Source organism: Myxococcus sp. CA040A, from assembly GCF_013336725.1.
Lineage (GTDB): Bacteria > Myxococcota > Myxococcia > Myxococcales > Myxococcaceae > Myxococcus > Myxococcus llanfairpwllgwyngyllgogerychwyrndrobwllllantysiliogogogochensis.
Genome location: NZ_JABUMR010000016.1, coordinates 1 through 113,277, shown reverse-complemented (window position 1 = coordinate 113,277; position 113,277 = coordinate 1). Strand labels below are relative to the sequence as shown.

The window sequence follows — 113,277 nt, the reverse complement described above, 5'->3', positions numbered from 1 at the left end:
ATGTCGCAGTCGACTCGTTGGCTCGTGGCGGGGGTTGTCGGGGCGCTCCTTGTAGCTGGGGGAGTCGCCTTCCTGTGGGCGCGCTCCGCAGTGAGGCGGAGCCCCTCCATCATCCACCCCGACGAGGAAGGACCAGGCCGCGTAGCGACCCCAACTGCTCGGGATCCCGAGCAAGGATGTTGTCTGCTTTCCCTCCGACGATGACCGGGAGGGAGCGCTTCACCTTCACGCCGGGCTGCTGCGAAGCTTCATCCAGCAGATTGAAGAGTCTCGGGGCGCGGGTGCCTCCTGGCGGCTATACGTCGCCACCAAGAGGTCTCCGCGGGAACAGCTCCCTGAGCGGGCCTGCCAGGGGGCACGGTGATGTTCTGGGGCTGCTTCGTGCCACGCGCTTGCTAAAGGGCCGCCGCTCCGGCCGGCGTCACCGCCTGTCACCCTGAACAGGAATCAGCACCCGGAACGGCGGCTTGAGCTGTGGTCAGATGCAGGATGCGTAGTCGCACGTCGCAAGGCATCGGTTCCACCCCAACATGCAGCTCCGTCCGCAGGCGCGGTCCCCCTCAAGACATCCCGCGATGCATTCATCGTAGAGGTAGTCACAGTCACCGCAGCACGGCGCGAGCCGTTGTTCCGCTGATGCTTGCCCTTCCGCAACCGCGTGGGACTCGGCTGCGACGGCCACACCGGCCCCCAAGCAAAGTCCGACGAACACCGCCAAGAGTGTCTTCTTCATGGTTCCCCTTTGCGTGGATTCCACAGCGCCCGTGGCCTTCCACGTGGTTGCGGCCTCGGTCACTGTGTAACGGACATCGCACGATTTCTTGGAGAGGAGGCGGGTTGTTTCCCCAGGGAGTCGAGGTGAGTGGCACCGGCAACTAGGGGCCTGCAACGACAGATATGACCAACGAGCCTTGCCGCTTCGGATTATCGAAGTTCTGTGGGCATCCGTACGCGCTGGCCTGGACCAGGGGCTTGCAGTCGATGACGACGGGGGTGTCGCCGCTCACGTGTGATGCCATGAAGCCCTGTTCAGCATGGGTGTCATTCGTGGTCGCTTCCCAGTGGCCCCCTGGGTTCGCCGCGTCTCCGACGCTGAGGTGGCACCGCATTCCATTCGGGACGAAGCGACTGGAAACCAGCCTCAGCGAGAGTGTCTGCTTGCCCGCGCCGAGGCGGAGCATCGTTCGCCACGTCGGCTTGACGTTCGCGGTGCTCCCAGCGCAGCCACTGCAACTTCCGAATCTCTGGGCCGTTGCATTGAACGTGGCGACGACAAGGTGCGTCGAGCGCACGCTCTTCGATTGGCAGCGCGCCTGCGCGTTGGACTCCCCGCTGCAGTACTTCGTTGCCTTATACGAGGTCGAGCTGGCGCCCGCGTTGAGTTGAGACCAGGTCGGATCTCCTTCGCCCGCGAAGTCTCCTCTGCCGCACTGGAGTGAGCAGGTGACTTCTGGCTTCGGCTGCCACTGGCCGCAGTCAGAGCCGCCAGGCGAGAGCTCGCCAGTGGCACCAATGGCCGTCATCCTCGTGTCGAGCTCCGTCTGTGACAGAGCGATGAGGCTCCTTGTCGACGCCTCGGCCTGAGTGCTCTCGGTGGTCGCGGGGCTCGAAGTCGGCGCCAGGTTCAGGGTCGCTGTGGTTTGCTGTGTTTTTGTCTGCGCGCAAGCAGCAGTGGCGGGCAGGGAGAGCGCTAGCGCGATGATGGTTCTGAATTTCAATTTCCCCTCCTGATTGTCCGAACATCGCACAGCTTCAGTCCTTCGTGCGAAAGGGTATGGCCGGCGCCGAGGGGACCGCTCCACCATCTCCCAATCCCAGAAACCTGGGATAGGCGGACCCTCTTCATCCCTTCTATTCTTGCTCTTTTCCTGGGGGTTCAATGCTTGTGAAGTATTTCGTCGGCGCTGCGTTGAGTGCGATGTTGGTGGGAGCCATGGCCTGTGGAGGTTCCTCGGATGGCAGCGCAAGCAGCAGTGAGGAATTTGAATTCGTCTCTCAGGAACTCGCGAGCTGTACGGCCCAATGCTCCACCGGCACGGTCAGTTGCCCCATGTCCACGACGAGTTGCTCCTCGACGGATTTCCAGGGCGTGACGTGCAATGGGGTATTCACGGCGTGTCCTCCTCCCGTGCCAACAGGGTGCCCGGGCGTGTCTCTGTGTGAGAGCCTCAATGGGAAAGCTTGCCCGACGGCGGGGCAGTTCCGGGATTGCTGTTACTCCGCGGGCACGGCGGGGGAGTGTCTTTGCTCTTTTGGTAAGGTCTGGATTTGTTCCCAGATTTGATGGGAGTGGGCGATAGGCTCGGCTCTTGATTTCAACCGCCGCGTCTCGAGCAGGAGGTGCGACGCCTCCTGCTCATCCTCCTCCGCGCATGTTCGACTGGGCACGGAGGGTGGCGCTCAGGAGTCGTCGAGGTCATCCATCCAATGTGAAGGCATGCCGGGTGACACCGTGGAGCCCTCTGGGCCAGTGATGGCCAGTGGTCCGGTGGAGACGACCCGCACGTCGAGCGTGTCGTCGTCATCCAGGTTGGCCGCGCATGCCGCGGTGATTTCACACCGTGGGCACGTCCCGGACAGGCCCAACTGGGCCCTCACTTCGGAAGGGAGCTGCTCCACGGACACCGCCGCGCGTGGAGGCAACTCCCACCAGAACGTCACGCCCGTCATCTTTGCTTTGTTGCTTCGTGCCTCCTGCGTGCCATCGGACCGTGCCATTAGACCGGTGCCCGCGAAGTATGAATAGCGGCTGCTCTCGTGGGCCAGGAAGCTGACGTTGGCGAAGGCGGGGTCGTACCTTCCGCGCTCGTCGTGGAATGCCTTCTGGGTCAGGTACCGGGCCTTCAGCGTCGCCTCGCATTCGATGTGCGTGTTGTGTCTCTTGAACTGGAGGACCTGCGTCCTGGCGATTCCGATGAGTGCCCCGCAGAGCACGACAGATACTCCGAGAACGACGAAGCGGCGCCTCCGGCTGTCCAGGGGCGCCACGTCGCCGCACTTCGAGCAGGCGACTGAGCCACCGGGGGCTCCACCTGCCTCATTACTGGGGTCACCGCACCGTGGGCACTTCAGCTTCGTCATGGGAGTTCCGCTCCCTCGGCGGCGAATGGGTGGCCATCGTTCCCCGTGATTCGAGCGCGTCCCGAGCACTCTGTCGAGAACCAGGACGCGCCGTAGTGCCCCTTCGCCGTCGAATCGCCGCGCGCGTACTGCGACGCCTTCGGGAATTCCGGCCAGATGCCGCGCCTGCTGTGCCCGGAGGGCATCGTCCCGAAGAAGCTGGACGACGCACGGGTGCCGCAGGCTTTCGATTCAAGCGAAATCCTCTCCTGTGCGCAGGAGGCCGCACATGGAGATAGCGAACCGTGGGTCGTCCGAAAGGCAACATTGTCTTGGGAATGAGGATGAAGACTGTCGTCCCGATCCGGGAGAAAGGAGGCGTTGCAGACGTGTGCGGTTGGGCGTGTTGTGGCCCTGGTTCGGCAGTGTCCCTGTTTGGCTGAGCAGTCATTGCGCAAAGGACCCATCCATGAATCCCCAAGTCATCCGCCTCCCGAGCCTTGTTGTGGCGCTCTTCCTTGTGTCCAGCTCCGCTTGGGCAGGAGAGAGTCGCCTTGCGACGTACTTGCGGCCTGTCACCGTCAAACCCTTTCCGGCGATGGCCTGCACCGACCTTGCGGCGGAGCTGGCGAGCGCCGCGGATGAGCGTGGCATCTCCATCAACAAGGAGCAGATTGTCACCACCACCGCGGAGAATGTCACCTTCGCGGGGACCAGCATCGCGGGCTTCGAGCAGGTTCCCGCGACGGAGTTCCCGAATGGGGTCGATGTCGGCTTTGTCTATGTTGATGCGCCGGAGCTCGATCTCCCCGCGGGCTTCTATGCGTTGAACGCCCATGCGAACGAAGAGGACATCCGCGAGGGCTCCTACGAAGGCACGGTGGGGCTTGTCGACCAGGATGGGCAGGAGGTCGCTCGGGTCGCCGCGACGTTCCAGACCTTCTCGGTCACCGTTCCGAAGCCGCTCCCTTTCGAGCGAACCCAGGTCGAGGCCCGGACGGAGATCGAGGATGTCCAGGGCATGCTCATGCGCCGAAGAATCGTCATCGTCTTCAGGTGCCCGAACGGAACCACCATCATCATCGTCATCAGCTTGGGCCGCAGATGATGCGCGGCCTCAGCGCGGGGCGGACGGTGTTCTTGTCATAGGTCAGCCTCGGGCGTATGCGCTCCCGTGCCGTCGCAATCCCTGTCCGTTCACGCCTGAGAAAGGCCCCCGCCGTCACTATCGGCGGGGTGCCTCGGGCGCTTCCTCGCGTCGGCTTCGTTCGCCACCGCGCGCTGCACGCCCTGACGTGCGTGTACCTCCGCCCCATGGGCCCACAGGCCCATGGGGCGGAACGGCCAGCCATGCTTCAGTGCACCCTCTGGCGCTCCCTGTGAGGATGGACGTCTGAACGTCGCCCTCCGCCTGGCGTCCTCCGTGCTCGGAGTGGGAGGGACCGGCGAGTACAATCGCTGACGAAGCGGTGGCAGAGGCTACTGCGTAAGGGCCATGTCGCAGCGCCACTTCCCGATGCAACGGCAGTAGAACTCGTAGCCGTCTGTGCAGCAGGGGACGATACCGCCCTGAGTAGACGAGCAGGCCTGGCGCTCCATGTACGAGCATTGTGGAGCGCTGCACGTCGGCTCAGGGGGATTGGGGGGCGTTGTCGGGCAGGCGATGGCGACGCCGTCACAGGTCACGCCCACGTTGTTCGTCGCGCTACAGGTCGTCGCCGTCGAGGGGCAACTGACGGATCCGTTTGCGCAGGACGCTGTGCAGGTCGACAGCGTCTCCGAGGACACGCTCATCTCCCGCTGCTCATCGGACACCTCGGCCGGCGCCGCTCCACACCCGATGGCGAACACCGCGGCGCAGCTCAACAGCAACAGCTTCAAGCTCTTCATGGTGAGTCCCCTGTCATGAAGGTGTGCGAGCGGAGGACGACCAAGCTGGCGCCATCTTCTGCAATTTAAGAGGCAATTGCAATTCAAGTGCAGTTTGTGCTGCCCGGCCACGGGGACCTGCGTCACCACTCAACTGCTGTCGCAGGTGGATGACTGACTGGAGCCGGGCCTGTTCTTGCGGACCACAAGAACATGGATGCGGACTCCTCCCGACCTGGTGAGTCTACCAGGGCGGCAGCCTCGCGTCGGCGCACTGTGCCGGGGCCTGGTTTGAGCGGGACGTGAGTTTGAAGTATCCTGCCCGACGGCGCTGATTGCCCGGGGGGACATATGAGCGAAACTGGAGAGACGCCTTCAGAGGAGCAGCTTCGCCTGGAGCGTGAGCGCTTGGAATTGGAGCGCAGGCGGGTGCTGCTCGAGGAAAAGCGGTTCGAGCATGAGCGGACCACGTCGACCTCTCGCCAGGGGCTTCTCAATCGAAATCTGGGGGCCGTGATTTCGGTGGCGACAATCCTGATTTCTGGCGTCCAGGTCTGGGTGGCGGTGGCGTCGAAGGAGAAGGAACTCGCGCTCGCGAAGGAACAGAAGGACCGCGAGCTACAGCTTGCTCAGCTTCAAGCGGAACGTGAGCTGGACAATGGGTGGCGCAAGGACTTCTTCGAGTATCTGAAGCTCAATGACGAGGCCATCTTCGGAGAGGATGCGAAGAAGCGCATCTTGAAGCGCAACGTCCTGGTTGCCGCCTTTCCAGAAAGTCTGGTCGGGCAGATTCGGGTGGCGCTCGCCGAGAGCGCGGGCTCCGCCGGTGAGCTGAGCCTGGTGTCGGCACAGGCTGAAACGGTCGAGAGACCCTCGCCGCGTGTGCATCTGGCGGAGGCCATCAAGTCCGGGCCACCGGCCTCGGATGTGCCGGCTGGCGCGCGCAGGCTGGTTGCCGCGGCCCAGGCGGAGCGAACACGGGTGTTCGTCCACTACGCGGACCCGAACGACAGGTCGATAGCCTCAGCACTTTCCCTGGCGCTGGACGGTGAGGGTTACGGGGTTCCGAGTCCCGAAATCCTCACGGAAGGAGCGTCATCGACGGGTGACGTTCGCTACTTCCACGCCGATGACAAGCAGCTCGCCGACAAGGTGGGAGCGCTTGTTCAGCAGGTGCTCGGTGAGAAGGGCGTGGCGCTCAGGGGAAACGTCCGTGTGATCGGGCTGCAGGGAAAGTACGGGAACATGCCGCGCAGGGTTCTCGAGGTGTGGCTCCCCGCGCTGGGCAAGCACTGAGTGTGTTGGGATTCGTCACCGTCGCACGGGCCCGCCCGGAGTCCTCCCAGGCGGGCCCTCACGACGACCTGACTACAGCAGGGAGCAGAGCAGTCCGCGCCCCGTCGTTCCCGAGGGACAACCCACGCCCTGGCAGTACGTCACCCCGGAGTCGACCGCGGGATTGCCCAGCAGCGCGGGGACGCGGACCTGACACGTGCCCGTGGTCTCATTGCCCGTCGCGTCCTTCACGCCGTAGGTGAACGTGTAGACGCGTCCGTTGCCCAGCAGCGCAGACTCCGCGCGGACCAGCGCGGACTTGCCATCAGCCGTCAGCTTGATGTCGTCACACGCAAGCAGCCGCAGCAGGGACAGCGCATCGTTCGGCTCGTCGGAGCTGACGCGCAACAGCGTGCCCGCCTGCGCCAGCGGCAGCTCCCCACCACAGTTGTCCACCGCCGGCAGCGCGCAGTCCGACAGTGACACCAGCACGTAGTCCGAGCCCACCGACGGCGTCAGGACGCGCCCCCGGCTGGCCCCCAGCACCGGCGCCGTGGTGTCGACCACCGTCACCGTCGCGGAGCAGGTGTTCACACTCGCCCCGTCCGTCACGTCCAGTTGCACAGGCGTCGTCCCCAGCGCGAACGGGCCCGAGGGAAGCTGCGTCACGCTGAAGGGACCCGGAAAGCCGTCCGGGTCATGCGAGCCGTGGTCCACCGAGGCCACGCCCTGGCAGGCAGCGTCCGCCACCACCGTCACGTTTCGACAGAGCGCCACCGGACCCTGGTTCGTCGCACAGGGAATGGAGAAGTCGACCGCGGCGACGTTGTTGGCCTCGTTGTCCTCGTTGAAGACCCCGTCGTCGTCCGCGACGACCACCACCCGCTGGGTGCCCTCCGGCACCGTGAAGGAGAGCTGGAAGGGGAAGCGCTCTCCACCCACCAGGAAGGGCACACTGAGGGTGCCCAGTCGCGTGCCGCCCGCGCCGGTGCCGCCCGCATACACTGCCGCCGTGGAACCGGCGATGCCCGTGGCCCCGTGGTTCTGGATGACCCCTGAGAGCGTCAACGCCGTGGCCTGGCACGACGCCACCACGTCCTCGACACTCAAGTCCAGCTCACCCACCGCCCCCTCATGGACGCCCAGTTCACCCACGGGCGCCGTGGCATCTTCGGGGCCTACGCCTTCACAACCTCCCAACAGCAACAACGCCGCGAGCGCGGGAACTCCCAATGCACGTGTCATGTCTGGCTCCGGGGATGGGCCTCGAATCGAGGCATCCAAAGAGTACGCGACGAGCCGGTGCCTCGCTCATGGGTCATCCTCGGGATTATGCAATGACTCACGGCGGGTGGGTTCACACCCAACCCTTGACGTCGGAGCCGTGGGGAAGGTCTGCCGAGCAGGGGAGTTTCAGGGCTGGCAGTCATTTGCCGGGGTGGTTGGCATTGGTTTAATGCCTCTCATTCACCAGCGGCCTCCGTCGAACGGGTCGCGTCAGCCTCGCTCGCGGCATGACCTCATCGTGGCAGCGCCTGCTCACGAGGCTTTGACGCCCGCGACGATGAGTCCCACGCCGGCCGTCAGCAGGCCGAGCGTGAGGCTCCCCGCGCCAATCCACAGCAGGGCCAGCAGTCGGTTGGGCCGCTGGGGGTCCTTGCCGAGCACGGAGAGGAAGAAGCCCGCGGGCATGAGCAGCGCGGCCACCGGGACTCCAAAGCGCGCGACGACGTCGTAGCCGGCCGGCAGATGGGCCGCGTCGAGCACCACCAGGATGACCAGGCTGAGCATCAGCAGCACGGCCGCGTGCGCATGCCCCGCGCGGAAGAAGTTCTTCTGCAGCGCGTTCGCGGGGATACTGCCCCGCCCGACACGGGTGAGGAACCAGCCGCCTGATTCCACGGTGATGAGCGAGAGAAGCAGGACGCCGAAGAGGATGAGGGTGTGGGGTTGGATAGCCATGGTATCCAATATTAGATACTGAAGGTATCCAATGCAAGGGGCCGTGCATGCGCATCTCTGAACTGGTGGAGCGGACGGGTGTTCCGCTCGCGACGCTCAAGTTCTATCTGCGGGAGGGGCTGTTGCCGGCCGGAGAGGCGACGTCGGCGACGCGGGCCGAGTACGGCGAGGCCCATGTGCGGCGCATCGCCGTGATTCGCGCACTGACGGAGACGGTGGGCCTGAGTGTGCAGAAGGCGCGGGAGGTGCTCCAACTCATGGACCGCCCGGAGGACGACCTCTTCGAGACGCTGGGCAAGGCGATTGCCGCGCTGCCGCCCAGCGTGACGCCGGAGGCGGCGGAGGATTATCCCCGGGCCCGCGCGGTGCTCGAGAAGCTGGGCCAGGTCTATGACCCCCGGTTCGCCGCGGTCGCCCAGTTGGAGCTCGCGCTGGCGGCGGCGGAGTCGGCGGGGATTCCCTTGGATGACAGGCGGCTCGCCGTCTACGGGCCGCACATCCGCGCCATCGCCGAGTTCGACGTCGGCAGCATTCCCCGGGAGGCGACGGCCGCCGTCGAGTACGCCGTGCTCGGAACGGCGGTCCACGAGCCCGTGCTCATCGCCCTGCGGCGGCTGGCGCATCAAGACGTCGCGGCGCGGCGACTGGGGCAGGGGAGCGCGAAAGCAGGTGCTCCGACGCGGCCCCGGCCCAAGGGGCGCTGAGGGCAGGCCGGGCGTTTCACGACACGGAGCGCCCGTGTGCAATCGACGCGGGTGAACGACGTACCCGTTGCGGCCGTGGGCGTATCATTCGCCCGCATGCTTCTGGCCTCGAGCGAGGAGCGGTGGGGCCTCTTCAAGGAGCGCTTCATGAGTCAGCGTGGAATCGTGACGAGGTGCGGTATCGCGACGGCGTGTCTCTGGGGCGTCGTGTCGAGCGGCAATGCCCTGGCCGCCCCTGAGTCCGCTGCCGTCGTGCCCGAGGTCATGGCCGTGGGCGAAATCACAGCCGCCTTCGCGGACTTTCGCCGGACCTGTGAAGCCGATGGGCGGCGACTGTGGGGGCACTCGCTGTGCGCTCCGCTGCTCGTCGTCCATCCTGAAACGCGGGCCTTCGTGGCAAGCGAGTGGCCCGGGAAGTCCGGAGCGGGCCCCTGGGTGGGCGTCCTGCCCACCGACGTCACCATCGCCAACACGGCGCTTACCTGGGCCGGAGTCTCGTGGGTGCAGCTGAGGGCGCCGCTGCCCGAGGCCCCCGCGCGTCGGCGCGCCCTGCTGGCCCACGAGGCCTTCCATCGGCTCGCGAGCTCGTTGGGACATCGCGGCCAGGAGGGGGCCAATGCCCACCTCGATGACTTCGAGGGCCGCACGCTGCTGCAGCTCGAGTGGCGTGCCCTCGCGTCCGCGCTGCGCTCAAGCACCGCGTCCGCGCGCCGCACCGCCGTCGAGGACGCGCTGGCGTTCCGGAGCGAGCGCCGAGCGCGCTTTGCCTCGGCGACCACCGAGGAGGGCTCGCTGGAGCGCCATGAAGGGCTCGCGGAGTACACCGGCGTGAGCGCGGCGGCCGGCCAGGCTCGAGAGCGCAGGGCGCTGGCGCTGGAGAACCTGGACGACGGCGCTCGGCGAAACTCCTTCGTGCGGGCCTTCGCCTATGCGTCAGGGCCCGCCTACGGCTTGCTGTTGGATGAAGCGGGCGCCTCCGCCACGGGCTGGCGAAAGCGGGCGCTGGAAGGCGCGGACCTGGGGGACCTGCTCGGGGAGGCCCTCCGGCTGCCAGCGCCAGGGCCCGAGCGGAACGTGGCGCGGCGCGAGACGCGTTATGAGGGCTCCGCCCTGCGCGAGGCCGAGACCACGCGTGCGCGGCTCGCCCGTGAGCGCGCGGAGGCCCTGCGCAAGCGCCTGGTGGAGGGGCCCGTGTTGCGCCTGCCCCTGCTGCGCATGCGCATCCAGTTCAACCCGGGGGAACTCGTCCCGCTGCTCGAGCATGGCACCGTGTATCCGGGAGCCCGCATCGTGGATGAATGGGGCTCGCTCAGCGTGACGTCCGAAGTGCTCGTGGCCCAGGACTGGAAGTCCGCCACCGTCGTCGCGCCACCCGAGCGTGCGCAGGGCTCCCGGTGGCAGGGCGATGGCTGGGTTCTGGAGCTTGCTCCAGGCTGGAGCGTGCGCGCCGGAGCACGCCCGGGAGAGCTGGCCCTCCAGGCTCCAGAGTCCCGCTAGCCTGGAGTCCTGCGGTGCTCAGCCCTCCTCGGGCTTGGCCTCCGGAAGGTGGATGCGCACCGAGCGCACGCGCCGGGGCGTCGCCTCCAGGACCTCCAGCTCCAACCCGTCCTTCGTCCGGAGCTTCGTGCCGGGCTCGGGAATCGCGCCGCCCGCCAGCGCGATGGTCAGCCCCGCCACCGTGGAGTAGTCGTCGTCCTCGGTCAGGTCCAGGCCCAGCTCCCGGTTGATGTCCCGGATGGCCGCGCTGCCCTGGACCACCGCCGCCAGGGGGCTTTCGCGCAGCACCAGCTCCTCGGGCGTCTCCGACTCGCTGAGGATGTCGCCCACCAGCTCCTCGACCAGGTCCTCCACCGTCACCAGGCCCACGACGCCGCCGCGCTCGTCCACGATGATGGCCAGCTGCATGCGCCGCCGCTGCAGCTCCTTCAGCGCGTCCATGGCCCGCATCGTCTCCACGAGGAAGAAGGCGGGCCTCACCACGTCCTCCAGGACGATGAGGTGCCCCTCCCAGGCCACCCCGAGCAGGTCCTTGGCGATGACGTAGCCGACGATGTTGTCCATCGTGCCCTCGAACACCGGCATCCGCGAGTGCCCGTGCTCCAGCAGCGTCTGGCGAATCTCCTCCGCGTTCGCGTGGCGGCGCAGCGCGACGATCTGCTCGCGCGTCACCATCAGCTCGCCCACCGTCAGGTCGCCCATCTCGAACGCACGCGCGGCGATCTCCCCGGCGCGCGGGTCCAGGGAGCCCTGCTTCGTGGCCTCCTCCACCAGCGTTTGCAGCTCCTCCGCCGACAGGCGGCTCTCGCTGAAGGTCGTCCGGTCGCCGAACAACCGCAGCACCACGTTGGAGCTGGCGGTGAGGAACCACACCACCGGCCGCATCAGCCACGACAGCCCGTTGAGAGGACGGCCGATGAGCAGCGCGTAGCGCTCCCCGGCCCGCAGCGCGAGCGACTTGGGCACCAGCTCGCCCAGCACCAGCGACAGGTACGACACGACGATGACGACCCCCGCGAGCGCGACTTCGTCCGCGGTCTCCGTCGGAAGCCCGAAGCCCGCGAGCACAGGGGCCAGCCGGTTCGCGATGCTCGCGCCGCCGAAGGCCGCCGCCGTGGCGCCGATCACCGTGATTCCAATCTGCACCGTCGCGAGGAAGCGCTCCGGGTCCTTGCGCAGGGCCTCCACCGCCTTCGCGGAGCCGCTGCCTTGCTCCACCAGTTCCTTCAGCCGCGTGCGGCGCAGGGAGATGACCGCGAGCTCCGCCCCGGCGAACACGCCATTGGCCAGGACGAGCAACAAGATGATGAGCAGCTCCGAAACGATGATGGCCCTCCTCTCAGGAGCCCTCTACCGTAACCCCGGATGCCCGGCCGCTCACTCACCAAGTGACTGCAAGAGGAGAGACAGTTGATCCTGGCTGGCGCCCTTGGGCAGGTAGTAGTGGGGGCCGGACAGCAGGGCATCGCCCACGTCCTGGGCCGCCGCTGACGTGAGGAACACCACGCGGGGCAGGGGACCGCGCGGAAGCCGCGCCACGACCTCCAGGCCGCTCATCCCCGGCATGTTGAGGTCCAGGAGCATGACCTCGTAGCGCTCACCGCGCCGAAGACTGGCCAGGGCCTCGTGGCCATCGGCCGCTTCGGTGGCTTCATACCCCAGATCCTCCAGGCTGAGCCGAAGGAACTCTCTCCAGTCCGCGTCGTCATCGACGACGAGCACCCGTCTCGCGCTTTCTTCATCCGTGTCCAGTCGCGCCAAGCATCCTCCCCGACACGGGAAGAACCTCCCTGCGCACCCTCGACATTCGCTTCCTCGGGAGAAATGGCCCCTGCCTGGAGAGCAGGGGGGCGAGCTCAGAACAGGGCCATGCCCAGCTGCGTCACCAGGTACTGAAGGGCAGGTCGCACATTGTGCCCCGCGGTCCGGGGACGCTCGGGCTGCGTCGAGTGACACCACTGGGGCTCACCGAGCAGGCGGCCGTCCGAGTGTTGGAACAGCCGGAAGCGCCCCAGGTCCGTGGAGCTGCCCGCGTTGAAGACGCGCAGCGGCCGTCCGTGCGCCGTGTCCAGCACCGTCTCGCAGGGCTGGTGACGGTGGCCATGCAGCACCAGGTCGCAACGGCCCTGCACGCGCGCCACCAGCTCCGCGCCCAGCGACAGTTCGGAGGCGTGGGGCCAGCCCATGCGCGTGGCCAGGCGCTCCGGGAAGCTCTCCTCGGGCAGCGGCAGCACGTGGTGATGCACCAGCACCGCCACCAGCGAGTCGCGCGGCGCGGCGTCGAGCGCGGCCTCCACCCGCTCCACCGTGTCGAGCGACAGCTCTCCATGGCTCGCGAAGTAGTTGCGGTTGTGCTCACCCGTGGAGTCCACGCACACGAAGTACACGCCGGGGCGCTCCACCGTGCGGACCTTGAGGCCATCCATCCACGCGCCACCCACGTCCTCGCCAGGACGGTCATGGTTGCCGGGGATGAAGGTGAGCCGTCCGGTGTCCAACAGCGGCGCGAAGATGTCGACGAACCGACGGTACTCCTCGCGCGAGCCCTGGTGCGTCAGGTCTCCGGTCAGCACCACGTGGTCCGCGCGGCTGGCCTGGACGGCCGAGAGCAGCGCTTGCGCGGAGGCATCACTGTCGGGGCTCAGGTCCAGGTGGAGGTCCGAGAGATGAGCCAACGTCCGAAGGGGCATGCGAAGCAAGGTAGGCATTGCTCGCGGCGCCTTCACGTCCGTGCGGTGAAACCGCCGCAAGCGGGATGAAACAGATGTGCATCACCCGGCGACCCACTCGTCCCCCGGGGGGAGGGTGGTGTTCACCGTGGACACCACCGCGCGCGGCGGCAACAGCCGGGTGCCGGGGCCCACGCGAAGGCGCGTGCCACGCCAGTCCACCGTGCGGAAGAACGCGCCGTGCCACCACGCGACGAAGAGCAGCAGGTCCTTGGTGAGCACCGCTGGCGCGGCGCGCCACGACACCGACTGCGGTCGCAGCGCGCGAAACACCGCGAGATCCACCAGCACCTTGCCGAGGACGACCGCCGTCGCCACCTTCACGGCCTCCGGGGTGGGGCTGGCGAGCACGCCCAGGAGGGCCAGCGGAATCGGGTTGAGCAGGGCCTGCGCCAGATAGGTGGGCGGCGTGACGGCCGTCCGGTGGATGACGCTCCAGCGCAGGTAGCGCTGGAAGAAGGCGCGCACGCTCTTGCCCAGCGACACGTTGTAGACCGGGGCGCACGCGACGACGACGCGCCGGCCCAGCTTGCGCGTCACCCACTGGCCGATGACGTAGTCCTCCGCGAGCACGTCGCGCACCGAGTAGAAGCCGCCCAGGGCCTGGACGTCCTCGCGACGCAGCGCCATGGACTTGCCCACGACGATGTCCTGGTCCGCGCAGCGCTTGGCTCCAATCATCCCCGCCGCCGCGCTGGACGTCAGGTAGAGGTTGTCCAGCAGCGAACCGAAGCTCCGCTCGCCGATGCCCGCCACCGGGTGCGTCACGCAGCCCACCGTGGGGTCCGCGAAGCTGGCGGCAATTTCCTCCAGGTAGCCGGGCCCCACGCGCGTGTTGCTGTCGCTGATGACGAACACATCGAACCGGGCCCGGTCCGCCAGGGTGATGAGCTGATTCACTTTCGGATTCAGCCCCGGCGCGCCTTCCTGCAGCTCCAGCCGCATGACGCCGGGCCAGCGGCGCACCGCCTCGCATGCGACCCCGTAGGCCGAGTCGCGGGTGTCCTTCACCCCGAGCACCACCTCGTACTCGCCCGGGTAGTCCAGGTGGGCGAAGTGCTTCAGGTTGGTCTCCAGGTCGTCATCCGTGCCGCACAGCGGCTTGAGGATGGAGATGCCCGGCCACGCCGCGCCCGGAGGCAGGGCCCGGGGCCGCTCCCGGCGATGGCGGAGCACGAGCACGTACTGGATGACGAGCGCGGTGAGGCCGAAGCCGGCGGCGAAGAGCAGGAGGGCGGAAGCAAGCGACATGCGCGGGCAGTCCCCGAGGAGGCGCGCGGTCATCGCGCGACCTGGGTTCCACGCTAGGGGGCTTGAGCGTCAGGCCCGCGGAGCGCTCGCGGCGCCGGGGCCAATTCGACGTGACAGGGAAGTGAAGCGGCCGGGCTAGTCGCCCAGGTTGCGGCTGCGCGGGTGGCGGATGTCCTTGCCCCGCACCATGTAGACGACCATCTCCGCCACGTTCATCGCGTGGTCGCCGATGCGCTCCAGGTGCTTGGCGATGAACATCAGCGCGGTGGCCCGGCGGATGTTCTTCGAGTCCTCCATCATGTACGCGAGCAGCTCGTTGAAGATCTTGAGGAAGAGCGCATCCAGCAGGTCATCCCCCTGGAGCACCACCTCTGCCTTCGCCACGTCGCCGGAGACGAAGGCATCCAGCGAGCGCTTCACCTGCTGCTGCGCCAGCTCCGCCAGCTTCGGCGTGTCCACGTAGGGCGCCAGCGGGGGGACCTGGTTCAAGTCCATGGAGCGCTCGGCGATGTTCACCGCCAGGTCGCCGATGCGCTCCAGGTCGGTGACGATCTTCAGCGCCGTGGTGATGAGGCGCAAGTCACTGGCGGCCGGCTGGCGCAGCGCGAGGATGCGGCGGCACAGCTCGTCGATCTCCACCTCCAGCCGGTTGACGTCCTTGTCCGCGGCGACGACCTTCTCCGCCAGGGCGCTGTCGCGGTCCGTGAGGGCGCGCATGCTCTGGACGATGAGGCCCTCCACCTTGGCGCCCATCGCGAGGAGCTTCTCGCGCAAGTCCCTCAGGTCCTGCTCGAACGCCTTGTCCGTGTGAGTCAACGCCATCGCCGCCAATCCCTTCTCTTCGCTCACCCGAACTTCCCGGTGACGTAGTCCTCGGTGCGCTTCTCGCGCGGGTTGGTGAAAATCTGTTCGGTGGCGCCGCATTCCACCAGTTCACCCATGTAGAAGAAAGCCGTCCTGTCACTCACCCGCGCGGCCTGCTGCATGTTGTGGGTGACGATGGCGATGGTGTACGTCGCCTTCAGCTCGTGGATGAGCTCCTCGATCTTCGCCGTGGCGATGGGGTCCAGGGCGCTCGCGGGCTCGTCCATCAGCAGGACCTGGGGCTCCACGGCCATCGCCCGGGCGATGCACAGCCGCTGCTGCTGGCCGCCGGAAAGGCCCAGGGCGCTCTCGTGCAGCCGGTCCTTCACTTCATCCCAGAGGGCCGCGCCGCGCAGGGACTTCTCCACGCGCTGCTCCAGCGCGGCCTTGTCCTTCATGCCGCCCACGCGCAGGCCGTAGGCCACGTTCTCGAAGATGCTCTTGGGGAACGGGTTGGACTTCTGGAAGACCATGCCCACGCGGCGACGCAGGTCCACCACGTCCACGCTGCGGTCATGGATGTCCATGTCGTCCAGGAGGATGGTGCCCGTGTGGTTGGCGCCCGGAATCAAGTCGTTCATCCGGTTGAGCGCGCGCAGGAAGGTGGACTTGCCGCAGCCGGACGGGCCGATGAGGGCGGTGACGCGCCGGTCCAGGATGGCCAGGGAGACCTTCTGGATGGCCGCCTTCGTGCCGTAGCGCAGGGTCAGCTCGCGCGCCTCCATCTTCGGGCGCGGGGCGTTGGGATTGAGGGACATGGAGGGCGTGTACCGTTGAGTCAGTGGGCGCCCGCGGCCTTGCGGCGCGTGCGGGTCCGGATGATGACCGCGACGAGGTTGAGGGCGAACGTCAACAACAGCAGCACCAGCACCGTCGAGTAGAGCAGCGGGCGCGTGGCCTCCACGTCCGGTGACTGCGTGGCCATCACATACGTGTGGTAACCCAGGTGCATGAACTGGGAGTTGAGGTGGCTGGGCAGGTCCGGGAGGAAGTAGGCCGCGCCCGTGAAGAGGATGGGCGCGACTTCGCCGGCGCCTCGGGAGATGGCCAGCACGGCCCCGGTGAGGATGCCCGGCAGCGCGCCCGGGAGCACCACCCGCCCCAGCGTCTGGGACTGGGTGGCCCCCAAGGCGAGGCTCGCGGTGCGGTGGTCCATGGGGACGGCGCGCAGCGCCTCCTCGGTGGAGACGATGACGACGGGCAGCGTGAGCACCGCCAGCGTCAGCGAGGCCCAGAGGATGCCCGGCTGCGCCCAGTACATCTCCTCGTGGCCGAGCGCACGGTCCATGCCCTGGCCCACGAAGAGGATGAAGAAGCCCAGGCCAAACAGGCCGAAGACGATGGAGGGCACGCCGGCCAGGTTCACCACCGCCACGCGGACGATGCGGGCGAAGAGCGAGTGGGGTGGGGCGTACTCGTGGAGGTACACGGCCGTCAGCACGCCCACCGGCATCACCGCCACGGTCATCAGCAGGGTGAGCGCGGCGGTGCCGAAGATGGCGGGGAAGATGCCGCCGCCCATCATGCCGTCGGAGGGCGGCTGGGAGAGGAAGGTCCAGGTGACGCCGCCCGCCCCATTCTCCACGACGTTGAAGAGGATGATGGCCAGCATCGCGATGATGATGAAGGCCGCGAGGCCGGTGAGTGACGTGAGCGCGAAGCCCACGGCGCGGCGGGTCCCCGGCGTCACGCGGCACCTCCGGTCAGCTTGCGGATGACCCTCTTGGTCCACGTGGAGGCCATGAGGTTGAGCACGAAGGTGAAGATGAAGAGCTGCACGCCGATGAAGAACAGGAGCGAGTAGTGGGGGCTGCCCACCACCACCTCGCCCATCTCCGCGGCGATGGTCGCCGACAGCGAGCGCGCCGAATCCCCCAGGCTCCAGGAGATGACGTCCGCGTTGCCGGAGGCCATGAGGACAATCATCGTCTCGCCAATGGCGCGCCCGAAGCCGAGCACACACGCGGCGAGGATGCCGGGCGCGGCCGCGGGGAGGACGACCTTCCACGCGGTCTCCCAGGGGGTCGCCCCCAGGGCCAGGGAGGCCTCGCGGTAGCTGCGTGGCACGGCGGTGAGCGCGTCTTCCGACACGGTGAAGATGACGGGGACGATGGCGAGCGCCAGGCCCAGGCCGGCCACCATCGCGTTGAGCGGCCGGTCGAAGCCGAGGGCTTCCTTCACCACCGTGGACATCACCATGAGGGCGAAGAAGCCCAGGACGACGGAGGGGATGCCCGCGAGCAGCTCGATGACGGGCTTGAGCAATTCGCGCAGGCGGCGGGGGGCGAACTCCGCGGCGAACAGTGCGCCGAACACGCCCAGCGGGACAGCGACCAGCATGGAGACCGCCGTCGTCTTCAGCGTGCCGACGAACAGCGGAATCATGCTGACCTTGGGAATCTTCGACACCGGCTGCCAGCGGAAGGGCGGCTTGCCCGGGGCCACGTCCTGGGCCAGGAACATCTTGGAGAGGCTGGCCTCGTGGCGGGCCTCCAGCTCCGTGAAGAGCGCGAGGGCTTCCTTGGCCACGAAGATGATGATGAGGATGAGCGCCGCGATGCCGGTGAAGGCCATCAGGGTGATGAACCCCGCGATGACCTTCTCCCGGAGCTGACGCCGCCGCGCCGCCGGTGACAGCGCGGGCGCGATGAGAGGCTGCGTGAGACCCTGCTCCATGATGGCATGTCTATCCATAGTGGCTCGGGCCCCTGGTGACATTCGTGTGACGGAAGGCTCACTTCACCGGGAAGTAGCCGACCTTGGTGACAACGGCCTGTCCTTCGGGTGACAGCGCGAAGTCGATGAACGTCTTGGCATCCCCGGAGGGCTTGTTGCGCAGGTAGAAATACAGGTCGCGCGACAGCGGGTACTTGCCCGTCTTGATGTTCTCCGCCGTGGGGGCGATGTCCTCGTTGCCCTTCTTGATCTTCAGCTCCTTGATGCCCTTGGCATACGCGGCGCCGCCGTAGCCGATGCTGTTCTTCTCCTTGGAAACGGCGTTCACCACCGCGGCGGTGCCGGGCAGCGTCTGGGCGGAGGCCGCGTAGTCCTCGCCATCCAGGACGTGGTCCTTGACGAAGACGTAGGTGCCCGAGGAGTTCTCGCGGGAGTAGATGATGATGGGCGCGTCGGGGCCGCCCAGCTGCTTCCAGTTGGTGACATCCCCCACGTAGATGCTGCGCAGCTGCTCCACGGTGAGCGCCGTCACGGGGTTGCCCTCGTTGACGTAGAAGGTGACGCCGTCCTTGGCCACGGGGATTTCCACGCCCGTGGAGTTGTAGCGGGCGCGCAGCTTCTGCTTCTCCGCGTCCTTGATTTCACGGCTGGACATGGCGATCTCCGTGGTGCCGTTCTGGAGCGCCGCCAGCCCCACGCCGGAGCCGCCGCCAGTGACTTGCACCTTGGTGGCGGGTGTCTTCTTCATGAACTCCTCGGCCCATCGCTGCCCGAGGATGACCATGGTGTCGGAGCCCTTCACGGTGACGTTGCCCGCATGGGCGGAGAGCGGGAGGGCGAGCATCAGCCCGATGACCAGTGAACCGAAAATTGCCTTCATGGCGGATTCAGCTCCAGCGAAGTGGTGGTGTTGGAAGGAAGGTAGGGCCTAGTAGCGGGCCTGCATCTGAAGCGTGAAAAGGTTGTCGTGCGGGTCCTTGGCGTCGTCCGGATGGGCCGTCATGGGCATCTCGTACGCCGCGGTGACCTTGAGGTTCTCCCCGAAGTAGTGGAGGACGGCGACGGCCAGGGTGCCCACCGAGTTGGTGCTCGCGGGACGTCCCTCTGACGCGCTGTTCTTGCGTCCATTCTCCGGGTCGAAGAAGTCGTAGCGGATGGCCACCGCGTCCGACACACCCACGTTCTGGACAATCAGGCCGTACCAGCCGCTGGCGGGGATGCCGGGCTGCTCCACCTTCACGTCGCCGGAGCTCTTCCAGTACGACCTGCCGGTGATGTACTCGCCCTTGATGGCCGTGGCGCCCAGGGGGAGGAGGTCCAGGTAGAGCTGCGCGTCCAGCGCCACGCGGTCTCTCGTGTGCGCCTTGCGGAAGGTGTCCGAGGGGCCCTTGGTGATGGTGTGGCCGTACCAGCCGGAGACGCCTCCGGACAGCCAGCCCAGGTCGAAGCCCGCGCGGCCGATGACGTCCTTCTCCTTGTCGTTGTCCACGCCGACGGAGCCCTGGTTGAAGATGCCGTCGCCGTCGAAGAGGCCCGCTGCGACGTTGACCTTCCCCTCGAGGAAGGTGCCGGCGAACTTGACGCCGCGGTCCCGCTCGTCGGGCAGGAAGGCGCGCACGACGCGGGTGCGCTCGGGAATCTCGCGGTCGGCGGAGGACTGCACGGCCTCGTAGCCGAAGGGCCACTTCATCTGGCCCAGGGTGAGGCCGGCCTGTTGGTGGGTGCCAGGGATGAAGAGGGTGGCCTCGGCGTCGCGCACGGTGACGAACGGGGCGGTGGGCACCGCGTCGATCTGCAGCATCATCTGCGCCCAGTCCGTGGTGTAGGTCGTCTTGATGCGGCCCCGGCGCACGGCGAAGCGGCTGAAGCCGCCCGTGCCGGTGTCGTCCAGGCTCTGCTGGTACTGGTAGCGGCCCTGGACGTAGCCGGAAATCTTCAGCTTCTTGAGGGAGAGCAGGTCGTTCTTCGTCTCGGTGTTCTGCTCCTCCAGGGCGGCGACCTTGCCCTCGGCGGTCGTCATCCGCTCGTCCAGGTCCGCGTCGGCGGGCGCGGCGTCCGCGGGGGGCGCCTCCGGGCTGTCGGACGCGGGGGCCTGGGTGGCGGGCTTTTCGGCGGGCACGGCCGGCGTCTGGGCCCCGGCCATGGCCGGGCTCAGGGCGAGGGTGAGGACCGCGGTGGCGAGTTGACGCATCGGGAAGGGTTTCGAGAGGGTCACGAAACTGGCTTCTAGGTAACGCGCGTGGCCGTTTCAGGTCCGTTGTGTGACATCGGTGTCACGAAGTCAGTGGGTCGGGTCGACGATGCGGTAGCCGACCCCGCGCACCGTCTCCAGCAGGGTGCGCGCCGGGCCCAGCTTGTCGCGCAGGCGCATGACGTGGGTGTCGATGGTGCGCGTCTCCAGCGAGGAGGACAGACCCCAGACCTCCTCCAGGAGCTGCTCGCGCGTCTGGACCCGGCCCGTGCGCGTCATGAGGTGCCCCAGCAGGCGGAACTCCAGTGCGGTGAGGGGGACCTCCTTTTCCTCGACGTAGAAGCGGTGCGCGGACAGGTCCAGCTTGAGGGCGCCCAGGGCGAGGGGCGCGGCCTGGGGCTCCTGGGGCGTGCCTCCGCGACGCAGGATGGCCTTGAGGCGCAGCACCAGCTCCCGCACGCTGAAGGGCTTGACGACGTAGTCATCCGCGCCGACCTCGAAGCCGCGGATGCGGTCGGTCTCCTCGCCCTTAGCGGTGAGCATGACGATGAGGATTTCGCGGGACTGGGCTCCGGCGCGAAGCTGCCGGCAGACGTCGATGCCAGACATGTCGGGGAGCATCAGGTCCAGCAGGACGAGCTCGGGCGGACGCTCGCGAGCGGCGATGAGCGCCGTCTCGCCCGTCGCGGCGAGCTGGGTGGAGAAGCCGGCATCGCGCAGGTTGAAGTCGATGAGGTGGGCGAGATCGGGTTCGTCGTCGACGATGAGGACGTGGGCCATGGCGGGCCGGAGTCTGCGCGTCTCGATTTTCATGCACGTGACGCATTTGCAACGATTGTGTGATGGCGACCGGTGGGAGGACAGGCGAGCGGCTCACTCGCGCCTCCGAGCATGTCTGGGTGGAAACTGACAGCGTCCCCCCACCGAGGGGCCCCTCGCACGCTCGCGGCGGAGCGTTACCTGTTCATGTCCTTCGGCCTTTTGTCGGAGGTCCTGTCCAGGAGCCCGCATGTCCCCCGACTCACGCCGGTTCATGTCTCGCCTGTGTTTGCTGCTGCTGTCCGTCTGGAGCACCGCCGCGCTGGCGACCGAGGAGTACCTGCAGCTGGCCACCTGCCTGGGTCCCCAACAGCAGACCTATTCGCCGGCCCTGAAGCTGTTGCCCCGGCAGACCTATTTCAGCGCGGAGGCCACGCTGAATGTGTGCGTGACGCTGGACCCCGCGCTCAGCTCGGCCCGCTTCCAGGTCGCCGGCGGAGGGGTCGCGAGCTGTACGCTCGCGTCGCTCCAGAGCCGAATCGTGCTCGAGTGGAACACGGGGGAGACGAGCATCATCGACATGTCGTCTCCGCTGGACCTCAAGCCCCTGGGCCAGACGGTGGTGCCCTCCTACGGCACGGTGATATCCGGCAGGTTCGAGGGCGCCCTCGTCGTCTCCGTGCTGGAGCTGACCCCCAATGACCTGGCCCTGCTCAAATGCCTGACGACGGGAGTCACCGAGTCCTCGGGGCTGATCAGCATGACCTTCCTCCAGCTGTTGCCCTGAGGCGTCAGCCCGGCCTCGTACGAGCCCAGGGGCTTCGTCGTCCCTGCGGGCGAGCGGCGCGTGAGACATCCATGAAAGTCAGACATGGTTCGCGTGCTGCGGGCGCGAGGTGCGGGCTGTTTTCGGGGCGGGGCGGAGGTTCGAGGTGTTTCGATGTCTGGAATGTGAGGCGTCCTCTCGTGAGACTCGCCAGGTCCTCCGGGGCAAAGCCCGTTGTGCCTTGGTGCTAGCTGTCTGTGGGTTGGCCGACCTCGTTTCCCGTGAAGTGTCCACGGGGCAACACAAGCCCCAGGGGGATGAGGATGTGTCATATTGCCCATGGGTTGCTCATGACTCATTTGAGAGGGATTGTGTCGATGTGAGGTGATTGATGGCTGAGAAGCTGGTGGATACCCAAGGCGCCCGTGGGAATGAGTCAAATCAGTCGGTGTTTTCCGGCTTTCAACACCTGTCGTTGGAGGAGCGGCGCGAGCGTCTCGGTGAGGGGCTGGGACTGGACGCGGAGCTCCTGGATGGACTCACCGGCGTGCAGGGGCTGCGGATGGAGTCCGCCCTGGCGATGGTGGAGAACGCGGTGGGGCTCTTCAGTCTGCCCTTGGGGCTGGGGCTCCACCTGAAGGTCAACGGGCGGGACTACACGGTGCCCATGGTGGTGGAGGAGCCGTCGGTCATCGCGGCCGCGTCCTTCGCCGCGAAGCTGGTGGGCGCGGCGGGCGGGTTCGTCGCGGAGGCGGACCCATCCCTGATGATTGGTCAAATCCAGTTGGCGCGCTTCGGGCCGCCGAGCTTCGCCATGGCGCGCATCCTGGAGGCGCGCACGGAGCTGCTGGCGCTGGCCAACAGCCTGCATCCGCAGTTGGAGCGCCGAGGTGGCGGGGCCCGGGACGTGGAGGTGCGGCTCCTGCCCCCTCCCGAGGGGCCCGGCATGGAGCCGCTGCTGGTGGTGCACGTGCTCGTCGACACGCAGGAGGCGATGGGCGCCAACCTGGTCAACACGATGATGGAGGGCCTGGCCCCGCGCATCGAGCAGCTCACGGGTGGCAAGGTCTACCTGCGCATCCTCTCCAACCTGTCGGACCGGCGGCTGGCCCGGGCGCGCTGCTCCATTCCCGAGCGGGCCCTGGCGGACTTCGGGCTGAGCGGCGGGGAGATCGCCGAGGGCGTCGTCCAGGCGAGCCGCTTCGCGCTGGCGGACCCGTACCGCGCGGCGACGCACAACAAGGGCATCATGAATGGCATCGACGCGCTGGCGCTCGCCACCGGGCAGGACTGGCGCGCCATCGAGGCGGGGGCGCATGCCTTCGCGGCCCGCGGGGGACGGTATGGCCCGCTGTCGGTGTGGCGCAGGGAAGGGGGCCACCTGCTGGGAGAAATCCAGCTGCCGCTGGCGCTGGGCACGGTGGGGGGCTCGATGCTGGCGCATCCCGGAGTCCAGGCCTCGTTCAAGATGCTGGGACAGCCCTCCGCGCGGGAGCTGGCCTGCATCTTCGCCTCACTGGGGCTCGCGCAGAACCTGGCGGCGATTCGCGCGCTGGGCTCGGTGGGCATCCAGCGCGGCCACATGGCGCTGCACGCGCGCACCGTGGCGTCGAGTGTCGGCGCGCCACCGGAGTGGGTGGAGGCCATCGCCGCGCTGCTCGTCCAGGAGGGTGAGGTGAAGGTGGACCGGGCCCGGCAGGTGCTGGACCGGATGCGCGGCGGCGGCGAGTCCGTGACGCTCACGCCCTCCGCGCTGCGCACCGGGCTCCAGGACGAAATCGAATAGGCCCCAGGCTTCACGCCCTCCACGTCGACGAGCAAGGGGAAGGGCGCGCCGAGTGCGCGGTGTCCTTCCCCTTCTCCCCGCGTGGAGGAACCGGGACCTGTCGCGTGTTCTGGTTCCCACCCGCCCGAGGGCTGTGCAACAACGGCGGGGTGAGCCCCCATGACTCCGCCTGACTCGCACTCCTCGCCGCCCAACACTCCGCCCCTGCGCACCTTGCCGGTGCCCACGCTGACTCCCACGCCGGGCGAGCTGGCGCATGCGCAGAAGCGGGGCGGCCGCTCGGCGCTGCTCGGGTTGGGGCTGGTGGGAGTCGTGGCGTTGACGAGTCCCGTGCTCGGCTACCTGGAGGACGTGGGCAACGCGCGCGAGGAGCTGCTGGGGCACCTGTCGAACCAGGCCCGTGTCCAGGCGGACGCGCTGGGGGTCCACCTGCTGCTGCTGGAGGCGGAGCTCGCGCGCGTCGCCGGGCACCCCACGCTCTTTCCGGAGGACGGGGCGTCCCCCGCGGAGCAGGCCCTGCTCGACAGCGCCTTCTACCACTCGTCGCTGTTCTCGGAGGGCGTGGCCCTGCTCGGTCCCCGAGGCGAGCGTGTGTGGAGCGACCCTCCCGGCATGTCGCTGGGCGCGTCGCCCATCACCGCGCGCCCCTGGTTCCAGCGGATGGTGGAGCGCAAGGCGCCGGCCATCGACCTGTTGGAGGGCGAGGGGGGGCCGCTCGTCGTCGCCGTGCCGATGATCAAGGAGGGCCAGCTCAAGGGCGTGCTGCTCGGTGAGGTGCGCACGGAGGCGCTGCCCACGCGCTCCACGGAGGAGACGGCGCTGTTCCTGATGGATGCGCGCGGACGGCTCCTGCTGCCCTCGTCGCCCTTCTCGCACCAGGAGGACTTCTCTGGAGCGCTGCGCTCGCTGGCGAAGGCGCCGGGGCCGTTGATGTTGGAGGGGAACCGGTTGATGGGCGCGGCGGCGTGGGTGGGACGCAGCGAGCTGTTGCTCGTGGTGCTCGAGGACGAGGAGTCAGCCACGGCCGGACTGCGCTCGCGTTTCCTGCGACAGCTCGCCTTCCACATCGCGCTGCTCACCTGCACCCTCGGTCTGTTCCTCGTCCTGCTGCGGCATTCCTACCGCTCGTTGCTCGCGGCGGAGGAGCGGCTGCGCCGTCAGGAGACGATGGCCGCGCTGGGCACCGCCGCCGCGCTCATCGCCCACGAGGTGAAGAACGCGCTCAACGGCATCCAGGCCGCGCTGTCCGTGCTGCGCACGACGCCCGCGGGCAGCGAATTGCCGGTGCGGGGCCTGCGCTCCCAGGTGGAGCGGCTGGGGCACCTGGCCCGCTCGCTGCTGTCGTTCGGCGCGCCCCGTGCCGCGATGCGGCGAAGCTGCGAGGTGCACCTGTTGGTGGAGGAGGCACTTCAGGCGGTGCGCATGCTGCCCGAGTCGGAGGAGGTGGAGCTGCGCACGTCGCTGGAGGAGAACCTGACCGTCCAGGGTGACGCGGCGCTCCTGGTGTCGGCCATCGACAACCTGGTGCGCAACGCGGTGGAGGCGGGCGCGGTGGCGAAGGACACGGGCCTGCGCCCCTCGCCCTGGGTGGCGGTGAACCTGTCGCGGGATGGCGATGCGGCGCTGCTGGTGGTGGAGGACAACGCGGGCGGCGTGGACCCCCGGCTCGAGCCCCGGCTGTGGGAGCCGTTCGCCACCGGCCGCGCGAAAGGCGTGGGCCTGGGGTTGCCCATGGCGCGGACGTCCGTGGAGGCGCATGGTGGAAGCCTGACCTATACCCGCCGTCCACAGGGCAGCCTCTTCACGCTGCGGTTGCCGCTGGAGCGCACTTCATGAGCATCCATCTGCTGTTGGTGGACGACGACCGGACCTTCGCCTCGCTGGCGGCCACCGTGCTGCGTCACGAGGGCTTCCGGGTGACGCTGGCGCATTCGCTCCACGACGCGCGCGCCGCGCTCGCCCGGCAGGCGCCCGAGGTCGTCGTGTTGGACCGCCGCCTGCCGGATGGAGACGGCATCCACCTCTTGCCGGAGCTGCGCGCGCAGTTCCCGGACACGGCGGTGATGATGGTGACGGCGCACGGCGACATCGCCAGCGCGGTGGACGCCATCAAGCAGGGCGCGCGCGACTACCTGTCCAAGCCGGTGGAACTCGACGACCTCGTCCTGCGCGCGCGCCGCGCCGCCGCGGACCTCCAGCTCCACGAGCGGCTGCGTCAGGCCGAGAGCGAGCTGGGGGGCCGGCGTCGGCTCTTGCGTCCGCGCGCCCCGGCGATGGTGGCCGCGCTCCAGATGATTGAGCGCATCGCCACCGCGCCCCGAAGTCCGGTGCTCATCACCGGCGAGACGGGCGCGGGCAAGGAGGTGCTCGCGCGGCACCTGCACAACGTGCAGGGCAACCAGGGCCCCTTCGTCCACGTCAACTGCGCCGCGCTGCCCTCCGCGCTGGTGGAGAGCGAGCTGTTCGGCCACGAGCGGGGCGCCTTCACCGACGCTCGCGCGGCCCGGCGAGGGCTGGTGGAGGTGGCCGACGGCGGCATCCTCTTCCTCGACGAGATTGGCGAGCTGCCGCTCAGCCTCCAAGCCAAGCTGCTCACCTTCCTGGACCAGGGCGCCTTCCGGCGGCTGGGTGGGACGACGGAGCTGACGAGCAACGCCCGCGTGGTGACGGCCACCAACCGCGACCTCACGCGCGAGGTGGCGGAGAGCCGCTTCCGAGAGGACCTGTACTTCCGCCTGAGCGTCTTCCGCGTGGAGATTCCCCCGCTGCGCCAGCGCCGCGAGGACGTGCTGCCGCTGGCGGAGTCACTGCTGGTGGAGCTGTGCGCGGAGCTGGGGCGCAGGCCCGTGGACTTCTCCAGCGCCGCGAGGGCGCGCCTGGAGCGCTACCCGTTTCCGGGCAACGTGCGCGAGCTGCGCAACGTGCTGGAGCGCGCGCTGGTGCTCGAGCCGGGACCCGCGCTGGAGCTCCAGGCGCTGGAGCCGCGAGGCCCGCTGGGGCCCGCGGCCACGGACCCGGACGCCTTCGTGGTGTCGGGCACGCGCTCGCTCGACGAGGTGGAGCGCCTGTACGTGAAGCATGTCCTCGGCCGCCTGGACGGCCGGCGGATGGAAGCCGCGAAGGCGCTCGGGCTGTCCTACCCCACGTTCCTCCGCAAGCTCGAGGAGTGAGCCCCAGGGCGTCGGGACGTCTCCTCCGACGTGCCAGGCCGGCGCTTCAAGTTCCTTGCTCAAGTTTCTTGAAGTCCGGCGCGGGCACTTGAAGTTCCTTTCATCGCCCGCCTGCTCCCGGGCGCCGCATTCCCTTGTGAAATCGCCCGTTTAGGTCGTGGCACGGGCGTTGCCATGACGCACCGCGAGACTCAGCGTGCGCCACCGTGGGGTGGCGTCTTCTCGTGGAGGTGTGTGGCATGACGACGAGTGATGGGAACGCTGGCTCGGCCTGGAAGAATCTGGCCGCTGACCTGCCCGCTTCCCTGGTGGTTTTCCTGGTGGCGCTGCCCCTGTGCATGGGCATCGCGTTGGCTTCAGGTGCGCCCATCGTCTCGGGCCTCATCGCCGGCGTGGTGGGTGGCGTGGTGGTGGGCCTGTTGGGAGGTGCGCCGCTTCAAGTCAGCGGCCCCGCCGCGGGCCTGGCGGTGATGGTGTTCGGGTTCATCCAGACCATGGGTCTGGCGATGACGTGCGCCGCGGTGGCCGTGGCGGGCGTGGTGCAGATGATTTTCGGTGGGCTCAAGGTGGCGCGCGCGGCGCTGGCCATCTCGCCCGCGGTGATTCACGGGATGCTGGCTGGTATCGGCATCCTCATCGTGCTGGGGCAGGTCCACATCGTCCTGGGTGGCAGCCCCCAGTCGAGCGCCTGGCAGAACATCAAGGAGCTGCCGGAGCAGATCCTCGGCCTGCATGGCCCGGCCGCGGTGCTGGGCCTGGCCACCATCGGGTTGATGGTGGTGTGGCCTCTGTTGGCCAAGGGCAAGCTGAAGCTCGTGCCGGCGCCGCTGGTGGCGGTGGTGGGAGCGACGGCGGCGTCGGTGCTCTGGGGCGCGGACGTGTCGCGCGTGGAGCTGCCGGCCAACGTGTTCAGCAGCATGCAGCTTCCGGCGATTCCCACCGGCAACTGGGGTCAATTCGTAGCGGCCGTGCTGTCGCTGGCGCTGGTGGCGAGCGCGGAGTCGCTGTTGTCGGCGGTGGCCACGGACAAGATGCACACGGGGCCCCGGGCCAACCTGGACAAGGAGCTGTTCGCGCAGGGCGTGGCGAACACGGTGTCCGGGCTCGTGGGTGGCCTGCCCATCACCGGCGTCATCGTGCGCAGCGCGGCGAACATCGCGGCGGGCGCGAAGTCACGTTGGTCCGCGGTCATCCACGGCGGGTTGCTGCTGCTCTTCGTCACCACGCTCGGCTCGGTGGCGGGCCTGGTGCCGCTGACGGTGCTGGCGGGTCTGCTCGTCGTCGTCGGCACCAAGCTGGTGAACCTGCACCACATCCGCGAGCTGCAGAAGCGCGGCGAGGTGCTCGTCTACGCGGTGACGGTGGCGGGCGTCGTCGGCATCAACCTGCTGGCGGGCATTGGTCTGGGATTGCTGGTGGCCATGCTGCGGTTGCTGTGGCGGTTGGGCAGCGTGAAGGTGGACGTCAAGCAGGCTCACGGGGAGTTCCTCGTGCAGGTGTCGGGCTCGCTCACCTTCGTGGGTGTGCCCCGCCTCTCCACGGCGCTGGCGCAGGTGCCCGCGGGGTCCAAGGTTCGCGTGGACCTGACCGTGGACACGTTGGACCACTCGGGTTTCGAGGCCATCGAAAGCTGGAGTGACACGCATCGCAAGACGGGCGGCTCGGTGGTCATGGAGTCGCTCGAAGAGGTCTGGGTCCGCAGCGGTACGAGCCGGTCCAGTCCTGTCCTGGGTTCGCAGGTTTCCACCAACACTCTCGCGTCTGAAGGTGCCCCATGAAGAAGCTCATCCGTGGTCTGCTGGACTTCCAGCTCAAGGGTCGGCCCGCCTATCGCGAAGTGTTCGCCCGTCTGGCGCAGGGTCAGTCCCCGGACTGCATCTTCATCTCCTGCTCGGACAGCCGGCTGGTGCCGAACCTGCTTGTGACGACGGACCCGGGCGACCTGTTCGTGGTTCGCAACGTGGGCAACCTGGTGCCGCCGTCGGATGCCCACGGCGTCTCCACGGGGGACCAGTCCGAGCCCGCGGCGCTCGAGTTCGGTCTGAGCAACCTGGAGGTGGAGGACGTGGTCGTCTGCGGCCACTCCAGCTGCGGCGCGATGAAGGCGCTGCTCGCCGGAGGCCAGGTGCCGGGCGCGCCCAACCTCCAGCGCTGGCTGGAGCATGGCCAGCAGGCGCTGCGCACCCTCAAGGAGGGCACCACGGTGGGCGAGGGCCTGCCTGAGTACGACCGGCTCTCGCAGCTCAACGTGCTCCAGCAGCTCCAGCACGTGTCGTCGTACCCGGTGGTGAAGGAGCGCATCGCCGCCGGCAAGCTGCGGCTGCACGGGTGGTGGTTCGACATCGCCAACGCGCAGGTTCACGTCTGGCGTCCGACGCACGGCCGCTTCATCCCCATGACGGAGCTGGTGGGGGAGGCGCTCTTGCGCGAGCTCGGCGGCGACCCGCTCTTCCCGGGCGAGGGTCGGGCGGCGAACCAGGAGGGGCCCGGCGGCGAGGGTGTCGCCCGGATTCTCTCCGTGGCCGCCGGCCACTGAGCCTGGGGCCTCTCGTAGCAGGCAGGCAAGGGGGCATGGCCCACATGGGGCCGTGACTCCTGATTGGAAATCGGACGCTGGAGAGGAAGGATGCGGCCTGGCTCCGCATGACCCCCTTCCTCTTCACGTTCGTCGTCCTGGGCTTCTCGGTGGGCGCGGGACTGCTGGGCTCGCTGCTGGGCATCGGCGGCGGGCTCATCCTCATCCCCGTCCTCACCCTGCTGTTGAAGGTGGACATCCACTACGCGGTGGGTGCGTCCATCGTCTCCGTCATCGCCACGTCGAGCGGCGCGGCGGCCGCGTATGTGCGCGAGCGCATGGCCAACATGCGCGTGGCCATGTTCCTGGAGCTGGCCACCACGGCGGGCGCGCTCACCGGGGCCTTCCTGTCGGGTCGGGTGGGAGGGCGCGGGGTGTACCTCGTCTTCGGCGCCGTCATGGCGTACTCGGCGCTGGTGATGCTGCGGCGGATGCACGCGAGCGAGGAAGCGCCGGTGCCCGAGGACGCGCTGGCGGACCGGCTGGCGCTGCACGGCAGCTACTGGGATGAGTCCACCGGCCGCGAGGTGAGCTACCGCGTCACCCGCCCCCTTGCGGGGCTGGGGTTGATGTACGTGGCGGGCACGGTGAGCGGCATGCTGGGCATCGGCTCGGGCGCGCTGAAGGTGCCCGCCATGGACCTGACCATGCGGCTGCCGCTGAAGGTGTCCACGGCCACCAGCAACTTCATGATTGGCGTGACGGCGGCGGCCAGCGCGGGCGTCTACTTCGCGCGAGGCCACATCGACCCGTTCATCGCGGGCCCCGTCTGCGTGGGCGTCACGCTGGGCGCGTGGCTGGGCTCACGTCACCTGATGGCGAGGGTGAATGCGTCGTGGCTGCGCGCGCTCTTCGTGGGCGTGCTGCTGTGGGTGGCCTTCGAGATGCTGCGCAAGGGGTGGTCGTCATGAATGAAGCGCCGTCATCCGAGCCCGAGCCCCGCCCCTTGCCACCGTCCAGCGTGGCGCTGCCCGTGGGGCCAGAGGCCGTTCCGCTGGTGCCCGAGCTGCTCATCAGCGACCTGCTGCGCTACGGCGTCCTCGTCAGCATGTCGCTGGTGACGCTGGGCACGCTGGTGACGTTCTTCCGCCACCCCGACTACCTCGTGTCGTCCGAGGCCCTGGAGCGCCTCACCGCGCCGCACCCCGTGCCGCACGGGCTGGCGGACGTGGTGGCGGGCGCCATGGCCGCGCGAGGGCAGTCCTTCGTCATGGCGGGGCTCCTGGTGATGATGGCCGTGCCGGTGATGCGCGTGGCGCTGTCGCTGCTCATCTTCCGGCAGCAGAAGGACCGGCTCTACGTGGCCATCACCACCGTGGTGCTGACGCTGCTGCTGGTGTCCTTTCTCGTGGGCGCCGCGGAGGGCTGAGCGCCTCACCCCCCCGCGTCGTAGCGCTTGAGCGCGCGGCCCGGCGCGGCCCACCAGACGAGCTGGAAGCCCGCGTCATCCCCGGTGGACTGGAGCGCCACCGCGGTGCCCTTGCGCAGCTTCTCCGGCGCCTGGGTGTCGTCGCCCAGCGCGAGCGCCAGCGCCTGCTCCAGCGAGGGGTTGTGGCCCACCAGCGCGAAGCCCGGCCCCAGCTCCCGTGCCAGCTTCAGGATGCGCCGGGGAGCGCTGTTGCGGGGCACCAGCGCGGGGTGGACCTCCACGCGCGACAGGCCCAGGGCCTCGGCGAGCAGCTCCGCCGTCTGGACGGCGCGCACCAGGGGACTGGTGACGATGCCTTGCAGCGGGGTGAGGCGGGCCAGCTTGCGCGCGTGTTGACGGAAGAGGGCGCGGCCCTCCGGGGTGAGGGCGCGGGCTTCATCCCCAAGAATATGCGTGTCTTCGGCTTCGGCGTGGCGGACGAGCAGCAGCGGCAGTTCGCGAGCGGACATGGTGGCCTGCCTCAACCACCCGCCACCGTCCCGGGCAAGCAACGTCCCGGCGACAAAGCTCAGCCGTCCAGGTCGTTCAACACATCCAGCGGCAGCGGTGTCGCGTCCGTCACGGTGCCATCCAGGTCCGTGGGCAGCGAGGTGGGGTCCACGTCCGGAGGAGCACGTCCCTCCAGGGGCACCGCCGCGTTGCGAATGGGGGCGCCCGGCGGAGGCCGCAGCACGGGGCCCGCGGGTGGCAGGCCGGAGTGGCGGCGCGCGGCCTCCATCAAGGCGTTGTGATGGCGGTAGCGCGCCTCCACGAGCTTGTGGATGAGCAGCGGACCGCCCGGGACGCGGCGCGCGGTGAGAGCCTGGGTGGCCTTGCGCACCGGGTAGCGCACCCGGCGAATCTGCACGCGCCAGCCCTTGGGCGTGTACGTGAAGACGCCGTAGGCGGGGCGCAGGTCTCCGTCGCGCGGAATCCCCGCGCTGGCCACGTCGGCGATGAGCATGCGGCCCACCCGCCGGCGGTAGGGGAAGTGCAGGTGGCCGAAGGCGCACGCCGCCGCGTCCAGGTGCGCGAAGTAGCGGCGCACCGCGACGTCATCCAGCGTGGGGTCCAGCGACTCCTCGAGGTTGCGCGGGTTGGCGTGGCAGACGAAGAGGTCCTGTCCCTTGCGCGGCGTGTAACGCACGGAGAAGGGCAGGGCGCCCAACTGGCGCAGGTGCGCCTCGCCGAGCTGGTCTCTTGTCCAGCGCAAGAGCTCCGTCTTCCAGTGGTCCCTCTCGCGGTACGCACCGCCCAGGTAGTTCCCGGCGAGGTAGCAGTCGGTGTTCCCCATCAGCACCGAGTCGCAGCGGTCGAAGAGCAGGTCCACCGTCTCGCGAGGGTGCGCTCCGCGCAGTGCGAGGTCGCCGGCGGCGACGATGTAGTCGGGCGCAACGGAGCGCGCGATGTCCTCGAGGACGGCCTCGCAGGCGGGGAGGTTGCCGTGAATGTCCGCGAGGATGGCGACCCGCATGGTCGTGCCATCCTACCCCGTCGCAGACCGAGCGGGAGCCGCCTGGGGCAGAAAAATGGTGAAGGTGCTGCCCTCGTTCGGTTGGCTCTCGACCTTGACCTCGCCGTCCATGGCCTGGAGCAGGTGCTTGACGATGGAAAGACCCAACCCGGTGCCTCCCATGTCCCGGCTCCGGCCCTTGTCCACCCGGTAGAAGCGCTCGAAGATGCGCGACAGGTGGCGCGGTTCGATGCCCACCCCGGTGTCCCGGACGCGCACCACGCACCGCCCGTCCTCGCACGCTCCTTCCACGTCCACCCGCCCACCCGCCGGGGTGTACTTCACCGCGTTGTCCAGGAGGTTGAGCAGCACCTGCTCCACCGCGCGCGGGTCTCCCACCGCCACCAGTCCCGCAGGGACATGGAGTGAAACCACCTGGCCCTTGCCCTCGGCCTTGGGGCGCACCGTGTCGGCGGCCCGGGCGGCGGCCTCGGCCAGGGGGACGTCGGTGAGTCTCAGGCTCACCTGTTGCGACTCCAGGCGAGACAGCTCCAGCAGGTCCTCCACCAGCTCGGACAGGCGCTCGGACTGGCGGTGGATGATTTCCACCATGCGTGGAGCCACCTGGGCGTCCCCGAGCGCTCCTCCCTGGAGCGTCTCCGCGTAGCCCCGGATGGCCGTAATCGGCGTGCGCAGCTCGTGGGAGACGTTGGCGACGAAGTCCTTGCGCACCTTCTCCAGCCGGCGCAGTTCGGTGACGTCGTGGAAGACGGCGGCGCTGCCCGGCAAGTCCCTTCCCAGGGGCGTCACGCGCACGGACAGGGTGCGGGGAAACAGCCCCTCGAGCGAGAGCTCCAGGTGACTGGAGTTCCCCTCGCGGCAGCCGCGCATGACGGCGTCGTGCAGCTGGTCATCGCGGATGACGGCCAGGGGGCGCTGGCCGACGATGGGCGCGCCCGTCTGGAGGATGTTCCGGAGCGCGTCGTTGTGGCGCACCACGGTGCCCTCCGCGTCCGTCACCCAGATGCCCTCGGCCATGCTGTCCAGCACGGCGGTGAGGGTGCGCGACTCCTGGGTGAGCTCCGTGTTTCGCGCGGACAGGCGGGTGTGCAGCGAGTCGATGGCGCCCTCGAGGCTGGCCACTTCCTCCAGCCGGTCCGGGTCCGGCGTCGGTCCGCCACCGCCTTCGGCGCGGCCCCGCGTGCTGCGCGCCAGCCTGTCCAGCTGTCGTTGCAGCGCGCCACGGCTCAGGCCCAGCGCCATGAGGGAGCCGGCCAGGGTGATGAGCGCCACGGGCACCGCGGCGCCGGGGGTGCCCAGCGCGGCCACGAGCAGGCCCACCAGGGTGGCCGGCATCAACAGGGGCAGGAGCGTGTAGCGCAGGGGCATGGAGCGGGCGGCCTAGGGAGGGCTGAGCTTGTAGCCGACGCCGCGCACCGTCTCGATGATGTCGCCCGCGGGGCCCAGCTTCTCCCTGAGGCGCTTGATGTGCGTGTCCACGGTGCGCGTGTGGATCTCCGCCTGGATGCCCCAGACATCGGAGAGGAGGGTTTCGCGCGTCTGCACCCGGTCGCTTCGCTCCAGCAGCGTGCGCAGCAGGCGGAACTCCAGCGCGGTGAGGACGACCTCCACGTCCTTTACGCGCACCTGGTGGCGCGAGGTGTCCAGGAGGATGTCCCCGGCGGCGAGCACCTGCGCGGGCCCTTCGTCGGCGTCGCCCCGGCGCAGCACGGCCTTGACGCGCAGGAGCAGCTCGCGGACGGAGAAGGGCTTCACCACGTAGTCGTCCGCGCCCAGCTCCAGGCCCTGCACGCGGTCCGACTCCTGGCCCTTGGCGCTGACGATGATGACGGACGTCTTTCGCAGCTCCGGGTCCTGCTTGAGCATGCGCAGCACCTCGCCGCCCGCGATGTCCGGCAGCATCAGGTCCAGGAGCAGCAGGTCGGGTGGATGGGCCCGGGCCCGGGCAAGGCCTCCGGCGCCGGTGTTCGCCGACTCCGTCTCGAAGCCCGCGGCCCGGAGGTTGTATTCGACGAGCCCGGCGAGGTCCTGCTCGTCCTCGATGATCAGGATGCGCGTCATGGGGTCCTCTCGGAAGTCCTGTGGAAGCTCGACGGAAAAGGTGTAGCCGCGGGGGGCCGCGAGCGCGGGCGAGGAGCGCCGCCTTGCTCAGGGGCCGATGGAGGGGTCGCAGGACTGCTCGGTCAACACGAGCGGCGCGGCGACCACCGGGGCGTTGTCCCCGGAGTTGACGACCTTGAGGTAGTTGCAGGAGCTGCCGAGGAAGCGCGACGGCGCGCCCACGGCGATGGCCTCGATGACGAGCGCGTAGTCGCGGCCCACCGGCACGTCGACCTCGAGCGCCTGGCTGCCGCCGTTCTGCATGGCCGCCAGGTCCACGGTGAAGCGCAGCGCGCGGCCCTCGTTGCCGCGCGAGTCCTCCAGCACCACCAGCTCCTCGCGCTTCACCTGGGTGTTGAGGCAGGTGCGCTGCAGCTCGGTGCAACTGCGGCGCGAGCCGTCCTCGAGGACGCTGACCTGGAGCGCGTGGACCTCGGCGGCCACCGCGCGCGACATCGTCACGTCCAGGCCGAAGCGGCCGGCGCTGCCGGAGTCCGTGGGACCGCAGGCGCACAGCGCGAAGGCGAGCGGCAGGGACTTCAAGAGGCGGAGGCTCATGGCTGGGAAGGGTCCACGCGGATGGTGATGGGGACGCGGCCGCGGTCCTCGGAGGAGGAGAGGGCCACCACGCCCGCGGTACCGCCGATGGCCACCGCGCCCACGGCCACCCAGAGCCAGGGGCTCTTGTACCAGGGGCGTCCTTCGGAGACCTCGGCGGCGGCCGTCGAGCGCTGCGGTGCCACCTGGAAGAGCATGGGCTGGAAGGAGTCACCGCGTCCGGCGAGCCGGCGCTGCGCGGCGTCCACCACCTCGAAGTAGTACTCCACCTCGTAGGGCTCCGGCTCCACGGGCACGTCGTAGGCGGGGACGACGGCGCGGAAGCGCTCCTTCTCGCCCCGGTCCTTCACGAAGTCCACGGAGTTGTAGGCCTGGTCTCCGGCGCGCCGGTAGAACAGCCGCGCGCGGGCGCCCAGCGCCAGCTCCTGGATGGTGGCCTCCACGACGATGGGCTCGCCGCCCGGTGGATCCGGAATCGGATCCACGTCGAGCGTCACCGGGCGCACGCGCCGGCTGCGGATGTCCTCCTTGATGCGCGCGTAGAGCGAACGCAGCTTGGGCGGCGCCGTGCGGGGCAGCTCGTAGTCGGGACGGGCCTGGAGCAGCTTCTCGTAGGCCTCGCGCGCCTGGTTCTCGTCGCCCAGGTACAGGGCGGTGAGGCCGAGCAGGCGGTAGAGCTCCACGAGCTGGTCGTCGGTGACGTCCGGGGTGTCCAGGCCCGCCTGGAGCGTGCGCCGGGCCTCCTCAAACTCGCCGTCGTCAATTTGCTCGCGGGCGCGGGTGATTTCTGGGCTTGCTGGCCCGAGCTGCGAGAGGGCAGGCGCGGGGAAGAGGGGACGGGCAAGCCCCGGTGGAGCCAGGAGGCCCACGACGAGGAAGAGTGCCCCCACGCGCAACGGCAAATCGTGCCTGTGCATCAAACCGACCCTATCAAAGCGTTGTCTGGAGAATCCACGAAGGCCACCCCACCGGTGGTGACGGCGCAGTGACATCTTCGCGGTGCTGTTGAACCCGGGCGTGTTGACGCTAGAGGGGCCGCCCTCTATGTTGCCCGCCCAATTTTACCTGGATGTCGCGTAAATGCTCGTAAAGGTTGAACAAATTCATGAGTCGGGGCTCAAGCTGGACGAGCCCATCTCGCCGGAGCTGCTGGGCGCCGCGCTGGAAGGGACGGCGTCCGGGTTGGACACCGGCTTCCGGGCCACGCAGGCATCCCAGCTCAAGGCCACGCTGCGCAAGGTGAGCGGCGGGGTGCTGCTGAACGGCAATTTCACCGTGCACGTCACCAGTCCCTGCAAGCGCTGCCTGAAGGACGTGGAGCTGGCGCTGCCCGTCGTCTTCTCGCTGAACCTCGTGCCCGAGTCGATGGCCCGGGGCGACGACTTCAAGGACGACGACGAGAAGTCCATGGAGAAGAAGGAGCGTCAGCAGGGGGAGACGGGCGGTTCGTTCGAAATCGATGGCGTGGACCAGGAGGTCTTCAATGGGAAGACCATCGACCTGGACCCCATCGTCCGCGAGCAGGTGCTGCTCGCCCTGCCGATGAACCTGGTCTGCAAGGACGACTGCAAGGGCCTGTGCTCGCAGTGCGGCACGAACTTCAACGAGGCCCAGTGCCAGTGTGACACGAAGCAGGTGGACCCCCGCCTGGCGTCGCTGAAGAACATCAAGCTCGGCAACTGACGTCCGCCGAGGACGCCGGCCCCGCTGGGATTCGGGGCCGGAAAAGAGCAAGGGCCGCGACCTCCGATTGGGGAGGCGCGGCCCTTCGTGCTGCTCGACGCCCCTCTTCAGGAGCGTCACTGGCAAGGCCTCAGGCCTCGGCTTGGGGCAGCAGCTCGCGCCCCTTGTACTGGCCACACGACGTGCAGGCGCGGTGAGGCATCACCGGCTCCTTGCAGTTGGGGCACTTGGTCACCTGCACGGCGGTGCGCAGGTTGTTGTTGCCAGCGCGACGAGTGTCACGACGCATCTTCGAAGTACGCTTCTTGGGGACGCCCACGGCTCACCTCTGTCTCACGCGCTGTGCCGGGGTCCCCGGCTGCCTGCGCAACATGTCGGTCAACACCGGCCTTGGAGCAGTCGCGACGAGCTCGCGTACTCCTGGTCCGGCTTGAAAGGCGGCGGACCCTAGCGGCTCATCCGGCCCGAGTCAATGCGCGTGTACTGCCCAGTCACACCGCGAAGTGCCTCGGGGCCGCCCGACCGCCAGATACCTCACGCGCCCCGCCGGGACAACGCTCGTGATGGGCTCATTTCTGCCCGCCCCGCGGATCATCCGGACCTGGCGCCCCCGCTCGACGCGGCGCTGCCCACCTGGACCCACCCCATGCCATGGGGCAAGCGAGTCGTTGCCCCCCTGGGAGGTTCCTGGTGTGCTGCGCGCCGCCCGGCGGGCCGGGTGGGTTTCGAGCTGACACGCACGCAGACACGGAGAGGGCGGGGATGAGGCTGGTCCTGGACGCGATGGGGGGAGATCACGCGCCGGGGGCGCCGGTGGAGGGCGGAGTGCTCTTCGCCCGGGCCCATCCCGAGCACGAGGTCGTCCTCGTGGGGGACACGGCCCGGGTGACGCCCCACCTGGGGCGCGGGCTGCCTCCGCCCAACCTCCGCGTGCACCACGCGTCCGAGGTCGTGGAGATGGATGACCACGCCTCCACCGCCTTCCGGCGCAAGCGGGACTCGTCGCTCCGGGTGGGCTTCGAGCTGGTGCGCGACGGGCACGGGGATGCGCTCGTGTCCGCGGGCAACTCCGGCGCGGTCATGGCGGGCGGCTTGATGACGCTGGGCCGGCTGCCGGGCGTGGAGCGCCCCGCCATCGCCGCGCTCTTCCCCGCGCTCAAGGGCGGCGGGCGCTGCCTGCTGCTGGACGCGGGCGCCAACGTGGATTGCCGGCCGTCGCATCTGGCGCAGTTCGCCGTGCTGGGCGAGGCCTATGTCCGCCTGCTGCTGGGCGTGGCCCGTCCCCGCGTCGCGGTGCTGTCCAACGGGGAGGAGGCGTCCAAGGGGACGCTTCTGACGCGCGAGGCGAGCGACCTGTTGCGCCAGTCCGACCTGGACTTCGGCGGCTACGTGGAGGGCAAGGACCTCTTCTCCGGCGACGTGCAGGTCGTGGTGACGGACGGCTTCACCGGGAATGTCGTCCTCAAGACATCCGAGGGCGTGGGCATGGGCGTCATCGGCATGCTGCGTCAGGCCATCGAGAAGCGGGGTGGGCTGTCGGAGAAGCTGGGGGCGCTGCTGCTCCAGCCCGCCCTGAAGGGCCTGCGGAAGATGGTGGACTACGCCGAGTACGGAGGCGCTCCGCTGCTGGGCCTGCGAGGCGTGGGAATCGTGGCCCACGGGCGCTCCTCTCCTCGAGCCATCCACAACGCCCTGGGCGCCGCGCTGGCCACCGCGCAGGGGGGACTCCAGGAGGAACTGACGCGATGCATCGCCAGGGCCGCCGCCTGGCTCCCTACCCACCCGAGGGGAAAAAGAGGGACAGAAGAAGCCGTTTCCGATTAGAGACCGGCGCCTGGGCGTTGGGTTCGATGAAGCTCCTTTTCGGGAGAACCCTCGTGGCATGCACGCAGATCATCGGCACCGGCTCCTACGCTCCCTCCCGGGTCATCACCAACCAGGAGCTGGAGGCGTGCGTGGACACGTCCGATGCCTGGATTCGTGAGCGCACCGGCATCCACGCGCGAAGGCGCGCCGCGGACGACGAAGCCACCAGCGATCTGGCCGTCGCCGCCTCGCTGAAGGCCCTGGAGATGGCGGGCGTGGCGCCGGAGGAGCTGGACCTCATCGTGGTGGGGACCATCACCGCGGACATGCCCATGCCCTCGTGCGCGGCCTTCGTGCAGGCGCGGCTGGGCGCGCGCCGGGCCTTCGCCTTCGACGTGGCCGCCGCGTGCGCGGGCTCTCTGTACGCGATGAGCATCGCGGATCAATTCATGCGCTCCGGACAGGTGAAGCGGGCGCTGGTGGTGGGCGCGGAGCTCCTGACGCGGGTGGTGGACTGGACGGACCGGAACACCTGCGTGCTCTTCGGGGATGGGGCGGGGGCCATGGTGCTGGCGCCCTCGGAGAAGGAGGGGCGGGGCATCCTCTCCACCCACTTGTTCACCGATGGGACGCTCGCGGACGCGCTCACCATTCCGGGCGGCGGCTCTCGCACGCCGATGACGGAGGAGGGGCTGCGGGCCCACCTCCACAAGCTGAAGATGAAGGGCCGGGAGGTGTTCCGCTTCGCGGTGCGCGCGCTCGTGGATTCCACGCGGGGTGCGCTGGCCTCTCACGGGTTGACGGCGCGGGGGGTGGACCACGTCATCGCGCACCAGGCCAATGTCCGCATCCTGGACGCGGCGCTGGAGCGGCTGGAGATTCCCCGCGACAAGTGCTGGCTGAACCTGCACAAGTACGGGAACACGTCGTCCGCGTCCCTGCCCATGACGTTGGACGAGGCCCACCGCGCCGGAAGACTCCGGCCCGGAGACGTCATCGCGATGATGGCGATTGGCGCGGGCATGACGTGGGGCAGCGCGGTGGTGCGCTGGTAGTCGGGCAACAGGACTGGACGTTTCAGGAGGCAGAGACCGCACATGGCGAAGGTCGCATTCGTGTTCCCCGGGCAGGGCAGCCAGGCCGTGGGGATGGGCAAGGACCTCTTCGAGAAGTTCCCCGAGGCCCGCGCCGTCTTCGAGGCCGCGGACGACGCGCTCGGAGAGAAGCTCTCCAAGCTCTGCTTCGAGGGGCCAGAAGATGCGCTGAAGCTCACGGCCAACACGCAGCCGGCCATCCTCACGGTGTCGGTGGCGGCGCACGCCGTCTTCTCGACGCGGGGCCCGGTGGCTTCGTTCGTCGCGGGCCACTCGCTGGGCGAGTACTCCGCGCTGGTGGCCGCGGGCGCCATGTCGTTGGGTGACGCGGCGAGGGCGGTGCGCGCGCGCGGCACCTTCATGCAGGAGGCGGTGCCCGCGGGCGTGGGCGCCATGGCCGCGATTCTGGGCCTGGAGCCGGCCAAGGTGAAGGCGGCCTGTGAGGCGGCGGCGGAGGGCCAGGTGGTGTCTCCGGCCAACTACAACTCGCCCGAGCAGACGGTGATTGCCGGCGACGCCGCGGCGGTGGAGCGCGCGGGCGTGAAGTGCAAGGAGGCCGGGGCCAAGCGGGTGATGCCGCTGCCAGTGTCCGCGCCCTTCCACTGCGCGCTGATGGAGCCGGTGAAGCCGAAGCTGGCGGCGGTGCTGGGCGGCGTGAGGCTGGTGGCGCCGTCGGTGCCGGTGGTGACGAACGTGGAGGCGCGGCCCAACTCGGACGTGGCCCGCGTGATTCCGCTGCTCCTGGAGCAGGTGAGCGCGCCGGTGCGGTGGATTGAATGCGTGGAGGCGCTGAAGGCCGAGGGCGTCACGCGCGTGGTGGAGCTGGGCCCGGGCAAGGTGCTGTGCGGCCTCATCAAGCGCATCACCAAGGACATCGAACTCTTCAACGTGGAAGACGCCGCGAGCCTCGAGAAGGTCCTCGCGGCGCTGGGGTGAGCGCATGAGCTTCAAGGACAAGGTGGTGTTGGTGACGGGTGGCTCGCGCGGCATCGGCCGGGCGTGCGCGGTGGCCTTCGCGAAGGCGGGCGCCTCCACGGTCATCATCAGCTATGCGGGCAACGAGGCGGCGGCCCAGGAGACGGTGGGCCTGCTCACCGCCGAGGGCGCGAAGGCGGAGTCGCTGCGCTTCGACGTGTCCGACACCGCCGCCTGCACGAGCGCCGTGGAGGGCATCGTCAAGGCCCACGGCCGGCTGGACGTGCTCGTCAACAACGCCGGCATGGCGGTGGATGGCCTGGTCATGCGGGTGAAGGACGAGGACTGGGACAAGCAGCTGGACACCAACCTGCGGGGGCCTTTCGCCCTCATCCGCGCGGCCAGCCGTCCCATGATGAAGCAGCGGGGCGGCGCCATCGTGAACATCACCTCCGTCGTGGGGGATATGGGCAATCCCGGACAGGCGGCCTACTCGGCGGCAAAGGCAGGACTCATCGGTCTGACGAAGACGGTGGCCCGAGAGCTTTCCAGCCGAGGCATCCGCGTCAATGCCGTCTCCCCGGGTTTCATCGGGACGGACATGACGGCCCACCTGAATGACGACCTGCGCCAGAAGATGACCGAGGGCATCCCGCTGGGACGACTGGGCAACCCGGAGGAGGTGGCCCAGGCCGTTCTCTTCCTCTCAGGTGACGCTTCGTCCTACATCACCGGCGAGGTCCTGAAGGTCAACGGCGGCATGTACATGTAACCCAAGGTTGGATTGCCGGCGTGCGTGGGATATACCGCGCCGGCTTTCGACAGGGCTCGGGAAGCCTTCCGGGCCTACATCTGGTTCCTGGAGGGTTCAGCACTTATGTCGACGTCCGCAATTGAGACCAAGGTCAAGGGCATCATCGCCGATCAGCTCGGGGTGGGAGAGGATGAGATCAAGCCCGAGTCTTCCTTCATCGAGGACCTTGGCGCCGACAGCCTCGACATCGTGGAGCTCGTGATGGCGATGGAAGAGGAGTTCGAGGTCGAGATCCCCGACGAGGAGGCCGAGAACATCAAGACCGTCGGCGACGCCATCAACTACATCACCACCCACAAGAAGTAGGCAGCACCACGGCGTGCCGGGGGGCGGGGAGACGCCGCGTCCAGCGCGGCGTCCCCGGCGTCCCAGGCGCCACCGGAGAGGACCGTGTCACACCGTCGAGTCGTCATCACCGGTACCGGGCTCATCTCGGCACTGGGTACAGGAACCGAGAAGAACTGGCAGGCGTTGCTTGCCGGCACTTCAGGCATTTCCCTCGTCACGCGCTTCGACCCCAAGAAGATCGACACGCGAATCGCCGGCGAGGTGAAGGACTTCGAGCCGGAGAAGTTCATCGACAGGCGCGAAGTGCGCCGAATGGACCTCTACGCGCAGTACGCCATGGCCGCGGCGGCGATGGCGGTGGAGGAGTCGGGGCTTCCCGTGGGCCCGGACGTGCCGCATGGCTACACGCCAGAGCGGGTGGGCGTCATCGTGGGTTCGGGCATTGGCGGCATCTCCTCCCTGGAGGAGCAGCACCGCAAGGGCCTGGAGAAGGGGTTTGACCGGCTGTCGCCCTTCTTCATCATCCAGATGATCGTCAACATGGCGCCTGGCCTCATCTCCATGCGCTACAACTGCAAGGGGCCCAACTGGGCTCCAGTGTCCGCTTGTGCCACCAGCGCCCACGCCATTGGCGAGGCCTGGAAGTCCATCAAGCTGGGCGAAACGGACGCGGCCATCGCCGGCGGCGCCGAGGCGGCCATCACCCCATTGGGGCTGGGTGGCTTCTCGGTGATGAAGGCGCTGTCCACGCGCAATGATGCCCCGGCCGCGGCCAGCCGCCCGTTCGACAAGGACCGTGACGGCTTCGTCATGGGCGAGGGCGCGGGCATGCTCATCCTCGAGGAGCTGGAGGCCGCGAAGAAGCGCGGTGCCAGGATTCTCGCGGAGCTGGTGGGCTATGGCGCCAACTCGGATGCGTACCACGTGACGCAGCCGGCGCCCGAAGGCGAGGGTGCGGCGCGCTGCATGCGGCTGGCGCTCCAGTCGGCGGGGATGAACCCGGAGCAGGTGGGCTACATCAACGCCCACGGCACCTCCACTCCCTTCAACGACGCGAACGAGACGAAGGCCATCAAGGCCGTGTTCGGGGACCACGCCCGCAAGGTGGCGGTGTCGTCGACCAAGTCCATGACGGGCCACATGCTCGGCGCGGCGGGTGGATACGAGGGCGTGGTCAGCGCGCTGGCGCTGTCGCGCAACATCCTGCCGCCCACCATCAACCAGACGAGCCCGGATCCGGAGTGTGATCTGGACTACGTGCCCAACGCGGCCCGCGAGGCCAAGGTGGACGCGGTGATGAGCAACTCGTTTGGATTCGGTGGCACCAACGCGGTGCTGCTGTTCAAGCGCTTCTAGGTGGCCGAAGGAGACCCGCGTGAAAGTCATTCTTGCTTCGGACCACGCGGGCCTGGAGCTCCGCCAGGAACTGGTGGCGGCGCTCAAGGAGCGCGGCGTGGCCCACGAGGATGTGGGCCCGTTTGCGCGGGACTCCGTGGACTACCCGGACTTCGCGGCCCGGGTGTCCCGGGCGGTGACGTCCGGTGAGGCCACCCTGGGCGTGCTGGTGTGTGGCACCGGCATTGGCATGAGCATCGTCGCCAACAAGCACCGGGGCATCCGCGCGGCCCTGTGCACCACGGAGTTCGAGGCACGCATGGCGCGGGCCCACAATGACGCCAACGTGCTGTGCCTGGGCCAGCGCGTGGTGGGCTCCGGCGTGGGCCGGGCCATCCTGGAGGCGTTCCTCGGCACCGCGTTCGAGGGCGGTCGCCACGAGCGGCGCGTGCAGATGATTCGCGAGGCCGAGTCCCAGGGCTAGTGGCCGTCGCGGTACCCGTTGTCGAGAGGAAAGCCGCCATGGAGAACACCCGCACTCTGGCCGACGTGGACCCCGAGATTTTCCGGGCCGTCCACGACGAGACGCAGCGCCAGGAAGATGGTCTGGAGCTGATCGCCTCCGAGAACTTCGTCAGCCCCGCTGTCATGGAGGCGGTGGGCTCCGTGCTCACCAACAAGTACGCGGAGGGCTACCCCGGCAAGCGCTACTACGGCGGTTGCGAAGTGGTGGACGTGGTGGAGAACCTCGCCATCGACCGAGCCAAGCAGCTGTTCGGCGCGGACTTCGTCAACGTGCAGGCGCACTCCGGCAGCCAGGCGAACATGGGCGCGTACATGGCGCTGATGAAGCCGGGCGACACCATGCTGTCGCTGGATTTGAACTCCGGCGGCCACCTCACGCACGGCGCCACGTTCAACTTCTCCGGCAAGCTCTACAAGGTCGTCCACTACGGCCTGACGCGCGAGACGGAGACCATCGACTTCGCGCAGGTGCAGTCCCTGGCGCGCGAGCACAAGCCCAAGGTCATCGTCGTGGGCGCCAGCGCCTATCCGCGCACGCTGGACTTCGCGAAGTTCCGCGAGGTCGCCGACGAGGTTGGCGCGGCGATGATGGTGGACATGGCGCACATCGCGGGCCTGGTCGCCGCGGGCGTGCACCCCTCGCCGGTGCCCTTCGCGGACATCGTCACCAGCACCACGCACAAGACGCTGCGCGGTCCTCGCGGTGGCCTGGTCATGGGCCGCGAGCCCTACGCCAAGTCCATCAACAGCCAGATCTTCCCCGGCATCCAGGGCGGTCCGCTGATGCACGTCATCGCCGGCAAGGCGGTGGCCTTCCGCGAGGCGCTGACGCCTGAGTACAAGACGTACCAGCGCCAGATTGTCTCCAACGCGCAGGCGCTGGCGGAGGCGCTGAAGTCCGCCGGGCTGCGGCTGACCTCTGGCGGCACCGACAACCACCTGATGCTGGTGGACCTGCGGCCCAAGAATCTCACGGGCAAGGTGGCCGAGGCGGTGCTCGACAAGGCGGGCATCACCGTGAACAAGAACATGATTCCGTTCGACCCGGAGAAGCCGATGGTGACGTCGGGCGTCCGGGTGGGCACTCCGGCCATCACCACGCGCGGCATGCGCGAGGCGCAGATGGCCACGGTGGGCAAGCTCATTGGCGCCGCGCTGGACTCGGCCCAGGACGACGCGGCGCTGGCCCGCATTCGCGGACAGGTGAAGGAACTCGCGCAGGGCTTCCCCCTGTACTCCTCGCGGCTCAAGTAATCGAAGGGACCAGGAGCCTCGCTCCGTCTCCATGCGCTGCCCGTTCTGCCAGGATGCCGAAAACAAGGTCATCGACTCTCGCGAGTCGCACGAGGGCTCCGTCATCCGGCGCCGCCGCGAGTGTCTGGCCTGCAAGCGCCGCTTCACGACATATGAGCGGGTGGAGGAGCTCTACCCGCTCATCGTGAAGAAGGACGGCCGGCGCGAGGCGTTCGACCGTGAGAAGATCGTCTCCGGGCTGAAGAAGGCGTGTGAGAAGCGGCCGGTGTCCGTGGATCAGCTCGAGGAGACGGTGGTGGCCATCGAACGGCTGCTGCAGGGCATGGGCGAGAAGGAGATCAACTCGTCCGTCATCGGCGAGGAGGTCATGCGCCGGCTCCAGGAAATGGACGAGGTGGCCTACGTGCGCTTCGCGTCCGTGTACCGGAGCTTCCGGGACATCTCCGAGTTCATGCATGAGCTGAAGGACCTGCTCGAGGACCAGGAGCGCGAGCGCAAGGCGAAGCCGCCCCTCGCGCCGGGCCGGGGGAGCTGAGGGGACACACCATGCGGCTGCTCACGCGGGCCAGGTTGGAAGCCACCAGGGCGCCCCGGGCGAAACGGGCGGCGGACTTCGACCGCGCCGTGGCCGAGTTCTTCATGCGCATCGCCCTGGAGGAAGCCGCCAAGGGCCTGGGCCGCACCAGCCCCAATCCGGTGGTGGGCGCCGTCCTGGTGAAGGGCGGTCGCATCATCGCCCGCGGCTACCACAAGAAGGCGGGCACCGCGCACGCGGAGGTGGTGGCGCTGGAGGCCGCCGGCTCCCGCGCGAGGGGCGCGGACCTCTACTCCACGCTGGAGCCGTGCGACCACTACGGCCGCACGCCGCCGTGCAGCCTGGCCATCATCGAGGCCGGGGTGCGCCGCGTCTTCACCGGCTCCTCGGACCCGAACCCCAAGGTGAGCGGCAAGGGCGTGGCCCGGATGCGCCGTGCCGGGGTGAAGGTCGTCACGGGCGTGCTGCAGGAGGAGGCCGACAAGCTCAACCGGCCCTTCTTCAAGTCCATCCGCACGGGCATGCCCTGGGTGACGCTGAAGGCCGCGGCGACGCTGGACGGCAAGCTGGCCACGGCCACGGGGGACTCGCGCTGGGTGACGGGCGAGAAGGCGCGCGAGTGGGTGCACCGGCTGCGCGACAACGTGGACGTCATCCTCGTGGGCGCGAACACCGTGCGCCACGACGACCCCAAGCTCACCACGCGGCTGCCTGGCGGCAAGGGCAAGGACCCGCTGCGCGTCGTGGTGGACAGCCACCTGCGCCTGTCGCCCGGCTACACCGTCTTCACCCAGAAGAGCCCCGCGCGCACCATCATCGCCACACTGGAGGACCCGGAGGGGCGCAAGGCGAATCGCTTCCTGGCCCAGGGCGTGGAGGTGTGGCAGCTGCGCAAGAAGGGCGACCGGGTGGACCTGAAGGCCCTGCTGCGGCGGCTGGGCAAGTCCGGCCTCAACCACGTGCTCGTGGAGGGCGGGGCGGAGATGTACGGCAGCTTCCTGCGCGAGCACCTGGCGGACGAGCTGGCCCTGTTCCTCGCCCCCAAGCTGCTGGGCCGCCAGGGCATGTCCTGGGCGGGCGACCTGGGCGTGAAGGAGATGACCCAGGCCCTCTCCGTCAAGGACCTCACCTTCGAGCAGCACGGGCAGGACATCCTGCTCCAGGCGCTGCTGTAGGCCCCCTCCGGGCTTCCGCCCGAGGCCTCATGCATGAGGCCCGGTAAAGGGGCCGTTGAATGGAGGACACGCCGGGGGCCCCGGTTGTCCGTGGGCGTCGAGACGGCGGGTCCGTTATAAGCCCCGTCATGTTCACCGGGCTCATTCAGGACATCGGCGGGGTGGAGCGCGTCATTCCGGGCGGGATGACGGACTTGTGGATTCGCACATCGCTGGGCGCGCGGGACTTCGCGCTGGGCGAGTCCATCGCCGTGGATGGCGCCTGCCTCACGGTGGTGGAGCGCACGGGCGAAGCCTTCCGCGTGCAGGCCGCGCCGGAGACGCTGCGGCGCACCACGCTGGACGCCGTGCGGCCGGGAGACCGCGTCAACCTGGAGCGGGCCCTGGCGCTGGGGGACCGGCTGGGTGGGCACCTGGTCTCCGGGCACGTGGACGGTGTCAGCACGGTGCTGGAGACCTACCCGGAGGGTGGCTCGTGGGTGATGGTCTTCGGGCTGCCGGAGGCGCTGGCGCCGTACTTCATCGAGAAGGGCTCGGTGGCCATCGACGGCATCAGTCTCACCGTCAACACCGTGGGCGTGGACCGCTTCAGCGTCCAGCTGATTCCGGAGACGCAGGAGCGCACCACCCTGCGGGCCAAGAAGGTGGGCGCCCGGGTCAACCTGGAGGCGGACCCCATTGGGAAGTACGTGGCGCGCCTGTACCTGCTCCAGAGGGGGCAGGCGGGCGCTCCAGGCCCGGGAGGGGTGTCCGAGGCGGCCGTCCGGGCGGCGGGCTTCGGGACGCCGTAGCAGGCGACGCCGGAGCCTGGGTGGTGTAGGAAGCCCCGCATGCCTCGCTACATCGAAGGTGATTTCCTCCCCCCCAAGGGCCGCTTCGCCATCTGCGTCGCCCGCTTCAACGGCTTCATCACCGAGGAGCTGGCCAAGGGCGCTGTCGACACCCTGGTGCGTCACGGCGTGGCCGACGCGGACGTGGACGTGTACCGCTGCCCCGGCACCTATGAGCTGCCCGGGCTGGTGCGCCGCGTCGCGGAGTCGCGTCAGTACGCGGGAGTCATCGTCCTGGGCGCCGTCATCCGGGGTGGAACGCCTCACTTCGACTACGTCGCGGGCGAGTGCGCCAAGGGCATTGGCGCGGTGGCCTTCAGCGCCGCGGCGGCAAGCCCCCCGGCGGCCGTCACGTTCGGCGTGCTCACGTGTGACACGGTGGAGCAGGCCATCGACCGGGCCGGCGTGAAGGCGGGCAACAAGGGCTCCGAGGCCACGCTGGCGTGCATCGAGATGGTGAACCTGTACGGCAAGCTGGCCACGCTCGACGCGTCGAGGAAGGGGTAGTCATGGGCGCGCGCAGAACGGGACGTGAGCGGGCGTTGCAGGCGCTCTACCAGTTGGAGATGGCGGCGGGCGCGTCCGTGAATGACGCCCTGGAGTCGGCCTGGACGGCGTCGGACGAGGAGAAGCGCGAGCCGGACGCGGTGAAGTTCGCCCGCGAGCTGGTGGAGGGCGTGCAGGCCCACCGCGCGGAAATCGACCGGCTCATCGAGTCACACAGCCACAACTGGCGGCTGGACCGCATGTCGCGCATCGACCGCAACGTCCTGCGCGTGGGCATCTTCGAGCTGAAGTACCGTCCGGACATCCCTCGCAAGGTGACCATCAACGAGGCGGTGGAGCTGGGGAAGAACTTCGGGACGGAGGAGTCCAGCGCCTTCGTCAACGGCCTGTTGGACCGTGTCGCCGTGGCGCTGAACAAGGCCTGAGCTGCCGGAGCCTCGAGCGGAAGAAGGGACGCGCCGTGAGCCAGACGACGACGCACGACATCGGGATGGAAGGGCTGGACTCGCTTGGCGGCGTGGACGCCCTGTGTCTGTTCGTGGCCGAGGATGACCGGCCCCTGCCGGCCACCGCGGGCTACGTGGACTGGCGCCTGTGTGGCGTGCTGTCGCGGGTGCTCAAGGGCGGCTTCTTCTCCGGCGCGAAGGACGACTGGCTCCTGCTGCCCTCGGACGGGAAGCTGGAGGTGCCGCGCATCTTCGTCGTTGGCCTGGGGGCCCGTCGTCAGCTCGACGCGGAGGGACTTCAGGAGGCGCTCGCCGGAGCGGGCACGGTGCTCAGCCGGGCCAAGGTGGCGTCGGTGGCGCTGGAGATTCCCGCCGGAGGTTCGGTGGATGACGCGGCCCGGGTGGAGGGTTTCCAGAAGGGCTTCGTCCCAGCGTTCAAGGGCGGACGGGTGGCCCTCCTGATGGACAAGGCGCTCGTCCGGCTCCTACCAGGCAGGAAGGGCTGAAGCACAGCGACCGGGCAGGGCTTCTGTTAGAATGGGGGACCGTCCGGGGCGTGCGCACATGCGTGTCAAGGTGCTGATTGTCGAGGACTCCAAGGCGTCGCGCGAGTACATCGCGTCGACCGTGGAGGCCGTGGAGGGCATCGAGGCCGTCGTCACCTCGAGCGGCTTCGAGGCCCTGAAGCTGCTGCCGCGCCACCGCTTCGACCTCATCATCACCGACATCAACATGCCCGACATCAACGGGCTCGAGCTCATCAACTTCGTCAAGAAGAACCCCAACTACCGCGACGTCCCGCTCTTCATCATCACCACCGAGGGGCGCGACCAGGACCGCGACAGGGGCATGGCGTTGGGCGCCGCGGAGTACCTGGTCAAGCCGTTCCAACCGGGGAGCCTGGAAGGGCTTCTGCGCCGGTACCTGAAGCTGCCGTGAGTCCTCCGAGCAAGGCGCTGGCCGAGTTCGTGGCCGAGGCGACCGAGATTCTGGAGGCGCTGGGCAAGGACCTGCTCGTGCTGGACGAGCGGCGCGGCCAGGAGGCGGACCCCGAGCGCGTCAACGGCATCTTCCGCGCGGCGCACTCGCTCAAGGGGCTGGCGGGGCTGTTCGGTCAGGAGCGCATCTCCCGGCTGGCGCATGGCACGGAGGACCTGCTGGACAGGCTGCGGCTGGGCAAGCTGCACTTGAACGACGCGGTGCTCGACACGCTGATTGAAGCGCTGGACGCCTTCCAGGCGCTGCTGGCGGAGACGGCGCGGGGCACGGAGTCGGATGGCCTCACCCGTCGCGCGGATGGCATGGCGGAGCGGCTGGGGCAGCTGGGCGAGGTGCCCGTCGCGCAGGACGAGGACCCGCTGGAGCGGTTGGAGCTGGAGGCGCAGGTGCGCTCCGTCTTCACCGAGTACGAGGAGCACCGGCTCCGGGAGAACGTGCGCCGGGGCGTGGCGCTGTGGCGCGTGCGCGCCGCGTTTGACTTGTCCGACTTCGACAAGGGACTGGCGGACCTGAACACGCGCCTCAAGCCCCTGGGGGAGGTCATCAGCACGCTGCCCTCGGCCCAACCGGGCGGCGCGCATGGCATCGCCTTCGACCTCATCTTTGGCGCCCAGGTCTCCAGGATGGAGCTGGAGTCGGGGCTGAAGGGCACGCCCGCGGAGCTGTCACCGCTCGCCGTGCGGCCCGCGGCGCCCAGCGCGACGACCCGCTCCGCCGAGGCGCTGGTTCGTGCCACCGAGTCGCCCGCCATCGTCCTGGGGGCCATCGGCGTCGCCTCCGCGCCCGAGGCCTCCGTCGGGGGCGCGTCTCCCGTGAAGCCAGGCGGGACGAAGCAGGGCGCGCGCGCCGCGATGGAAGACGGAGCGTCGCACCCCTTCACGGACCCGGACTCCGACACGGAGCTGGGGGAGACCGGGGGGAGCGCGGAGGCCACGGGCACGTCGGGCCCTTCGCTGGTGACGTATCTGCAGGGGCCGGGAGGGCGTGCGCCCGGCCGCGCGGTGACGCCCGTGGCGGCGCCTCCCGTCGCGACGGAGCCGTCGCTGCGCTCGTTGACGCAGACGGTGCGGGTGGACATCGGCAAGCTGGATGGCCTCATCAACATGGTGGGCGAGCTGCTGCTCATCAAGGCCAGCCTCCAGCGGCTCGCGGAGTCGGCGCGGCAGGAGGGCGTGGTGCCCCTGTCGAAGCTGTTCGGCCAGGAGCTGGCGCGCGAGACGCGGGGCCTGGAGCGCAAGCTGGAGGCCTTGCAGGAGGGCCTGCTGGAAGCGCGCATGGTGCCGGTGGGTCAGGTTTTCGACAAGCTGGCCCGGCTGGTGCGCCGCATCACTCGCGAAGCGGGCAAGGAAATCGACTTCGTCATCGGCGGCGGCGAGGTGGAGCTGGACAAGCTCATCGTCGAGGAGCTGAGCGACCCGCTGATGCACCTCATCCGCAACGCCATCGACCATGGCGTCGAGTCTCCGGACATGCGACTGGCGGCGGGCAAGCCCCGGCGCGCGGTGGTGGCGCTGCGGGCGGAGCAGAAGGGCAACCACGTCGTCATCGAGGTGAGTGACGACGGGGCGGGCATCGACGAGCTGCGCGTGCGCGAGGTGGCGCTGACGCGGGGCCTCATCACCTTCGCCCAGGCGGAGGAGATGGGCCGCCGGGAGCTGCTCAACCTCATCTTCCTGCCCGGCTTCTCCACCGCGCGCAGCGTGTCCGAGCTGTCCGGCCGGGGAGTGGGCCTGGACGTGGTGAAGAACAACCTGGGCAACCTCTCCGGCATCATCGACGTGTGGAGCGAGCGCGGAAAGGGCACGGCCTTCCACCTGACGCTGCCCGTCACGCTCGCCATCATCCGCGCGCTGGTGGTGGGGGTGAGCGCCCGCACGTACGCGGTGCCGTTGAACAGCGTGCTGGAGATCCTCTCCGTCCAGCCCCGGGAAATCCGCACCCTGGAGCGGCGCGAGGTGCTGGACGTGCGAGGGCAGACGCTGCCCTTCGTGCGGCTGTCACGGCTGTTCGGCCTGCCGGAGCGCCCGGTGAGCCGCTACTTCGTGGTGGTGGTGGGGCTGGCGCAGGAGCGGCTGGGCATCGCCGTGGACGAACTGCACGGCCAGCAGGACATCGTCACCAAGCCCCTGGGCGGCAGGTTGCAGTCCGTCCGGGGCATCTCCGGCGCCACGGACCTGGGCAACCGGCGTCCGGTGCTGGTGCTGGACGTGGCGGACCTGCTGGAAGAGGGACTGGCCCTGGAGCGAAGGCGGGCCTGACGCTCGCCTTGGCCGGCTGCTATCCTCACCCACTGTGTCCCGGTTCGCCGAACTGCTCGACGACTTCTTCTTCCGTCCGGACGAGGACGTCAGCGGCCTGCAGGACTTCGCCGCCGGCAGTGACGGCGTCGCCTCCTCCACGCCCGAGGAGGTCCCGGAGGAGTACCTGTCCTTCCTGCTGGAGGGAGAGTCCTACGCGGTGCCCATCCGCCTCGTGCGCGAAATCTCCAAGGTGCCCCCGCTGACGGAGATTCCCAGGGCGGAGCCCCACCTGCTCGGGGTGATGAACCTGCGCGGAGAGCTGCTGCCCGCGTACGACATCAAGGTCCGGTTGGGGCTGACGGAGCGTGTGCCCCTGGTCGCGGGGCCGGATGCGCCCGCGCCGCCCCGGGATGCGCGCGTCCTCGTGTTGCGCACGGAGACGGGGCCGGCGGGGGTGTGGGTGGACAGCGTGTCCGGCGTGGTGAAGCTCAAGCCCTCCATGCTGGAGCCGCCGCCCGGCCTGCGCCTGGGAGACAAGGACTGTGTCGTGGGCATCGGTCGACGCGGGCCCTCGCTGTACATCCTGCTGGACCCGGAACAGGCGCTGACGCCATGAAGGACTCGGTCAACCTGTTGGCGCGCCACCCCTCGGGGGCACCGGATGCGCCCGGTGAGCAGTCGGACACCGTGGTTCAGCTGTGCGCCTTCTTCGTGGGTGAAGAGGAGTACGTGCTGGACATCCAGCGGGTGGAGGAAGTGCTGCCGCTTCAGCGCGTGACGCCCATTCCGCATGCCCCTTCGTTCGTGGAGGGCGTGCTCCACCTGCGGGGCGTCATCCTTCCCGTGGTGGACCTGCGCTTCAGGCTTCAGGGACAACCTTCGGTGCAGTCGCGCAAGGCACGGCTCCTGGTGTGTCGACTGGGCGCGCGGCGGGTGGCGGTGCGTGTGGAGCGGGTGGCCGAGGTGCTGCGGGTTCGCCGGGGTGACATCAAGCCCGCGCCCGCGCTGAGGGTGTCGGGGCGCTCGCCCTTCGTGGTGGGCGTGTGCGGCCCGCCGGACCGCTTGCGGTTGCTGCTCGATTTGAAGGCGTTGCTGCGCATGGAGCTGGAGCGCGAAGCGGTGCGCCCGTCGAAGTGAGGAGGGTGACGATGGACCTGCAGCGCAGTGACTTGGACAACCACCGCCGCATCCTGGGCATCGCGTTCATCGCCATCAACGCACTGACGGTGCTCGTGGGCGTCGGCCTGGCCGTCTTCTTCGCGTTCGCCGGGGCGATGATGGTGAGCGAGTCGTCGCTGGCCGAGGACCGCGCGAGCTACTGGCTCTTCGGCGGCGGCATCAGCGCGTGCGTCCTGGCCTTCGGCCTGCCGGGCGTCATCGCCGGCATCGGCTTGTTGAAGCGGCGCGGATGGTCGCGGGTGCTCGCGCTGGTGTTGGGAATCGTCGGGCTGTTCAACTTCCCGCTGGGCACCTGCCTGGGCATCTACGCCATCTGGTTCTATGCGCAGGAAGGCTCCGACCGGGTCCTCGCCTCATGAGCCACCTGCCCGTCTTTCCCGCGGAGGAGGAGCGCTACCGCGCGCTCCAGGAGTTGGACCCGCGTGGCGAGGGCATCCTGGACGTGCTCCTCACGGGGCTGCACGACGAGAGCTGGCGCGTGCGCCACGCGGCGGCGGAGGGGCTCCAGCGGTTGGCCGCGCCCGAGGACGTGGCCCTCCGTCTCGTGGGAGTCCTGGGCGAGCGCGGTGAGACAGGGGCTCGCAACGCGGCGGCCGAGGCTCTCGTGGGATTGGGCCTTCCAGCCCTGAGGCCCCTGGTGAAGCTGCTGGGACACGCGGACCCGGACCAGCGCAAGTTCGCGGCGGACATCCTCGGGCAGCTCGGACTTCACGTGGCGGAGGCGCCGCTGGTCCAGGCACTGGAGGACCCGGACCTGAACGTGCGCGTGGCCGTGTCGGAGGCGCTGGGCCGCGTGGGCAGTGAGCACGGCGCTCGCGCGCTGGAGCGACTGCTGGGGGACCCGGAGCCGCTCTTGCGCCTGTCCGCGCTGGAGGGGTTGGTGCTGCTGCGCCGTCCGCCGCCGTTGCCGGTAGTCGTGGCGCTGCTGGACGACGCGCGGCTGCGGCGCAGTGCCTTCCGCGCGCTGGGCCTCATTCCGCAGGTGGCGGCCACGGAGCGGCTGTGCCTGGGGCTGGAGTCGGCCACCCGTTCGGTGCGCGAGGCCGCGCTGGCGGCGCTGGGCACGCAGGCGTCGCTCGTGGAGCCCGCGCGGCGCTGCGAACTGGAGGCCGTCATCCGCGCGGCGCTGCGGCGGTTGCCGGACGCGGTGGCTCGGCTGGCGCAGGCGCTGGAGTCGGAGGATGTGACGGTGCGCGCGGGCGCGCTGCTGGCGGTGGCGGCGCTGGGGGAGGCGTCCCTGGCCGTGCCCGTGGCCGAAGCGGCGCGCGAGGACCGCTTGCTGCGGGACGTGCTGAGCACGCTGGGGCGGCTGGGCGCGGAGGGTGGGCGCACGTTGCTCGCGGCGATGTCGGACCTGTCCGCGCCCGCGAAGGCGGCGGCGGCCGAGGCCTTGGTGGACCTGGTGGATGCGACGTCCGTCACGCCGCTGTGCGCGCTGCTGGAGTGGGCGGAGGACGACTTGCGCGGCGTGGTCGTGCGGGCGTTGGGGCGCACGCGCTCAGCGGAGGCGGCGGGCCCCCTGGTCGACTTGCTGAGGGACTCGGTGACGGCGGGCGCGGCGACGCGGGCGCTGGGCGTGCTCGCGGGGAGCTGTCGCGGGGCGGTGCTCGCGGCCCTGGAGGATGCGGTGGCTCGGAGGGCGACGCCGGTGGCGGTGGCCGCGCTGGGCCGGGTGGGGGGCGCCCCCGCGTTGCCTTCGCTGCGCAAGCTGGCGCGGGACGTGGACCCCCGGTGGCGCGCGGCGGCGGTGGAGGTCGCTGGCGAGGTGGACGGCGGGGTGGGACGCGAGCTGGCGCGTGCGGCGCTCGCGGACGAGGCCGCGCCGGTGCGAGCCGCGGGCGCGCGGGCCATGGGAAGACTGGGCGGCACCGAGGCGGGGGCGCTCTTGCGCTCCGCGCTCCAGGATGAGGAGTCCTCCGTGCGACGGGCGGCGGTGGAGGCGGTGGGTGAGAGTGGCGCGATGGACCGTGTCACCGAGCTGGAGCCGCTGGTCCGCCATCCTGACGGAGCGCTCGCGGTGGCGGCGGTGCGCGCGTTGTCGCGGCTGGGGCGGGTGGGTGAGCGGGTGTTGAGAGAGGCTTCGGGTCACCCGGACGCGGAGGTGGTGAAGGCGGTGCTGTCGGCGGGAGCGGTGTCTCGGGAGGGCGTGTCGCTGGCGGTGTCGCTGCTGGAGCATCCGCACTGGGACGTTCGCGCGGCGGCGGCGAGGGTGCTGGGAGATTCGGGAGGGCCGGAGTGTCTGGGCCCCACCCAGCGGGCGCTGGAGGCGGAGTCGGACGCCCTGGCCCGACAGGCGCTGTCGGACGCGGTGGAGCGCCTGGCTCGGCGCTGAGAGAGGGACACGGGGTGGCGCGCTTCGACGACAGCCGGCCGGAGATGACTGCGGAGGAGTTCCGGCTCCTGAGGGACCACGTGTACTCGCACTGCGGCATCCTGGTGCACGAGGACATGAAGTTCGTCATGGAGCGGCGGCTGTGGCCTCGGCTGGAGGCGCTGGGCGTGCCGGACTTCAGCGCGTATCACCGCTACCTTCGCTACGACGCGAACCGGCACGCGGAGCTGGAGGCCGCGGTCGAGTCGCTCACCACGCACGAGACGTACTTCTTCCGCGAGCCCTCGCAGCTCAAGGCGTTCCGCGAGGAGCTGTTGCCGCTGTTGGAGAAGCGCAACGGGCGCACGCGTCGGCTGCGGCTGTGGTCCGCGGGGTGCTCGTCCGGCGAGGAGGCGTACACGCTGGCGATGCTCCTCAAGGACGAGCGCCGCTTCGAGGACTGGGACGTGGAGGTATACGGCAGCGACATCTCCCGGCGCGTGCTGTCGATGGCGCGGCGCGCGGAGTATGGGCCGTCCGCGCTGCGCGCCACGTCGGCGGACCTGCTCGAGCGCTTCTTCGTTCCGGCGGGCAACGCGAAGGTGCGGGTGCGCGACGATGTCCGGGCGATGGTGTCCTTCGGTCACCACAACCTGCTGGACGAGGCGGGCAGTCAGCTGGTGATGAAGATGGACGCGGTCTTCTGCCGCAACGTGATGATCTACTTCGACCAGTCCGCGCGCAGGCGGGTGCTGCGCATCCTGCGAGACCGGCTGGTGCCGGGAGGCTATCTGCTGCTGGGGCACTCGGAGAATCTGCTCAACCTGGGCGCCGACTTCGAGCTGGTCCACCTGCGAGGAGACCTGGTGTACCGGCGGCCGGAGCTGCCAGGGCTGACGGGGGGCGAGGCGCGATGAGCGGGCAGAAGGGCGTCTCCGTGCTCGTCATCGACGACTCCGCGCACAACCGGCACACGCTGACCACGCTGCTGGAGTCCGCGCCGGACGTGAGGGTGTTGGACCGCGCGGCCGATGGTGAGGAGGGGCTGAAGAAGGTCCTGGAGCTGAAGCCCGACGTGGTGACGTTGGACCTGGAGATGCCGAAGCTGGGCGGCTACACGTTCCTCCGACTGCTGATGCGCACGGCGCCCACGCCGGTCATCGTCATCTCCAGCTATGCGCACCGCTCGGACGTCTTCAAGGCGCTGGAGCTTGGCGCGTTCGACTTCATCGCCAAGCCCGCCAAGGGCACACCGGCGGAGTTGGAAGTCCTTCGCCAGGAGCTGCTGGAGAAGGTGCGAGCGGCGCTGCATGTGCGGCCGGGGCAGCGTCACGCCTCGCCCGGGGCTCGGGCGCTCGCGGTGGCGGGCGAGCTTCCGCTGGTGGTGGCCATCGGCGCCTCGACGGGAGGACCTCCCGCGGTGCAGCGTGTGCTGGAGGGCCTGGCCGCGGAGCCCACGCCATGCGTGCTGGTGAGTCAGCACATGCCCGCGCAATTCACCCGGGCCTTCGCGGACCGGTTGGACCGCATTGGCCCCTTCACGGTGACGGAGGCGAATGAGGGCGACGTGGTGCAGCCGGGGCACGTGTACATCGCTCCGGGCGGGCGGCACCTCGTGGTGGTGGAGCGCGGCACTCGGCTGGAGCTGCAGACGCCGCCGCTCACGCACCTGGACAAATACGCGCCGAGCGTGGACCGGCTCTTCACCAGCGTGGCGCAGGTGTTGGGCAACCGCGCGCTGGCGGTGGTGCTGACGGGCATGGGCGCGGATGGGGCGGTGGGGGCGCGCGAGGTGCAGCGCGTGGGCGGAGAGGTGTGGGCCGAGTCGGAGGAGACGGCGGTCGTCTTCGGCATGCCAGGCGAGGCCATCGCCTCGGGGGCGGTGAAGCGGGTGCTGCGACTGGGGGAAATCGGACCCGCGCTGGCGGCCATCGCCCGGCGGCGGCGATGAGGGGACGCGGAACAGCGGGCGGTGGAAGAGGCCCGGGTGTTAGTCTGGGCGGGTCATGACGCAGCAGATTCGAGCACTGGTGGTGGACGACTCGCAGGCCATGCGACGCAGCATCATGTACGCGTTGCAACGCATCAGCGGGATGGTCTGCACCGAGGCGCAGGACGGCGCCGAGGGACTGAAGAAGTTGACCCAGGGACGCTTCGACCTGGTGCTCACGGACATCAACATGCCGTTGATGGATGGCCTCAAGCTCATCCACCACATCCGTCAGGCGACGGACCATCGCCATGTGCCCATCGTCGTCATCACGACGGAAGGCGCGGCGGCGGACCGCGAGCGGGCCCTGTCCCTGGGCGCGAGCGCGTACCTGGTGAAGCCCGTGCAGGCCAAGGTGGTGATGGACACCGTCCGGGACTTGCTGAAGCTGGACTGAGGGCGAGCGAGCGAATGGACTTCGTCCTGCGGGTGGCGGGCCTGGAGAAGCGCTACGGCGCGGTGAACGCCGTGCAGGGCCTCACCTTCGCGGTCGCACCCGGCGAGGTGCTCGGGCTGGTGGGCCCCAACGGCGCGGGCAAGACGTCCACGCTTCGATGCCTCGCGGGCATTCTTCCTCCCACGTCGGGCCGGGTGGTGGTGGCGGGCTACGATTTGGCGAAGGACGCGGTGGACGCCAAGCGTGAACTGGCCTTCCTGCCGGACGAGCCGCGCTTCTTCGACTACCTCACGGTGTGGGAGCACCTGAACTTCACCGCGCGCCTCTACGGCGTGGAGGACTGGGAGGAGCGGGGCAAGGCGCTCTTGGAGGAGATGGAGCTGACGGGCAAGGAGAAGGCGCTGCCGGGCGAGCTGTCGCGCGGCATGAAGCAGAAGCTGTCCATCGCCTGCGGCTTCCTGCACTCGCCCAAGCTCATCCTCCTGGATGAGCCCCTCACGGGGTTGGACCCGATTGGCATCCGCCGGATGAAGGCGTCCTTGCGGCGGCGCGCGGAGGAGGGCGCGGCGCTGGTGTTGTCCTCGCACCTGCTGCCGCTGGTGGAGGAGCTGTGCCACCGGCTCCTGGTGATTGCCGGAGGGCGGGCCATGGCGCTGGGCAGCCTGGAGGCGATTCGCGCGAGGCTGAGTGGACCCGAGGGTGAGAGCGCGTCGCTGGAGGACCTCTTCGTGCGCATCACCAGCGCGGCGGAGACGGAGAAGCCCCCGCCGTGAGCTTCTCGAGCGCCGTCGTGTTCCTGTGGCTGGCCTCCTCGCGCAACCGCCTGCGGCTCCAGCTCCAGCGATTGCGCAGGCCGCGCTACCTCGTCGGGGCCCTGGTGGGACTGGGCTACGTCTACTCCATCTTCCTGCGACGGCTGGAGTTCGGTGGGACGTTGAGCAACGTGCCTCCCGGGGTGCGGCTGTTCGCGGAGCTGTCACTGGTCGTCTCCGCGCTCGTCACCGTGTTCTCCGCGTGGGCACTGGGGCCGGACCGTCCCTCGCTGACCTTCACGGAGTCGGAGGTGGTGCAGCTGTTCCCCGCGCCCGTCACCCGGCGCTCGCTGCTGCACTACAAGCTGGCTCGCGGATTGATGGGTGCGGCGGCCGGCGCGTTGTTCGCCTCGCTGTTCGTCGGCCGGTTGGTGAGCCCGGCTCCGGGCTTCTTCTTCCTGGGCGCGTTCTTGTCCCTGGGGACGCTGTATCTGCACTCCACGGCCGCGTCCTTCATGCGCACGCGCTGGGGGGAGTGGGGCACTCGGGGACTGGTGGCGCGCTGGGTGGCGCTGGGGTGCGTGCTCGCGGCGGTGGGCCTGGCGGTGTACTCCTCGCTGGAGGCACACCCGTTCCCCAGGACGGTGGGGACACCCGGGGTGCTGCGCAACTGGGTGCAGTCGCTGGTGGAGTCGCCAGGGTTGAGCGCGGTGCTGTGGCCCGCGCGGCTGCTGGTGGCGCCCGCGTTGGCGCGGGACGCGAGCGACTTCCTGAGCGCGCTCCCCCCGGTGCTGGTGCTCGCGCTGGCGCACTACGTCTGGGTGCGGCTGGCGGAGGTCCCCTTCGAGGAGTCCGCGGTGACGCAGGCCGAGACGCGCACGCGCGAGCGGGCCCAGCGGGCCTCGGGAGGGAGCGCTCGGGGCGGAGCGCTCGCCTCGCGCAAGGCACCCTTCCGGCTGTCGGCGCGAGGGCGTCCGGAGGTGGCGCTCATCTGGAAGAACCTCATCACCCGGAGGCGGATGACGGGGGGCGTGGTGTCGGTGCTGGCCTCGCTGCTGCTGGGGTGCGCCATCGTCGCGATGATGGGCGAGTCGCGCTTCTTCACGGACACGCGCCGGGTGCTGGGGCCGCTGGGCGTGTCGCTCGCGGCGATGATGGCGGTGGTGGGGCCGAGCGTCTTCCGCATGGACCTGCGCATGGACCTGCCGAAGCTGGACCTGCTGCGCGCGCTGCCGCTGGCGGGGTGGCAGGTGGTGGGGGCGGAGCTGGCGGCATCGGCGCTGGTGGTGGGCGCGCTCCAGCTCGGGCTCCTGACGGTGGGACTGCTGTGTGGCCCGGGCGCCGAGGACCCGTGGCTTGCGACCTGGTGGTGGCCGGGTGGGGTGGCGCTCGCGGTGCTGCTGCCCACGGTGTCGCTGGCCGGGCTCTTCGTCCAGAACGCGGCGGTGGTGCTGTTTCCGGCGTGGGTGCCCGCGGACAGGACGGGGAGCGCGCGGGGCATCGAGGCGCTCGGGCAGCGCCTGCTGACGTTGGTGGGCTCGCTGGTGGTGTCGCTGGTGGGCTTGTTGCCGGCGGCGCTGGCGGGCGCGGTGGTGGGCTTCCCCTTGTGGTCCTCGCTGGAGGTGTGGGCGCTGCCTTTGGGGGCGTCGGCCGCGTCGGCCGTGCTGGCGGCGGAGGTGGGCCTGGGCGTGCTCACGCTAGGCCGCGCTTTCGAACACCTGGATGTCTCCGAGGACCGCCCGGAGTAGGCCCGGGCGTTTGCTCCTGGACGCGCGCTGACAGGGTGCTTGCGGCGTCCGGAAGCGGGGCGCAGGGTGGCTCGGACCGAAGGGACGGGAGCGCGACATGAAGCTGGGTTTCGTGGGACTGGGCAACATGGGGCTGCCCATGGCGAAGAGTCTGCTCTCCGCGGGGCACGAGGTGGCGGTGTGGAACCGCACTCCGGCGCGCGGCGAGCCCCTGGTGAAGCAGGGCGCCCGCGTGGTGGCGTCGCCCGCGGAGGCCGCAAAGGGCGCGGAGGTCGTCTTCAGCATGCTCGCGGACGACAGCGCGGCGGAAGCCGTGGCGCTGGGCCCACAGGGCATCATCACGGGGCTTTCGAAGGGCGCCGTGCATGTCTCGTCGAGCACCATCTCCGTGGCGCTCTCCCAGCGCCTCACGGACGCGCACGCGAGCGCGGACCAGGGCTACGTGGCCGCGCCGGTGTTCGGCCGTCCCGAGGCCGCGGAGTCGAAGCAGCTCTGGGTCGTGGCCGCGGGCACGAAGGCGGATGTGGAGCGCTGCCGGCCGCTCCTGGAGGCGCTGGGGCGGGGCCTCACGGTGCTGGGGGAGCAGGCCTCCATGGCCAACGTGGTGAAGCTCTCCGGCAACTTCCTCATCGCGTCGATGCTGGAGTCGCTCGCGGAGGCGTTCGCCTTCACGCGCAAGTCAGGCATCGAACCGAAGCAGTTCCTGGAGCTGTTCCAGGCCGTCTTCGCGCGCTCGCCCATCTTCGAGCGGTATGCGCAGGCCATCGCCGAGGAGAAGTACTCGCCTGCGGGCTTCGCCATGCGGCTGGGGCTCAAGGACGTGGGGCTGGTGCTGGAGGCGGCGCGCACGGCGGAGGTGCCCATGCCCCTGGCCAGTCTCGTGAGGGACCAGTACCTCGGTGGCGTGGCCCAGGGGCACGGAGACCTCGACTGGTCCGCGCTGGGGGCGCTCGTGGCGGAGCGCGCCGGGTTGCCGAAGGCCCGTTGATCCATCGGCGCTGACCACGACTCCAGGCGAGCGCAGTGCCGCGCGCCTGGAGCGGGAATGACGAGGGCCTCCAGGAATCAACCCTGGAGGCCCGGTGCGGCGGCCTACGGTCGCGCGTTGATTTCGGCGACGGGGATGGGGTAGCGCTCGTGCGGCCCGTAGCTGGCGTCCAGGTTGCGGGGCAGATCGTTCAGCCGGTTGTAACGACGCATGTCGATCCACCGGTGCCCGCCCTCGAACAGGAGCGAGTAGCGCTTCTGCACCAGCAGCTCGTCCAGGGCGTTCGCGGCGGTGATGTCCGCGCGAGGCGAGAGCCGGCCGGAGCGGGTGCGGATGTAGTTGAGGTCATCCGCCGCCGGGCCAATCTGGCCCAGGCCGATGTTGGCCTCCGCGCGAAGGAGGATGAGCTCCTCGTTGCGGATGATGGGCACCGGCGACTCCGCCGACGGGTACAGCGTGAAGCCCCGGTCCGCCGTCAGCCGGCCACCCGCGGCGCTCGCCGGCTCGTCCAGCTTGGCCGTCTTGCGAGTGACCCGGTCATCCAGCGCGTCGTTCGCCTGGCGCGGCGCATCGGTCTCGATGGAGGGGTGGGCGACGATGGTGAGGCTCAGGAGGTTGTTGTCCACGTCGCCCGAGGCCGCCCGGAACACGTGGTAGACGCCCACGTTGAGCGACGCGAGCGCCGCCGCCTTCGCGCCGTCTTCAGCGGGCGCGGTGGCGTCGATGAACGACTGGCTCAGCGCCGTCAGCGCGTCCTCGTTGCGGCCCATGTACACGGACACGCGTGCCTTGATGGCGCGGTTGAACTTCCGGAACGTCTCCGGCGTGTCGAAGCCCGCGAACCCGGTGCTCAACCGGAACGAGAACGAGCCACCCGCGTTGTCCAGGTGCGCCGCCGCCTCGTCGAGCAGCGTCGCGATGCGGGTGAACACCGCGTCCTTGCCGACGATGGGCGCCAGCTGGCCCAGCGGCAGGTCCACGTCGATGGGCGCGCCGTTGGTGTCGTGGGTGTTGATGACCACCAGGAAGTCGAGCGCCTGGATGGTCTTCGTGAAGCCCCGGATGCCCTCCTTCTGCTCGTCCGAGAAGGCCGCGACCTTGTCCAGCGCCGCCAGCACCGTGTTGGCGTTGCGGATGTTGGAGTACGGGGCCGCCCAGAAGTTGCCGCCGAAGGCGCCAGCGCCCGGGTCCAGCGTCGGCCCGAGAATCTCCTCCACCGTGCGAGGATCCGCGGGGTCGAAGACGTACGCCTCGCGGCCGATGGTGCCCAACTGCGCGACGTAGCCGTTCTGAATCGCCACGCCCGCGCGGTGTCCGAGCAGCAGGCCCGTGGACGCGCTGTTGACGGCGGAGCTGGTGGGGTTGTTCTTGAACTCGTCCAGGCTGGGGTTGTTCAGGTCACCGATGTCCAGGCTGCCGCAGCCGCCCAGGCCCAGTACGGCGCAGAGCGCCAACACGGTCTTCTTCGTCTGGTAGATATTCATGGCCTTAGAACCCGACGTCGAGCGACGTCCAGAAGCTGCGGCTGGGGGGGAAGGGGGCGACGTCGATGTTGCGAGCGATGGCCTGGTTGCCGAAGTTGCTCACCTCGGGGTCCAGACCCGAGTAGCTGGTGAACATCAGCAAGTTGCGGCCGCTCAGGCTGAGTCGCGCGTTCTGCAGCTTCGGAATCGCGGACACCCAGCTCTTGGGCAGGTTGTAGCTGAGCGTCACTTCGCGCAGCTTCACGAAGGACGCATCCTCCACGTAGATGCCCGCGTTGTTGCGGCGGTCCTGCAGGCGCTGACGACCCGCCGTCTCGTAGTCCACGGACGTGCCGGCGCCGTCATACAGGAAGCGCGTCAGGTTGATGACGTCGCTGCCCTGCTGCCAGTGCCACAGGAAGGACAGGGTGAGGTCCGAGTAGCGCAGGGTGTTGGCCCAGCCGAGCGTGAAGGTCGGCTCGGTGTCGCCAATCTTCTTCACGATGGGGACGTTGTTCTCGTCGCGGCCGACGTTGCCGACAATCTGCGTGGCGGACGAGCCCTCCTCGATGAAGAACGCGCCCAGGGAGTTGCCGAAGCCACCCGCCTGGAACGGCCCCGCCGGCAGGCTCGTCACCTTGCTGCGGTTGAGGGCGAACGTCGCGGAGCTCGTCCACTCGAGCGCCCCGCGCACCGGCGTCACCTGGAGCATGGCCTCGATGCCGCGGTTGCGCAGCGAGCCGCCGTTGACGAACTGGGTGGTGAAGCCCGTGGAGCTGGGCAGGGCGCGCTGCAGCAGCATGTCGCTGATGGCGCGCTGGTACACCGACAGCTCCACCATGACGTCGCCGCCGAACATCAGCGCGTCGACACCGGCCTCGATTTCGCGCTGGCGCTCCGGACGGATGTTCGGGTCACCGGCGACGCCCGTGCCGACGAGGCCCGGGGTGCCCTGCACGTTGCCCAGCGCGCTCATGCCGCTGAACTTCATGCCGTACAGCGGCTGGTTGCCCGTCTCGCCGTAGGCCGCGCGGACCTTGAGCTCGTTGATGACCGGGACGGCCAGGGGGATGCGGTAGGCGGACGCCAGCTTCGGGTAGAAGAACAGCTTGTTCGGATTGCCGTTGGCGCTGCTCTGCTCACCACGGATGGCGCCGACCAGGGTGAGCCGGTCGTCCAACGTGACGATTTCCTCCTGCACGTAGTAGCCGCGGTCCCGGATGTGCGTCGAGGTGTCGCGCACGCCAATCACGGTGCCGTTGTCCACGCCGGGCTGACCGGCGTTGAGGTTCTCGGAGACGACGTACGTGGAGTCGATGCGGCGCTCCTCGAACTGCACACCGCCGGACGTCGTGGCGGTGAGGAACTTCGAGGCGGGCTTGTACGAGTGCACCAGGTTGAGGCCACCGTTCAGGTTGCGCACCTGGCTGGTGCCGAACAGCGACGTGCCCGGGAAGGTGTCGTCCACCGGCTCGAAGTTGAGCTCTGGCGGGAACAGCAGCCGGTTCTCCTGCTGGAAGCGGTCCACACCCGCGTTGGCGAGCACGCGCAGGTGGTTCTCGTCGTTCTTCCACAGGTGGATGGTGGCATCACCGGACCCGATGAAGCGCCACACGTCCTCGTCGTTCTTCACCAGCGCGGACGTCTGCAGCGGGTTGGCGCCGTTGGCCAGGAACGGGTTGACGGGGTACACGCCTTGCGCGTTCGGTTCCATGTTGAGGAACTCGGGCACGTTCGGCAGCACCATGTAGTTGGTGATGGTCTGGTTGTCGTTGTTGGTGAGGCCGCGCCGGCCCAACGTGTGGATGAGGTTGGTGGCGACGTTGATGTCCACCGCATCGCCCAGCGACTGACCCAGGTTCAGGCGGAACGACTGCTTGTCGTAGCCCGTGTTGGCGATGATGCCCTCGTCGCTGCGGAGCATCGCGGAGGCGAAGTACTTCGTGTTGCCCGACGCGCCGCTCACGCTGGCGAGCGTCTCCGTGGACAGATCCCTGCGGCCCGCGAGCTTGGCCTCGTGGTCGTACGTCTTGCCCGTGTAGTACTGGGCCGCGTTCGCGCCGAACTGCTCGACGGCCTCTTCGACGGTCTCGAAGCGGCGGGTGCCGAGCTTGTTGGCCAGCGTGTACATGCCCACGCGCTGGGTGATTTCGAACTTCGGCTCACCGGCGCGACCGCGCTTGGTGTTGATGATGATGACGCCGTTGGCGGCCTTGGAGCCGTAGATGGCGGCGGCGGACGCTCCCTTGAGGACCTCGATGCTCTCGATGTCGTTGGGGTTGATGTCCGCGATGCGGTTGACCTGGTTGTCCTGCGTGGGGTTCGGGTTGGAGCCGCCCACGGAGTCCGTCACCACGTAGACGCCGGAGGCGATGGCCACGTCGCTGACGAGCACGCCGTCGATGACGTAGAGCGGCGCCGTGGAGCCGTTGATGGTGGACACGCCGCGCAGGCGCATCTGGATGCCGCCGCCCGGGGCGCCGGAGTTCTGCTGGATGTTGGCGCCGGCCACCTTGCCCTGGAGGGCCTGGTCGATGGTCTGCGCGGGGGCGCGGTTCATCTCCTCGGCGCTGACGGAGGCGACCGAGTTGGCCAGGTGCTTACGGGCGAGCTCGGAGGCTCGACCCACGACGACCATCTCCTCGGAGAAGATGTTGTCGAGCGCCACCGTCACGTCGCTCTGCGCGGCGCCGACGCGCACTTCCCGCTCGCCGTAATCCTGGCTGGAGAAGAGCAGCGTCACCGAGCCCGCGGGGACGTTGGGCAGCGAGAAGGTGCCGTCCAGCTCCGTCTCCACACCCTGCGTGGTGCCCTTGATGATGACGCGAACCAGGGGCAGGCCCTCGTTCGTCAGACGGTCCGCGACGCGCCCCTTCACGGTGCGACCCAGCGCGGGCGCGGCGGCCGGCGCGGGAGCCGTTGGAGCGGTGCTGGCCGGAGCCGCCGCGGGCGCCGGTACCGCGGGAGCCTGAGCAGCGGGCGCCTGCGGTTCCGGAGCAGGCGGGCTCGCTTCCTGCGCCATTGTTTCCAACGAGAAGAGTGCGATCACGCACCCCGGAATCAACGCTCTCTTAAGCGTCATTCGGATCTTTCCTCGCAACGGTAGGGACGGCCCCCCCAGCAGGTGCCGTGGGCGCGAATCGTCACCGTCTGAACTGAACCAGTCAATGGCGAGCCTTGTTTTTCAAGAATGTTGGCCAAATCCATCCAAGCGGAAATATTCCGATCTCGTATCGAGTCGGGGGTGACGCGGGGCGCGATCTGCCTTACGCCAGGGGGAGAGCACGTCCCTACCTGGCTGGAGACATCGTGGATCTCCCCGAGGCCAACCCGTCGGGATGGGTGGTGCCTGGCCCGCGGAAGAGCCCGCACATCGGCCCGTGGCGGCTCGCGTTGGCGCGAGGGGTCGGGCCCCCGGCGCGCGCGGCGAGCGCGTCGCGTGGAGGCGCGGGGCGGGCGGACGGGGGCTCGGACGGCGACAGAAGTGGCCTCGGTCGCGGGTTTACTCAGGTCAGCCGGAGAAATCCGGCCTCGTCGGCCTGAGGGGAGGGCTCCGTCCCCGCCGAGTGTCGGCGAGCACGAGGGCCCGGCGAGACTTGTTGCCCCCAGGGCCGGCCCTCCCATAAGAGGCGCAGCGGATATGGCGATGAACGAGCGTTACGAGCCGCAGTCGATTGAAGGCAAGTGGCAGGCCCGCTGGGACGAGGCCGGCATCTTCCGGGCAGGCAAGCGCCCGGGCGCACCGAAGAAATACGTGCTCGAGATGCTGCCGTACCCCAGTGGCAAGATGCACATGGGCCATGTGCGCAACTACCTCATTGGGGATGTGTACGCGCGCTACTTCCTGATGCGCGGCTTCGACGTGCTTCATCCCATGGGCTGGGACGCGTTCGGTCTGCCGGCGGAGAACGCGGCCATCAAGGACGGCGTGCACCCGGCCATCCGCACCGCGGAGAACATCGTCTCGTTCAAGCACGAGATGAAGAGCCTCGGCTACAGCTACGACTGGGAGCGCGAGGTCAACACCAGCCAGCCCGAGTACTACCGCTGGAACCAGTGGTTCTTCATCAAGATGCTGGAGCGCGGGCTCGTCTATCGCCGCTTCAGCAAGGTGAACTGGTGTACCGGCTGCCACACCGTCATCGCCAACGAGCAGGTGAAGGACGGCGTGTGCGAGCGCTGCTCGTCGCCCGTGGTGGACCGGGAGATGCCCGAGTGGGCGTTCCGAATCACCCGGTTCTCGCAGGACCTGTTGGACGCGCTGGACACGCTCAAGGAGTGGCCGGACCGCATCACCTCGATGCAGCGCAACTGGATTGGCCGCTCGGATGGCGCGGAGGCGGACTTCCGCATCCAGGGCCATGACGCCTCCCTGCGCGTCTTCACCACGCGCATCGACACCATCCACGGCTGCACCTACGTGGTGCTCGCGCCGGACCACAAGCTGGTGGCTCAGGTGACGACGCCCGAGCGCCGCGCGGACGTGGACGCCTTCGTCAAGCGCATGGCGGCCCAGTCCAAGACGGAGCGGACGGGAGAGGACACGGAGAAGGAGGGCATCTTCACGGGCGCCCATGCCGTCAATCCCTTCACGGGCCAGCAGGTGCCCATCTGGATCGCCAACTTCGTGTTGAGCGACTACGGCACGGGCGCGGTGATGAGCGTGCCCGCGCACGACGAGCGCGACTTCGCCTTCGCGCGCAAGTACGCGTTGCCGGTGAAGGTCGTCATCCAGCCGGCCACGGGCGACAAGCTCCCGGCGGGCGAGGCGCTGGAGGCTGCCTTTACCGACTACGGCGTGCTGGTGGACTCGGGTGAGTACACCGGGATGACGTCCGAGGCGGCGCGCACGGCGATGGCCGCGAAGCTGGAGAAGGACGGCCAGGGCCGCGCCACGGTGACGTACCGCCAGAAGGACTGGGGCTTCAGCCGCCAGCGCTACTGGGGCACGCCCATCCCCATCGTCTACTGCGAGAAGTGCGACCCGGAGCGCCACGGCATCCCCGTGCCCGTGGAGCAGCTCCCAGTGAAGCTGCCGGAAATCGACGTCCAGGAGGTGCTCACCGGCAAGGGCGAGCCCCCGCTGGCGAAGGTCGCCTCGTGGGTGAACACCACGTGCCCGAAGTGCGGTGGCCCCGCTCGGCGCGAGGCGGAGACGATGGACACCTTCGTCGACTCCTGCTGGTACTTCGCTCGCTACCTGTCGCCGCACTACGACGCCGCGCCGTTCGACCCGAAGCAGGCCCAGCGCTTCCTGCCCGTGGACATCTACGTGGGCGGGCCAGAGCACGCGGTCATGCACCTGCTCTACTTCCGGTTCTGGACCCGGGTGATGAAGCTGCTGGACTTGAGCCCGGTGGACGAGCCCGTCAAGCGCTTGATTACGCAGGGCATCGTCAACGGCCCGGATGGCCGGAAGATGTCCAAGCGCTGGGGCAACGTCGTCGCGCCGGCTGCCATCGTCCAAGAGTACGGCGCGGACACCGCGCGCGCGTACGTCATGTTCGCCGGCCCGCCGGAGCGCGACTTCGACTGGGCCGACGAGCAGGTGGACGGCGTGTTCCGCTTCCTCAAGCGCGTCTGGGTGCTGGCCTCCACCCACCACGCCTCCGTGGCGGGTGCCACGCATGACGGGCCCTTCGAGGGCAAGGCGCTGGAGATCCGCCGCGTGGCGCACAAGTGCCTGAAGCGGGTGGGGGAGGCCATCGAGCGGCTGTCCTTCAACACCGCCATCGCCGGCATCATGGAGGGCCTCAACGCGCTGTCCGCGACCGGGACGCCGGAGACGCCCGCGGAGAAGGCGGCCATGGCGGAGGCGGTGCGCCTGCTCGCGGTGGTGCTCACGCCCTTCGCGCCGCACATCGCGGACGAAATCGCGGAGGCCTACGGGAGCAAGGAGTTCACCGTCGCGCAGCCGTGGCCCGACTTCGACCCGGCGCTGGTGGTGGACGACGTCATCCCCTACGCCGTGCAGGTGAACGGCAAGCTGCGCGCGGAGATTCGCGTGGCGGCGGACGCGGGAGAGGCGGACGTGCGCGCGGCGGCCGAGGCGGATGAGCGGGTGCAGTCCGCCATCACCGGCAAGACGCTGCGCAAGTTCGTCTTCGTGCCCAAGCGGCTGGTGAACTTCGTCGTCGGCTGAGCGGGGACCCTGGGTGCCCGCCGAGGTCCTCGTCATGTGCACCGCGTGCGGCCAGCCCCAACCGGCGGGCGGCGCGCGGTGCATCTCCTGCGGCGCCCCGCTCCCGGAGGCGCCCGTGCCATCACCGCTCGGGCCCTTCCTTTCGGCGGACCTGGGCGGAGGGCGCTCCCTCGTCGGAGAGGGCGGGCGCCTCACCTACCGCGCGGCCGACGCTGTCCCCCCGCTCATCGTGGAGCTCATCCAGCTCCGGGCGTTGACGCTGGAGTCGCGTCCCTTCTTCGAGGCCCTGGTGCTGTGTGGCTTCGCGGTGGTGGGGTTCGTGGCCGTGGGGCTCCCGCTGAAGCTCGTGATGTTCGGCCTGGCGGCGCTGGGTGGCCTGCTGGCGGCGGTGTGTCGGGTGCACGCGCTGGTGCTGGAGACGTCCACCGGAGGACGGCTGCGCTGGCCCCTGGGGCTGGCGCGGCGGGGCTCTGAGCGGGATGCGCGACTGCTGGGCGCCTGGAGCACGCTGGCGGGCGCCGTGAAGGCCCGAGGCGTCGTGGTGAGGGATGCGAGCGGGGCCGTGCTCACCGCGCCCTCATCGGAGCCGCCCGAGGGCCCTCGCGCTTGACGGAGTGCTTCGGGCGGGTAGGGTGCCGGCCATGTCGCTTCCCTTCAGGAGGGCCTCACGGCGTCTCCACCTGGCCGTGTTGCTGACGGGTTGCTCGGCGTTGTTTTCAGGGTGTGGCTATCGCCTGACGCCGCGCGGCTCGGGCCTGCCCGCGGGCGTCAATACCGTGTGCGCGCCCATCTTCGGCAATGACACGGCGGAGCCCGCGCTGGAGACGCTCTTCACGCGCTACTTCCGTCAGGAGCTGACGCGGGTGGGGCGACTGGGGAGCGGGGGGGCGTGCGACGCGCGCGTCGAGGGGACGGTGCTCGTGCTGTGGAGCTCGCCGACCATCCTCGAGGGGTTCTTCCGCGTCTCCGCCACGGTGCGGCTGCGGCTGGTGCGCGATGGTCAGCAGCCCCAGGAGACGGTCATCTCGGGGACCGAGGACTATCGGCCGGGGAGTGGAGACATTCTCGAGGCGGAGTCCAACCGTCAGGCGGCCATGGACCGGCTGGCGGAAGTGCTCATGCGCGACGGGTTTGATCGGCTGGCCAGCACCTGGTGAGGAGGTGGATGCCTCCTCCCGGGGAGCCTGCTTCCGAAACTGCGCAGGGGACTCCGAGGAGTCCCCTTGGTGCATCAGGCCTGACGCGCGCTCTTGGTGGCGGCCTTGGCGAGGCGGGAGATACGACGGGACGCGGTGCGCTTGTGCAGGACGCCCTTGGTGGCGGCCTTGCTCAGCGCCTTGGAAGCCGCCTTGAGCGCATCCGTCTTCTTGGCGCCATCCTTGGTGCCAATGGCCTCCCGGGCGGACTTCACCGCGGTCTTCACGTCCGAACGGACGGTGACGTTGCGGGCGCGGCGCTTCTGGGACTGACGGTGACGCTTCTCTGCGGACTTGGTGTTGGCCAAGAGAAATCTCCAGCGAAAGGCAGGCTAAAAAGAGGGGCCGTCCTTACTGCGACGCCTCGCAAGCGTCAAGGCGGGCGTGCGCGGCCAGCCGGGTTTTCCGGACTCTGGACGCGGATCAGCGGGTGCGCGGGGGGAATCATCCGGAGAAGGGGGTGTATTCCCACACCAGCCCGGCCGGATCCTGGAAGGTCAGATTTCCGGCTGAGAGGATCAGGACTCCGCCCGGGAGGGCCTGCTCCACCTCCTGCCGCAGTCGCTCCACGGCGCGGGCGGAGGGGGCCTCCAGGGTGAAGCGGGTGCCCACGGCGGAGGTGGAGGCGCGCTGGAAGATGAGTCGCAGCGAGCCGTCCTCGTAGCGAGCCTCGTCCGGCCCGGGGCGACTGGTGATCCAGCCCAGCGTGGGGGCCAGCGAGTCCCAGAAGGCGCGCTGGGCATCCAGGTCCGCCACGCCCAGGCGCAGCGTGGAGACCGGAGCGCGGGGCAGCGACATGGGAGGAGGGAGGGACTTCTCCTTCGCCTTGGCGGCCTGCCAGTGGCGCTCCATGTGCTCCAGGGGGGCGCCGCCAAAGGGGACACCCTCGGAGTTCAGGGCGGACTCGATGTGCTGGAAACGGGAGGTGAAGCGGAGGATGGCCATGCGCAGGGCATCCTCGGCGGGTGTCTTCACGAAGCGCGCGAGGTTGGCCAGGGAGAAGAGGACATCTCCCAGCTCGTGCGCGATGGCGTCGCGCTCTCCGGAGGCGATGGCCTCGTCCAGCTCCACCAGCTCCTCGGCCAGCTTGCCACGCACGCCGGCCAGGTCGGGCCAGTCGAAGCCGATGCGGCTGGCCTTCTCGGTCAGTCGCTCGGCGCGCAGGAGGGCGGGCGCGGCGGTGGGCACCCCGTCCAGGACGGAGCCCGCGTTGCCTGTCTTGCTCTTGCGCTCATCGGCCTTGAGCTTGGCCCAGTTGGCCAGGACCTGCTCGGAGCCGTCCACGCCGCGCAGGTCGCCGAAGACGTGGGGGTGTCGGCGGGTGAGCTTGTCGCTGATGGCCTTGCTGACGTCGGCCATGGTGAACTCGCCCAGTTCGGCGGCGAGCTGGGCGTGGAAGACAATCTGGAAGAGCAGGTCGCCCAGCTCCTCGCACAGGGGGGACCAGGGCCCGCCCGAGGCGACGCGGTCCATCTCGTCCAGGACCTCGAACGCTTCCTCGACGAGGTAGGGCCGGAGCGAGCCCAGGTCCTGCTCCCTGTCCCAGGGGCAGCCGTCCTTGGCGCGCAGCCTCTTCATGATGGCCACCAGACGTTCCAGCTCCGTCCCGGGGGTGCTCACTTCGCTCACGGTCGCCTCCTGGCGGGGACAGTCCCGCGACGTGCGTCCCTCTAACACGCGGGCCGTGGGCCTCATCCGGAAAGGCGGGAGTGGTGGCGTTCCGTTTCGTGGTTCGGCCGGGCTCGCCTATCATCCGAGCCCTGGATGATCCGCCTCCCGCTTTCCTCCCTGATCCTCTGGGGCCTGCTGCTCCTGACTCCGGCGTTGGCATCCGCTCAACTCGAGGCGCCCACGCGGCTCCAGGAGGTGGACCCCGGTCCGCTCGAGCCCGACCTCCAGGACGAGTCCTACGACACGACCGAGCCGGCCGACGAGGGTGCCGTCGACGACGGTGAGTCCGAGTCCGACCCGGACGACGTCCCCCGGAAGTCCCCGAGGGGCGCGAAGGGGAAGGCCCCGGCCGTCCCGGTTCCCTCGAAGACCACCGTGACGCCTGCTCCGGTCGAGCCGCCTCCCGTCGTCATCGCGCCCAGGCCGGTGCTCAGTCCCATCCTGACGCCTCGCGTGTCGGACGACGAGGTGCTGGCGGTGTGGGACCGGTGGCGGCAGGCGCGTGCGACGAATGACTCCGCCACGGCGGAGAAGGCGCAGCAGGAGTTGGTGACGCTGAAGCGCGAGCTGCTCGCGGCGGACCTGGAGCCCATCAGCATCGGCTTCCTGCGCGAGTCGGAGGTGCGCAGGCGAGCGGGTGACATGGGGGGGGCGCTTCGGCTGGCGGAGCTGGCGGTGGAGCTGTCGCCCCGGTTGCCGCTCACGCGCTTCGGGCTGGCGGAGCTCTACGCGCTGTCGTCCCCGGCGGAGCCGGGCCGCTACCTGGGGGAGCTGCGAGCGGCCTTCGTGTCGATGGCGTTGGACCCTCGCTATCGCGGACCGGCGCTCGCGGATCTCGGCTCGCTGATGCTGCTGGCGTGGTCGGCCACGGCGGTGGCGCTGGTGGGGCTGCTGTTCCTTCGGCGGGTGCGCTACGCGTTGCACGACTTCCACCACCTGCTGCCGCGCGCGGTGGCCCGGTGGCAGTCCGCGCTGCTGGGGGTGTTGCTCCTGGGCCTGCCTCTGACACTGGGAATGGGTCTGGTGCCCCGGTTGCTCGTGTTGCTGGCGGTGGTGGTGCCCTACCTCACCCGGCAGGAGCGGGTGGTGGCGGCGGTGCTGATGGCGGGACTGGGGCTGACGCCGCTGGCCGCGGGACAGCTCACCCGGGTGACGGCCTTCGCGGGCACGCCCGCCGAGGACGTGTATCTGCTGGAGCGCGGCGGCCTGTCCGCCGAGGGCGCCATGGCTCGGGTGAAGGCCCGGCACGAAGCGCGCGCGGCCACCTTCCCGGAGCTGGCGGCGCTGGGGCAGTACGAGTCACGTCGCGGGCTGCTGGAGGATGCCCGGCTGCACTTCAAGGCGGCCTCGGCGGTGCGCAACGGGGATGCCCGGCTGTTGACCCGTTTTGGCAACGCGCTGGTGGGGCTGGGGGACGTGGATGGGGCGGCGCAGCTCTACGTGCAGGCGTCCCAGGCGGATCCGCAGATGGCGGCCCCGCACTACAACATCGCGCAGGTCTACCGCCGACAGGCCAAGACGCTGCCGGACGAGCAGGTGGGCAAGGCGATGGAGCGGGTGACCACCGCCACGGCCTCCGCACAGGCGCTGGACGGCGCGCTGCTCCGGCGTGAGCCACCCCCGGAGGACCGGCTGCTGTTGAACCTGCTGATGCTGGCGCCGGCGCTGCCGGAGTCGGAGTGGTTGTCGCTCGCGGATGGAACGGAAGCGGGGCGGCGGGTGGAGGCGCAGCTGGAGCGCTGGCTGCTGCCGGGCGTGGAGCCAGGGCCGGTGGCCTGGGCGCTGCCGGCCGTGGCGGCGGTGCTGCTGGTCTTCTGGGGCCTCCTGGCACAGCGGCTGAGGGCCGCGAAGGTGTGCGAGCGCTGTGGCCGCCCGGTCTGCGTGCGGTGTGACCCGGAGCTGGGCATCGGCAGCGCTCAGTGTGGTCAGTGCGTGAACGTCTTCTCCCGCCGGGGGTTGGTGCCGCAGCAACTGCGGCAGCGCAAGGCGGATCAGGTGCAGCGTCATCAGGCGTGGGCGGGCCGGGTGACGTATGCGGTGGGCGCGGTGCTGTCGGGCGCCGGGCATGTGTTCTCTGGAGGCGCGGTGCGCGGCGCGCTGTATGCCTTCCTCTTCCTCTTCGCGCTGGCCGCGACGCTGCTGCACCACGGACTGGTGCGAGCGCCCCATGGGGACGCGCCGCTGTATCTCAAGCTGGTGCCGGCGGTGTTGCTGCTGGTGAGCGTCCACCTGCTGTCGCTGCGCGGCCTGCACCGGCTGCGGCAAGGGGAGTGAAACCATGTCCCTGAAGGGAACGCTCAAGGACTTCGGCATCGGCGACATCCTGCAGCTCATCGGGCAGCAGCAGAAGACGGGCTCGCTCCAACTGGACAACAAGGACCAGGAAGTCCGCATCGGCTTTCGCGACGGCCACATCATCAAGGTCGAAAGCGTCACCCGGAAGCGCAAGGACCTCATCGGCGCGATGTTGGTGCGCGCCGAACTCATCACCGAGACGCAGCTGGAGGCCGCGCTGGAGACGCAGCGGCGCACCCTCAAGCGGCTGGGTGACGTGCTCGTCTCCAGTCAGGCCCTCACCGCGGACCGCTTCCAGTCGATGATGCAGTTGCAGGCCACGGAGACGCTCTACCGCCTCTTCACCTGGAAGGCCGGCACCTACGAGTTCATCCAGGAGCCGGTGGAGCCCGACGCCGAGGCCATCCGCCCCCTGCGCGCCGAGACGGTGCTCATGGAGGGCTTCCGGATGGTGGACGAGTGGCCCGTCATCCGGAAGTCCATCCACCGCGACGACCTCTCCTTCGAGCGCATCAAGGCGCTGCCCCCTCCGCGCGAAGGCGAGGAGGGTGGGGAGCTGGGCGTCATCGCCACCACCGAGCGGCGCGTGTATGACGAAATCGCGCTGGGCCGCGACCTGCGCAAGCTGGTGGACGTCTGCTGCCTGGGCGAGTTCGAGACCTGCAAGGCCCTGCACAACCTCGTGCGAGGCGAGTACGTGCGTGTCATCCACCCCGAGGGGGCTCGGGCTCCCGCACCAGGGGACGAGCGCCTGCTCTCCCGCCTGGGGGGCGCGGTGGGTCGCGTCATCGCCACCATGGGCGTGCTGGCGGTGCTGGCGGTGGTGGTGTCGAGGGTGGCGCTGGCGGATCCGGAGCGCACGCGCGCGGCCACCGCGTTCGCCGACGCCGCGGCGCAGCGTCATGTTTCCGATGCCCAACGCGTCCGGATCGAGGCCGCGCTGGAAGTGTTCCGTCTGGAACGCGGTGAGCTGCCAGAGCGATTGGATGCTTTGGTGCAAGCTGGTTTGTTGAGTTCGGAGGAACTCAGATACCCCTGGCGGGAGGAGTACTACTACCGGCGGCTGGCCGCTCGGCGGTTCGTCCTCCTGCCACCCTTGCGCTAGCCTTTACCCAAAGTCGTCTTTCGGAGCCTGGGGGGCGGCGTTACGTTGAAGACAGCGGTACCGACCGAGGAACGACACGCATTGCGAAATCCCGCCACGTTGGAAGCGACCGCAGCCGTCTCGACCACCTCCGCCAAGGTGGACGTTCGGGACAATGAGACGGCCATGGCGCTGTGCGGCAACCAGAACGAAAACCTCAAGCTGATGGAGCGGCGCCTCGGGGTCCGGGTGGGACAACGGGGCACGGAGTTCCATCTGTCCGGCCCCGCTGACGCCGTGGCCTTCTCCGTGCGCCTCCTGGAGAACCTGGAGGGGATGATTCGCGCGGGCCGCCCCCTGTACCGCGAGGACGTGGAGCAGGGCATCAAGGTGCTCGGCCGGGGCGCGGAGTCGCTCCAGGAGGTCATGCTCGGCCCGGTGCTCAAGAGCTCCGGCAACCGGCAGATTGCTCCGAAGAGCATCGCCCAGAAGCGCTACGTGGACGCCATCCGTGCCCACGACATCGTCTTCGGGGTGGGCCCCGCGGGTACGGGCAAGACGTACCTGGCCATGGCGATGGCCGTGGCCTTCCTCCAGGAGCGCAAGGTCAAGCGCATCATCCTCGCGCGTCCCGCCGTCGAGGCGGGTGAGAAGCTGGGCTTCCTGCCTGGCGACATGCAGGAGAAGGTGAATCCCTACCTGCGTCCGCTCTACGACGCGCTGCACGACATGATGGCCGCCGAGCGCGCGGCGACCCTGGTGGAAGAGGGCGTCGTGGAAGTGGCGCCGCTGGCCTTCATGCGCGGCCGCACCCTCAACGATGCCTTCGTCATCCTCGACGAGGCGCAGAACACCACCGTGGAGCAGATGAAGATGTTCCTGACGCGCCTGGGCTACAACAGCAAGGCCGTCATCACCGGCGACGTGACGCAGGTGGACCTTCCCACCGGGAAGATGTCTGGCCTGAATCACGCGCGGACGGTGCTCAAGAACATCGAAGGCATCCACTTCGCGGAGTTCTCCGACGTGGACGTCGTCCGGCACCCGCTGGTCCAGGAGGTCATCCGCGCCTATGACAAGGCGGAGCTGGCGCAGAAGGAGGCCCAGCACGCTCGCGCGGCCGCCCACTCCGCTTCGGCTCTGGACAAGGGGGCCTCGTCCCTGGCTCCCGTGACTCCCGAGGCCGCTGTCGGCTGAACTTCGGGCTCTGGCCTACCTATGCCCACCCGCCCGTACCCTGGCGGGCGGGCATTCGTATTTCCGCCCCCGTGAATTTTCCGGGGCGCTGCGGCCTTGATGGAGCCACGGCCCCTATCTAGGGTGAGGACCTCCATGGACGAACCGGAACCGCAGTCCCCCGCGCCCAGTCCGTTGGACGCGCTCGCAGCACGCCTTGGGTTGGGAAAAGGCGTCTGGGGGCGGCGTGCGGTCCAGGTGTTCCTCCTGCTGGCCGTCTCGGTGGGGGCGGGCTTCGTCATCTCCCCGGGCCTCTACAGCCAGCAGATACCCGCGCTCGCGGAGGAGAATCTCGGCAAGCCCTTCCGGGCCAGCTCCCCCGCGGGCTTCAAGGCCGCGCGCGACTACGAAGTCGTCCACCGGGCCATGACGACCCAGCGACGCCAGGACGCCCGGGCCGCCGTCAAACCCGTCTATGACCTGAATCCCGCGGTGGTGGGACATCTGCGCACCGTGGTCCGAGCCTCCTTCGCGACAATGCGGGAGCGGCTCACGGAGCTGACGGACGCCCAGCCGGACGTCGAGCCGGAGGAAGGCAAGAAGCCGCGCCGCCACCCCGCGCCGACCCCGGAGCAGGTGGAGCGCGAGCGCCGAGGCCGTGAGTCGATGCAGGCGGAGCTCCAGGAGTTGCTCTTCGGCCAGCGTGACGCGGGGCTGGAGGCGGAGGACTTCCAGGCGCTCTATGGGAAGGGGTTCTCGGAAGAGGTGGAGGCCGCCACGCTGGTGCTCCTGGAGCGGGCCTACCGCTCCGAGCAGGGGCCGGTGCACGTGGCGGGCTCCCGGGAGGAGCTGGCGCGTGAGGCGCCCCAGGGGCTCACCGTCCGGGACGTGGTGAACAAGGGCGAGGACACGCTGCCCAACGGCGCGCCGCAGGTGGTGGACATTCGCGAGGCGCACCAGGAGCTGGACCGCTTCGCCTCCATCCCCGGCAACCTCCTGCCGGACGCGCCGGGTGTGCAGCGCCGCGCCGTGCTGCGGCTGGCCAAGCGGCTGGTGCGGCCCAACCTCACCATCAACATCGCGGAGACGGACGCGCGACGTCACCAGGCCGCGCAGGCGGTGAAGGACGCGGTCATCTCCATCAAGAAGGGCCAGCGCGTCATCGGTGATGGCGAGCTGGTGAACGAAGGGCACCTCGTCGTACTGCGCGGGATGCGCGCGGAGACGGACCGGTTGGACCTGGTGCAGGTGCAACTGGGGGGCACGGGGCTGGTGGCGCTGCTGGTGGTCGCCTCGTACTTCTTCTGCATCAGCGCGTTCCGACGCTTCCGGCCCACCCGCAAGGACGGGTTGCTGCTGGGAATCCTGCTCGTGGGGACGCTGGCCCTGTTGCAGCTGTGGGTGTCCATCGCGGACGCCATCCAGGACCGGTACACGGCGCTGCCCATCGAGGCGCTCTACTACGTGTTCCCGGTGGCGGCCGGCGCCATGCTGGTGCGCTTCATCCTCACGCAGGAGCTGGCGCTCTTCTTCGCCATGGTCTTCGCCTGTCTGGCGGGCGTGATGCTGGGCAACTCGCTGGCGTTCGGCATCTACACGCTGGTGGGCTCGCTGGTGGCCGCCGACCGCATCGTCAAGGCGAAGGACCGCGTGGGCATCTTCCGGGCGGGACTCGTCACGGGCGCGGCCAACACGGTGGCGGTGCTCTTCCTGTTCCTGGTGGAGGGCAAGGGGCTGTCGGCGGACACGGCCATCACCGCGGTGAGCTCGTTCATCGGCTCGTCACTCGCGGTGCCCGTCATGGTGATGGCGCTCACGCCGCTCATCGAGATGACGTTCGGCTACGCGTCCGACATCAAGCTGTTGGAGCTGGCGAACCTCAACCACCCGGCGCTCAAGGAACTCATCGTCCAGGCGCCCGGCACGTACCACCACTCCATCATCATCGGCACGCTGGTGGAGAACGCCGCGGAGACCATCAGCGCCAATCCGCTGCTGGCGCGCTCGTGCGCGTACTACCACGACATCGGCAAGGGTCGGAACCCGCTGTACTTCGGGGAGAACCAGAAGGGCGAGAACCGGCATGACGCGCTCGCGCCCGCGATGAGCGCCGTCATCATCAAGCGCCACGTGACGGAGGGGCTGGAGATGGCGCGGCAGTACCGGCTTCCCAAGCTGGTGGCGGATGCGATTCCGCAGCACCACGGCACGCGCACGGTGGGGTATTTCTACCACAAGGCCCTGAAGGAGCAGGAGGGCAAGGAAGGCGCGCCGCCCATCGACGAGAGCATCTACCGCTATCCGGGACCGAAGCCGCAGTTCCGCGAGGCGGCGCTGGTGATGATCGCCGACGCGGTGGAAGCGTCGACGCGCTCCATGACGGACCCGACCAGCACGAAGCTGCATGCGCAGGTGCAGAAGATCATCAACCTCATCTTTTCCGAGGGGCAGCTGGACGAGTGCGACCTGACGCTGAAGGACCTGAACCTCATCTCCCAGTCCTTCCTGCACACGCTGGAGGGCATCTACCACACGCGTCCCGTCTATCCGGCCGGTGCGGTGGGAGGCGGCAAGGCGCCGCCGCTGGTGGTGGCGGGTGGGAAGGCCGTGGAGGCGAAGGACAAGCCGCGCTCGGCGGGGGCGTTGTGAGTGGGACGCGGGGAGTGACGGCGTGAGACTTCGCAAGGGCAAGGTCATCCCGAGGGATGACGGCAAGCGCATCGAGGAGTTCGTGGGCGCGGCGACGACGGGGACGGATGCGGCGTCCGTGGCGCGGATGCTGGCCCCTCCGGGCTGGGCCGAGCCGGCTCAGCGACCCGAGTTCGACGAGGTGGTCATCGTCCTCAAGGGGGAGCTGACGCTCGTGGTGGAGGGTCGCCGCGAGCGCATCCCCGCGGGCGAGGTGGGCATGGTGCCACGCGGCAAGCGCGTGGTGTACCGCAACGACGGCAAGGGCGCGTGTGACTACTGGTCCGTCTGCGCGCCGGCCTTCCGTCCGGAGCGCGCGCACATGGAAGCGCCGGCGCCCCGGGAGAAGGAGAACGTGGTGACGGTGCAGGTCGCGCACGGGCAGGGCAAGGAGTTCGGCCGGCTCCTGACGACATGGGCCCGGGACTACCTGAAGCGCCTGTCGCTGGCCCACTGCGAGCTGTCGCTGTCGCTGGTGGATGACCGCGCCATCCGTCGGCTCAACCGCACCTGGCGGGACAAGGACAAGGCGACGGACGTGCTGAGCTTCCCCGCGGGCGAGCAGCCCCGGGGGACGCCGGGCCCGCGCCCGCTGGGCGACGTGGTCATCTCCCTGGACACTGCGAAGCGACAGGCGAAGGAGTATGGCCGCACGCTGGAGTCGGAGATGGCGCGCTACCTGGCGCACGGGCTCCTGCACCTCCTGGGACACGACCACGAGCGCCCGCGTGATGCGAAGCGGATGGCGGCGCTGGAGGAAGAGCTCCTGGGGGAGCGCGGCATGGTGGCGGACTCGCTCCAGGTGGACGCGAAGGCCCGCCGGGCCCGCAGCCTGATGTAGGGGCCTCGCACGCCCCCCTGGCGGACAATCCGGCATCCTGTCGATTGAGTCGGACGGCGTGCATGATAGGTAGGCCGCCTCCCGCGTGTTGGACAAAGCCATGCCTCGCTTGTCGCTCATCGCTCTCTGCCTGCTCTGCCTGTTGCTCGCGGCCCCCGCGCGCGCGGCTGCTTCGGACCTGGTGCCTCCCTGGGGAACGGGGGAGAGCCAGGGCGAGGACCTCGTCATCTCGCTGGCCACCTTCAGCCCGGGCGACGATGTGCCCTCGTGGTGGGGACATGGCTCGCTGGTGGTGGAGGACCGCCGGCTCGGCGTGGCGCGCCTCTACAACTACGGGATGTTCTCCTCCTTCGACGTCGCGATGCTCGCCCGCTTCGCGATGGGACGGCTGGAGTTCTGGGTGGGGCAGGCGCGCGTCGACAAGACCTATGGTTTCTACCGGGCCGAGGACCGCGACGTCCGCGTCCAGGAGCTGAACCTCCCTCCGGAGCAGCGACAGCAGATCGCCAGGCGACTGGCCGACAACGTCCTGCCGGAGAATCGCGACTATCTGTATCACCACTACAACGATAACTGTGTCACGCGCCTGCGGGACATGATTGACGGGGCCACGGGTGGACAGCTCCGCGAGGCGGACCGCGCCCCGGGGCGGATGACGCTGCGCGAGCACACGCGGCGCTACACGTCGGTGAATGCGCCGATGAGCGTGCTGCTCGACTTCATGATGAACGATGAGATCGACCGTCCCATCACCCGCTGGGAGGAGGCGTTCCTCCCGGACGAGCTGGAGACGCAGGTGGCGGCGCTCCAGCTGAAGGGCGCGGATGGTCAGTCCCGGCCGTTGGTGGCCAGGAGCTGGAACTACTACGCGTCGCCCGACCGCGCGCGGCCCCCCGCCGAGCCGCCCGCCTGGGGGCCCTGGATTCTCGCGCTGGGCCTGATGTTGGGCGGCGGAGCGCTGGGACTGGCTGCCTGGGAGCGCAAGCGGGGGAGCAGGCTGGCGCGGGTGCTGCTCGGTCTGGAGAACGCGCTGCTGGGACTGGTGCTGGGCATTCCAGGCACGGCGCTCTTCGTCATGTGGCTGGTGACGGACCATACGGTGGTCTACCGGAACGAGAACCTGTTCCTGGCCAACCCGCTGACGCTGCTGGCGGTGCCATTCGGTGTGTCGCTGATGCGGGGCAACCCGAAGGCGCGAGCCCGGCTCTTCACGGTATGGGGCGTGCTCACGGTGACGGCGGTGCTGGGAATCCTGCTCAAGCTCTTCCCGCCGTTCGACCAGGACAACGGGCGGCTCATCGCGCTCATCCTGCCCATCTCCGTGGGGATGGCGGGGGCCTTCAGCCTGGACCGGGTCCTCGCGCGCTTCACCGGGACCCACCGCGCGTCAGCGGACCGTGGCGACACCGTCGCTCCGCTCAAGACGCCCTGACGCTTTCGTTTTCAACCTACTTCCACGCGGTGGCCGCTGACGGCACCGCGCGCCCGCGGAGAACAAGACATGGCGAACGATTCGATGGAGAAGATCAACGGCCTTCGGGAGCGCGTGTTGGCGCTCCGGGGGCATCTTTGACCTGGACCGCAAGCGGTCCCGCATCGCGTTGATTGAGCGTGAGAGCACGCTGCCCACCTTCTGGGACGACAACACCAAGGCGCAGTCGATGTTGAAGGAGAAGTCCGCGCTGGAGGCGGGCGTGGCCTCCTACGACAGGGTGATGCGCGGGCTGGACGACGCACAGACGCTGCTGGAGCTGGCGGCGGAGATGAGCGACGAGGACACGGCCCGGGAGGCGGAGGGCTCGCTCGCGGGGCTGGACGGCGACGTCGCGAAGCTGGAGCTGGCGCGCATGCTGTCCGGCGAGCAGGACCGCAGCAGCTGCTTCATGGACATCAACGCCGGCGCCGGTGGCACCGACTCGATGGACTGGGCGGCCATGCTGTTGCGCATGTACACGCGCTACTGCGAGACGAAGGGCTGGAAGGTGGAGATCAGCGACGAGGTGCCGGGCGAGGAGGCGGGCTTCAAGAACGTCTCGCTGCGCATCGAAGGCGACTTCGCCTACGGCTACCTCAAGGCCGAGGTGGGCGTGCACCGGCTGGTGCGCATCTCCCCGTTCGACGCCAACGCGCGGCGGCAGACGGCCTTCGCGTCGGTGGACGTCTACCCGGAGGTGGATGACGCCATCCAGATCGACCTCCCCGAGAAGGACATCGAGCTGAAGTTCATCCGAGGCAGCGGCGCGGGTGGACAGAAGGTGAACAAGACGTCCTCCACCGCTCAGCTGCGCCACCTTCCCACGGGCATCATCGTCACCACCCAGACGGAGCGCTCGCAGTCGGCCAACAAGGAAATGGCCTTCAAGATTCTGCGAGGCCGCCTGTACGAGCTGGAGATGAAGAAGCGCGAGGCCGCGCGCGACGCCGCCGAGGCCGCGAAGAAGGACATCTCCTTCGGCTCGCAGATCCGCTCCTACGTGCTGGCCCCCTACCGCATGGTGAAGGACCTGCGCACCGGTGTGGAGACGGGCAACGTGGACGCGGTGCTGGACGGCGACCTGGAGGAGTTCATTACCGCGCAGTTGTTGGGGGTGAAGAACCCCAACCGCAACGCGGCGATGGATTAGCCCCCGACACCCGGGAACCTTTTTCCGCGCCTTGTTGTCGGAGGCGCGGTGGGGCAGGGGAACGGGATAGGCTTGAAGGGGCAGTGGCCCTTCCTCCTCGGAGGGGCTGACGCGGGAGGACACCGGTGTCGCCGGGCGGCGTGCTCGAAATCGGACAGGACGGGCCGGCCGCGGATGCGACCGCGTCACGACGCGAGGACGCGGTCCTGCTGGCCCGGCTGCGCCAGGGCGAACCCGAGGCCTTCGAGCAGCTGGTTCGCACGCATCAGGACCGGCTCTACGACTTCTGTGTCCGCATGGTGGGGGACCGCGAGGAAGCCCACGACCTGGTGCAGGAAATCTTCGTCAGCGTGCACCAGAACGTCCGCCGCTTCCGCGAGGACGCGAAGCTGTCCACCTGGCTGTTCCGCATCACCAAGAACCACTGCATCAACCGGCTGAAGTACCTGAAGCGTCGAGGCAGGGGCCGCTCGGAGGAGTACGACGAGACGAGCACCCTGTGGGTGGACGGGCCCGGAGCTCCGCCCGCACCGGATGCCGCGCTGGAGTCCGCGCGCGAGCGGGCCCGGGTGCAGTGGGCCATCTCCCAGCTCGAACCCGACGCACGCATGCTGGTGGCCCTGCGCGACATCGAAGGGCTGAGCTACGACGAAATCGTCGACATTACCGAGCTGCCCGAGGGCACGGTGAAGAGCCGGCTCCACCGGGCGCGCGAAAAGCTGGCGAACCTCCTGGGGCGGCTTGAGCCATGAGTGGATTCCATCGCAGACTCCCGGACGTGGACCCGCACCTGAACCACCGCGAGGCCAAGGCCCTCTTCTTCGCGCTCGCCGACGACGAGCTGCCCGCCCCCCAGGCGCAGGCGGTGCGTACGCACCTGGACGGCTGCGACGAGTGCCGCCAGGGGTGGGAGGGATATTCGCGCACCGTACGACGTCTCCAGGGCGTGGAGCGCGAGAAGGCCCCGCCCGCGCTGGCGTCGCTGGTGATGACTCGAGTGCGCCGCCAGCGTCGTTTCGGGCTGAAGGGCCTGCACATGGCGCACATGCAGCACCGCTTTCCAGTGGAGATTCTCATTCCCCTGCTGCTGGCCGCGGCGGTCGCTGCCTTCCTGTTGATGGCGGCCCCCTGAAGCTTCCCGATGTGTTGCGTTGCGTCCTGAGGGAGCCTTGGCTACGGTGCCGCGCCTCTTGGAAGGGCGCGCGATGGCTGACGACCAGAACAACGAACTGGGCTCGAAGGAGCAGGAAATCTACGACCAGCGGCTGGAGAAGGCCGCGAAATGGCGTGAGGCCGGCTTCAACCCTTACGGCAATGGCCACCGCCCCCAGCACCTCGCGGCCGAAATCCTCGCGAAACACGCTGATGACACCCCCGAAGCACTGGAGCAGACCCCTGTCTCCTACGACGTCGCGGGTCGGCTCGTGGCGATGCGCTCGTTTGGCAAGGCAGCCTTCATCAAGCTGAGAGATCGCTCCGGCGAAATCCAGGTCCACATGAAGAAGGATGCGCTCGCGGAAGGCTACGAGGTCTTCAAGCTGTGTGACTTGGGCGACTTCCTGGGCGTCACCGGCACGCTGTTCCGCTCGAAGACGGGCGAACTGACGCTGGCGGCGACGAAGTTCGCGCCGCTCACCAAGTCCCTGCGGCCCCTGCCGGAGAAGTGGCACGGCCTGACGGACGTGGAGATCCGCTACCGCCAGCGCTACCTGGACCTCGTGTCCAACCCGGACGTGAAGCAGACCTTCCTCCGGCGCAACAAGCTCGTCCGCTTCATCCGCTCCTTCCTCGACGGCCGTGACTTCATCGAGGTGGAGACGCCCATGATGCACCCGCTGGTGTCGGGTGCCGCGGCGCGGCCGTTCTCCACGCACCACAACGCGCTCGACATCGACCTGTACATGCGCATCGCTCCAGAGCTGTACCTGAAGCGACTGGTGGTGGGCGGCCTGGAGCGCGTCTACGAGGTGAACCGGAACTTCCGCAACGAGGGCGTCAGCACCCGGCACAACCCCGAGTTCACCATGCTCGAGTTCTATCAGGCGTACGCCACGTACGAGGACCTGATGGACCTGAGCGAGGAGATGATCTCCGAGGCGGCCAAGGCCGTCACCGGCGACACCAAGGTGAAGTACGGCGAGCATGTGCTGGACTTCGGCAAGGGCTGGAAGCGCATCTCCATGGTGGAGGCCATCCGCGAGGCCGTGGGCGGCGGGACGCTCTCCGACAAGGACATGGCGGACGCCGACAAGCTGCGCCACGAGCTGCTCAAGACGTCGCATGGCGAGTCCGAGCGGCGCGCGATTGATACGATGAACCACGGGGAGCTGGTGGGCGCCCTCTTCGAGGCCCACGTCGAGCACACCCTGATTCATCCCACCTTCATCACCCATTTCCCCACCGCCGTCTCCCCGCTGGCCCGCAGGAACGACCAGAATCCGGAAATCGCGGACCGGTTCGAGCTGTATGTGGCGGGGCGGGAAATCGCGAACGCCTTCTCCGAGCTGAACGACCCGCTGGACCAGAAGGGCCGCTTCCAGGCCCAGCTCGACGCCAAGCAGCGCGGACAGCAGGAGACGATGGACTACGACGAGGACTACATCCGGGCACTCGAGCACGGCATGCCTCCCACGGCGGGCGAAGGCATCGGGATTGATCGTCTCGCGATGCTGTTCACGGACTCTCAGAGCATCCGCGACGTCATCCTGTTCCCCCTCCTCAAGCCACTGGCGAAGTAGCCAGGAGGCCAAGTGCACTCGGCAGAACGGCAGACCGTCCACCGCTGGATTCTCCTCTGGGCCGGGGCCCTCGTGGCCCTGGTCGGATTCATCCTGCTCGGGTGGTCCATCTCCGCGTCCGGCGCCTGGGCGGAGGTGAGCTCCGCGCTGGGGTTGTCCCTCTTCGGCTGGGGCGGGGTGCTCCAGGCCATCAACGGGGCCTCCCTCCTGCCGGTGCACGCCGCGGTGAAGGACTCGCTGCCGCCCGCCGGGTCCTGGTCGCTCGTCTCCGGCACGCTCATCTGGTTGCTGGGCTGGGGACTGGTCGCGCTGGGGACCCAGCGCGCGCCGGCGACGACGGAGGGCCCGAGCCTCGCGGCCGGGGCTCCGCTGTACCCGCGTCTGGCGCGCTACCGGGACTTCTACTGGAGCACGCTGGGGGCCTACGGCGGCGGCATCCTGCTCGCGGAGCTCGTCCTCGTCCTCCTCCAGACGGTGCTGTCCAGTGGAGTTCCTTCCTCGGACCTGAGCGCGGCGAAGGACTCGGGCGGAGGGCTGTCGCTGCCTCCCACCGGCGCGTTCGCCATCTCCCTGGTGATTGCCGCCGCGGTGGCCTTCATCTCCGGCTTCGTGGGCGCGTCTCGCGCGCAGCGGCTGTCGCTGCCGGAAGCCACCATCGGCGTCCTCTACCTGGGGCTGCCCGTCCCCCTCCTGCTCACCTTGATGGAGCGGATTCCGTGGCTCCAGCTCCAGCTGGGCTACCGGCTGCGCGAGGTGACGTACGTGGCGAGCCTGCTCGGCCGCCCCGAGCTGGCGTACTGGCTGACCTTCACCGGCCTGGTGCTGGCGTTGGTGCTGGGCATCAACACGGGCTTCGTCGCCGCCGGCAGCGGGCGCGTGGACCTGAAGCTGGGCTTCGAGCTGTTCGTCGCCCGCCGCCACGTGGCCGTCTTCCGCCCGTCGCTGCTGCTGGGGACGCTGGCGGTGCTGATGTTCGGCATCATCCCGCCCTTGCTCGTGTACTTCATCATCCGCGCCGCCGAGGCCGCGGTGGAGCGCACCCGCATCCGCGCGCTGGGCCTATCGGACCCGCTGGCCGCGTCTGAGGCGCTGCACTCGCTGAAGCTGCGCGAGCAGTCGCCCACCATGATGATGACCGCGCTGTCGGTGGGCGGCGTGGGCGTGGGCGTCATGGCCCTCATCATCGTCCTGTCGGTGATGAGCGGCTTCGAGGCGGACCTCCAGAAGAAGATTCTGGGCACCAACGCTCACGCGGTGGTGACGCGGTATGCGGGCGACCTTCCTGAGTACTCCAAGGTGATGGAGTCCATCCGCAAGGTGCCCGGCATCGCTGGGCAGACGCCGTTCATCATCAACCAGGTGATGATCGCCTCCGAGGGCAACGTCGACGGCGTCATCATCAAGGGCATCGACCCGGCCACCGTGGGCGAGGTCACGGACCTGCCCCGCAACATCCTCGGCAACGGCTCGCTCGACATCCTCTACACGCCGGAGAAGATCCTCTCGCGCGGACTGGACGAGGAAGAGTCGGAGACGCCCGAGGGGAGTGGGGCAGGGGAGGAGGGCGGAGACGACATCATCCGCCGTTCCGGCAAGCCGACGAAGCCGCCCGTGCTGCCCGGCATCGTCATCGGCCGCGAGCTGGCCGCGTCCCTGCGCGTGGTGGTGGGCGACCGGGTGAACGTGGTGTCGCCCCTGGGCACGGAGCTGGGACCCACGGGGCCCATCCCCAAGAACCGGGCCTTCCGCGTGGCGGCCGTCTTCTACTCGGGGATGTACGAGTACGACTCCAAGTTCGTCTACATCCTGCTCAAGGAAGCGCAGGACTTCTTCAACATCCAGGGCGCGTCCGGCATCGAGCTGAAGGTGCTCGACATCGACGATGCCCGGCGCATCTCCGGCCAGGTGGTGAAGCTGCTCGGTGGGTATCCCTACCGCGCCCGCGACTGGGGCGAGATGAACAAGAACCTCTTCTCCGCGCTGCGCCTGGAGAAGCTGGTGATGGGCATCATCCTCTCCATCATCATCATCGTCGCCGCGGGCCTCATCGTCGCCACGGTCATCATGCTGGTGCTGGAGAAGCGCAAGGAGATCTCCGTCCTCAAGGCGCTCGGTGTCCCCGATGGAGGCATCGTGAAGATCTTCCTCGCGGAAGGGCTCCAGATTGGCGTCGCCGGAGGCCTGCTGGGCCTGTTCTCCGGCCTTGCCTGGTGCCTCTTCATCGAGAAGGTCGGCATCAAGCTGGACCCGGAGGTCTATTACATTCCCGCGCTGCCGGTGCGCATCGAACCTTTGCAGACCGCGCTGGCTGTCGTCATCGCGGTGCTCGTCACCTACCTGGCGTCCATCTACCCGGCCCTCAAGGCGAGCAGCGTGGAACCGGTGGAAGGGCTCAAGGCGGAGTAGCCATGACGCTGTTGTCCATCCGCAACGTCTTCAAGAGCTACTTCCTGCACGGCAAGCGCATTGACGTGCTGCGTGCGGTGTCGCTCGATATCGGCAAGGGGGAGCTCGTCTCCCTGGTGGGAGCCTCCGGCGCGGGGAAGAGCACCTTCCTGCACGTGCTGGGCACCCTGGACGCCCCCGCCGCCGGCGAGGTCTTCTTCGATGGCCGCTCCGTGTTCGACATGAACGACGCGGAGATCGCCGAGTTCCGCAACCGCACCATGGGCTTCGTCTTCCAGAGCCACTACCTGCTGCCGGAGTTCACCGCCCTGGAGAACGTGGCCATGCCGGCCCTCATCCAGCGCCGGGAGCGCTCCGGGGCCTACGGTTATGCCCGGGAGCTCCTGGAGCGGGTGGGATTGGGTCAGCGGGTGGACCACAGGCCAGGGGAACTGTCCGGTGGTGAAGCCCAGCGGGTGGCCCTGGCCCGCGCCCTGGTTCTCAAACCCGCGGTCCTGCTCGCCGACGAGCCAACCGGAAACCTGGACCCGGCGACGGGCGAGGGCATCCACCAGCTCCTGAGAGACGTCAATCGGGAGTTGGGCATCACCGCCGTGGTCGTCACCCACAATGAGACGCTCGCCCGTTCCATGCCCCGCCGCCTGCGGCTGGCTGGCGGGCAGGTGTCGGAGGCTTGATGGCTCCGCGCTTTTGGATTGAGGGCGTCGCGCCCCTTCCCGTACATTGCCCCGCCTTTCTCTGGCCGGTCTCCCCTTGAGGCACCCCGTTCTGTCCCGCAAGTCACTGCTCCCGCTGCTAGCGGTCGTCCTGTGGTCGCTCGTGCCTGGCTCCGTCCAGGCGCAGGTGAACGGGGGTGCGCCTTCCGCGGCCCCGGTTCCGAGCACCCCTGCCCCCGCCTCTGAACGTCCTCAGGACGCCCCTGTCGACGCCGCCCCCGCTGACGCCGCCCCCGCGTCCGAGGATGACCTCAACCGGGTGGTGGAGGTTCGCGTCGAAGGAAACAAGCGCGTGGAGGCCGAGGCCATCCGCCGCGCGTTGCGCACCAAGGTCGGCCAGTCCCTGGCGTCCGCCCGCAGCGCCGAGGACCTCCGGGCCGTGTGGGCCCTGGGGTACTTCCAGAACGTGGAGCTGCTCGTGCAGCGGCTTCCGCGCGGCGTCGCCTACGTCGTCCGCGTCGAGGAGCGGCCCATCGTCCGCCTGGTGACGCTCAAGGGCAACGAGGAGCTCAGCCGGGACGACCTGAAGGAGGAAATCGAGGTCAAGCCCAACACCATCCTGGAGCTGGAGACCGTGCGCAGCACGGTGAAGAAGATCCAGGCCAAGTACGTGGAGAAGGGCTTCTTCCTCGCGGAGGTGACGTACCAGATCAAGCCCAACGAGGGCGGCGCTAACAACAGCGTGGACGTCATCATCATCATCAACGAGCACGCCAAGGTGATGGTGAAGCAGATCACCTTGATTGGCGCGGAGAAGGTCCCCGCGTCGGTGCTCAAGGAGACGATGATCACCCGCGAGGGAGGCTTCTTGTCCTTCTTCACGGGCGAGGGCACCTACCGCGAAGAGGCCTTCCAGCGCGACCTGGCCGTCATCCAGATCGCCTACTACGACCGCGGTTTCATCAACGTCAAGATCGACAAGCCCACCGTCCAGCTGTCCGCGGACAAGCGCTACATCTACATCACCCTGCGCATCGTCGAGGGTGAGCCCTACGACATCGGGAAGATCGACTTCTCTGGCGACCTGCTCTCCGACGTGTCGAAGGAGAAGATGGCCGAGCTGATGAAGTCGACGCCGGGCCAGCGCTTCAACCGCTCGCAGCTGTCGCAGGACATCGTCGGCCTGTCGGATGTCTACTTCGACCGGGGCTACGCGTACGCGAACATCAACCCCGTCACCAGCGTCAACGCGGACAACCGCACGGTGGACCTGACCTTCGACGTGCAGAAGGGCCCCCAGGTCACCATCGAGCGCATCGACGTCGTCGGCAACAGCAAGACGCGCGACAAGGTCATCCGCCGCGAGCTGCGCGTGTACGAAGGCGAGCTCTACAGCGGCACCGGTGTGCGCCGCAGCAAGGAGCGCGTCACCGCGCTGGGCTTCTTCGAGACGGTGGAAATCACCCAGAGCGCGGGCAGCACGGACGACACCATCGTCCTGCACGTGGAGGTGAAGGAGAAGGCGACCGGTACCTTCCAGGTCGGCCTCGGCTTCTCCAACGTGGAGAACTTCATCTTCACGGCGCAGATCTCCCAGAACAACTTCCTGGGCTGGGGCCAGAGCGTCTCCGCGTCCGCGCAGATCTCCGGCCTGCGCTCCCTGGTGCAGCTGTCGTTCTATGACCCGTACTTCCTGGACACCAACTACCTGCTGTCCGCGGAGTTCTTCCGAGTCCAGGCCGACTACGACGGCTTCATCCGCAACTCCACCGGTGGCACCATCTCCATCGGCTACCAGTTCATCGACGACCTGCTCGGCACGGTCGGCTACACCCGTGAGTGGGTGAACGTGGAGGCGGGCTCGAACCTGGGCGCCGTGCTCCTGGCCAACCAGTTCCTCTCCGGCACCACCAGCGCGGCCCGGCTCTCGCTGTCGTTCGACCGCCGAGACAACCGCCTGTTCCCCTCGCGCGGCTTCATCCACTACGGCTCGGTGGAGCTGGCGCCGGACTTCATGGGCGGCACGTTCCTCTTCAACCGGTACACGGCCTACTCTCGCCTGTACTTCCCGATGCCGCTGGGCTTCGTGTTCAAGACGAACGCCACCATCGGCTACATCCAGCAGCTGGATTCGAACAGTCCGCTGCCCATCTCCGAGCTGTACTACGTGGGTGGCATCAACAGCGTCCGCGGCTACTACCTGCGCAGCATCAGCCCCTCGGTGAAGGTGCCCCGCTCCAGCAACCCGGACGCCACCGTCACGGACTTCCTCGTCGGCGGCAACAAGCAGCTCGTCTTCAACTTCGAACTCGAGTTCCCCATCTTCGAGAAGGCCGGCCTGCGCGGCGTGCTCTTCTATGACGCGGGCAATGCTTTCGCCTCGAACGAACGGTTCTTCCAGGACCGACAGGACAAGCTGCCGCTCGGCCTCTTCCACTCCGCGGGCTTTGGCTTCCGCTGGTTCAGCCCGATTGGTCCCCTGCGCTTCGAGTGGGGCATCCCGCTGACCAGGCGGCCGGAAGACGACCGGATTCTGTTCGAGTTCACTATCGGCAACTTCTTCTGATAAGCCATCGTCCGTCGTCCCGGCCCCGCCCTGGCGGGAAGGGTTGAACAAGCCCGGGCGTCTGACGTCGGACCCTGTACCCTTCCCTGAGGAGCTGTTGAACATGTCGCTTCGCACCACTGTCGCGGCCATGGCCGCCGTCCTGTCGCTTGCCCTGCCGGTGGCCGCCTCGGCCGCCGACCTGAAGGTCGCCTACGTGGACCTCCAGCGCGTCCTTCTCGAGGTCGATGACGGCAAGGCCGCCAAGGCCCGCCTCCAGAAGTGGCTGGAGGAGAAGCAGAAGGAAATCGACAAGGAGCAGACCGCTCTGCGCACGGAGAAGGAGACGCTGGACAAGCAGTCCAGCGCGATGACTCCCGACGTCCGCGCCCAGAAGGAAGCGGACCTGCAGCGCAAGGTGATGGTGCTCGCCCAGAAGTGGGAGAAGAGCCGCGGCGAGGCCGCCACCAAGGAGCGCCAGGAGATGGAGCCCATCATCAACAAGATCGACCAGGTGGTGGCGTCCATCGCCCAGCGGGACGACCTGGGCATGGTGTTGGACAAGCGGGACTCGGGCATCGTCTTCGCCAAGGCCCAGTACGACATCTCCAACGAAGTGATTCGCGCCTACAACGGCTCGAAGACGACGAAGACGACGGCGGCGAAGGACGCCCCGACGAAGTAATCGGCTCCACGTGAAGACCTCTCCCGCACCCCGACGGCTCGGGGAGCTCGCCGCCCATGTCGGGGGAGAGCTTCTCGGTGACCCTGAGCAGCTCATCCACGGACTCAACGGGCTTGAAGAAGCCGGCCCGGGAGACGTGTCCTTCTACGGAAACACGCGCTACCGCCGCCAGTTCGAGGCCTCCAAGGCTTCGGCCGTGCTGGTCGGCGGTGACGCCCCGCCCCGCGAGGGTCTTTCGCTGGTGCGTGTGTCCAACCCGCACCTCGCCTACGCGAAGCTGCTGCGGTTGTTCCATCCGGCCACCCGCCCAGCGCCCGGCATCCGTCCTGGCGCGTGGGTCCATCCGGAGGCCACCGTCCATCCGGAGGCCACGGTGTTGGCGGGCGCGTGCGTGGAAGCGGGCGCCCGGGTGGGCGCGCGCAGCGTGCTGTATCCCGGTGCCTATCTGGGGGAGCACGCCACGGTGGGAGAGGACAGCGTCCTGCATCCCAACGTCACGGTGCGCGAGCGCTGTGTCATCGGCTCCCGCGTCATCCTCCATGCGGCGAGCGTGGTGGGCGCGGACGGCTTTGGCTTCGCCTTCAATCCCGAGGGCGAAGAGGGGCCCGAGCACTTCAAGATTCCCCAGGTCGGCAACGTCCGCATCGAGGACGACGTCGAAGTGGGCGCCTGCACCTGCATCGACCGCGCGACGGTGGGCGAGACGGTGGTGGGGCGAGGCAGCAAGCTCGACAACCTGGTGCAGATCGCCCACAACGTGCGCGTGGGGCCCATGTCGCTCATCTGCGCGCAGGCGGGCGTGTCTGGCTCAGCGGAGATTGGCACCGGCGTGGTGCTGGCCGGGCAGGTGGGCGTGGTGGGCCATATCCGCGTGGGTGACCTGGCCAAGGTCGGCGCCCAGTCCGGTGTGGCCCATGACGTCCCGGATGGTCAGGTGGTGAGTGGCAGTCCGGCGATTGCCCACCGCGAGTGGCTGCGTGCCAGCGCGGCGTCGGGGCAGGTCGCGGACTTGCTCAAGGAAATGCGGGCCCTGCGCCGCAGGGTGGAGCAGCTCGAGAAGGCGAAGGGGGAGTGATGGACATCGGAGAAATCCAGAACCTGCTGCCGCATCGGTATCCGTTCCTCCTGATTGACCGGGTGGTGGAGATTGTTCCGGGCCAGAAGATCACGGCCTACAAGAACGTCACCATCAACGAGCCCTTCTTCAACGGTCACTTCCCGGGGCACCCGGTGATGCCGGGCGTGCTCATCCTGGAGGCGCTCGCCCAGGCTTCGGCCATCCTTGCGTATAAGAGCGAGAACATGGACCCGACCCAGAAGGTGACCTACCTGATGGGCGTGGACGGGGCGCGCTTCCGCAAGCCGGTGGTGCCGGGAGACAGGCTGCAGCTCCTCATCGAGGTGCTGCGGCACAAGGGCGCCGTGTGGAAGACGAAGGGCACGGCGACCGTGGATGGAGTGAAGGTCGCCGAAGGCGAGTTCCTGGCCACCGTGGTGGACAAGAACAAGGACGCTGGAGCGGCAGAGGGCGCGGCGTCCTGACCGCGAGCTGGCGAGGCAGAGGAAACGACATGGCTCAGGTTCATCCCTCCGCGGTGGTTCATCCCGATGCGCGTCTGCACGACACGGTCGAGGTGGGACCCTTCTCGGTCATTGGTCCCCAGGTGACGATTGGCGAGGGCTCCCGCGTGGGGCCCCACGTCGTCATCGAGGGGCGCACCACGCTCGGCGCGCGCAACCGCATCTTCCAGTTCTCCTCGGTGGGAGCGGACCCGCAGGACTTGAAGTACGCGGGTGAGGACACCGAGCTCACGCTCGGCGACGACAACACGATTCGCGAGTTCGTCACCCTGCACAAGGGCACGGCGGGCGGCGGCGGCGCGACGCGGGTCGGCAACGGCAACCTCTTCATGGCCAACAGCCATGTCGCCCACGACTGCATCGTCGGAGATGGCTGTCGCATCGGCAACGGGTCCGCGCTCGCGGGCCACGTGACGATGGAGGACCACGTCATCATCAGCGGCCTGGCGGCGGTGCACCAGTTCACCCGCCTGGGCAGGTTCGCCTTCATCTCCGGCGGCGCCATGGTGACCATGGACATTCCCCCGTACGCCACGGCGCAGGGGGACCGGGCGGAGCTGGTGGGCCTGAACACCGTGGGCCTGGAGCGCGGCGGCTTCTCCAAGGAGCAGATCGAGCGCATCAAGGAAGCCCACCGCATCCTGTTCCGCTCCAAGCTGGGGCTCCAGGAGGCTCTGGCGCGGCTGCGCACGGAGCTGGCGGGCCACCCCGAGGTCGACCACCTCGTGGACTTCATCGCGCAGAGCAAGCGCGGGCTGACGCGCTGAGCGGCCCGACGCGGTAAGCTGTGGACATGGCGCTTGTACCCCAGGACAGTAGAATCGGCCTCATCGCGGGCAACGGGCAGCTTCCGCTCCTCTTCGCGCGCGCGGCGAAGGCGCGGGGGCTGGAAGTGGTGGCCGTGGCGCACCGGGGAGAGACGGACCCGGCGCTGGCCTCGGAGGTCGCCTCGCTCACCTGGGTGCGCGTGGGGCAGGTGAACCGCATCCAGAAGGCCTTCCAGGCCATGGCGGTGAAGCAGGCGGCCATGGCGGGCGGCATCGGCCGGGTGAAGGCGCTGAAGGATGCGCGTCCGGACCTGGGCGCCATGCGCATCATCTCCCGCCTGCGCAGCTTCCGGGATGACTCGCTCCTGCGCGCGGTGGCGGCGGACTTCGAGTCACGTGGCATCACCATCATCGCCCCCACGGACTTCCTGGGAGAAGTGCTGTGCCCCGAAGGTCACCTCGCGGGGCCGCCGCTGCGCTCGGCGCAGGCTCAGGACGTCGCGCTCGGACGCGAGGTCGCCGTGCTGCTGGGACAGGCGGACGTGGGCCAGACGGTGGTGGTGCATCAGGGCCACGTCCTGGCGCTGGAGGCCGTGGAAGGCACCGACGAGGCCATCCGTCGCGGCGGCCGGCTTCTCGGGGCGGGCGGCGCGGTGGTGGTGAAGCGCTGCAAGCCGCAGCAGGACCTGCGCTTCGACCTGCCCGCAGCGGGCCCCCGCACGCTGGAAGTGATGAAGGAAGTGGGCGCGAAGGTGCTGGCGCTGGAGGCGGGGCGCACCGTGCTGCTGGACGCGCCGGAGCTCTTCGCGGGCGCGCGCGCCGCGGGCATCACCCTCGTCGGCGTGCCCTGAGCCGGGCACAGAAGAGCGGGTAGGAAGCTGGAGCATGCCTCCCCGGCTGCCGGGGCCTGTGGCGCGCGCGGGTGAATTCCGTCGCGCTGTTCGCGTCTGGCTCGCGAAGCATTTGCTCGCAGGGAGCATCCGCCTACCCTGTCGCGGAGGAATCCACCCATCCGGGCCGCTGTTGCAGCGCGGCCCGTGACGCCGGAGGTCGACGCCGCGCCATGAATGCCCGCCTGCTGCTAGTGCTCAGTCTTGTCGCCGCAACCCCGTTGCCCGCGTTCGCGGACGCCATCCGGGTGTCCCTGGAGGGTCGGGCCGCGGTGGGCGAGAAGCTCCCGGCATTGCTCGTGCACATCGAAGAGCCCATCGCGGGCTTCGAGGTGAAGCTGAAGCGCGGCGACGGGAAGGTGGTCGAGGTGAAGGGCGGGGGGAAGCCGGGTGTCACCCGGCGCATCGAGCTGGAGCAACCCGAGGGCCGCTTTCATTACGAAGGCGAGCTGGTGGTGCGCTTCCCCAACGGCGAGTCGGGCACCATGCCGCTGTCCCTCGACACGGAGCTCAACGGGCCGCTGCGGTTGGACGTGCGCCCGGAGGACGTGGACGTCGCGGGGCGCAAGCTTCGCTTCCAGCTCTCGCGTCCCGCGGGCCACGTGGAGCTGACGGTGCTGATGGACACCGGAAAGAAGGCCTTCGAGGGCGAGGTGCCCTTCAAGGGCGAGGTGGCGGGCACGCCGCTTTCACTGAGCTGGCCGCCCGCCGAGGGCCGGGTGATGAAGATTTCCCTCCGAGCCTTCGACACATCGGACTTCTACACGGGCGTGGACCTCTTTCCCTGGCGCGTGGACATTCCACACGAAGAGGTGAGCTTCGCCTCGGGCCGCGCGGACATTCCCGCCGCGGAGCGCGGCAAGCTGGACAGGAGCCATGCGTTGATCGCGGAGGCGCTGGCGAAATACGGCCGCTTCGCGGCGGTTCGTCTGTACGTCCTGGGGCACACGGACACGGTGGGCGCCACGGCGGACAACCGGGAGCTGTCGCTCAAGCGGGCGCGAAGCATCGCCGCGGCCTTCCGTCAGCGCGGGCTGAAGGTTCCGATTTTCTACGAGGGATTCGGGGAGGAGTCGCCAGCGGTGCGGACTCCGGACGAGACGGCGGAGGCGGCCAACCGCCGGGCCGAATACATCATCGCGGTGGAGGACCCGACGCTGGACGGGGCGCCCTTCTCGCCGCGGTGGAGGAAGCTGTAGCGGACGCGACGACGCAACGAGGAGGCGACGGGATGGAGCGATTCCAACGGTGGGCCTGGGGCGTGGTGGGTGTCACGCTCCTGGCGGGGGCGGGCTGCGCGCATCAGGCGCCGCTCGCCGTGAGGCGGGAGGTGGAGGCGGAGAAGTGCTCGTTGATTCAATCCGTGCTGAAGGAACCGACGCCGTCGCGCGTGGTGGAGGAGATCGCCGCCCAGGGCAGGCAGGAGCCCACCCCGGTGCGGGTGTACGTACGGCGCCCCGAGCAGTCCATGCTGGAGCGCTTCTTCGAAGGCGATGAACCCCGCTGCGGCGACGCCACCTTCAAGGTCGTCCAGGAGAGCGTCCTCGACGCGGTGGTGGTGTACCTGCAGGAAGTGCGAGAGGGCTACGCGTACGACGCGCGCCGCTCCGGGCCGGACGAACTCACGCTGGAAGGCACGCCCCAGGGCACGCTGAAGCGCGCGGGCCCTCAGTGGGTCGCGGGCAAGTGAGCTACTTCATCAACTCCTTGGCGCCGTCCGCGATGAACTGCACGGCGATGGCGGCGAGGATGAGCCCCATGACGCGCTCGACGATGGCGACCCCGGACTGACGCAGCACCCGCTGCACCAGGCCGGAGGCGCGCAGGATGAAGTAGCTGGCCACGAAGGTGAGGATGATGGCCGCCAGCACGGGCAGGGTGGCGGTCATGGAGTTGCCTCGGGCCATCAGCACCATGGCGGTGGCGATGGCGCCGGGGCCGGACAACAGCGGAATGGCCAGTGGGACGATGGCCACGTCTTCCTTCACCGCGCCTTCCTGCTCCTCCGTGGGCGTGGTGCGAGTCGCGGAAGGCCGGGCGCGGAGCATGTCCAACGCGGTGATGAGCAGGAGGATGCCGCCCGCGACGCGGAAGGCCCCCAGCGACACGCCGAACACCTTGAAGATGATGGTGCCGAACAGGGCGAAGAACGTCATCAGCCCGCACGCCACCAGACACGCGCGCATCGCCGTGCGGCGAATCTTCTCCTTCGTGTCGCCGGACGTCATCGCCAGGAACAGCGGCACCACGCCGATGGGGTCCACGACGAAGAAGATCGCCGGAAGGGCGACGAGGAATTGCGCCAGATAGGCCTTCATCACCGCACGCCCTTCTTCGCTACACCGTGAGACGCAGCTTCCACACCATGGTGAGCGCTTCGGCGAAGATCTTCTTGTTCATCTTCGAGTGTCCCACACGCCGGTCCTCGAAGATGATGGGGATCTCTCGAACGGTGAAGCCGTTCTTCAGCGTGCGGTAGGTGAGTTCAATCTGGAACGCATAGCCGGTGCTGTGCACGGCATCCAGGTCGATGGCCTCCAGCACCCGGCGGTGGAAGCACTTGAAGCCGCCCGTCAAATCCGAGACGCCCACGCCCAAAATCGTGCGGGCGTAGAGGCTGCCGCCGCGGCTGATGACCTGCCGGCCAACGCCCCAGTTCACCGTGCCGCCCCCGGTGACATAGCGCGAGCCCAGCACCAGGTCGGAGCCCGCCTCGGCGGCATCCAGCAGGCCGGGCAGGTAGCGCGGGTCATGGCTGAAGTCCGCGTCCATCTCCAGGATGTACGTGTAGCCCTCGGCCAGCGCCCAGCGGAAGGCGGCGAGGTACGCGCGACCCAGGCCCTCCTTCTTTTCGCGGTGCAGGACGCGAACCCGGGGCTCCTTCGCCGCGAGCTGGTCGGCGATCTGCCCCGTGCCGTCGGGGGAGTTGTCGTCGACGACGAGAATATCGACGCGGGGGTCGGCCTTGAGCACCGCCAGGGTGATGGCCTCGATGTTTTCCCGCTCGTTGTACGTGGGGATGCAGACCAGCGCAGGGTTCATGGCCGGGCCGACATACCCTAAATGGCGCGCGGGGGCAGTAGCTCCATCACCGACTCGGCCGCCCGGGTGGCCGCTCCTGCCTCACCCAGGCGCCCCCGCACCTCCGCCAGCCCCTTCAGCATCTCCTCCCGTGGCGCCCCGGGGGTCCACACCCGGCGCACCTCGTCCGCGATTCGCTCGGGCGTCATCTCGCCCTGGAGCAGCTCCGGCACCACGCGCCGGCCGGCCAGCAGGTTGATGAGGGACACGAAGGCCACCTTCAGCATCAGCCGGCCCACCCAGTACGTAATGAGCGACACCCGATAGATGACGACCAGGGGCCGCTGCATCAGTCCTGCTTCCAACACGGCTGTACCGGAGGCCACCACCGCCGCGTCGCTGGCGCCCACGACTTCCGGGGCACGCCCGTCCACCAGCACGGGCGTCAGGCCGCTGCCCTCGAAGTGGGAGAGCACTTCCTGGCGGGGGATGGTGGGGGCCACGGGTACGACGATTTGGAGCCCGGGGCGCTCGGCGGACAGGCGCTTCGCCGCGGCCACCATCGCCGGCAGGAGCCTGCGAATCTCACTCATCCGACTGCCCGGTAGCAGCGCGAGCGTGGGGGCGTCCTTGTCCAGGCCCAGCCGCTCGCGAAAGGCGACGGCGGTGTCGGGGGCGGGGACCTGCTCGACGACGGGGCTGCCCACGTAGCGGGCACTCACTCCGGCCTCGCGATAGAAGTCCTCCTCGAACGGGAGGATGCACAGCATCCGGTCCACCAGCCGCTTGATGGTGCGGACCCGGCCCCGGCGCCACGCCCAGATCATCGGCGAGATGTAATAGGCGACGGGGATGCCCTGGGCCTTGAGCTTCTCGGCCAGCCGCAGGTTGAAGTCCGGGATGTCCACGAGGATGGCGACGTCGGGGCGTCGCTCCGTGGCGGCATTCGCCAGCCCCTTGAGGATTTGGAGGATGCGGGGAATGCGGGGAAGGACCTCGGTGATGCCCATGACGGACACCTCTCGAGCGTCGAAGAGCAGCTCCACCCCCCGAGCGGCCAGGCGCGAGCCTCCCATGCCAAAGAAGGTGAGGTCAGGGCGGCGGGCCTGGAGGGCGGCGACGAGTTCGGCGGCGTGTGCGTCGCCGGAGGCCTCGCCTGCCACGACGAGGATTCGGGGTGGGGGCGTCATGTGAGGGGGGCGCATCGTACCCTGATGCAAGCCAGGGTGAAGGTGTAGACTGCGCTACCCTTGAAGACGCTTCTGCTCGCCGAGAGCCATCCCCCCACGCTCGAACACCTGACGGGTCTGCTCTCCCAGGCCGGGTATTCCGTGCGCGCGGTGAATGACCCTATCGCGGTGCTGGAGCATTTCGCGGCGGACAACCCGGATGTGATGGTGTTGTCGGTGGACCTTCCCCGAGTGGAAGGCTCGCACGTGGTGCACCTCATCCGAGGGCACAGCCAGGGCGGGCGCGTGCCGATTGTCGCCATCGACAAGGGGCACCTGGGCCGGGCGCGGGGTGTTGCCTCGGTGCTGGACCTCAAGGTGAACGCGTACGTGGCGGACCCGCTCAAGCCGGGCGAGCTGGTGCCTCGGCTGGAGTCGCTGGTGCGCGCGGCGCAGGCGGTGCCGCTGACGGGGCTTTCGGCCACGCTGTCGCGTCCGGCGGTGAACAGCGGTGACTTGAAGGGCTATCCACTGCCCTCGCTCCTGCACTCCATCCACCGGCTGCGCCGGGATGGTGTGCTGGTGGCGGCGCACCGAGGCCTGAGTCGGCGGGTGTACTTCCTGCGCGGTGGGCCGGTGAGCTTCGACTCGTCGGCGAAGGAGGACTCACTTCCGCGCTACCTCGTCGCGCGCACGCTGGCGACGGCCGCGCAGGCGGAGCGGGTGGTGGAGGCGCTGGCGTCCGGGCTGCGCATCGGCGCGGCGCTGGCGGACGCGGGGGTGGAGGCGGCGGGCGAGGAGCTGTCGCAGCTGCTGCGCGACTACACGCGCGACAACCTCGCGCGGGTGCTGGGCATGCGCGAGGGCCGGTATGCCTTCTACTCGGGTGACGAGTTCACGACGGAGGTCGCCTCGGTGGACCTGCCGCCGCTGGCGCAGGTGCTCGAGGGCGCAAGGCGCTGCTTTCCGTTGAAGGTGATGGCGGCGTCGCTGCGGGCGAACCTGGGGGAGTACCCGGTGCGCTCGTCCGACTTCGGTCGGGACCTGCAGGCCATGGCGCTGGACACGGACGACATCAAGATCGCCATGCAGGTCAATGGCCGCATCGTCCTGAAGGAGCTGCTCGCGCATGGCCGGGGCGAGCTGCGCGCGGCGTACTCGCTCTTGTGGTTCCTGAAGCTGACGGGGGGAGTGACCTTCTCGCCCACGCCGGTGGCGACGGGGGCGGACGTGCTGTCGGCGGTGGTGGTGCCGGACCGGATCGGGCCACGCAAGCGCAAGTCGTTGCCGGTGGCGACGGGTGCGTCGCTGCGTGAGGAGGCGGTGCGCATCATCACCCGCAGCTACTTTGGCAGCCTGGGGTTGGACATCGCGGCGGACGCGGAGGCGGTGGAGCGCGCGTACCACGAGACGGCGATGCGCTTTCATCCGGACACGTATGCCGAGTTCGACATCTCCGACCTGAAGGACCTGCTGGACTCGGTGCAGGAGAAGCTGTCCGCGTCGTACCGGGTGCTGAGCGTGGAGGAGAAGCGCAAGGCGTATCTCCAGTACCTGTTCAGCAAGCTGGACGTGGGGCGGAACACGGCGGTGGTGGTGGACGCGGAGATAGCGCTGCGCCGGGGCGAGTCCGCGCTGAAGCGTCGCGACTTCCTGTCGGCGATGCATGCGTTCGAGGAAGCGGTGTCGCTCAACCCGCGCGAGCCGGAGTACTACTCCTTCCTTGCCTGGGCGACGTACCAGGCGGCGGGCGGTCCCCTGGTCCAGCGGGCGCAGAAGGCGCAGAAGGTCTTGAAGAAGGCGCTGTCATTGGGGCCGTATGTGGAGCGGCTGCACATCATCGCGGCCATCATCGACACGGACCTCGGGGACGCGCCGCTGGCGCGAAAGAAGCTGCTGAAGGTGCTGGAGTACAACCCGTACTCGCAGCTGGCCAAGGCGGCGTTGCGCAAGGTGGGACGGTAGGGAATGCGGCGGACACTGTTGCGACTGTTGCGCTACGCGCGCCCGCATGTGGCGGTGCTCGTGGTGGCGTTCGTGTGCATGGCGGTGGTGGGAGTGACGACGGGGGCGTACGCGTACCTCACCGGGCCCGCGCTGCGCTTCTTGTTGTCGGGGGGCGAGGACGGCTTCTCCGGGGCGAACAGCGTGCCGTGGCTGTCGAGCCTGCCGCGCGACGCGGCGCTGTGGGGCTTCCCGCTGCTGATGGTGGTGGTGGGGGTGGTGAAGGGCGTGGGGTACCTGGGCCAGTTCTATTTCATGGGCCTGTTCGCGCAGCGGGTGGTGAGGGATGTGCGGCGCGAGCTCTTCATGAAGCTCACGTCGTTGTCTCCCGCGCAGCTGGCGCGAGAGCGGCAGGGCGACCTGCTCAGCCGATTCACCTCGGACGTCACGGCGGTGGAGGCGGCGGCGATGTACACGGTGGGCTCGTACCTGCGCGACAGCCTCCAGGTCATCATCCTGGCGGGCGTGGCGCTGTCGATGAGTCCGCTGTTGGGTGGGTTGATGCTGGTGGTGATTCCACTGGCGGCGCTGCCCGCGTCCAAGCTGACGCGCAAGGTGTTGAAGGGCACGCGCGAGGGGCAGACGCAGCTGGGGCACCTGGCGGGCCAACTCCACGAGGGGCTGGGCGGGCTGCGGACGATTCAGGCCTTCAACGGGCAGTCGGCGGAGCTGGCGCGTTTCGCGTCGCACGCGAAGGCGCACGAGGACGCGGTGGTGGGCGCGGCGTGGGCGCGAGGCGCGGTGCCGGGGGTGATGGAGGTCCTGGCGGCGGCGGCGCTGGCGGGCGCGTTGGCCTACGCGGCGGGTGCTCGACTGATGGAGCCGGAGGCCCTGCTCTCGCTGCTGACGGCGGTCATCCTGGTGTACCAGCCCGTGAAGGACCTGGGCCGGGTGACGCAGTTCGCGATGCAGGCGGGGGCCGCGGGTGAGCGGTTGTTCGCGCTGCTGGATTTGAAGCACCCGGTGCTGGATGCGCCGGACGCGGTGCCGGCGCCGCCCCTGTCGCAGTCCATTCGTCTGGAAGACGTTCGCTTTGCCTACGGTGACCGGCCCGCGCTGGATGGGGTGACGCTGGAGCTGAAGGCGGGCCAGGTGACGGCGTTGGTGGGGGGCAGTGGGGGTGGCAAGAGCACGGTGACGACGCTGCTGCTGCGCTTCGAGCGACCCCAGGCGGGGCGCCTGTTGCTGGATGGCGTGGACATGGACCGGTACACGGCGGCGAGTCTTCGCGAGCAGCTCGCGCTGGTGACGCAGGAGCCGCTGTTGTTCCAGGGCTCGGTGTTGGAGAACCTGCGTTATGCGAGGCCGGATGCCACGCGCGAGGACGTGGAGGCCGCGGCGAGGGTCGCGAACGCGGACGGTTTCATCCGGGCCTTGCCGCAGGGCTACGACACGCGAATCGGTGAGCGGGGAGTGACGCTGAGCGGTGGGCAACGGCAGCGACTGTGTATCGCGCGAGCGGTGTTGGCGCGTGCGCGGGTGCTGGTGCTGGACGAGGCCACGAGCAGTCTGGACCCGGAGAGCGAGCGAGAAGTGCAGGCCGCGCTGGCGGCGGTGCTACCGGGGCGCACGGCCCTGGTCATCGCGCACCGGTTGTCGACGGTGGTGAACGCGGACGTGCTCCACGTCATGGAAGCGGGCCGCGCGGTGGAGAGTGGCACGCACGCGGAGTTGCTCCAGAAGGGTGGGCGCTACGCGGCGCTGTGGCGGATGCAGACGGAGGGACCTGTCGAGCGAGGCGCCGCGTGAGCGGGACGCGGGTCGTAAGCGGCGTCACGCATCCCGGGCGCGGGTCGGTGGCGGAGGTGAACCCGCGCCATGGACGTGCCGCGCGGGGCCAGGCGAGTGCCGAGCAGTACTCCGCCCTGTGGCACGCTCGGACGGAGGCGGAGACGAGCCCGCCTCGCGAGGCAGCGGGGATGCTCATGTGGGCACGGGACGAAGTGCTCGGGCGGTACCGAGGATGAGTCGACTTCGCAAGGGCGCGGGCAAGGCCGTCCAGGCACTGGCGGGCCTGATCTTGTTGGTGCTGGGGCTCTGCGGCTTCTTCGCGTTGCCCGCCTCGTACGCGACGTACCCGGTGGTTCCGCCAAAGGAGGGCGCGCCGAGGTGGGTCCGAGGCGCGTTCCACGTGCACACCACGCGCTCGGACGGACGGGGCAGTCCCCTGGCGGTGGCGCGCGCGGCGAAGGCGGCCGGTCTCGACTTCGTGCTGCTCACGGACCACAACGACTTCACCCCGCCGGCGCCCACGTGGGTGGACGGAGTGTTGCTGGTCCCAGGCGTGGAGATCTCCACGTCGGCGGGACACCTGATCGCCTTTGGCATGGAGCGACCGTTGGAAGGCATGCAGCGGTGGATGCCCGCGGGCGATGCTGTGCGCGCCGTGCACGCGGCGGGCGGGACGACGGTGCTCGCGCACCCGGTGCAGCGTCACAACCCATGGACTGACTCGGAGAGCGCGAGTCAGGCGAAGGGCTTCGAGCTGTACTCCGCGGACACCTTCTTCCGGCACGCGATGCGCAATCCGATGAGCCGTTTGCTCCCAGCGGTGGGCGCCTATCTGGCAAACCCGATGCACGGGGTGATGGTGCTCGTGGCGCCGGAGCCCGAGCCCGGGGAGCGCTTCATGGAGCTTGCGCGCGAGCAGCCCCAGCTCGCGTTCTGCGCGCACGACGCCCACGGCCTGCCGTCCTACGAGTCCGTGTTTCGCTCCCTCGCGATGTACCTGCCGCCAGCGCGGGTCCCCGCGCCCCTGCCCTCGGATGCGAAGGCGGCGGCGTCGCTGGTGACGGGGGCGCTGCGAGGTGGGGGTGCCCTGTGTTCCTTCCGCGCCCTGGGGGAACCCGAGGGCTTCGTGCTGGAAGGGGTGGACCCGGAGCGCAGGGAGGCTCGGGTGGGGGACGTGCTGAGCGTGCGCCTGCCTGGCATTCCGGACGTGGACACGGTTCGGGTCGAGGTGTGGGGAGAAGGCCGCCTGGGGCAGGACGGGACCTCGGTGGAGCTGACGGGGCCAGGCGTGGTGCGGGTGGAGGTGTGGGTGAAGGGGCCTGGGCGCTTCTTTGGCTCCGAGTGGCGACCATGGATTGTCCCGAGCCCCGTGCGTGTACTGCCTCGGGGGCCTGGCATCTGATAGAGGGCCGGGGAGCCGTCCATGCGACTCCTGTACATCCTCGCTACGTATCTTCTCTTCCCGCTGCTCTTCCCGGCGCTCTGCGTGCACCGGAAGACGCGTCATGGCCTATGGCAGCGGCTGGGGTTCTACGGGCGAGGCTCGCTGCCCCCGCGAGGTGACGGGCCCGTGGTGTGGTTGCACGGTGCGAGTGCGGGAGACCTGCTGGCGCTGTCCCCCATGTTTGGTCCCTTGCGGGCTCGCTTCCCGGGCTGCCAGCTCATCCTGTCGACGATGACGGACAGTGGCCATGCGATGGCGACGGGCCGGCTCGCCAAGGACATCGATGGGGTGGTGTACGCGCCCTATGACTTGTGGGGCGCGACGCGCCGGGCGGTGAAGGCGCTCCGGCCGGACGTGTTGGTGCTGGAGTACACGGAGGTGTGGCCCAACCTCATTCGCGCGGCGAAGCGCGGTGGGGCGCGCGTGGTGATGACCAACGGCCGTTTTTCTCCGGCGAACGTGGAGCGCTACCGCTGGTTGTTCAGGCTCATCGGCAATCCGCTGAAGGATTTCGACCTGATGTTGATGCGTCAGGAGGACGAGGCGCAGCGGGCGCGGAGTCTCGGCGCGCGGCCGGACTGGGTGCGGGTGACGGGGAACACGAAGTTCGACTCGTTGGCTTCGGGGCCGGCGGCGGAGGACGGCGTGTTGCGCGAGGCGCTCGGGCTTCCGGTGGACGCACGGGTGTGGATTGCCGGCAGCACGCACGAGGGCGAGGAGGACGTGCTGCTCGGCGTCTATCGGCGGCTGCTCGCGCGGTGGCCGGACCTGCGGCTGGTGATTGCGCCCAGGTATGTGGACCGGGCTGGGCGCGTCGTGGCGCTGGCGCGGGAGGCGGGACTGGGTGTCGGCCTTCGCTCCCAGGGGAATCCCGAGCGAGCGCAGGTGGTGGTGCTGGACACCATTGGCGAGCTGTCGCGGGCGTACCGGCTGGCGACGGTGGTCTTCGTGGGCGGCTCGTTCACGAAGCGGGGCGGGCAGAACATCCTGGAGCCCGCGGGGCAGGGGAAACCGGTGTTGTTCGGTCCGCACATGGACAACTTCAAGGACAGCGTGGCGGTGCTCGCGGGGCAGGGAGGCATCCTGGTGGCGGACGCGGAGGCGCTGTACGCGAGGCTCGCGGAGTTGCTGGAAGAGCCGGGTCGAGTCGCGGAGCTGGGTGCGCGGGCCTTGGAGACGGTGGGGCGGATTTCCGGCGCGAGTGAGCGCAACGCCGAGGCGATGACGACGCTCTTTCCCCATGGGAGGGCCGGGCCGCGATGACGCTCATCGTCCACCCGCATTTCCACAATCGGTACACGGGCGTCACGCGCCACGTCGAGTCGGTGGTCCCCGCGTTGGTGAAGGACACGGGCTCGGAGACGCGAGTCATCGGCTCTGGGCTGAGCGCCGGGCTGCCGCGAATCACCTGGCCGGAGCTGTTGCGTCGGGCGCGCTCCGAGCCGGTGGTGTGGCATGCCCACCGGAACAACGAACTGCTCGCGGGGATGTTGCTGAAGCTGGTGGGTCGGCAGGTGCGGCTGGTCTTCACGCGGCACACGTCGGTGGCGCCCAGCGGCTTCACGCGCTTCATCGCGCGAGGCGCGGATGCGCTGGTGTCGTTGACGCGGCAGGTGGCGGAGGTCATCGCGCTCCCGTCGACCGTCATTTCGCATGGCATCGACCTGACGCGCTTCCATCCACCGGAGGACCGGGCGGCGGCGTGGGAGAAGCTGGGGCAGGGCGGACGGTTCGGGGTGGGCGTCATTGGCCGCATCCGCAAGGAGAAGGGGCAGGGCGACTTCCTCGATGCGGTGCGCCCGTTGCTGCCCGAGCACCCCGAGTGGCAGGCGGTGCTGGTGGGGTTGGCGAAGGGCGCGGACCTGGACTGGGTGAACGGTTTGAGGGCGGGCATCGAGCCCCGCGTGTCGTTGGCCGGAGAGCAGTCGGTCATCGAGCCCTGGTATCGAGGGCTGACCGTGCTGGTGCACCCGTCCTATGCGGAGGGGTACTCGCTGGTGCACGTGGAGGCGATGGCGTCCGGTTGTTGCGTGGTGGCGTCGAAGTTGCCGTATCTGGACACGCTCATCGAGCATGGCCGGACGGGCTTCTTCTTCGAGCCAGGGGACGTGAAGGCGTTGCGCGAGCTGCTGGACATGCTGATGCGAGAGCCCGAGCGGGCGCGCGAAGTGGGGCGCAACGCGGCCGAGGAGGCACGTCGTCGGTGCGGCGTGGAGCACGAGGCGCACGCGCTGGAAGCGCTGTATCGCACGCTGGTCGGGCGGTAGTCGGATGCGAATCCTCCACCTGTTGGCGAGCCCCTTCTTCAGTGGTCCGGCGGAGAACGTCGCGTTGCTCGCGCTGGCGCAGCGGGAGGCCGGGCACGAGGTGACGGTGGCGGTCGACCGTCGGCGCAAGGAGATGCCGGCGGAGGAGCCCGCGGTGCCTCGGCTGCGAGCGCTGGGCCTGCTGGATGACGAAGGGCTCGAGTTGTCGGTGAAGTCTCCGCCCTGGCGGGTGTGGAGTGATTTGCGCCGGCTGCGTGCGCGGCGAGTGGATGTGGTGCACTCGCACTTCAGCCATGACCACTTCCTGGCGAGGTGGGGACGGCCCCAGGGGGCGGTGTTGGTCCGTTCGCTTCATGCACCGCGCTCCATCCGCTCCTCGTTGCCCGCGGCGGATGCGTACACGGTGCCGGCGAGCTCGCTCTTGCCTCGCTTGTTGGAGCGAGGAAGGACGGCTCGGGTGCTTCCCGCGTTGGTGGACCCGCGCTTTCGCCCTGAGTCGGACCGCGAGGCGTCTAGGCGCGAGTTGGGACTGAAGGGCGCGCCCCTGGTGGGGATGGTGTCCACGTTCCAGCCTTCGCGACGGCACTCCGTGGGGGTGGAGGCCTTCGCTCTCTTCCGCGAGCAGCGCCCGGAGGCGAAGTTCGTCCTGGTGGGGGATGGCGCGTTGCTGGAGGCGACGCGGAGTCAGGTGGCGTCGCTGGGGCTGACGGATGCGGTGGTGTTCGCGGGCTACCAACAAGGAGAAGCCTTCGCGCGGTGGTTGAGGGCCTTGGACGAGGTCTGGCTCCTGGGGCTCGGGAACGACTGGAGTGCGAGAGCGGCGGCTCAAGCCCGGGCGTGTGGTGTGCGAGTCGTGGCGGTGGAAGAGGGCGCGCTGCCTGAGCTGGCGGATGCACGTGTCGTCGAGCCGACGCCCGAGGCGGTGGTGGCCGCGTCACTGTCGGGGCAACGGGCCCCCGTGGCGCATCCGACGAATGCGAGCATCGCCGCCGATGTCCTTGCGTTGTATGCACAGGTGGCGAGCCCGCGCGCTCGGTGAGCCCGCGCTGACGTGTCGAGTCGTACGTGATGGCTCGGGCTGATAGCGTAGCGGGCGCATGCTGACCCTCGAAGATGCCCGGCGATTCGTGTCGGGACACGCCTTGTGCGGAGCCTCCAGGTCTTGAGCGCTCAGGCTCCCGAGTCTCCCACCGCCATCGAGCGGGTGTTCTATCCGCCGTCGCCCGAGCCCTGGGGACGGCGAGCCTTGCTGTCCCCTCTCACCGCGTTGTCATGGACCTATGGCGCGGCGGTGCGCTTGCGAGGCGCGCTGTATGACCTGGGCATGCTTCGCGCCGAGCGAGTGGAGGGCCTCCGCGTCATCTCGGTAGGCAACCTCAACGTGGGAGGCACGGGGAAGACGCCCGCGGTGCTCCACCTCGCGGAGTTGCTGGTGCGCGAGGGCCGCAAGGTGGGCATCCTCACGCGAGGTTATGGGCGTCGCTCACAAGCGCCCCTCACCTTCACGGGGGCGGAGTCATTGCCTCCGGTGGAGGACGCGGGGGACGAGCCGTTGCTGCTCGCGAGCCGCTGCCCGGGTGTGAGGATCTTCGTGAACGCGGACCGTGTCGCCAGCGCCTGGCGCGCGAGAGACGACTACGGTCTGGACACGGTGCTGCTCGACGACGGCTTTCAACACCGGCGGCTCGCGCGGGACGAGAACCTCGTCGTGGTGGACGAAGCCGTGGGACTCGGCAATGGCCACATGTTGCCAAGGGGGCCGCTGCGAGAGCCGGCCTCTTCTCTCCGGCGAGCCACGTTGCTCTGGGTCCGCACGTCGACGCCCCCATGTGCCACGGCGTCCCCCATTGTCTCGCGTGCAGGCGAGGCACCCCGAGCACCGTTCGACGCACGGGCCCTGGGGTTGCCTGCGGAGGGAGAAGGAATCCCCCGTGTCCGCGCACGCTATGGACCTTCGGCCTGGGTGGACCCTTCTGGAGGGCTCCATCCGACAGCTGCACTGAGTGGCCAGGGGGTGCTGGCGCTGGCGGGGCTCGGTCGGCCGGGGGGCTTCCTGAAGACCCTGAGGTCCCTCGGCGTGGAGGTCCTGGATGCGGCCCTTTTTCCGGACCACCACCGCTTCACCGCGGACGAGCTTCGTGACGTGGAAGCTCGAGCCGCGAAGCTGGGAGCGGTGAAGGTCGTGACGACGGAGAAGGACGCGGTGCGTCTGCCCGTGGGGTTCTCGGCCTGGAAGGTGCGGCTGGGGGTGGACGTGCTGGAGGGCGAGTCCCATCTGCGTCGAGCGCTTGGCTTGTCGGGTGCATCTGCCGACTTGTGAGACGAGGAGGGCTGTGGGACAAACCGCCGCCATGGCCGCAGTCTCGCCCGTTCGCTCGTCGCCTCCGCCCTCTCGCCTGCCGCACGCGTTCGCGCGCCGCAGGGTGTTGCTGGTGGGGGACCTGGTCGCAGACCATTACATCTACGGGCAGACGGACCGGGTGAGCCGCGAGGCCCCGGTGCTCATCGTCCGCTACGAGTCCGCCGAGGTGAAGCTGGGCGGCGGGGCGAACGTGGCGGCCAATGTCCGTGCGTTGACGGGGCAGGTGACGGCCGTCGGAATGTTGGGCGCGGATGAGATGGGCCGCGAGCTGCGTCGCCTGTTCTCCGAGTCAGGGGTACGCCTGCACGCGGTGGGTGGACGCGGTCTGGCGACGGAGACGAAGACCCGCATCCTCGCGGGCGGCGTGAGCACGACGCGGCAGCAGATGTTGCGCCTGGACCGTGGCCAGCGCTCGTCGCTCCCTCCGAGCGTGCGCAAGGCCCTGGCGAAGCACGTGGCGGAGGCCGCGAAGGACGCGGACGCGGTGGTCGTTTCGGACTACGGCGCTGGAGTGCTGAGCGACGAGGTGCGCGCCGTGCTGCGGAAGCTGGCGGCGGATGGGCTGCCGGTGTGCGTGGACAGTCGCTATGCGCTGTCGTCGTTCTCGGGGCTGACGGTGTGCAAGCCGAACGAGCCGGAGCTGGAGGCGTTGGCGGGGCGTCCCGTGCGCTCGCAGGAGGACTTGCTGGCGGCGGGGCATGAGGCGGTGCGCAGGCTGGGGTGTCGTGCGCTGCTGGTGACTCGGGGGCGGCACGGCATGGCGCTCTTCGACGCTGACGGTGGGGTGGACCTCATCCCGGTGCATGGCGCGAAGGCGGCGGTGGACGTGACGGGGGCGGGCGACACGGTGATTGCGACATTCTCGCTGGCACTGGCGGCCGGAGCCTCGTTCGGGGAAGCGGCGCGACTGGCGAACGTGGCCGGTTCCATGGTGGTGCAGAAGTCGGGCACCGCGACGGTGTCCCGGGACGAACTGCTGGCGGAGCTGCGGAGCACGCGATGAGCACCTTGGAGAAGATTCAGTCGCTCGAGCAGGTGGTGGAGGCGAGGGCGCGCTGGAAGGCCGAGGGCCGCACCGTTGCGCTCGCCAACGGCGTGTTCGACCTCTTGCATGTGGGCCACGTGCGCTATCTGGAAGGCGCCCGCGAGTTGGCGGATGTGCTGGTGGTGGCGGTGAACTCGGACGCCTCGACGCGGGCGTACAAGGGGCCTGGACGGCCACACATTCCCGAGGGCGAGCGTGCGGAGCTGGTCGCCGCGCTCGCCTGTACGGACCGGGTCATCGTCTTCGACGAGCCGAACGTGCGCGTCATCATTCGAGCGCTGAAGCCGGATGTGCATGTGAAGGGGACGGACTACACGCCGGACAGCATCCCCGAGGGCGACGAAGTGCGTGCCTACGGTGGGCGTACGGCGGTGTCGGGAGACCCGAAGGACCACAGCACCACGGAGCTGGCGCGCCGGCTCGGCCGTGAGAGCGCGAAGTAGGACATGCCCGCGCTGGATGAGGGGTTGATGGCGGTGCTGGGCTGTCCCCAGTGCAAGGGGCATCTCACGGTGCTCTCGTACGAAGAGCAGGTGAAGGCCCGCTGTCCCCGGTGTCGGTGCGAGTGGCCCGTGGAAGAGGGAGTGCCCCACCTCCTCCAGGAGCGGATGTCTAGGTGGGACGCGCCTGACGAGTGAGCTGTGCCGCGAAGGTGCGGGCCTCTTCGGCTGCACGAGCCTCGAGCCCCTCGCCTCCCGCGCCATCGACGAGACTGGTGAGGTCGACCATCCGGTGCGGGGCATACGCATGGCCCCACCGCTCCATGTCCATGCGGAGGAAGTACGCCAGCGTCGGAGCGCCCACGGACACCGAGAGGTGCATGGGCCCGGTGTTGTTGCAGACGGTGAGTCCGGCGGCGCGCATGAGCGCGGCGAGCTCATCCAGGTTCGTGGCGGGTGCGAGCCGCGAGCCGGGCGCGGCGGCCACCACGGCGCGGGCAAGCTCCTCTTCGCCAGGTCCCCACGTGACGATGGGAACGCGGCCGATTTCGAGGAGCGCGCGAGCCGCGGCGGCGAAGGCCTCGGGAGGAATGCGCCGAGGGCCCAGGCGGCCACCCGGGTTGATGACAGCGCGGGGCGTGGTGGCGTCCGTCTCCAGGAACGCACGGAACGGGGCGCTGATGGTGGGTTCGCGGAAGGAGAGTCCCCGCGACAGGGTGCCGCCCGTGACAGGGGTCAGCAGGTGGGTTCGCTGAAGCGCCTCGCTTCTGCTGTCGTCGCGGGCCGGGACGGACAGGGAGTGGAGGCCAGTCACGGGCCAGACGCTCGGCCCGATGACCACGGCGCGCGGGCCGGCGAGGCGTGCCACCAGGGCGCTCGTCACGGAGGGGGCTTCCCAGTTGGCGCAGTCGACCACCAGGTCATAGCCCGCGCGGCGCAGGGCTCGGATGCCCGGGGCCAGGGGGCCCATCCAGAGTCGCCGGCGGTCGAACGCGATGACCTGGTCCGCGTCGGGGTGCCCCGCCAGGACGCGGGCCACCTTGGCATGAACCAGCACGTGCACCTCGGGGGCCGGGTGCACATGGGCCTTGAGGGTGCGCATGAGGGGGGTGGTGAGGAGCGCCTCGCCCACGCGGTTGTCGGGCCGCACGAGCAGCACCTTCCGGGGGACAGGGAGGGAACTTCCGGGACGGAGCCGGCGGCCGGGGCGCCAGAACAACACGGACGCCACGAGCGCCAGCGCCAGCTTCGCCCACAACTCGAGCCGCTTGTGCCAGGCCATCGCGGCGCGGACCCTACACAGAACTGAAAGGCGTGCAAGCACGCTGCTTGACCTGCGGACGGAAAGCCCCTAGCAACCGCCCAATGCTGAAGAGCATGACCGGGTTTGGCGCGGGCCGTGCGCGCGTGGGGGACGAAGAAGTCTCCGTGGAGTTGCGCTCCCTCAATCACAAGTTCTGCGAGGTGAAGGCGAGGCTTCCTCGAGAGCTCACCTCGCTGGAGCCGAGCGTCACGAAGCAGGTGAAGGACCGGCTGGCACGTGGCTCGGTGGAGCTGCTGGTGAAGCGGCAGTCCTCCACGACGACGGGAACGGTGCCCACGGTGGACCTGAACCTGGCGCGCGAGTACCTGCGCACCTTCCGGGAGCTGGCCAAGGAGCTGGGCCTCCCGGCGGACGTGGCCTGGTCCCAGGTGGCCAACCAGCAGGGCGTCGTGCGCCTGGAGGAAAAGGGCGTGAATCTGGAGTCGGCGACGCCCGCGGTGACGGAGGCGCTGGAGCAGGCGCTCGGAGCCCTGGAGAAGATGAGGCTCGTCGAGGGCGAGGCGATCTACGCCGACCTGGATGCGCGACTGAAGTTGATTGAGGGCTGGAGCCGCGAAGTGGCCCACCTCGCTCCCCGCGCGGTGCACGACTACCAGCAGCGGCTCACGGAGCGCGTGGCGGAGCTCGCGCGGGGCGTCGCGGTGGACCCGCAGAGGTTGGCGCAGGAAGTGGCGCTCTTCGCCGAGCGCACGGACATCGCCGAGGAAGTCACGCGCCTGGCGAGTCACCTCGAGCAGTTCCGCGCCCTCATGGCGAGCACCGAGCCCGCTGGCCGTCGCATGGATTTTCTTGTGCAGGAGATGCACCGCGAGGTGAACACGACCGGTTCCAAGAGCCAGCACACGGAGATCTCCGCGCGCGTGGTCTCGATGAAGGCCGAGGTCGAGCGCATCCGCGAACAGGTGCAGAACGTCGAATGAGCGAACCCACCATCCTTCAGCCCGGTCTACTGCTCGTCCTCTCCGCGCCCTCTGGGGCCGGGAAGACCACCCTTGCCCATCGGCTCCTCAAGGAGACGCCGCAGGCGAACTTCTCCATCAGCGTCACGACGCGCCGGCCTCGAGGCAAGGAGCAGGAAGGGGTGGACTACCACTTCGTGGACGTGGCCACCTTCCAGGAGAAGATCGAACGGGGCGAGTTCGTGGAGTGGGCGGAGGTCCACAACCACTTCTACGGCAGCCCCCAGTCGACGGTGGATGTCGCGCGCGCCCGTCGGGGCGTGGCCATCTTCGACATCGACGTCCAGGGCGGGCAGGCCATCAAGCGCAAGCACCCCGACGCGGTCACCATCTTCGTGCTCCCTCCCTCCATGGATGAGCTGGAGCGCCGGCTGCGGGACAGGCAGACGGACTCCGATGAGACGATTCGCCGCCGCATGCTGGCGGCTCGCTCGGAGATGGAGCGGGGAATCGCCTCCTACGACTACATCGTCGTGAACGATGACTTCGAGCGCGCGTACAGCGAACTGCGCGCGGTGGTGGTGGCGGAGGGGTGTCGTCGTGGCCGGGTGGACGTCTCGAGGTTGAAGCTGGGCGTAGGGAGCTGAGCGCAGGGGCAGGGAAGGGTGCTGAAGTGACAATCAGCAAACTTCTTGCGCCGTCCCTTCGCTTGGTGGATAAGCCGCCCACCTCACGGCGAGGCGCGGGCGGCCAAAAGCCCTCCGCGACGAGCAGGCAGCCGTGGATTCCGTCAGCAACAGTCTCGGAATCAGCGCGCATGGCGCTGGGGTTCTCTGAACCACGCAGAATAGGACCGTGGGTCCCTGAAGGATTCCCTGGATGGGGCCTTCGTGGGATTTCGAGTGTCCGGAGCGGCTCGTGACCACGAGTTGACATTCTCCGGAGCGCTCCATAGATGGTCAGCCAGCAGGAAGTGGTCCGGTGGGCGTCGCGGTGGTGGGGTTGGAGGTCGTCTCGTGCGAGACGGCACTGGAGCTGGAGCTGGGGCTGACGGTGGGGTGGGGCTCGGAAGCGGTTTGACTCTGGATGCGGCGGTGGTAGAAGCCGCGCCCCTCATGACGAAGCCCGCGCACTGGCGCGAAGCACTTCGGCGTGTGGATTCAGAACGACATTGGAAATACGGCGGTCAGCGAAGCGAGTTGACAGAAGATGCGGCGGTGGTAGAAGCCGCGACCCCGACGAAGAAGCCCGGAAGCAGCAGGGCGGAGGCGGCGAGGGAGTCAACGAAGCAACGGTTGACACGGGATGCGGCGGAGAGATAGAAGCCGCGCCCCTCACGAAGAAAACAGCGGAAGCCACTGGGCGGCGCTGAGGACTTCGGAGGACGCCGAAAGGGACGCAAAGCGAAGTTGACAGCTGACGCGGACCTGAATAAAAGATGCGACCCGCCGGCAGGAAGCGGCGAGCAGCAGACGGAAACAAAGTAGCAAAAAGTCGCGGATGAAACAAGCGGCTCGGTCTTTGAAAACCAAATAGCAAGCCCAAGAAGAAGAGAAGGATTGCGGAAACCGCAGTCAATCTTTGAGAAGGCACCAGCAAGGGAGCGCTGAGAAGCGCATACCAGCAGTGCCTGCAGTG

General features: G+C 69.0%; 104 protein-coding genes. 74 read left to right on the top strand and 30 right to left on the bottom strand.

The features are described 5' to 3' along the window. Positions 1 to 2,400: 2,400 nt before the first annotated feature. The gene (locus tag HUA75_RS42910; RefSeq protein WP_174489723.1) at positions 2,401 to 2,934 is read right to left on the bottom strand and encodes a hypothetical protein; all 534 of its coding nucleotides are present in this window, start codon (positions 2,932 to 2,934) and stop codon (positions 2,401 to 2,403) included. Between the two features lie 724 nt (positions 2,935 to 3,658). Between HUA75_RS42910 and HUA75_RS42905 the strand changes: the two genes are divergently transcribed. The 3 genes from HUA75_RS42905 to HUA75_RS42895 all read left to right on the top strand — a co-directional run bounded on the left by HUA75_RS42905 (position 3,659) and on the right by HUA75_RS42895 (position 6,225). After that, positions 3,659 to 4,168 (top strand): hypothetical protein, encoded by a 510-nt coding sequence (locus HUA75_RS42905; RefSeq protein ID WP_174489722.1) that lies wholly within the window; start codon positions 3,659 to 3,661, stop codon positions 4,166 to 4,168. A 489-nt stretch (positions 4,169 to 4,657) separates the two neighbouring features. Then, positions 4,658 to 4,969 (top strand): hypothetical protein, encoded by a 312-nt coding sequence (locus tag HUA75_RS42900; RefSeq protein ID WP_174458901.1) that lies wholly within the window; start codon positions 4,658 to 4,660, stop codon positions 4,967 to 4,969. A 368-nt stretch (positions 4,970 to 5,337) separates the two neighbouring features. Further along, positions 5,338 to 6,225, top strand: a complete 888-nt coding sequence (locus tag HUA75_RS42895; RefSeq protein ID WP_174489721.1) for a hypothetical protein — start codon at positions 5,338 to 5,340, stop codon at positions 6,223 to 6,225. Positions 6,226 to 6,297: 72 nt separating this feature from the next. Here HUA75_RS42895 and HUA75_RS42890 read toward each other — a convergent pair whose 3' ends face one another. Then, positions 6,298 to 7,449: a CARDB domain-containing protein gene (locus tag HUA75_RS42890; RefSeq protein WP_174489720.1), complete on the bottom strand. Its 1,152-nt coding sequence runs from the start codon at positions 7,447 to 7,449 to the stop codon at positions 6,298 to 6,300. Positions 7,450 to 7,743: 294 nt separating this feature from the next. Next, positions 7,744 to 8,166, bottom strand: a complete 423-nt coding sequence (locus HUA75_RS42885; RefSeq protein WP_174458898.1) for a hypothetical protein — start codon at positions 8,164 to 8,166, stop codon at positions 7,744 to 7,746. A 47-nt stretch (positions 8,167 to 8,213) separates the two neighbouring features. On the opposite strand from HUA75_RS42885, the gene HUA75_RS42880 reads away from it, so the two are divergent. Next, positions 8,214 to 8,870, top strand: a complete 657-nt coding sequence (locus tag HUA75_RS42880; protein ID WP_174489719.1) for a MerR family transcriptional regulator — start codon at positions 8,214 to 8,216, stop codon at positions 8,868 to 8,870. Between the two features lie 147 nt (positions 8,871 to 9,017). Next, positions 9,018 to 10,367, top strand: coding sequence for a hypothetical protein (locus HUA75_RS42875; RefSeq protein WP_174489740.1), 1,350 nt, complete (start codon positions 9,018 to 9,020; stop codon positions 10,365 to 10,367). A gap of 18 nt (positions 10,368 to 10,385) precedes the next feature. Here HUA75_RS42875 and HUA75_RS42870 read toward each other — a convergent pair whose 3' ends face one another. From HUA75_RS42870 to HUA75_RS42820, 11 genes are all read right to left on the bottom strand, one after another. Next, positions 10,386 to 11,666, bottom strand: coding sequence for a hemolysin family protein (locus HUA75_RS42870; RefSeq protein ID WP_141647371.1), 1,281 nt, complete (start codon positions 11,664 to 11,666; stop codon positions 10,386 to 10,388). A 78-nt stretch (positions 11,667 to 11,744) separates the two neighbouring features. Then, positions 11,745 to 12,128 (bottom strand): response regulator, encoded by a 384-nt coding sequence (locus tag HUA75_RS42865; protein WP_141647363.1) that lies wholly within the window; start codon positions 12,126 to 12,128, stop codon positions 11,745 to 11,747. 95 nt (positions 12,129 to 12,223) lie between these two features. Then, positions 12,224 to 13,075, bottom strand: coding sequence for a metallophosphoesterase (locus HUA75_RS42860; protein ID WP_141647364.1), 852 nt, complete (start codon positions 13,073 to 13,075; stop codon positions 12,224 to 12,226). Between the two features lie 63 nt (positions 13,076 to 13,138). Next, positions 13,139 to 14,347 carry a ceramide glucosyltransferase gene (locus HUA75_RS42855; protein WP_174466498.1) on the bottom strand — a complete coding sequence of 403 codons (1,209 nt, stop codon included), beginning with the start codon at positions 14,345 to 14,347 and terminating at the stop codon, positions 13,139 to 13,141. A gap of 135 nt (positions 14,348 to 14,482) precedes the next feature. After that, a complete protein-coding gene (gene phoU / locus HUA75_RS42850) occupies positions 14,483 to 15,169 on the bottom strand; it encodes a phosphate signaling complex protein PhoU (RefSeq protein ID WP_141647373.1) in 687 nt (228 codons plus the stop codon). Positions 15,170 to 15,192: 23 nt separating this feature from the next. After that, positions 15,193 to 15,936, bottom strand: a complete 744-nt coding sequence (gene pstB / locus HUA75_RS42845; protein ID WP_217440826.1) for a phosphate ABC transporter ATP-binding protein PstB — start codon at positions 15,934 to 15,936, stop codon at positions 15,193 to 15,195. Between the two features lie 53 nt (positions 15,937 to 15,989). Continuing rightward, a complete protein-coding gene (pstA, locus tag HUA75_RS42840) occupies positions 15,990 to 16,901 on the bottom strand; it encodes a phosphate ABC transporter permease PstA (protein WP_141647366.1) in 912 nt (303 codons plus the stop codon). Beyond that, positions 16,898 to 17,887 (bottom strand): phosphate ABC transporter permease subunit PstC, encoded by a 990-nt coding sequence (gene pstC / locus HUA75_RS42835; RefSeq protein ID WP_254628066.1) that lies wholly within the window; start codon positions 17,885 to 17,887, stop codon positions 16,898 to 16,900. Before pstC ends, pstA begins: the two co-directional genes overlap by 4 nt. Positions 17,888 to 17,945: 58 nt before the next feature. Continuing rightward, a complete protein-coding gene (locus HUA75_RS42830) occupies positions 17,946 to 18,767 on the bottom strand; it encodes a phosphate ABC transporter substrate-binding protein (RefSeq protein WP_141647368.1) in 822 nt (273 codons plus the stop codon). A gap of 48 nt (positions 18,768 to 18,815) precedes the next feature. Further along, on the bottom strand, positions 18,816 to 20,078 hold the full coding sequence (locus HUA75_RS42825; protein WP_217446536.1) for a porin: 1,263 nt from the start codon (positions 20,076 to 20,078) through the stop codon (positions 18,816 to 18,818). Positions 20,079 to 20,168: 90 nt separating this feature from the next. After that, positions 20,169 to 20,858 carry a response regulator gene (locus HUA75_RS42820; RefSeq protein ID WP_174458909.1) on the bottom strand — a complete coding sequence of 230 codons (690 nt, stop codon included), beginning with the start codon at positions 20,856 to 20,858 and terminating at the stop codon, positions 20,169 to 20,171. Positions 20,859 to 21,087: 229 nt separating this feature from the next. Between HUA75_RS42820 and HUA75_RS42815 the strand changes: the two genes are divergently transcribed. The 8 genes from HUA75_RS42815 to HUA75_RS42780 all read left to right on the top strand — a co-directional run bounded on the left by HUA75_RS42815 (position 21,088) and on the right by HUA75_RS42780 (position 30,503). Beyond that, on the top strand, positions 21,088 to 21,624 hold the full coding sequence (locus tag HUA75_RS42815) for a hypothetical protein (protein ID WP_174489716.1): 537 nt from the start codon (positions 21,088 to 21,090) through the stop codon (positions 21,622 to 21,624). A gap of 370 nt (positions 21,625 to 21,994) precedes the next feature. Continuing rightward, on the top strand, positions 21,995 to 23,389 hold the full coding sequence (locus HUA75_RS42810; RefSeq protein WP_174489715.1) for a hydroxymethylglutaryl-CoA reductase, degradative: 1,395 nt from the start codon (positions 21,995 to 21,997) through the stop codon (positions 23,387 to 23,389). A 159-nt stretch (positions 23,390 to 23,548) separates the two neighbouring features. Next, positions 23,549 to 25,225 (top strand): PAS domain-containing sensor histidine kinase, encoded by a 1,677-nt coding sequence (locus tag HUA75_RS42805; protein ID WP_141648860.1) that lies wholly within the window; start codon positions 23,549 to 23,551, stop codon positions 25,223 to 25,225. Beyond that, complete coding sequence (locus HUA75_RS42800) at positions 25,222 to 26,559, top strand: sigma-54 dependent transcriptional regulator (RefSeq protein ID WP_141648861.1); 1,338 nt, start codon at positions 25,222 to 25,224, stop codon at positions 26,557 to 26,559. Before HUA75_RS42805 ends, HUA75_RS42800 begins: the two co-directional genes overlap by 4 nt. A 239-nt stretch (positions 26,560 to 26,798) precedes the next feature. Beyond that, positions 26,799 to 28,337, top strand: coding sequence for a SulP family inorganic anion transporter (locus tag HUA75_RS42795; protein ID WP_174489714.1), 1,539 nt, complete (start codon positions 26,799 to 26,801; stop codon positions 28,335 to 28,337). Further along, positions 28,334 to 29,095 (top strand): carbonic anhydrase, encoded by a 762-nt coding sequence (locus tag HUA75_RS42790; protein ID WP_141648863.1) that lies wholly within the window; start codon positions 28,334 to 28,336, stop codon positions 29,093 to 29,095. The genes HUA75_RS42795 and HUA75_RS42790 overlap by 4 nt, the downstream gene beginning before the upstream one ends. Positions 29,096 to 29,202: 107 nt before the next feature. Continuing rightward, positions 29,203 to 30,045 carry a sulfite exporter TauE/SafE family protein gene (locus tag HUA75_RS42785; protein WP_174458886.1) on the top strand — a complete coding sequence of 281 codons (843 nt, stop codon included), beginning with the start codon at positions 29,203 to 29,205 and terminating at the stop codon, positions 30,043 to 30,045. Continuing rightward, positions 30,042 to 30,503 carry a DUF1634 domain-containing protein gene (locus HUA75_RS42780; RefSeq protein WP_174458885.1) on the top strand — a complete coding sequence of 154 codons (462 nt, stop codon included), beginning with the start codon at positions 30,042 to 30,044 and terminating at the stop codon, positions 30,501 to 30,503. The genes HUA75_RS42785 and HUA75_RS42780 overlap by 4 nt, the downstream gene beginning before the upstream one ends. 5 nt (positions 30,504 to 30,508) lie before the next feature. On the opposite strand, the gene HUA75_RS47820 is transcribed toward HUA75_RS42780, so the two are convergent. The 6 genes from HUA75_RS47820 to HUA75_RS42750 all read right to left on the bottom strand — a co-directional run bounded on the left by HUA75_RS47820 (position 30,509) and on the right by HUA75_RS42750 (position 35,591). Further along, complete coding sequence (locus HUA75_RS47820) at positions 30,509 to 31,012, bottom strand: histidine phosphatase family protein (protein WP_141644371.1); 504 nt, start codon at positions 31,010 to 31,012, stop codon at positions 30,509 to 30,511. 59 nt (positions 31,013 to 31,071) lie between these two features. Then, positions 31,072 to 32,016, bottom strand: coding sequence for a metallophosphoesterase (locus HUA75_RS42770; protein ID WP_141644370.1), 945 nt, complete (start codon positions 32,014 to 32,016; stop codon positions 31,072 to 31,074). A 12-nt stretch (positions 32,017 to 32,028) separates the two neighbouring features. Further along, positions 32,029 to 33,384: a cell wall metabolism sensor histidine kinase WalK gene (locus HUA75_RS42765; RefSeq protein WP_174489713.1), complete on the bottom strand. Its 1,356-nt coding sequence runs from the start codon at positions 33,382 to 33,384 to the stop codon at positions 32,029 to 32,031. Between the two features lie 12 nt (positions 33,385 to 33,396). After that, positions 33,397 to 34,077: a response regulator gene (locus tag HUA75_RS42760; RefSeq protein ID WP_141644368.1), complete on the bottom strand. Its 681-nt coding sequence runs from the start codon at positions 34,075 to 34,077 to the stop codon at positions 33,397 to 33,399. Between the two features lie 87 nt (positions 34,078 to 34,164). Continuing rightward, complete coding sequence (locus HUA75_RS42755; RefSeq protein WP_174489712.1) at positions 34,165 to 34,674, bottom strand: hypothetical protein; 510 nt, start codon at positions 34,672 to 34,674, stop codon at positions 34,165 to 34,167. Then, entirely contained in the window at positions 34,671 to 35,591 is a 921-nt protein-coding gene (locus HUA75_RS42750; protein WP_174489711.1) for a tetratricopeptide repeat protein, read from the bottom strand. Before HUA75_RS42750 ends, HUA75_RS42755 begins: the two co-directional genes overlap by 4 nt. 163 nt (positions 35,592 to 35,754) lie before the next feature. On the opposite strand from HUA75_RS42750, the gene HUA75_RS42745 reads away from it, so the two are divergent. Continuing rightward, positions 35,755 to 36,357: a DUF177 domain-containing protein gene (locus HUA75_RS42745; protein WP_174489710.1), complete on the top strand. Its 603-nt coding sequence runs from the start codon at positions 35,755 to 35,757 to the stop codon at positions 36,355 to 36,357. Positions 36,358 to 36,487: 130 nt separating this feature from the next. Here HUA75_RS42745 and rpmF read toward each other — a convergent pair whose 3' ends face one another. After that, on the bottom strand, positions 36,488 to 36,676 hold the full coding sequence (rpmF, locus tag HUA75_RS42740) for a 50S ribosomal protein L32 (RefSeq protein ID WP_141644364.1): 189 nt from the start codon (positions 36,674 to 36,676) through the stop codon (positions 36,488 to 36,490). Between the two features lie 443 nt (positions 36,677 to 37,119). Here rpmF and plsX point away from each other — a divergent pair, with 443 nt between their 5' ends. The 26 genes from plsX (at position 37,120) to HUA75_RS42610 (ending at position 60,485) form a co-directional block, all read left to right on the top strand. Next, positions 37,120 to 38,181 carry a phosphate acyltransferase PlsX gene (plsX, locus tag HUA75_RS42735; RefSeq protein ID WP_141644363.1) on the top strand — a complete coding sequence of 354 codons (1,062 nt, stop codon included), beginning with the start codon at positions 37,120 to 37,122 and terminating at the stop codon, positions 38,179 to 38,181. Positions 38,182 to 38,234: 53 nt separating this feature from the next. Next, positions 38,235 to 39,218 (top strand): beta-ketoacyl-ACP synthase III, encoded by a 984-nt coding sequence (locus tag HUA75_RS42730; RefSeq protein WP_371745801.1) that lies wholly within the window; start codon positions 38,235 to 38,237, stop codon positions 39,216 to 39,218. A gap of 42 nt (positions 39,219 to 39,260) precedes the next feature. Continuing rightward, the gene (fabD, locus tag HUA75_RS42725; RefSeq protein ID WP_141644361.1) at positions 39,261 to 40,193 is read left to right on the top strand and encodes an ACP S-malonyltransferase; all 933 of its coding nucleotides are present in this window, start codon (positions 39,261 to 39,263) and stop codon (positions 40,191 to 40,193) included. A gap of 4 nt (positions 40,194 to 40,197) precedes the next feature. Then, positions 40,198 to 40,944 (top strand): 3-oxoacyl-[acyl-carrier-protein] reductase, encoded by a 747-nt coding sequence (gene fabG / locus HUA75_RS42720; RefSeq protein WP_141644360.1) that lies wholly within the window; start codon positions 40,198 to 40,200, stop codon positions 40,942 to 40,944. A gap of 105 nt (positions 40,945 to 41,049) precedes the next feature. Beyond that, the gene (acpP, locus tag HUA75_RS42715) at positions 41,050 to 41,292 is read left to right on the top strand and encodes an acyl carrier protein (RefSeq protein WP_141644375.1); all 243 of its coding nucleotides are present in this window, start codon (positions 41,050 to 41,052) and stop codon (positions 41,290 to 41,292) included. Between the two features lie 84 nt (positions 41,293 to 41,376). Further along, positions 41,377 to 42,630 carry a beta-ketoacyl-ACP synthase II gene (gene fabF / locus HUA75_RS42710; protein ID WP_174489709.1) on the top strand — a complete coding sequence of 418 codons (1,254 nt, stop codon included), beginning with the start codon at positions 41,377 to 41,379 and terminating at the stop codon, positions 42,628 to 42,630. 19 nt (positions 42,631 to 42,649) lie between these two features. Next, complete coding sequence (gene rpiB, locus HUA75_RS42705; RefSeq protein ID WP_141644358.1) at positions 42,650 to 43,093, top strand: ribose 5-phosphate isomerase B; 444 nt, start codon at positions 42,650 to 42,652, stop codon at positions 43,091 to 43,093. Between the two features lie 38 nt (positions 43,094 to 43,131). Then, a complete protein-coding gene (glyA, locus tag HUA75_RS42700; RefSeq protein WP_174489708.1) occupies positions 43,132 to 44,388 on the top strand; it encodes a serine hydroxymethyltransferase in 1,257 nt (418 codons plus the stop codon). A gap of 31 nt (positions 44,389 to 44,419) precedes the next feature. Further along, positions 44,420 to 44,923, top strand: coding sequence for a transcriptional regulator NrdR (nrdR, locus tag HUA75_RS42695; RefSeq protein WP_141644356.1), 504 nt, complete (start codon positions 44,420 to 44,422; stop codon positions 44,921 to 44,923). A gap of 11 nt (positions 44,924 to 44,934) precedes the next feature. Further along, positions 44,935 to 46,098, top strand: coding sequence for a bifunctional diaminohydroxyphosphoribosylaminopyrimidine deaminase/5-amino-6-(5-phosphoribosylamino)uracil reductase RibD (ribD, locus tag HUA75_RS42690; protein ID WP_174489707.1), 1,164 nt, complete (start codon positions 44,935 to 44,937; stop codon positions 46,096 to 46,098). A gap of 128 nt (positions 46,099 to 46,226) precedes the next feature. Continuing rightward, positions 46,227 to 46,889, top strand: coding sequence for a riboflavin synthase (locus HUA75_RS42685; RefSeq protein ID WP_141644354.1), 663 nt, complete (start codon positions 46,227 to 46,229; stop codon positions 46,887 to 46,889). 39 nt (positions 46,890 to 46,928) lie between these two features. Next, on the top strand, positions 46,929 to 47,435 hold the full coding sequence (gene ribH, locus HUA75_RS42680) for a 6,7-dimethyl-8-ribityllumazine synthase (protein ID WP_141644353.1): 507 nt from the start codon (positions 46,929 to 46,931) through the stop codon (positions 47,433 to 47,435). A 2-nt stretch (positions 47,436 to 47,437) separates the two neighbouring features. Next, on the top strand, positions 47,438 to 47,860 hold the full coding sequence (gene nusB / locus HUA75_RS42675) for a transcription antitermination factor NusB (RefSeq protein ID WP_141644352.1): 423 nt from the start codon (positions 47,438 to 47,440) through the stop codon (positions 47,858 to 47,860). A gap of 35 nt (positions 47,861 to 47,895) precedes the next feature. Further along, entirely contained in the window at positions 47,896 to 48,387 is a 492-nt protein-coding gene (locus tag HUA75_RS42670; protein ID WP_174458878.1) for a M17 family peptidase N-terminal domain-containing protein, read from the top strand. A 58-nt stretch (positions 48,388 to 48,445) separates the two neighbouring features. Continuing rightward, positions 48,446 to 48,820 (top strand): response regulator, encoded by a 375-nt coding sequence (locus HUA75_RS42665; protein ID WP_141644350.1) that lies wholly within the window; start codon positions 48,446 to 48,448, stop codon positions 48,818 to 48,820. After that, a complete protein-coding gene (locus HUA75_RS42660; RefSeq protein ID WP_174489706.1) occupies positions 48,817 to 51,138 on the top strand; it encodes a chemotaxis protein CheA in 2,322 nt (773 codons plus the stop codon). Before HUA75_RS42665 ends, HUA75_RS42660 begins: the two co-directional genes overlap by 4 nt. A gap of 34 nt (positions 51,139 to 51,172) precedes the next feature. Then, positions 51,173 to 51,736: a chemotaxis protein CheW gene (locus HUA75_RS42655; RefSeq protein ID WP_174489705.1), complete on the top strand. Its 564-nt coding sequence runs from the start codon at positions 51,173 to 51,175 to the stop codon at positions 51,734 to 51,736. Continuing rightward, the gene (locus HUA75_RS42650) at positions 51,733 to 52,257 is read left to right on the top strand and encodes a chemotaxis protein CheW (protein WP_141644347.1); all 525 of its coding nucleotides are present in this window, start codon (positions 51,733 to 51,735) and stop codon (positions 52,255 to 52,257) included. Before HUA75_RS42655 ends, HUA75_RS42650 begins: the two co-directional genes overlap by 4 nt. A gap of 11 nt (positions 52,258 to 52,268) precedes the next feature. Beyond that, positions 52,269 to 52,658: a hypothetical protein gene (locus HUA75_RS42645; protein ID WP_141644346.1), complete on the top strand. Its 390-nt coding sequence runs from the start codon at positions 52,269 to 52,271 to the stop codon at positions 52,656 to 52,658. After that, entirely contained in the window at positions 52,655 to 54,631 is a 1,977-nt protein-coding gene (locus HUA75_RS42640; protein ID WP_174489704.1) for a HEAT repeat domain-containing protein, read from the top strand. The genes HUA75_RS42645 and HUA75_RS42640 overlap by 4 nt, the downstream gene beginning before the upstream one ends. 14 nt (positions 54,632 to 54,645) lie before the next feature. Beyond that, on the top strand, positions 54,646 to 55,527 hold the full coding sequence (locus HUA75_RS42635) for a protein-glutamate O-methyltransferase CheR (RefSeq protein WP_246137324.1): 882 nt from the start codon (positions 54,646 to 54,648) through the stop codon (positions 55,525 to 55,527). Further along, a complete protein-coding gene (gene cheB, locus HUA75_RS42630; RefSeq protein ID WP_141644344.1) occupies positions 55,524 to 56,561 on the top strand; it encodes a chemotaxis-specific protein-glutamate methyltransferase CheB in 1,038 nt (345 codons plus the stop codon). The genes HUA75_RS42635 and cheB overlap by 4 nt, the downstream gene beginning before the upstream one ends. A gap of 55 nt (positions 56,562 to 56,616) precedes the next feature. Continuing rightward, positions 56,617 to 56,997: a response regulator gene (locus HUA75_RS42625; RefSeq protein ID WP_141644343.1), complete on the top strand. Its 381-nt coding sequence runs from the start codon at positions 56,617 to 56,619 to the stop codon at positions 56,995 to 56,997. Positions 56,998 to 57,011: 14 nt separating this feature from the next. Next, a complete protein-coding gene (locus HUA75_RS42620; protein WP_141644342.1) occupies positions 57,012 to 57,770 on the top strand; it encodes an ABC transporter ATP-binding protein in 759 nt (252 codons plus the stop codon). Beyond that, positions 57,767 to 59,497 carry a putative ABC exporter domain-containing protein gene (locus tag HUA75_RS42615; protein WP_174489703.1) on the top strand — a complete coding sequence of 577 codons (1,731 nt, stop codon included), beginning with the start codon at positions 57,767 to 57,769 and terminating at the stop codon, positions 59,495 to 59,497. Before HUA75_RS42620 ends, HUA75_RS42615 begins: the two co-directional genes overlap by 4 nt. 97 nt (positions 59,498 to 59,594) lie before the next feature. After that, a complete protein-coding gene (locus HUA75_RS42610; RefSeq protein WP_141644340.1) occupies positions 59,595 to 60,485 on the top strand; it encodes an NAD(P)-dependent oxidoreductase in 891 nt (296 codons plus the stop codon). 104 nt (positions 60,486 to 60,589) lie between these two features. Here HUA75_RS42610 and HUA75_RS42605 read toward each other — a convergent pair whose 3' ends face one another. Both HUA75_RS42605 and HUA75_RS42600 read right to left on the bottom strand, forming a co-directional pair. After that, entirely contained in the window at positions 60,590 to 61,969 is a 1,380-nt protein-coding gene (locus tag HUA75_RS42605) for a RagB/SusD family nutrient uptake outer membrane protein (protein ID WP_141644339.1), read from the bottom strand. Positions 61,970 to 61,973: 4 nt separating this feature from the next. Then, complete coding sequence (locus tag HUA75_RS42600; RefSeq protein WP_174489739.1) at positions 61,974 to 64,970, bottom strand: SusC/RagA family TonB-linked outer membrane protein; 2,997 nt, start codon at positions 64,968 to 64,970, stop codon at positions 61,974 to 61,976. A gap of 618 nt (positions 64,971 to 65,588) precedes the next feature. Between HUA75_RS42600 and leuS the strand changes: the two genes are divergently transcribed. From leuS to lptE, 3 genes are all read left to right on the top strand, one after another. Then, on the top strand, positions 65,589 to 68,090 hold the full coding sequence (gene leuS / locus HUA75_RS42595) for a leucine--tRNA ligase (RefSeq protein ID WP_174489702.1): 2,502 nt from the start codon (positions 65,589 to 65,591) through the stop codon (positions 68,088 to 68,090). A 115-nt stretch (positions 68,091 to 68,205) separates the two neighbouring features. Beyond that, complete coding sequence (locus HUA75_RS42590) at positions 68,206 to 68,700, top strand: hypothetical protein (protein ID WP_254628065.1); 495 nt, start codon at positions 68,206 to 68,208, stop codon at positions 68,698 to 68,700. A gap of 31 nt (positions 68,701 to 68,731) precedes the next feature. After that, complete coding sequence (gene lptE / locus HUA75_RS42585) at positions 68,732 to 69,247, top strand: LPS assembly lipoprotein LptE (RefSeq protein WP_174489701.1); 516 nt, start codon at positions 68,732 to 68,734, stop codon at positions 69,245 to 69,247. 74 nt (positions 69,248 to 69,321) lie between these two features. On the opposite strand, the gene rpsT is transcribed toward lptE, so the two are convergent. Further along, positions 69,322 to 69,594 carry a 30S ribosomal protein S20 gene (gene rpsT / locus HUA75_RS42580; protein ID WP_141647340.1) on the bottom strand — a complete coding sequence of 91 codons (273 nt, stop codon included), beginning with the start codon at positions 69,592 to 69,594 and terminating at the stop codon, positions 69,322 to 69,324. A 136-nt stretch (positions 69,595 to 69,730) separates the two neighbouring features. Beyond that, on the bottom strand, positions 69,731 to 70,906 hold the full coding sequence (gene mazG / locus HUA75_RS42575; protein ID WP_371746323.1) for a nucleoside triphosphate pyrophosphohydrolase: 1,176 nt from the start codon (positions 70,904 to 70,906) through the stop codon (positions 69,731 to 69,733). A gap of 144 nt (positions 70,907 to 71,050) precedes the next feature. Between mazG and HUA75_RS42570 the strand changes: the two genes are divergently transcribed. The 20 genes from HUA75_RS42570 (at position 71,051) to HUA75_RS42475 (ending at position 95,623) form a co-directional block, all read left to right on the top strand. Next, on the top strand, positions 71,051 to 73,231 hold the full coding sequence (locus HUA75_RS42570) for a tetratricopeptide repeat protein (RefSeq protein WP_141647338.1): 2,181 nt from the start codon (positions 71,051 to 71,053) through the stop codon (positions 73,229 to 73,231). 4 nt (positions 73,232 to 73,235) lie between these two features. After that, positions 73,236 to 74,357, top strand: a complete 1,122-nt coding sequence (locus tag HUA75_RS42565) for a DUF4388 domain-containing protein (protein ID WP_174458866.1) — start codon at positions 73,236 to 73,238, stop codon at positions 74,355 to 74,357. Positions 74,358 to 74,438: 81 nt separating this feature from the next. Then, entirely contained in the window at positions 74,439 to 75,533 is a 1,095-nt protein-coding gene (locus HUA75_RS42560; RefSeq protein ID WP_174466578.1) for a PhoH family protein, read from the top strand. 135 nt (positions 75,534 to 75,668) lie between these two features. Then, on the top strand, positions 75,669 to 78,161 hold the full coding sequence (locus HUA75_RS42555) for an HD family phosphohydrolase (RefSeq protein ID WP_174489699.1): 2,493 nt from the start codon (positions 75,669 to 75,671) through the stop codon (positions 78,159 to 78,161). Positions 78,162 to 78,183: 22 nt separating this feature from the next. After that, positions 78,184 to 79,041: an rRNA maturation RNase YbeY gene (gene ybeY / locus HUA75_RS42550; RefSeq protein ID WP_141647334.1), complete on the top strand. Its 858-nt coding sequence runs from the start codon at positions 78,184 to 78,186 to the stop codon at positions 79,039 to 79,041. A gap of 100 nt (positions 79,042 to 79,141) precedes the next feature. Further along, positions 79,142 to 80,473, top strand: coding sequence for a DUF4105 domain-containing protein (locus tag HUA75_RS42545; protein WP_174489698.1), 1,332 nt, complete (start codon positions 79,142 to 79,144; stop codon positions 80,471 to 80,473). 69 nt (positions 80,474 to 80,542) lie between these two features. After that, positions 80,543 to 81,665, top strand: a protein-coding gene (gene prfB / locus HUA75_RS42540) for a peptide chain release factor 2 (protein ID WP_246137653.1) whose coding sequence is annotated in 2 segments (ribosomal slippage) — positions 80,543 to 80,611 and positions 80,613 to 81,665 — 1,122 coding nt in all. Because the reading frame shifts where the segments join, the coding sequence is not laid out codon by codon here. 125 nt (positions 81,666 to 81,790) lie between these two features. Continuing rightward, positions 81,791 to 82,417 carry an RNA polymerase sigma factor gene (locus HUA75_RS42535; protein WP_141647331.1) on the top strand — a complete coding sequence of 209 codons (627 nt, stop codon included), beginning with the start codon at positions 81,791 to 81,793 and terminating at the stop codon, positions 82,415 to 82,417. Beyond that, positions 82,414 to 82,797 carry an anti-sigma factor gene (locus HUA75_RS42530; RefSeq protein ID WP_141647330.1) on the top strand — a complete coding sequence of 128 codons (384 nt, stop codon included), beginning with the start codon at positions 82,414 to 82,416 and terminating at the stop codon, positions 82,795 to 82,797. Before HUA75_RS42535 ends, HUA75_RS42530 begins: the two co-directional genes overlap by 4 nt. Positions 82,798 to 82,870: 73 nt before the next feature. After that, positions 82,871 to 84,403 carry a lysine--tRNA ligase gene (gene lysS, locus HUA75_RS42525; RefSeq protein WP_174489697.1) on the top strand — a complete coding sequence of 511 codons (1,533 nt, stop codon included), beginning with the start codon at positions 82,871 to 82,873 and terminating at the stop codon, positions 84,401 to 84,403. Positions 84,404 to 84,415: 12 nt separating this feature from the next. Next, a complete protein-coding gene (locus tag HUA75_RS42520) occupies positions 84,416 to 86,809 on the top strand; it encodes an ABC transporter permease (protein ID WP_174466583.1) in 2,394 nt (797 codons plus the stop codon). A gap of 2 nt (positions 86,810 to 86,811) precedes the next feature. After that, a complete protein-coding gene (locus HUA75_RS42515) occupies positions 86,812 to 87,486 on the top strand; it encodes an ABC transporter ATP-binding protein (RefSeq protein WP_141647327.1) in 675 nt (224 codons plus the stop codon). A gap of 298 nt (positions 87,487 to 87,784) precedes the next feature. Then, positions 87,785 to 90,031 carry an outer membrane protein assembly factor BamA gene (gene bamA, locus HUA75_RS42510; protein ID WP_141648310.1) on the top strand — a complete coding sequence of 749 codons (2,247 nt, stop codon included), beginning with the start codon at positions 87,785 to 87,787 and terminating at the stop codon, positions 90,029 to 90,031. 103 nt (positions 90,032 to 90,134) lie between these two features. Continuing rightward, on the top strand, positions 90,135 to 90,695 hold the full coding sequence (locus HUA75_RS42505) for an OmpH family outer membrane protein (protein WP_141648300.1): 561 nt from the start codon (positions 90,135 to 90,137) through the stop codon (positions 90,693 to 90,695). A gap of 10 nt (positions 90,696 to 90,705) precedes the next feature. Beyond that, positions 90,706 to 91,770, top strand: coding sequence for a UDP-3-O-(3-hydroxymyristoyl)glucosamine N-acyltransferase (lpxD, locus tag HUA75_RS42500; RefSeq protein ID WP_141648301.1), 1,065 nt, complete (start codon positions 90,706 to 90,708; stop codon positions 91,768 to 91,770). After that, positions 91,770 to 92,237 (top strand): 3-hydroxyacyl-ACP dehydratase FabZ, encoded by a 468-nt coding sequence (gene fabZ / locus HUA75_RS42495; RefSeq protein ID WP_141648302.1) that lies wholly within the window; start codon positions 91,770 to 91,772, stop codon positions 92,235 to 92,237. The genes lpxD and fabZ overlap by 1 nt, the downstream gene beginning before the upstream one ends. A gap of 29 nt (positions 92,238 to 92,266) precedes the next feature. Further along, the gene (gene lpxA / locus HUA75_RS42490) at positions 92,267 to 93,043 is read left to right on the top strand and encodes an acyl-ACP--UDP-N-acetylglucosamine O-acyltransferase (protein WP_141648303.1); all 777 of its coding nucleotides are present in this window, start codon (positions 92,267 to 92,269) and stop codon (positions 93,041 to 93,043) included. A gap of 26 nt (positions 93,044 to 93,069) precedes the next feature. Next, positions 93,070 to 93,894 carry an LpxI family protein gene (locus HUA75_RS42485; protein WP_141648304.1) on the top strand — a complete coding sequence of 275 codons (825 nt, stop codon included), beginning with the start codon at positions 93,070 to 93,072 and terminating at the stop codon, positions 93,892 to 93,894. 212 nt (positions 93,895 to 94,106) lie between these two features. Next, entirely contained in the window at positions 94,107 to 95,132 is a 1,026-nt protein-coding gene (locus HUA75_RS42480) for an OmpA family protein (protein WP_174489696.1), read from the top strand. A gap of 32 nt (positions 95,133 to 95,164) precedes the next feature. Next, complete coding sequence (locus HUA75_RS42475; RefSeq protein WP_174458857.1) at positions 95,165 to 95,623, top strand: hypothetical protein; 459 nt, start codon at positions 95,165 to 95,167, stop codon at positions 95,621 to 95,623. 1 nt (position 95,624) lies between these two features. Here the strand turns inward: HUA75_RS42475 and HUA75_RS42470 are convergent, their stop codons facing one another. Genes HUA75_RS42470 through lpxB form a run of 3 tightly spaced genes read right to left on the bottom strand, consistent with a single transcriptional unit; the run spans position 95,625 to position 98,144 of the window. Beyond that, entirely contained in the window at positions 95,625 to 96,251 is a 627-nt protein-coding gene (locus HUA75_RS42470; RefSeq protein WP_141648311.1) for a MarC family protein, read from the bottom strand. Positions 96,252 to 96,270: 19 nt separating this feature from the next. Next, the gene (locus tag HUA75_RS42465) at positions 96,271 to 96,975 is read right to left on the bottom strand and encodes a polyprenol monophosphomannose synthase (RefSeq protein ID WP_141648307.1); all 705 of its coding nucleotides are present in this window, start codon (positions 96,973 to 96,975) and stop codon (positions 96,271 to 96,273) included. A 17-nt stretch (positions 96,976 to 96,992) separates the two neighbouring features. After that, a complete protein-coding gene (gene lpxB / locus HUA75_RS42460; protein WP_141648308.1) occupies positions 96,993 to 98,144 on the bottom strand; it encodes a lipid-A-disaccharide synthase in 1,152 nt (383 codons plus the stop codon). A gap of 60 nt (positions 98,145 to 98,204) precedes the next feature. On the opposite strand from lpxB, the gene HUA75_RS42455 reads away from it, so the two are divergent. The 9 genes from HUA75_RS42455 (at position 98,205) to HUA75_RS42415 (ending at position 109,419) form a co-directional block, all read left to right on the top strand. Next, positions 98,205 to 100,088 (top strand): DUF4388 domain-containing protein, encoded by a 1,884-nt coding sequence (locus HUA75_RS42455; protein ID WP_141648309.1) that lies wholly within the window; start codon positions 98,205 to 98,207, stop codon positions 100,086 to 100,088. A gap of 3 nt (positions 100,089 to 100,091) precedes the next feature. Beyond that, the gene (locus HUA75_RS42450; protein ID WP_174489695.1) at positions 100,092 to 101,876 is read left to right on the top strand and encodes an ABC transporter ATP-binding protein; all 1,785 of its coding nucleotides are present in this window, start codon (positions 100,092 to 100,094) and stop codon (positions 101,874 to 101,876) included. A 214-nt stretch (positions 101,877 to 102,090) separates the two neighbouring features. After that, a complete protein-coding gene (locus HUA75_RS42445) occupies positions 102,091 to 103,260 on the top strand; it encodes a PHP domain-containing protein (RefSeq protein ID WP_174489694.1) in 1,170 nt (389 codons plus the stop codon). A 21-nt stretch (positions 103,261 to 103,281) separates the two neighbouring features. After that, positions 103,282 to 104,565, top strand: coding sequence for a 3-deoxy-D-manno-octulosonic acid transferase (locus tag HUA75_RS42440; protein WP_141648428.1), 1,284 nt, complete (start codon positions 103,282 to 103,284; stop codon positions 104,563 to 104,565). Then, positions 104,562 to 105,569, top strand: coding sequence for a glycosyltransferase family 4 protein (locus HUA75_RS42435; protein WP_174489693.1), 1,008 nt, complete (start codon positions 104,562 to 104,564; stop codon positions 105,567 to 105,569). Before HUA75_RS42440 ends, HUA75_RS42435 begins: the two co-directional genes overlap by 4 nt. A gap of 4 nt (positions 105,570 to 105,573) precedes the next feature. Next, a complete protein-coding gene (locus HUA75_RS42430) occupies positions 105,574 to 106,608 on the top strand; it encodes a glycosyltransferase (protein ID WP_174489692.1) in 1,035 nt (344 codons plus the stop codon). A 123-nt stretch (positions 106,609 to 106,731) separates the two neighbouring features. After that, positions 106,732 to 107,889, top strand: coding sequence for a tetraacyldisaccharide 4'-kinase (gene lpxK / locus HUA75_RS42425; RefSeq protein ID WP_217446535.1), 1,158 nt, complete (start codon positions 106,732 to 106,734; stop codon positions 107,887 to 107,889). Between the two features lie 31 nt (positions 107,890 to 107,920). Further along, positions 107,921 to 108,934: a bifunctional heptose 7-phosphate kinase/heptose 1-phosphate adenyltransferase gene (locus HUA75_RS42420; protein ID WP_141648432.1), complete on the top strand. Its 1,014-nt coding sequence runs from the start codon at positions 107,921 to 107,923 to the stop codon at positions 108,932 to 108,934. Further along, the gene (locus tag HUA75_RS42415) at positions 108,931 to 109,419 is read left to right on the top strand and encodes an adenylyltransferase/cytidyltransferase family protein (protein WP_141648433.1); all 489 of its coding nucleotides are present in this window, start codon (positions 108,931 to 108,933) and stop codon (positions 109,417 to 109,419) included. Before HUA75_RS42420 ends, HUA75_RS42415 begins: the two co-directional genes overlap by 4 nt. A 169-nt stretch (positions 109,420 to 109,588) precedes the next feature. On the opposite strand, the gene HUA75_RS42410 is transcribed toward HUA75_RS42415, so the two are convergent. Beyond that, positions 109,589 to 110,698, bottom strand: coding sequence for a glycosyltransferase family 9 protein (locus HUA75_RS42410; RefSeq protein WP_174489691.1), 1,110 nt, complete (start codon positions 110,696 to 110,698; stop codon positions 109,589 to 109,591). Positions 110,699 to 110,781: 83 nt separating this feature from the next. Between HUA75_RS42410 and HUA75_RS42405 the strand changes: the two genes are divergently transcribed. After that, entirely contained in the window at positions 110,782 to 111,660 is an 879-nt protein-coding gene (locus HUA75_RS42405) for a YicC/YloC family endoribonuclease (protein WP_141648436.1), read from the top strand. Further along, complete coding sequence (gmk, locus tag HUA75_RS42400) at positions 111,657 to 112,286, top strand: guanylate kinase (RefSeq protein ID WP_141648437.1); 630 nt, start codon at positions 111,657 to 111,659, stop codon at positions 112,284 to 112,286. Before HUA75_RS42405 ends, gmk begins: the two co-directional genes overlap by 4 nt. A gap of 539 nt (positions 112,287 to 112,825) precedes the next feature. Here the strand turns inward: gmk and HUA75_RS46330 are convergent. Then, positions 112,826 to 113,277: hypothetical protein (locus HUA75_RS46330; RefSeq protein ID WP_217446534.1), on the bottom strand; the 452-nt coding region annotated here is incomplete at its 5' end.

Bases quoted from the DNA above. Each gene is read 5' to 3' on its own strand.
- HUA75_RS42905 (WP_174489722.1), top strand. From the start codon at position 3,659: ATGGCCTGCACCGACCTTGCGGCGGAGCTGGCGAGCGCCGCGGATGAG.
- HUA75_RS42900 (WP_174458901.1), top strand. From the start codon at position 4,658: ATGTACGAGCATTGTGGAGCGCTGCACGTCGGCTCAGGGGGATTGGGG.
- HUA75_RS42890 (WP_174489720.1), bottom strand. From the start codon at position 7,449: ATGACACGTGCATTGGGAGTTCCCGCGCTCGCGGCGTTGTTGCTGTTG.
- HUA75_RS42885 (WP_174458898.1), bottom strand. From the start codon at position 8,166: ATGGCTATCCAACCCCACACCCTCATCCTCTTCGGCGTCCTGCTTCTC.
- HUA75_RS42880 (WP_174489719.1), top strand. From the start codon at position 8,214: ATGCGCATCTCTGAACTGGTGGAGCGGACGGGTGTTCCGCTCGCGACG.
- HUA75_RS42875 (WP_174489740.1), top strand. From the start codon at position 9,018: ATGAGTCAGCGTGGAATCGTGACGAGGTGCGGTATCGCGACGGCGTGT.
- HUA75_RS42860 (WP_141647364.1), bottom strand. From the start codon at position 13,075: ATGCCTACCTTGCTTCGCATGCCCCTTCGGACGTTGGCTCATCTCTCG.
- HUA75_RS42855 (WP_174466498.1), bottom strand. From the start codon at position 14,347: ATGTCGCTTGCTTCCGCCCTCCTGCTCTTCGCCGCCGGCTTCGGCCTC.
- phoU (WP_141647373.1), bottom strand. From the start codon at position 15,169: ATGGCGTTGACTCACACGGACAAGGCGTTCGAGCAGGACCTGAGGGAC.
- pstB (WP_217440826.1), bottom strand. From the start codon at position 15,936: ATGGAGGCGCGCGAGCTGACCCTGCGCTACGGCACGAAGGCGGCCATC.
- pstC (WP_254628066.1), bottom strand. From the start codon at position 17,887: ATGGAGCAGGGTCTCACGCAGCCTCTCATCGCGCCCGCGCTGTCACCG.
- HUA75_RS42830 (WP_141647368.1), bottom strand. From the start codon at position 18,767: ATGAAGGCAATTTTCGGTTCACTGGTCATCGGGCTGATGCTCGCCCTC.
- HUA75_RS42825 (WP_217446536.1), bottom strand. From the start codon at position 20,078: ATGCGTCAACTCGCCACCGCGGTCCTCACCCTCGCCCTGAGCCCGGCC.
- HUA75_RS42820 (WP_174458909.1), bottom strand. From the start codon at position 20,858: ATGGCCCACGTCCTCATCGTCGACGACGAACCCGATCTCGCCCACCTC.
- HUA75_RS42815 (WP_174489716.1), top strand. From the start codon at position 21,088: ATGTCCCCCGACTCACGCCGGTTCATGTCTCGCCTGTGTTTGCTGCTG.
- HUA75_RS42810 (WP_174489715.1), top strand. From the start codon at position 21,995: ATGGCTGAGAAGCTGGTGGATACCCAAGGCGCCCGTGGGAATGAGTCA.
- HUA75_RS42805 (WP_141648860.1), top strand. From the start codon at position 23,549: ATGACTCCGCCTGACTCGCACTCCTCGCCGCCCAACACTCCGCCCCTG.
- HUA75_RS42800 (WP_141648861.1), top strand. From the start codon at position 25,222: ATGAGCATCCATCTGCTGTTGGTGGACGACGACCGGACCTTCGCCTCG.
- HUA75_RS42795 (WP_174489714.1), top strand. From the start codon at position 26,799: ATGACGACGAGTGATGGGAACGCTGGCTCGGCCTGGAAGAATCTGGCC.
- HUA75_RS42790 (WP_141648863.1), top strand. From the start codon at position 28,334: ATGAAGAAGCTCATCCGTGGTCTGCTGGACTTCCAGCTCAAGGGTCGG.
- HUA75_RS42785 (WP_174458886.1), top strand. From the start codon at position 29,203: ATGACCCCCTTCCTCTTCACGTTCGTCGTCCTGGGCTTCTCGGTGGGC.
- HUA75_RS42780 (WP_174458885.1), top strand. From the start codon at position 30,042: ATGAATGAAGCGCCGTCATCCGAGCCCGAGCCCCGCCCCTTGCCACCG.
- HUA75_RS47820 (WP_141644371.1), bottom strand. From the start codon at position 31,012: ATGTCCGCTCGCGAACTGCCGCTGCTGCTCGTCCGCCACGCCGAAGCC.
- HUA75_RS42770 (WP_141644370.1), bottom strand. From the start codon at position 32,016: ATGCGGGTCGCCATCCTCGCGGACATTCACGGCAACCTCCCCGCCTGC.
- HUA75_RS42765 (WP_174489713.1), bottom strand. From the start codon at position 33,384: ATGCCCCTGCGCTACACGCTCCTGCCCCTGTTGATGCCGGCCACCCTG.
- HUA75_RS42760 (WP_141644368.1), bottom strand. From the start codon at position 34,077: ATGACGCGCATCCTGATCATCGAGGACGAGCAGGACCTCGCCGGGCTC.
- HUA75_RS42755 (WP_174489712.1), bottom strand. From the start codon at position 34,674: ATGAGCCTCCGCCTCTTGAAGTCCCTGCCGCTCGCCTTCGCGCTGTGC.
- HUA75_RS42750 (WP_174489711.1), bottom strand. From the start codon at position 35,591: ATGCACAGGCACGATTTGCCGTTGCGCGTGGGGGCACTCTTCCTCGTC.
- HUA75_RS42745 (WP_174489710.1), top strand. From the start codon at position 35,755: ATGCTCGTAAAGGTTGAACAAATTCATGAGTCGGGGCTCAAGCTGGAC.
- plsX (WP_141644363.1), top strand. From the start codon at position 37,120: ATGAGGCTGGTCCTGGACGCGATGGGGGGAGATCACGCGCCGGGGGCG.
- fabD (WP_141644361.1), top strand. From the start codon at position 39,261: ATGGCGAAGGTCGCATTCGTGTTCCCCGGGCAGGGCAGCCAGGCCGTG.
- fabG (WP_141644360.1), top strand. From the start codon at position 40,198: ATGAGCTTCAAGGACAAGGTGGTGTTGGTGACGGGTGGCTCGCGCGGC.
- acpP (WP_141644375.1), top strand. From the start codon at position 41,050: ATGTCGACGTCCGCAATTGAGACCAAGGTCAAGGGCATCATCGCCGAT.
- glyA (WP_174489708.1), top strand. From the start codon at position 43,132: ATGGAGAACACCCGCACTCTGGCCGACGTGGACCCCGAGATTTTCCGG.
- nrdR (WP_141644356.1), top strand. From the start codon at position 44,420: ATGCGCTGCCCGTTCTGCCAGGATGCCGAAAACAAGGTCATCGACTCT.
- ribD (WP_174489707.1), top strand. From the start codon at position 44,935: ATGCGGCTGCTCACGCGGGCCAGGTTGGAAGCCACCAGGGCGCCCCGG.
- HUA75_RS42685 (WP_141644354.1), top strand. From the start codon at position 46,227: ATGTTCACCGGGCTCATTCAGGACATCGGCGGGGTGGAGCGCGTCATT.
- ribH (WP_141644353.1), top strand. From the start codon at position 46,929: ATGCCTCGCTACATCGAAGGTGATTTCCTCCCCCCCAAGGGCCGCTTC.
- nusB (WP_141644352.1), top strand. From the start codon at position 47,438: ATGGGCGCGCGCAGAACGGGACGTGAGCGGGCGTTGCAGGCGCTCTAC.
- HUA75_RS42665 (WP_141644350.1), top strand. From the start codon at position 48,446: ATGCGTGTCAAGGTGCTGATTGTCGAGGACTCCAAGGCGTCGCGCGAG.
- HUA75_RS42650 (WP_141644347.1), top strand. From the start codon at position 51,733: ATGAAGGACTCGGTCAACCTGTTGGCGCGCCACCCCTCGGGGGCACCG.
- HUA75_RS42645 (WP_141644346.1), top strand. From the start codon at position 52,269: ATGGACCTGCAGCGCAGTGACTTGGACAACCACCGCCGCATCCTGGGC.
- HUA75_RS42640 (WP_174489704.1), top strand. From the start codon at position 52,655: ATGAGCCACCTGCCCGTCTTTCCCGCGGAGGAGGAGCGCTACCGCGCG.
- cheB (WP_141644344.1), top strand. From the start codon at position 55,524: ATGAGCGGGCAGAAGGGCGTCTCCGTGCTCGTCATCGACGACTCCGCG.
- HUA75_RS42625 (WP_141644343.1), top strand. From the start codon at position 56,617: ATGACGCAGCAGATTCGAGCACTGGTGGTGGACGACTCGCAGGCCATG.
- HUA75_RS42620 (WP_141644342.1), top strand. From the start codon at position 57,012: ATGGACTTCGTCCTGCGGGTGGCGGGCCTGGAGAAGCGCTACGGCGCG.
- HUA75_RS42610 (WP_141644340.1), top strand. From the start codon at position 59,595: ATGAAGCTGGGTTTCGTGGGACTGGGCAACATGGGGCTGCCCATGGCG.
- HUA75_RS42605 (WP_141644339.1), bottom strand. From the start codon at position 61,969: ATGAATATCTACCAGACGAAGAAGACCGTGTTGGCGCTCTGCGCCGTA.
- HUA75_RS42600 (WP_174489739.1), bottom strand. From the start codon at position 64,970: ATGGCGCAGGAAGCGAGCCCGCCTGCTCCGGAACCGCAGGCGCCCGCT.
- leuS (WP_174489702.1), top strand. From the start codon at position 65,589: ATGGCGATGAACGAGCGTTACGAGCCGCAGTCGATTGAAGGCAAGTGG.
- lptE (WP_174489701.1), top strand. From the start codon at position 68,732: ATGTCGCTTCCCTTCAGGAGGGCCTCACGGCGTCTCCACCTGGCCGTG.
- HUA75_RS42570 (WP_141647338.1), top strand. From the start codon at position 71,051: ATGATCCGCCTCCCGCTTTCCTCCCTGATCCTCTGGGGCCTGCTGCTC.
- HUA75_RS42565 (WP_174458866.1), top strand. From the start codon at position 73,236: ATGTCCCTGAAGGGAACGCTCAAGGACTTCGGCATCGGCGACATCCTG.
- HUA75_RS42555 (WP_174489699.1), top strand. From the start codon at position 75,669: ATGGACGAACCGGAACCGCAGTCCCCCGCGCCCAGTCCGTTGGACGCG.
- HUA75_RS42545 (WP_174489698.1), top strand. From the start codon at position 79,142: ATGCCTCGCTTGTCGCTCATCGCTCTCTGCCTGCTCTGCCTGTTGCTC.
- HUA75_RS42530 (WP_141647330.1), top strand. From the start codon at position 82,414: ATGAGTGGATTCCATCGCAGACTCCCGGACGTGGACCCGCACCTGAAC.
- lysS (WP_174489697.1), top strand. From the start codon at position 82,871: ATGGCTGACGACCAGAACAACGAACTGGGCTCGAAGGAGCAGGAAATC.
- HUA75_RS42515 (WP_141647327.1), top strand. From the start codon at position 86,812: ATGACGCTGTTGTCCATCCGCAACGTCTTCAAGAGCTACTTCCTGCAC.
- HUA75_RS42505 (WP_141648300.1), top strand. From the start codon at position 90,135: ATGTCGCTTCGCACCACTGTCGCGGCCATGGCCGCCGTCCTGTCGCTT.
- fabZ (WP_141648302.1), top strand. From the start codon at position 91,770: ATGGACATCGGAGAAATCCAGAACCTGCTGCCGCATCGGTATCCGTTC.
- lpxA (WP_141648303.1), top strand. From the start codon at position 92,267: ATGGCTCAGGTTCATCCCTCCGCGGTGGTTCATCCCGATGCGCGTCTG.
- HUA75_RS42485 (WP_141648304.1), top strand. From the start codon at position 93,070: ATGGCGCTTGTACCCCAGGACAGTAGAATCGGCCTCATCGCGGGCAAC.
- HUA75_RS42480 (WP_174489696.1), top strand. From the start codon at position 94,107: ATGAATGCCCGCCTGCTGCTAGTGCTCAGTCTTGTCGCCGCAACCCCG.
- HUA75_RS42475 (WP_174458857.1), top strand. From the start codon at position 95,165: ATGGAGCGATTCCAACGGTGGGCCTGGGGCGTGGTGGGTGTCACGCTC.
- HUA75_RS42470 (WP_141648311.1), bottom strand. From the start codon at position 96,251: ATGAAGGCCTATCTGGCGCAATTCCTCGTCGCCCTTCCGGCGATCTTC.
- HUA75_RS42465 (WP_141648307.1), bottom strand. From the start codon at position 96,975: ATGAACCCTGCGCTGGTCTGCATCCCCACGTACAACGAGCGGGAAAAC.
- lpxB (WP_141648308.1), bottom strand. From the start codon at position 98,144: ATGACGCCCCCACCCCGAATCCTCGTCGTGGCAGGCGAGGCCTCCGGC.
- HUA75_RS42450 (WP_174489695.1), top strand. From the start codon at position 100,092: ATGCGGCGGACACTGTTGCGACTGTTGCGCTACGCGCGCCCGCATGTG.
- HUA75_RS42445 (WP_174489694.1), top strand. From the start codon at position 102,091: ATGAGTCGACTTCGCAAGGGCGCGGGCAAGGCCGTCCAGGCACTGGCG.
- HUA75_RS42440 (WP_141648428.1), top strand. From the start codon at position 103,282: ATGCGACTCCTGTACATCCTCGCTACGTATCTTCTCTTCCCGCTGCTC.
- HUA75_RS42435 (WP_174489693.1), top strand. From the start codon at position 104,562: ATGACGCTCATCGTCCACCCGCATTTCCACAATCGGTACACGGGCGTC.
- HUA75_RS42430 (WP_174489692.1), top strand. From the start codon at position 105,574: ATGCGAATCCTCCACCTGTTGGCGAGCCCCTTCTTCAGTGGTCCGGCG.
- HUA75_RS42420 (WP_141648432.1), top strand. From the start codon at position 107,921: ATGGCCGCAGTCTCGCCCGTTCGCTCGTCGCCTCCGCCCTCTCGCCTG.
- HUA75_RS42415 (WP_141648433.1), top strand. From the start codon at position 108,931: ATGAGCACCTTGGAGAAGATTCAGTCGCTCGAGCAGGTGGTGGAGGCG.
- HUA75_RS42410 (WP_174489691.1), bottom strand. From the start codon at position 110,698: ATGGCCTGGCACAAGCGGCTCGAGTTGTGGGCGAAGCTGGCGCTGGCG.
- HUA75_RS42405 (WP_141648436.1), top strand. From the start codon at position 110,782: ATGCTGAAGAGCATGACCGGGTTTGGCGCGGGCCGTGCGCGCGTGGGG.
- gmk (WP_141648437.1), top strand. From the start codon at position 111,657: ATGAGCGAACCCACCATCCTTCAGCCCGGTCTACTGCTCGTCCTCTCC.